General features: G+C 59.7%; 104 protein-coding genes and 1 pseudogene (1 of these 105 cut by a window edge). 65 read left to right on the forward strand and 40 right to left on the reverse strand.

The genetic code is table 11. From position 1 onward, the window contains the following. Positions 1-541: 541 nt before the first annotated feature. Positions 542-2,650: a phosphocholine-specific phospholipase C gene (locus ACSQ83_RS10715; RefSeq protein WP_436228118.1), complete on the reverse strand. Its 2,109-nt coding sequence runs from the start codon at positions 2,648-2,650 to the stop codon at positions 542-544. Positions 2,651-3,569: 919 nt separating this feature from the next. Between ACSQ83_RS10715 and ACSQ83_RS10720 the strand changes: the two genes are divergently transcribed. Together ACSQ83_RS10720 and ACSQ83_RS10725 are read left to right on the forward strand one after the other, a co-directional pair. Further along, positions 3,570-4,007 carry a hypothetical protein gene (locus tag ACSQ83_RS10720; RefSeq protein WP_414951208.1) on the forward strand — a complete coding sequence of 146 codons (438 nt, stop codon included), beginning with the start codon at positions 3,570-3,572 and terminating at the stop codon, positions 4,005-4,007. A 208-nt stretch (positions 4,008-4,215) separates the two neighbouring features. Next, positions 4,216-6,051 (forward strand): FUSC family protein, encoded by a 1,836-nt coding sequence (locus ACSQ83_RS10725; protein ID WP_436228119.1) that lies wholly within the window; start codon positions 4,216-4,218, stop codon positions 6,049-6,051. 1,064 nt (positions 6,052-7,115) lie between these two features. On the opposite strand, the gene ACSQ83_RS10730 is transcribed toward ACSQ83_RS10725, so the two are convergent. From ACSQ83_RS10730 to ACSQ83_RS10745, 4 genes and pseudogenes are all read right to left on the reverse strand, one after another. Next, positions 7,116-8,060 (reverse strand): aldo/keto reductase, encoded by a 945-nt coding sequence (locus ACSQ83_RS10730; protein ID WP_414951211.1) that lies wholly within the window; start codon positions 8,058-8,060, stop codon positions 7,116-7,118. A 102-nt stretch (positions 8,061-8,162) separates the two neighbouring features. Then, entirely contained in the window at positions 8,163-11,084 is a 2,922-nt protein-coding gene (locus tag ACSQ83_RS10735) for a sensor domain-containing phosphodiesterase (protein WP_436228120.1), read from the reverse strand. Positions 11,085-11,286: 202 nt separating this feature from the next. Next, complete coding sequence (locus ACSQ83_RS10740) at positions 11,287-12,525, reverse strand: MFS transporter (protein WP_436228121.1); 1,239 nt, start codon at positions 12,523-12,525, stop codon at positions 11,287-11,289. Positions 12,526-12,689: 164 nt separating this feature from the next. After that, positions 12,690-13,665: pseudogene (locus ACSQ83_RS10745) on the reverse strand (GlxA family transcriptional regulator). Positions 13,666-13,768: 103 nt separating this feature from the next. Here ACSQ83_RS10745 and ACSQ83_RS10750 point away from each other — a divergent pair. The 4 genes from ACSQ83_RS10750 to ACSQ83_RS10765 all read left to right on the forward strand — a co-directional run bounded on the left by ACSQ83_RS10750 (position 13,769) and on the right by ACSQ83_RS10765 (position 16,410). Then, complete coding sequence (locus ACSQ83_RS10750; RefSeq protein ID WP_436228122.1) at positions 13,769-14,452, forward strand: DJ-1/PfpI family protein; 684 nt, start codon at positions 13,769-13,771, stop codon at positions 14,450-14,452. Positions 14,453-14,519: 67 nt separating this feature from the next. Then, positions 14,520-14,816 carry a hypothetical protein gene (locus tag ACSQ83_RS10755; protein ID WP_414951216.1) on the forward strand — a complete coding sequence of 99 codons (297 nt, stop codon included), beginning with the start codon at positions 14,520-14,522 and terminating at the stop codon, positions 14,814-14,816. Positions 14,817-14,893: 77 nt separating this feature from the next. Further along, positions 14,894-15,199 carry a DUF4148 domain-containing protein gene (locus ACSQ83_RS10760; RefSeq protein WP_436228123.1) on the forward strand — a complete coding sequence of 102 codons (306 nt, stop codon included), beginning with the start codon at positions 14,894-14,896 and terminating at the stop codon, positions 15,197-15,199. Positions 15,200-15,342: 143 nt separating this feature from the next. Further along, positions 15,343-16,410 carry a hypothetical protein gene (locus ACSQ83_RS10765; RefSeq protein WP_414951218.1) on the forward strand — a complete coding sequence of 356 codons (1,068 nt, stop codon included), beginning with the start codon at positions 15,343-15,345 and terminating at the stop codon, positions 16,408-16,410. A 98-nt stretch (positions 16,411-16,508) separates the two neighbouring features. Here ACSQ83_RS10765 and ACSQ83_RS10770 read toward each other — a convergent pair whose 3' ends face one another. Then, entirely contained in the window at positions 16,509-18,371 is a 1,863-nt protein-coding gene (locus ACSQ83_RS10770) for a hypothetical protein (RefSeq protein ID WP_436228124.1), read from the reverse strand. Positions 18,372-20,022: 1,651 nt separating this feature from the next. Between ACSQ83_RS10770 and ACSQ83_RS10775 the strand changes: the two genes are divergently transcribed. The 16 genes from ACSQ83_RS10775 (at position 20,023) to ACSQ83_RS10850 (ending at position 39,827) form a co-directional block, all read left to right on the forward strand. After that, positions 20,023-20,736, forward strand: a complete 714-nt coding sequence (locus tag ACSQ83_RS10775) for an energy transducer TonB (RefSeq protein WP_414951221.1) — start codon at positions 20,023-20,025, stop codon at positions 20,734-20,736. Between the two features lie 77 nt (positions 20,737-20,813). After that, positions 20,814-21,719 (forward strand): MotA/TolQ/ExbB proton channel family protein, encoded by a 906-nt coding sequence (locus ACSQ83_RS10780; protein WP_414951222.1) that lies wholly within the window; start codon positions 20,814-20,816, stop codon positions 21,717-21,719. A gap of 12 nt (positions 21,720-21,731) precedes the next feature. Then, positions 21,732-22,154: an ExbD/TolR family protein gene (locus ACSQ83_RS10785; RefSeq protein WP_414951223.1), complete on the forward strand. Its 423-nt coding sequence runs from the start codon at positions 21,732-21,734 to the stop codon at positions 22,152-22,154. Positions 22,155-22,173: 19 nt separating this feature from the next. Next, positions 22,174-22,605 carry an ExbD/TolR family protein gene (locus ACSQ83_RS10790; RefSeq protein WP_299718451.1) on the forward strand — a complete coding sequence of 144 codons (432 nt, stop codon included), beginning with the start codon at positions 22,174-22,176 and terminating at the stop codon, positions 22,603-22,605. A 9-nt stretch (positions 22,606-22,614) separates the two neighbouring features. Then, positions 22,615-23,820, forward strand: a complete 1,206-nt coding sequence (locus ACSQ83_RS10795; protein WP_436228125.1) for a tetratricopeptide repeat protein — start codon at positions 22,615-22,617, stop codon at positions 23,818-23,820. Positions 23,821-24,068: 248 nt separating this feature from the next. Further along, entirely contained in the window at positions 24,069-24,644 is a 576-nt protein-coding gene (locus tag ACSQ83_RS10800; RefSeq protein ID WP_414951225.1) for a helix-turn-helix domain-containing protein, read from the forward strand. A 375-nt stretch (positions 24,645-25,019) separates the two neighbouring features. Beyond that, positions 25,020-27,764 carry a TonB-dependent receptor gene (locus tag ACSQ83_RS10805; RefSeq protein ID WP_414951226.1) on the forward strand — a complete coding sequence of 915 codons (2,745 nt, stop codon included), beginning with the start codon at positions 25,020-25,022 and terminating at the stop codon, positions 27,762-27,764. Between the two features lie 190 nt (positions 27,765-27,954). After that, entirely contained in the window at positions 27,955-29,595 is a 1,641-nt protein-coding gene (locus ACSQ83_RS10810) for a peptide ABC transporter substrate-binding protein (protein ID WP_436228126.1), read from the forward strand. A 95-nt stretch (positions 29,596-29,690) separates the two neighbouring features. Beyond that, on the forward strand, positions 29,691-31,529 hold the full coding sequence (locus tag ACSQ83_RS10815) for an extracellular solute-binding protein (RefSeq protein ID WP_436228127.1): 1,839 nt from the start codon (positions 29,691-29,693) through the stop codon (positions 31,527-31,529). 7 nt (positions 31,530-31,536) lie between these two features. Further along, entirely contained in the window at positions 31,537-32,586 is a 1,050-nt protein-coding gene (locus tag ACSQ83_RS10820; RefSeq protein WP_436228128.1) for a microcin C ABC transporter permease YejB, read from the forward strand. Next, a complete protein-coding gene (locus tag ACSQ83_RS10825; RefSeq protein WP_436228129.1) occupies positions 32,540-33,685 on the forward strand; it encodes an ABC transporter permease in 1,146 nt (381 codons plus the stop codon). Before ACSQ83_RS10820 ends, ACSQ83_RS10825 begins: the two co-directional genes overlap by 47 nt. After that, positions 33,682-35,295 carry an ABC transporter ATP-binding protein gene (locus ACSQ83_RS10830; protein WP_436228130.1) on the forward strand — a complete coding sequence of 538 codons (1,614 nt, stop codon included), beginning with the start codon at positions 33,682-33,684 and terminating at the stop codon, positions 35,293-35,295. Before ACSQ83_RS10825 ends, ACSQ83_RS10830 begins: the two co-directional genes overlap by 4 nt. A gap of 291 nt (positions 35,296-35,586) precedes the next feature. Next, positions 35,587-36,441, forward strand: a complete 855-nt coding sequence (locus tag ACSQ83_RS10835; RefSeq protein WP_436228131.1) for an oxidoreductase — start codon at positions 35,587-35,589, stop codon at positions 36,439-36,441. A 370-nt stretch (positions 36,442-36,811) separates the two neighbouring features. Continuing rightward, positions 36,812-37,777: a LysR family transcriptional regulator gene (locus ACSQ83_RS10840; protein ID WP_436228132.1), complete on the forward strand. Its 966-nt coding sequence runs from the start codon at positions 36,812-36,814 to the stop codon at positions 37,775-37,777. A gap of 61 nt (positions 37,778-37,838) precedes the next feature. Beyond that, entirely contained in the window at positions 37,839-38,633 is a 795-nt protein-coding gene (gene hutG, locus ACSQ83_RS10845) for an N-formylglutamate deformylase (protein WP_436228133.1), read from the forward strand. Between the two features lie 168 nt (positions 38,634-38,801). Next, a complete protein-coding gene (locus tag ACSQ83_RS10850) occupies positions 38,802-39,827 on the forward strand; it encodes an aldo/keto reductase (protein WP_436228134.1) in 1,026 nt (341 codons plus the stop codon). Positions 39,828-39,912: 85 nt separating this feature from the next. Here the strand turns inward: ACSQ83_RS10850 and ACSQ83_RS10855 are convergent, their stop codons facing one another. From ACSQ83_RS10855 to ACSQ83_RS10865, 3 genes are all read right to left on the reverse strand, one after another. Beyond that, on the reverse strand, positions 39,913-40,233 hold the full coding sequence (locus tag ACSQ83_RS10855; RefSeq protein ID WP_436228135.1) for a HigA family addiction module antitoxin: 321 nt from the start codon (positions 40,231-40,233) through the stop codon (positions 39,913-39,915). A gap of 8 nt (positions 40,234-40,241) precedes the next feature. Next, positions 40,242-40,520 carry a type II toxin-antitoxin system RelE/ParE family toxin gene (locus ACSQ83_RS10860; protein ID WP_414951238.1) on the reverse strand — a complete coding sequence of 93 codons (279 nt, stop codon included), beginning with the start codon at positions 40,518-40,520 and terminating at the stop codon, positions 40,242-40,244. 78 nt (positions 40,521-40,598) lie between these two features. Next, positions 40,599-41,186 carry a MarR family winged helix-turn-helix transcriptional regulator gene (locus ACSQ83_RS10865; RefSeq protein WP_436228136.1) on the reverse strand — a complete coding sequence of 196 codons (588 nt, stop codon included), beginning with the start codon at positions 41,184-41,186 and terminating at the stop codon, positions 40,599-40,601. On the opposite strand from ACSQ83_RS10865, the gene ACSQ83_RS10870 reads away from it, so the two are divergent. Both ACSQ83_RS10870 and ACSQ83_RS10875 read left to right on the forward strand, forming a co-directional pair. Then, positions 41,185-41,355: a hypothetical protein gene (locus tag ACSQ83_RS10870; protein ID WP_436228137.1), complete on the forward strand. Its 171-nt coding sequence runs from the start codon at positions 41,185-41,187 to the stop codon at positions 41,353-41,355. The genes ACSQ83_RS10865 and ACSQ83_RS10870 overlap by 2 nt on opposite strands. Before the next feature lie 114 nt (positions 41,356-41,469). Then, positions 41,470-43,299, forward strand: a complete 1,830-nt coding sequence (locus tag ACSQ83_RS10875; RefSeq protein WP_436228138.1) for a diguanylate cyclase — start codon at positions 41,470-41,472, stop codon at positions 43,297-43,299. On the opposite strand, the gene ACSQ83_RS10880 is transcribed toward ACSQ83_RS10875, so the two are convergent. Then, the gene (locus ACSQ83_RS10880) at positions 43,293-44,234 is read right to left on the reverse strand and encodes a LysR substrate-binding domain-containing protein (protein ID WP_436228139.1); all 942 of its coding nucleotides are present in this window, start codon (positions 44,232-44,234) and stop codon (positions 43,293-43,295) included. The two genes, ACSQ83_RS10875 and ACSQ83_RS10880, sit on opposite strands and share 7 nt — an antisense overlap. 185 nt (positions 44,235-44,419) lie before the next feature. Here ACSQ83_RS10880 and ACSQ83_RS10885 point away from each other — a divergent pair, with 185 nt between their 5' ends. Both ACSQ83_RS10885 and ACSQ83_RS10890 read left to right on the forward strand, forming a co-directional pair. Beyond that, entirely contained in the window at positions 44,420-45,142 is a 723-nt protein-coding gene (locus ACSQ83_RS10885; RefSeq protein WP_436228212.1) for a transporter substrate-binding domain-containing protein, read from the forward strand. Between the two features lie 20 nt (positions 45,143-45,162). After that, positions 45,163-46,284 carry a succinylglutamate desuccinylase/aspartoacylase family protein gene (locus ACSQ83_RS10890; RefSeq protein ID WP_414951243.1) on the forward strand — a complete coding sequence of 374 codons (1,122 nt, stop codon included), beginning with the start codon at positions 45,163-45,165 and terminating at the stop codon, positions 46,282-46,284. A gap of 6 nt (positions 46,285-46,290) precedes the next feature. Here ACSQ83_RS10890 and ACSQ83_RS10895 read toward each other — a convergent pair whose 3' ends face one another. Next, positions 46,291-47,712, reverse strand: a complete 1,422-nt coding sequence (locus ACSQ83_RS10895; protein WP_436228213.1) for an MFS transporter — start codon at positions 47,710-47,712, stop codon at positions 46,291-46,293. 315 nt (positions 47,713-48,027) lie between these two features. Here ACSQ83_RS10895 and ACSQ83_RS10900 point away from each other — a divergent pair, with 315 nt between their 5' ends. Both ACSQ83_RS10900 and ACSQ83_RS10905 read left to right on the forward strand, forming a co-directional pair. Further along, positions 48,028-48,279 (forward strand): DUF1488 domain-containing protein, encoded by a 252-nt coding sequence (locus ACSQ83_RS10900; protein ID WP_414951244.1) that lies wholly within the window; start codon positions 48,028-48,030, stop codon positions 48,277-48,279. Positions 48,280-48,372: 93 nt separating this feature from the next. Next, entirely contained in the window at positions 48,373-49,053 is a 681-nt protein-coding gene (locus tag ACSQ83_RS10905) for a Pr6Pr family membrane protein (protein WP_414951246.1), read from the forward strand. Between the two features lie 82 nt (positions 49,054-49,135). On the opposite strand, the gene ACSQ83_RS10910 is transcribed toward ACSQ83_RS10905, so the two are convergent. Beyond that, positions 49,136-49,525: a tautomerase family protein gene (locus ACSQ83_RS10910; protein ID WP_414951247.1), complete on the reverse strand. Its 390-nt coding sequence runs from the start codon at positions 49,523-49,525 to the stop codon at positions 49,136-49,138. Between the two features lie 143 nt (positions 49,526-49,668). Between ACSQ83_RS10910 and ACSQ83_RS10915 the strand changes: the two genes are divergently transcribed. Beyond that, on the forward strand, positions 49,669-50,583 hold the full coding sequence (locus ACSQ83_RS10915) for a LysR family transcriptional regulator (RefSeq protein ID WP_436228140.1): 915 nt from the start codon (positions 49,669-49,671) through the stop codon (positions 50,581-50,583). A gap of 87 nt (positions 50,584-50,670) precedes the next feature. Here the strand turns inward: ACSQ83_RS10915 and ACSQ83_RS10920 are convergent, their stop codons facing one another. The 4 genes from ACSQ83_RS10920 to kynU form a co-directional block, all read right to left on the reverse strand. Beyond that, positions 50,671-51,282, reverse strand: a complete 612-nt coding sequence (locus ACSQ83_RS10920; RefSeq protein ID WP_436228141.1) for a glutathione S-transferase family protein — start codon at positions 51,280-51,282, stop codon at positions 50,671-50,673. Positions 51,283-52,334: 1,052 nt separating this feature from the next. Continuing rightward, positions 52,335-53,171 (reverse strand): class I SAM-dependent methyltransferase, encoded by an 837-nt coding sequence (locus tag ACSQ83_RS10925; RefSeq protein WP_436228142.1) that lies wholly within the window; start codon positions 53,169-53,171, stop codon positions 52,335-52,337. 32 nt (positions 53,172-53,203) lie between these two features. Next, positions 53,204-54,112 carry a tryptophan 2,3-dioxygenase gene (gene kynA, locus ACSQ83_RS10930; protein WP_436228143.1) on the reverse strand — a complete coding sequence of 303 codons (909 nt, stop codon included), beginning with the start codon at positions 54,110-54,112 and terminating at the stop codon, positions 53,204-53,206. Between the two features lie 19 nt (positions 54,113-54,131). Next, complete coding sequence (kynU, locus tag ACSQ83_RS10935; protein WP_436228144.1) at positions 54,132-55,382, reverse strand: kynureninase; 1,251 nt, start codon at positions 55,380-55,382, stop codon at positions 54,132-54,134. A 334-nt stretch (positions 55,383-55,716) separates the two neighbouring features. On the opposite strand from kynU, the gene ACSQ83_RS10940 reads away from it, so the two are divergent. The 4 genes from ACSQ83_RS10940 (at position 55,717) to msrA (ending at position 59,880) form a co-directional block, all read left to right on the forward strand. After that, positions 55,717-56,958, forward strand: coding sequence for an ArgE/DapE family deacylase (locus ACSQ83_RS10940; RefSeq protein WP_436228145.1), 1,242 nt, complete (start codon positions 55,717-55,719; stop codon positions 56,956-56,958). Positions 56,959-57,197: 239 nt separating this feature from the next. Continuing rightward, the gene (locus ACSQ83_RS10945) at positions 57,198-57,395 is read left to right on the forward strand and encodes a DUF3311 domain-containing protein (protein WP_165104398.1); all 198 of its coding nucleotides are present in this window, start codon (positions 57,198-57,200) and stop codon (positions 57,393-57,395) included. Further along, positions 57,392-58,876, forward strand: coding sequence for a monocarboxylate uptake permease MctP (gene mctP, locus ACSQ83_RS10950; RefSeq protein ID WP_414951254.1), 1,485 nt, complete (start codon positions 57,392-57,394; stop codon positions 58,874-58,876). The genes ACSQ83_RS10945 and mctP overlap by 4 nt, the downstream gene beginning before the upstream one ends. A 263-nt stretch (positions 58,877-59,139) precedes the next feature. Further along, positions 59,140-59,880, forward strand: coding sequence for a peptide-methionine (S)-S-oxide reductase MsrA (msrA, locus tag ACSQ83_RS10955; RefSeq protein WP_414951255.1), 741 nt, complete (start codon positions 59,140-59,142; stop codon positions 59,878-59,880). Positions 59,881-59,927: 47 nt separating this feature from the next. Here the strand turns inward: msrA and ACSQ83_RS10960 are convergent, their stop codons facing one another. From ACSQ83_RS10960 to ACSQ83_RS10980, 5 genes are all read right to left on the reverse strand, one after another. Further along, positions 59,928-60,179 carry a hypothetical protein gene (locus ACSQ83_RS10960; RefSeq protein ID WP_436228146.1) on the reverse strand — a complete coding sequence of 84 codons (252 nt, stop codon included), beginning with the start codon at positions 60,177-60,179 and terminating at the stop codon, positions 59,928-59,930. A gap of 41 nt (positions 60,180-60,220) precedes the next feature. Continuing rightward, positions 60,221-60,493: a hypothetical protein gene (locus ACSQ83_RS10965; RefSeq protein WP_414951257.1), complete on the reverse strand. Its 273-nt coding sequence runs from the start codon at positions 60,491-60,493 to the stop codon at positions 60,221-60,223. Positions 60,494-60,616: 123 nt separating this feature from the next. Further along, positions 60,617-61,897 (reverse strand): c-type cytochrome, encoded by a 1,281-nt coding sequence (locus ACSQ83_RS10970; protein ID WP_436228147.1) that lies wholly within the window; start codon positions 61,895-61,897, stop codon positions 60,617-60,619. An 11-nt stretch (positions 61,898-61,908) separates the two neighbouring features. Continuing rightward, positions 61,909-64,143: a xanthine dehydrogenase family protein molybdopterin-binding subunit gene (locus tag ACSQ83_RS10975; protein ID WP_414951259.1), complete on the reverse strand. Its 2,235-nt coding sequence runs from the start codon at positions 64,141-64,143 to the stop codon at positions 61,909-61,911. A gap of 1 nt (position 64,144) precedes the next feature. Next, complete coding sequence (locus ACSQ83_RS10980; protein WP_414951260.1) at positions 64,145-64,600, reverse strand: (2Fe-2S)-binding protein; 456 nt, start codon at positions 64,598-64,600, stop codon at positions 64,145-64,147. 227 nt (positions 64,601-64,827) lie between these two features. Between ACSQ83_RS10980 and ACSQ83_RS10985 the strand changes: the two genes are divergently transcribed. The 3 genes from ACSQ83_RS10985 to ACSQ83_RS10995 all read left to right on the forward strand — a co-directional run bounded on the left by ACSQ83_RS10985 (position 64,828) and on the right by ACSQ83_RS10995 (position 67,336). Beyond that, positions 64,828-65,325: a DUF305 domain-containing protein gene (locus ACSQ83_RS10985; protein WP_436228148.1), complete on the forward strand. Its 498-nt coding sequence runs from the start codon at positions 64,828-64,830 to the stop codon at positions 65,323-65,325. Next, positions 65,322-66,803, forward strand: a complete 1,482-nt coding sequence (locus ACSQ83_RS10990) for a cytochrome D1 domain-containing protein (protein ID WP_436228149.1) — start codon at positions 65,322-65,324, stop codon at positions 66,801-66,803. The genes ACSQ83_RS10985 and ACSQ83_RS10990 overlap by 4 nt, the downstream gene beginning before the upstream one ends. 206 nt (positions 66,804-67,009) lie before the next feature. Next, positions 67,010-67,336 (forward strand): DUF4148 domain-containing protein, encoded by a 327-nt coding sequence (locus tag ACSQ83_RS10995; RefSeq protein ID WP_436228150.1) that lies wholly within the window; start codon positions 67,010-67,012, stop codon positions 67,334-67,336. A 78-nt stretch (positions 67,337-67,414) separates the two neighbouring features. Here ACSQ83_RS10995 and ACSQ83_RS11000 read toward each other — a convergent pair whose 3' ends face one another. Beyond that, positions 67,415-67,852: a carboxymuconolactone decarboxylase family protein gene (locus ACSQ83_RS11000; protein ID WP_414951265.1), complete on the reverse strand. Its 438-nt coding sequence runs from the start codon at positions 67,850-67,852 to the stop codon at positions 67,415-67,417. Between the two features lie 573 nt (positions 67,853-68,425). On the opposite strand from ACSQ83_RS11000, the gene ACSQ83_RS11005 reads away from it, so the two are divergent. The 6 genes from ACSQ83_RS11005 to ACSQ83_RS11030 are packed head-to-tail and all read left to right on the forward strand — an operon-like array spanning position 68,426 to position 73,443. Then, positions 68,426-69,040, forward strand: a complete 615-nt coding sequence (locus ACSQ83_RS11005) for a c-type cytochrome (protein ID WP_414951276.1) — start codon at positions 68,426-68,428, stop codon at positions 69,038-69,040. A 35-nt stretch (positions 69,041-69,075) separates the two neighbouring features. After that, complete coding sequence (locus ACSQ83_RS11010) at positions 69,076-70,290, forward strand: c-type cytochrome (RefSeq protein ID WP_436228214.1); 1,215 nt, start codon at positions 69,076-69,078, stop codon at positions 70,288-70,290. A 7-nt stretch (positions 70,291-70,297) separates the two neighbouring features. Then, on the forward strand, positions 70,298-70,456 hold the full coding sequence (locus ACSQ83_RS11015; RefSeq protein ID WP_414951266.1) for a hypothetical protein: 159 nt from the start codon (positions 70,298-70,300) through the stop codon (positions 70,454-70,456). Then, positions 70,453-71,022 (forward strand): cytochrome C oxidase subunit II, encoded by a 570-nt coding sequence (locus ACSQ83_RS11020; RefSeq protein WP_414951267.1) that lies wholly within the window; start codon positions 70,453-70,455, stop codon positions 71,020-71,022. Before ACSQ83_RS11015 ends, ACSQ83_RS11020 begins: the two co-directional genes overlap by 4 nt. After that, positions 71,012-72,640, forward strand: a complete 1,629-nt coding sequence (locus tag ACSQ83_RS11025; RefSeq protein ID WP_414951268.1) for a b(o/a)3-type cytochrome-c oxidase subunit 1 — start codon at positions 71,012-71,014, stop codon at positions 72,638-72,640. Before ACSQ83_RS11020 ends, ACSQ83_RS11025 begins: the two co-directional genes overlap by 11 nt. Then, positions 72,637-73,443, forward strand: a complete 807-nt coding sequence (locus ACSQ83_RS11030; protein WP_414951269.1) for a c-type cytochrome — start codon at positions 72,637-72,639, stop codon at positions 73,441-73,443. Before ACSQ83_RS11025 ends, ACSQ83_RS11030 begins: the two co-directional genes overlap by 4 nt. A gap of 956 nt (positions 73,444-74,399) precedes the next feature. Here the strand turns inward: ACSQ83_RS11030 and ACSQ83_RS11035 are convergent. Next, the gene (locus tag ACSQ83_RS11035; RefSeq protein WP_436228215.1) at positions 74,400-74,915 is read right to left on the reverse strand and encodes an aminotransferase class I/II-fold pyridoxal phosphate-dependent enzyme; all 516 of its coding nucleotides are present in this window, start codon (positions 74,913-74,915) and stop codon (positions 74,400-74,402) included. A 61-nt stretch (positions 74,916-74,976) separates the two neighbouring features. Between ACSQ83_RS11035 and ACSQ83_RS11040 the strand changes: the two genes are divergently transcribed. The 7 genes from ACSQ83_RS11040 (at position 74,977) to ACSQ83_RS11070 (ending at position 83,116) form a co-directional block, all read left to right on the forward strand. Then, complete coding sequence (locus ACSQ83_RS11040) at positions 74,977-75,414, forward strand: MarR family winged helix-turn-helix transcriptional regulator (RefSeq protein ID WP_414952759.1); 438 nt, start codon at positions 74,977-74,979, stop codon at positions 75,412-75,414. Between the two features lie 82 nt (positions 75,415-75,496). Then, positions 75,497-76,978 carry an efflux transporter outer membrane subunit gene (locus ACSQ83_RS11045; RefSeq protein ID WP_436228151.1) on the forward strand — a complete coding sequence of 494 codons (1,482 nt, stop codon included), beginning with the start codon at positions 75,497-75,499 and terminating at the stop codon, positions 76,976-76,978. Between the two features lie 35 nt (positions 76,979-77,013). Beyond that, positions 77,014-78,273 (forward strand): HlyD family secretion protein, encoded by a 1,260-nt coding sequence (locus ACSQ83_RS11050; RefSeq protein WP_436228152.1) that lies wholly within the window; start codon positions 77,014-77,016, stop codon positions 78,271-78,273. Between the two features lie 60 nt (positions 78,274-78,333). Then, positions 78,334-79,896 (forward strand): DHA2 family efflux MFS transporter permease subunit, encoded by a 1,563-nt coding sequence (locus ACSQ83_RS11055; RefSeq protein WP_436228153.1) that lies wholly within the window; start codon positions 78,334-78,336, stop codon positions 79,894-79,896. A gap of 220 nt (positions 79,897-80,116) precedes the next feature. Continuing rightward, positions 80,117-81,622 carry a xylulokinase gene (locus ACSQ83_RS11060; protein WP_436228154.1) on the forward strand — a complete coding sequence of 502 codons (1,506 nt, stop codon included), beginning with the start codon at positions 80,117-80,119 and terminating at the stop codon, positions 81,620-81,622. Further along, positions 81,619-82,287 carry an HAD family hydrolase gene (locus ACSQ83_RS11065; RefSeq protein ID WP_436228155.1) on the forward strand — a complete coding sequence of 223 codons (669 nt, stop codon included), beginning with the start codon at positions 81,619-81,621 and terminating at the stop codon, positions 82,285-82,287. The genes ACSQ83_RS11060 and ACSQ83_RS11065 overlap by 4 nt, the downstream gene beginning before the upstream one ends. 58 nt (positions 82,288-82,345) lie before the next feature. Further along, positions 82,346-83,116, forward strand: a complete 771-nt coding sequence (locus ACSQ83_RS11070) for an SDR family NAD(P)-dependent oxidoreductase (protein ID WP_436228156.1) — start codon at positions 82,346-82,348, stop codon at positions 83,114-83,116. A gap of 96 nt (positions 83,117-83,212) precedes the next feature. Here ACSQ83_RS11070 and ACSQ83_RS11075 read toward each other — a convergent pair whose 3' ends face one another. The 6 genes from ACSQ83_RS11075 to ACSQ83_RS11100 all read right to left on the reverse strand — a co-directional run bounded on the left by ACSQ83_RS11075 (position 83,213) and on the right by ACSQ83_RS11100 (position 90,905). Further along, complete coding sequence (locus ACSQ83_RS11075) at positions 83,213-84,409, reverse strand: porin (RefSeq protein WP_414952752.1); 1,197 nt, start codon at positions 84,407-84,409, stop codon at positions 83,213-83,215. Positions 84,410-84,895: 486 nt separating this feature from the next. Next, on the reverse strand, positions 84,896-85,753 hold the full coding sequence (locus tag ACSQ83_RS11080) for an SIS domain-containing protein (RefSeq protein WP_414952751.1): 858 nt from the start codon (positions 85,751-85,753) through the stop codon (positions 84,896-84,898). A 109-nt stretch (positions 85,754-85,862) separates the two neighbouring features. Next, a complete protein-coding gene (locus tag ACSQ83_RS11085; RefSeq protein ID WP_436228157.1) occupies positions 85,863-86,855 on the reverse strand; it encodes an ABC transporter permease in 993 nt (330 codons plus the stop codon). Positions 86,856-86,877: 22 nt separating this feature from the next. Then, a complete protein-coding gene (locus tag ACSQ83_RS11090) occupies positions 86,878-88,386 on the reverse strand; it encodes a sugar ABC transporter ATP-binding protein (RefSeq protein WP_414952749.1) in 1,509 nt (502 codons plus the stop codon). A gap of 65 nt (positions 88,387-88,451) precedes the next feature. Beyond that, entirely contained in the window at positions 88,452-89,429 is a 978-nt protein-coding gene (locus ACSQ83_RS11095) for a sugar ABC transporter substrate-binding protein (RefSeq protein ID WP_414952748.1), read from the reverse strand. A 54-nt stretch (positions 89,430-89,483) separates the two neighbouring features. Beyond that, entirely contained in the window at positions 89,484-90,905 is a 1,422-nt protein-coding gene (locus ACSQ83_RS11100) for an FAD-binding oxidoreductase (RefSeq protein ID WP_436228158.1), read from the reverse strand. 241 nt (positions 90,906-91,146) lie between these two features. On the opposite strand from ACSQ83_RS11100, the gene ACSQ83_RS11105 reads away from it, so the two are divergent. Genes ACSQ83_RS11105 through ACSQ83_RS11115 form a run of 3 tightly spaced genes read left to right on the forward strand, consistent with a single transcriptional unit; the run spans position 91,147 to position 93,606 of the window. Next, positions 91,147-91,854, forward strand: coding sequence for a glucose-6-phosphate isomerase (locus tag ACSQ83_RS11105; RefSeq protein WP_414952746.1), 708 nt, complete (start codon positions 91,147-91,149; stop codon positions 91,852-91,854). Then, positions 91,851-92,822, forward strand: coding sequence for a shikimate dehydrogenase family protein (locus tag ACSQ83_RS11110; protein WP_436228159.1), 972 nt, complete (start codon positions 91,851-91,853; stop codon positions 92,820-92,822). The genes ACSQ83_RS11105 and ACSQ83_RS11110 overlap by 4 nt, the downstream gene beginning before the upstream one ends. 10 nt (positions 92,823-92,832) lie before the next feature. Beyond that, a complete protein-coding gene (locus ACSQ83_RS11115) occupies positions 92,833-93,606 on the forward strand; it encodes an SDR family NAD(P)-dependent oxidoreductase (protein ID WP_414952744.1) in 774 nt (257 codons plus the stop codon). A gap of 117 nt (positions 93,607-93,723) precedes the next feature. On the opposite strand, the gene ACSQ83_RS11120 is transcribed toward ACSQ83_RS11115, so the two are convergent. Beyond that, a complete protein-coding gene (locus ACSQ83_RS11120; RefSeq protein ID WP_436228160.1) occupies positions 93,724-94,641 on the reverse strand; it encodes an inositol monophosphatase family protein in 918 nt (305 codons plus the stop codon). Positions 94,642-94,711: 70 nt separating this feature from the next. On the opposite strand from ACSQ83_RS11120, the gene ACSQ83_RS11125 reads away from it, so the two are divergent. From ACSQ83_RS11125 to ACSQ83_RS11180, 12 genes are all read left to right on the forward strand, one after another. Beyond that, complete coding sequence (locus ACSQ83_RS11125; RefSeq protein WP_436228161.1) at positions 94,712-95,251, forward strand: TetR/AcrR family transcriptional regulator; 540 nt, start codon at positions 94,712-94,714, stop codon at positions 95,249-95,251. A 299-nt stretch (positions 95,252-95,550) separates the two neighbouring features. Next, positions 95,551-96,594, forward strand: coding sequence for an LLM class flavin-dependent oxidoreductase (locus tag ACSQ83_RS11130; protein WP_414952741.1), 1,044 nt, complete (start codon positions 95,551-95,553; stop codon positions 96,592-96,594). A 15-nt stretch (positions 96,595-96,609) separates the two neighbouring features. Beyond that, positions 96,610-98,082 (forward strand): aldehyde dehydrogenase, encoded by a 1,473-nt coding sequence (locus ACSQ83_RS11135; RefSeq protein WP_436228162.1) that lies wholly within the window; start codon positions 96,610-96,612, stop codon positions 98,080-98,082. 22 nt (positions 98,083-98,104) lie between these two features. Further along, entirely contained in the window at positions 98,105-98,419 is a 315-nt protein-coding gene (locus tag ACSQ83_RS11140; protein WP_031361744.1) for an NIPSNAP family protein, read from the forward strand. A gap of 33 nt (positions 98,420-98,452) precedes the next feature. Continuing rightward, a complete protein-coding gene (locus ACSQ83_RS11145) occupies positions 98,453-99,490 on the forward strand; it encodes an ABC transporter substrate-binding protein (protein ID WP_414952739.1) in 1,038 nt (345 codons plus the stop codon). A 54-nt stretch (positions 99,491-99,544) separates the two neighbouring features. Continuing rightward, on the forward strand, positions 99,545-100,429 hold the full coding sequence (locus tag ACSQ83_RS11150; RefSeq protein WP_414952738.1) for an ABC transporter permease: 885 nt from the start codon (positions 99,545-99,547) through the stop codon (positions 100,427-100,429). Between the two features lies 1 nt (position 100,430). Beyond that, positions 100,431-101,228: an ABC transporter permease gene (locus ACSQ83_RS11155; RefSeq protein WP_436228163.1), complete on the forward strand. Its 798-nt coding sequence runs from the start codon at positions 100,431-100,433 to the stop codon at positions 101,226-101,228. Then, a complete protein-coding gene (locus tag ACSQ83_RS11160) occupies positions 101,225-102,307 on the forward strand; it encodes an ABC transporter ATP-binding protein (RefSeq protein WP_436228164.1) in 1,083 nt (360 codons plus the stop codon). The genes ACSQ83_RS11155 and ACSQ83_RS11160 overlap by 4 nt, the downstream gene beginning before the upstream one ends. Positions 102,308-102,415: 108 nt before the next feature. Further along, positions 102,416-103,102 carry a GntR family transcriptional regulator gene (locus ACSQ83_RS11165; protein ID WP_436228165.1) on the forward strand — a complete coding sequence of 229 codons (687 nt, stop codon included), beginning with the start codon at positions 102,416-102,418 and terminating at the stop codon, positions 103,100-103,102. A 206-nt stretch (positions 103,103-103,308) separates the two neighbouring features. After that, positions 103,309-103,896, forward strand: coding sequence for an amino acid synthesis family protein (locus ACSQ83_RS11170; RefSeq protein ID WP_436228166.1), 588 nt, complete (start codon positions 103,309-103,311; stop codon positions 103,894-103,896). Further along, on the forward strand, positions 103,886-104,713 hold the full coding sequence (locus ACSQ83_RS11175; protein ID WP_436228167.1) for an alpha/beta fold hydrolase: 828 nt from the start codon (positions 103,886-103,888) through the stop codon (positions 104,711-104,713). Before ACSQ83_RS11170 ends, ACSQ83_RS11175 begins: the two co-directional genes overlap by 11 nt. Before the next feature lie 36 nt (positions 104,714-104,749). Further along, complete coding sequence (locus tag ACSQ83_RS11180; RefSeq protein WP_414952732.1) at positions 104,750-105,670, forward strand: flavin reductase; 921 nt, start codon at positions 104,750-104,752, stop codon at positions 105,668-105,670. Between the two features lie 200 nt (positions 105,671-105,870). Here the strand turns inward: ACSQ83_RS11180 and ACSQ83_RS11185 are convergent, their stop codons facing one another. The 10 genes from ACSQ83_RS11185 to ACSQ83_RS11230 form a co-directional block, all read right to left on the reverse strand. Further along, positions 105,871-106,188, reverse strand: a complete 318-nt coding sequence (locus ACSQ83_RS11185; RefSeq protein WP_299706644.1) for an H-NS family nucleoid-associated regulatory protein — start codon at positions 106,186-106,188, stop codon at positions 105,871-105,873. Positions 106,189-106,593: 405 nt separating this feature from the next. Continuing rightward, positions 106,594-106,839: a hypothetical protein gene (locus tag ACSQ83_RS11190; RefSeq protein ID WP_031361754.1), complete on the reverse strand. Its 246-nt coding sequence runs from the start codon at positions 106,837-106,839 to the stop codon at positions 106,594-106,596. A 255-nt stretch (positions 106,840-107,094) separates the two neighbouring features. Further along, the gene (locus ACSQ83_RS11195; protein WP_436228216.1) at positions 107,095-108,084 is read right to left on the reverse strand and encodes an LLM class flavin-dependent oxidoreductase; all 990 of its coding nucleotides are present in this window, start codon (positions 108,082-108,084) and stop codon (positions 107,095-107,097) included. 243 nt (positions 108,085-108,327) lie between these two features. Continuing rightward, positions 108,328-109,140: a phosphate/phosphite/phosphonate ABC transporter substrate-binding protein gene (locus tag ACSQ83_RS11200; RefSeq protein ID WP_436228168.1), complete on the reverse strand. Its 813-nt coding sequence runs from the start codon at positions 109,138-109,140 to the stop codon at positions 108,328-108,330. A 55-nt stretch (positions 109,141-109,195) separates the two neighbouring features. Beyond that, positions 109,196-110,218: a fatty acid desaturase gene (locus ACSQ83_RS11205; RefSeq protein WP_436228169.1), complete on the reverse strand. Its 1,023-nt coding sequence runs from the start codon at positions 110,216-110,218 to the stop codon at positions 109,196-109,198. A 224-nt stretch (positions 110,219-110,442) separates the two neighbouring features. Beyond that, complete coding sequence (locus ACSQ83_RS11210) at positions 110,443-110,751, reverse strand: hypothetical protein (RefSeq protein ID WP_414952729.1); 309 nt, start codon at positions 110,749-110,751, stop codon at positions 110,443-110,445. A 395-nt stretch (positions 110,752-111,146) separates the two neighbouring features. Then, on the reverse strand, positions 111,147-111,425 hold the full coding sequence (locus ACSQ83_RS11215; RefSeq protein ID WP_436228217.1) for a hypothetical protein: 279 nt from the start codon (positions 111,423-111,425) through the stop codon (positions 111,147-111,149). 75 nt (positions 111,426-111,500) lie between these two features. Continuing rightward, entirely contained in the window at positions 111,501-111,836 is a 336-nt protein-coding gene (locus ACSQ83_RS11220; RefSeq protein ID WP_414952728.1) for a hypothetical protein, read from the reverse strand. Positions 111,837-111,994: 158 nt separating this feature from the next. Continuing rightward, on the reverse strand, positions 111,995-113,698 hold the full coding sequence (locus ACSQ83_RS11225; protein ID WP_436228170.1) for a peptidoglycan D,D-transpeptidase FtsI family protein: 1,704 nt from the start codon (positions 113,696-113,698) through the stop codon (positions 111,995-111,997). Positions 113,699-113,706: 8 nt separating this feature from the next. Beyond that, a complete protein-coding gene (locus tag ACSQ83_RS11230) occupies positions 113,707-114,585 on the reverse strand; it encodes an arylamine N-acetyltransferase family protein (protein WP_436228171.1) in 879 nt (292 codons plus the stop codon). A gap of 226 nt (positions 114,586-114,811) precedes the next feature. Here ACSQ83_RS11230 and zwf point away from each other — a divergent pair, with 226 nt between their 5' ends. After that, positions 114,812-115,086, forward strand: the start of a protein-coding gene (zwf, locus tag ACSQ83_RS11235; protein WP_436228172.1) for a glucose-6-phosphate dehydrogenase. Its footprint extends 1,282 nt past the window's final position; 275 of the gene's 1,557 nt are visible here — the first part of the coding sequence; it begins with the start codon at positions 114,812-114,814; its stop codon lies off the right edge, out of view.

Raw genomic sequence — 115,086 nt, forward strand, 5'->3', positions numbered from 1 at the left:
AAGGCAACGCGGATTTGCCCGGGCAGAAGTGGACGCCAGGGCTGGGCGGCCCGGCTTTCCATTGGCTCAGTCAACCGACAACCCCGCGGCGAAAGCGCGTTCCAGCTTGCCCTTTGTCATGCCGTTGCCTGAGCGATTGGGCGAATCCGCCACGCTTGGTTTGCAAACAAAGGCAACGCACGTTTCTCAGCCCCTCATGCCTTATCCACCCAGCGAGCGTGCCATCCGACGTCTGTTTGCAGGCCAGGCATATTGCGGGCTTGCGGATTTAAAGCAGATTTGTTAAAGCTTTTCGTACGAGTTTTATTACTTCATATGAACCAAGGTCGGTGATCGAAGCCGGCCCGATTACGCCCCAACCGGGCCGCTGAGCAACGGGGCATTCGTCTAATCACATCCTTAATACGTCTTTGCTTACATTAGCGCGACAGTTTAAAGAGCTTTTATCGTCGTTGATTGATTAGACGACAATCGGCTGCCCAATAAAAAAACGCCGCTGCGAGTCTGCTCGCAGCGGCGTTTTCGATGGACAGCTCACATTTCAGCTTCCGAGTGCCGGGTCGGACATGCTGCTCTTGCCGGTTTCCACGTGTCCCGCGAGACGCCGCACGAAGGTCGTGTCCGAGGCGGTGGTAATGCTCAGGTCGTACCAGCCATACGATCCGCGCAGGTCGAGATAGAGGCTTTCGGTGTCGCCGCCACGCACATGGCGCGTGATGACCGTGCCCGGCGTGTAGGCGTTCGCGATGCTGAAATTGCAGCTCGTCGTGCCCAGGTTCTTCAGGCGCAATTGCAGGTTGCCGTTGGCGACGTCGTAACCCTCGGCCACTTCCGGCAGCGCCTGCTTGTCATTCCACCAGTGCTGCTGGACCGCCGTGCCGGTAAAGCGGCGCAGGAAGCCGTTCGGACCGTACACGATGAAGTCGTACGTATTGATGGCAGTCAGCGGGAACTGGTCCTGCAGGCGTTTGCCGGCTTCGACGGTATAGCAGCTTGGCGCAGTCAGGCTGTTGGCCGTGTACACGAGGAAGGTCGCGCCGGCATTGCCTGTGTTAATGAAATCGAAGCTCACGCCCTTGCCTGTATTCGTATGGACGTGAACGAAGAATTCATAGGGCAACGCGCGGGCGCGGCGTACGCCGGGTTCCTGTTTCGGGATGGCCTGAACCGCGGGCGGCACCGGCACATAGTCAGGATGACGAATCTGTTGCGTAGGGGCGTAGCCGCTCGTGTCCGGCAACGTGGGAACGGAGGCGTTCGGGGTCTTGAAATTGAACGCGGACGTCAGGTCGCCGCAGATCGCCCGGCGCCATGGCGTGATGTTCGATTCGGTAACGTTTGCACGCGAACCAAAACGCGTTTCAATAAATTGAATCACCGAGGTATGGTCGAACAGTTCCGAGCACACGTAACCGCCTTTGGACCAGGGCGAGACCACCAGCATGGGCACTCGTGTTCCAAGACCGTAGGGGCCTGCCTGATAGCTGCTGCTGCCCGGGAAGATCTCGTTGACGGTGCTGACGGTGGATTTTCCGTTCGCGGCGGACGAGGGCGGGAACGGTGGCACGACGTGATCGAAGAAACCATCGTTTTCGTCGTAGTTGATTAGCAGTACCGTCTTGCTCCAAACCTCCGGATTCGACGTCAGGATTTGCAGCACCTGGTCGACGTACCACGCACCGTAATTGGCCGGCCAGTTCGGATGCTCGGAGAACGCTTCGGGCGCCACAATCCATGAGACCTGCGGCAGCGTGTTGTTTTGCACGTCGTGCTTGAGGATATCGAAATAGCCATCGCCGGCTGCCGCATTCGTACCGGTGCGCGCTTTGTCATACAGCGGGTTGCCAGGCTGCGCATTGCGATATTGATTCAGGTAAAGCAGCGCGTTGTCGCCATAGTTGCCAATGTACGCGTTGTCGCTGGTCCAGCCCCATGAGCCGTTTGCATCGAGTCCGGTGCCAATGTCCTGATAGATCTTCCACGAAATGCCTGCGTTCTGAAGCACTTCCGGATACGACGACCAGCTATACCCAAGTTCGGCATTGTCGATCACCGGGCCGCCGCCGTTGCCGTCGTTGCCCACCCAGCCGGTCCACATGTAATAGCGGTTCGGATCCGTCGATGAGTTGATCGAGCAGTGGTACGCGTCGCAAATGGTGAAGGCGTCGGCGAGCTGGTAGTGGAACGGAATGTCCTGGCGCGTGAGATACGCCATCGTGGTGGTGCCTTTGTACGGGACCCACTGATCGTAACGGCCCTGGTTGTAAGCACCTTTGCCCGTGGTCCAGTCGTGCGGCAGATCCTGGATGAACTGGAGGCCGAGATCGGGCGCGCTCGGACGGAACGGCAGCACTTCGCCGAGTCCCGCCGCGATCGGCTGGTTGAACACGGGCTGACCATTCGGCAGCTGCACGGCGCGCGTATCGCCAAAACCGCGTACGCCCTGGAGCGTGCCGAAGTAATGATCGAAGGAGCGATTTTCCTGCATCAGCACGACGATATGTTCGACGTCCTTGATGCTGCCGTGCTGGTTGTTAGCGGGAATGGCAAGTGCATTGCGGATGCCAAGCGGCACGATACCGAGTGCGGTGGCGGAACCGGCTGCCTGTGCGGCAGCCTTGAGAAAATCACGTCGGCTTTTTAAGTTCATGGGTCTCTGTCGGTCGTGGGGGGAAGGCTTGATCAGGCTCGCCCGCCGCTTCGTGTTGCGTCAATGTCACTCGGCTTCGTGAATGACCGGAGGCAACAAGGGATCGGAAGCGGCTGCGGGCGGGGGTGCTTGCGTCAGACTGGACGTCACTGTTGCTGGCCGGGTTTGCTGCAAAGCCCAGCTTTGTATGTCCGACGATCCCGGCGCAGCGGATGCATCGGTTTGCTGAATAGAAGAAGCGGATGAGGATGAAACTGAGGACTGATCCGGCGTTGGTGTGGACGCCGACGGCTGGTTGTGGTTCGCGCCGTGGTCCCCGCATGCGGCGAGCATCGTGCACACGAGCACGGCTCCGCACAGCCAGTCGACTCTAGATAATTTGCTAAGCACAAGCGTCCTCTGGACGGTTTGCATGACGCCGCCATGCGCATGCGGATGGCGGCGGGAAAGAGCAAGCCAGAGGATAGAAATTACACGTGTAGGAATTATTAAATAATCGAAATAAGATCCGTAACGCAGATATTTAGGCGTGTATAACGTAATTAAATCGTAATTAATATGTTTGATTAAAGAAGGGAATATCAACAGCAATGGAAGGGCAAATCGTTCTTTATCAAGGTCTGCTGACCGGATTTGCCGGGTCGTCGCGACAGCGCCCAGAGTTTGTCCAGGCCTACTCTGCGGAAAAGCACATGCTTATGAAAAATTCGTTAAAGCTTACGATTTACATGCCGTAAAGAGGGGAGCAGTGGCAGCTAATCGACTGTCGCTGGCTGTTCAACCGAAGCCCCGCAACGGCGACTCCTGTGTGCTCGACAAGGAACGCCGGCCGGACAAAACAACATTGTTGCGGTTCGGTCGCGTCAGATTCAGTTGATCCCAAACGCATCTGGCCGACCGGACGACACAGGAGAACACGATGTTCACCGATACGGCGCAGCGGGTCTTGCAACTTAGCGACTACGCGGTGCGCCTTGCCGCTGCACGTGACCAGAGCTACGCGCTTGCACGTGAGGTCGAGAAGTCGCAAGCCACGCTGAACGGAGTGGCCCAGGATCCCGCAAGCGACGCCGCACTTTGCCGCTACGCAACCGACGCCCTTGAATCCTTGTGCGAGAACCTGGTGCGCCTGTGCGCGCTGACCGACCAGGCATCGGCAAATGCTGAAGCGCTCGCAGCCCTGCCCCTGAAATTTTTTACCGATAACGACGGCGCCGCTGCCGACCTTGACGCTGCGGTCCTGTCGCTGGCCGAGGCAACGTCGACTGCGGAAGCCCAGCTTGCCGAACTGGCGCAAGTCGTGGAAGAGGCGTGCGGCGCGGTCAATGAAATGCGGCGGCCGGCACAAATCGGGTAAACCCGGTTACATGAATTTTGACACGATAATATGCGGGTATACGCGAGGCGGCACTACGCTTCGCGTGCGTCACATGCATTGCGCTGGTCCGGTGATCCCGGTCGAACGTTTTGCCTGACGCACCAAACAAGAGGGTCCGCTGCGAGGCGGACTTTTTATATCGGAACCGGCCACAAGCCGCTACCGACACTTGTCCCGGGTATTACACATGTCCATTGCAGCATTCCTACACTCGGTCGCGCGAGGTTTCCGCCGCGCACCAGATCACCGGCCCACGACTCGTGGCGCTGTCTTCTCTTCATCGCATCTGCTTGCCCGCCTGCTTGGCTCCGACCCTGGTCTACTGCGTTTTCACACCGCGCTTCGCAGCTCGATTGCTTGCGTGCTGACGGGTGTCATGACGATCGGCTGGATGGTCCACACACATCGGCCGCCGACCCTTGCCGCGTTCGCGTTGCTCTTCGCGATGATCGCGCCGCTATTTCTTCGCGATGCCACCGCGCGTGGCTGGTTCGGCTCACTAGCTGTTATCTATGGCGCGGGGGCCGCGAGCCTGATCGCGGCGAGCACGCTGGCAGCCTGGCCACTCGTGGCGGATGCCGTGTTCCTTGCCGTACTGTTCGCGGCGATGCTGGTGCAGGCATGCGGTCCGCGCGCGCTCGGCGCAGCGATGACGGCAGTTGTTTCGTTTTACTTAGGACTTTATCTTCACCCGGAATTCGCGCATGTGTTGATGATGCTGGGGCTGTCGATGATCGCGCTCGCTTGCGTGGCATTCACGGGTTGCGTGCTCGTGCCGACGCGGCCCGAGGCCACTTTGCGTCGTGCGCTGACTGCGGTGGCGCAGCGTGCGGAGACCGTGCTTGCCGACCGTCGCGCAGATGCGCCCGATGCCATGCGCCATTTGTCGCTTTTAAACGAAGCGGCGCTCGCTGTTGAAGAGCAGCTTGGGTTGCTCGATTTTCCGGGCGCGCAGCGGGTGCGGGCGCGCCTCATTGATGTCGAGGTTGCGGCGGCCCAGCATGCTGTGGATTCGAGCCGGCTTGATCGAAGCAATGTTCGTCTGCGGGTTGCGCTTCGGCGTTTATCGCGTGCGAGCGGCGACGCGGTGGCGTCGACCGCGCGCGCGGTGAAGGCGGGCGCGAAGCGGCCAGCCGGTGCTGCTTTCGTTTTGCGAGATGCGCTTTGCTGGATGCCCGCTTGCCGCGCGACGACCGCCGCGCTGATCGCGATGCTGATTGGCCATTCGGTGTCGCCGGAGCGATGGTTCTGGGCGGTCATTACGACCTTTGTGGTGTTCCTCGGCACACGGTCGCGCGGCGACACGATCCGCAAGACCGGCGAACGTGTGCTTGGCACGCTCGCGGGCGTGGCCGTTAGTGCTGCGCTTGTTGGCGCGTTTCATGGCATGCCGTGGCTGTTGGTTGCTGCGATGGCTGCGTGCGTGTTTGGATGGGCTTACTTCATCCTGACTTTGTATGGGCAGGGCGTGTTTTTCATTACCGTGTTGGTGGGGCTGGTCTATGGCGAGTTGGGTTTTGCTATTGGACCGCTGATCGAGATGCGTGTGGAGGAGGTGTTCGTTGGCTGTGTTGTGTCCATAGCGGTTGCGGTATTGATGATGCCGCTGCGGACGTCGCATCACGTCGATGTCAAGGTAAGCGGCGTGCTTGATGCGCTCGATGAGGTTTTGCGTGTTTGCGCTACGCGCGGTGATGGGCCAGGGCTTGGGATTGATCCACTCGTGGCGATGCGTGCGCTCGATCGGCGCTGGCACGAGTTGCGCATCGCACTGCGGCCGTTGCAAACGCAACGGGTGTTTGCTTGGAACACGCAGATGGAACTCGCTGTTGGGCCGTTGTTTGCCTGCGTGCAGGCGGCGCGGGAATTGGTCAGGGAGACAGCGCACAGCGCGGCGGTTGTTGCGGCTGATGATGCCCGTGCTCGTTTCGATGGAGCGATGGCGTTGTTTGTGGCGCGATCGGGGAGGGGGACGTCGGGCCCGGACGTGGCGGGTTTACGGGAGTTGGTCGTTTTGCGGTAGGGATGTTCAGGGGGATGGGGGCGGGGGTTGCTAGGTTCTGGCGTTAGCGGTCTGAGTCATTGCCGGGTTGCTGCTTTCCAGGTCTTTGCGCATTTAGTGTTAGTTGTTCTCTTTATCACTATTAGCCACTGTGCGTGGCGGCACGTCATTTCTTTGTCCAAAGCGACAAAGAAACGAAGCAAAGAAAACGCTTTCACCTCTCTAAAAATTAAGTGTCCACAGCGTGCAGTTTTGATTCATTGGTACCCGAAAAGCACGGTGCTCGCCAGAGCCACGGATGTGTGAAACCCTCCTTCTCGCGAATCCTGACAGTAAAACGCTTCGCCCCGTACGCTCTCGGGCGAGCACCAGTGCCCCACGAACCGGCACGGCGCCACGCATATTTGAGGTGCCGGTTCTTAGTAGCTTGGTTGAACAGTCTGCGCCGAAGGGGCCGCATGTCCCGCGTTGCGGATCACAGATTGAATCCGCGGTGGATTTATTGCTTCAATTTTTGGTGAGTTGGCTGGTGAATCGCATGGACGTTTTCGTGGGGTACGGCGTTACGTGTTTGGGTGGCCTTGTTTCCTAGTGCTTGGCGAAGTGGTTCGACATGCGTACAAATTCTGTCGAAGGTTTTCCGCGTATAGCGCGGGGTGCTCCTTGGGCAGGTTCCGTCAATGGTGCTTGCCCGAGAGCGTACGGGGCGAAGCGTGTTAATGTCAGGATTCGCGAGAAGGAGGGTTTCACACATCCGGTGCTCTGGCGAGCACCGTGCTTTTGGGGCACCCATGAATAGAAACTGCACGCTGTGGACACTTAGGGTAGTGCTGTTAAAAGCGTTTTCTTTGCTTCGTTTCTTTGTCGCTTTGGACAAAGAAATGACGCGCTGCCACGCGCAGTGGCTAATAGTGATAAAGAAATCAGCTAACCTAAGCAGACCACTAACCCCGAAAGCAGCAACCCGGCAATGAACCCGACCGCTAACGCAAGAACCTAGCACCCCGGCATTGACCCCGACCGCTAACGCAAGAACCTAGCAACCCGGCCCCCCGCCCAACCCCGTCCACCGGCGCGAGCACCCCTTATCCGACTGTTGCCGCAATCCGCTTCCTCATCGATTGATCCGGATAACTACCGAATCCAGCGCGCACATTGTCGCGCATATACTCAGGCCGCCCGGTACCGGGAATCACGCATGTCACCGCCGGATGTGCGAGCACGAACTTGAGCAACAGTTGCGCCCAGCTCGTGCATCCAATCGCCTTACCCCACTCCGGCACCGGCTGACCTTTAAGCTTACCCAGCAATCCGCCACCGCCGAACGGCTGATTCACGATCACACCAATCCCGCGTTCCCGCGCAAGCGGCAGCAAGCGTTCTTCAGCGGCACGGTCATCGGCGGCATAGTTGATCTGGACGAAGTCGAGTGTCTCGGAACGCATAACAGCTTCCACTTCGGCAAACGCGCCCGACGTGTAATGCGTGATGCCGATATAGCGAATCCGCCCCTGCGCCTTCCATTCACGCAGCGTGGCGAGCTGCGTGCGCCAATCGAGCAGATTGTGAACCTGCATCAAGTCGATGCGCGGTTGTTGAAGGCGCCGCATCGACTCCTCCATTTGCGCAATGCCCGCTTCGCGGCCTTCAGTCCATACCTTGGTCGCGATGAACGCGCGGCCGTGCCCGTCAATGCGCGTCAGCACCGCCCCGGCGACTGCTTCCGACGATCCATACATCGGCGATGAATCAATGACCGAACCGCCGTTGTCAAAGAGGATTCGCAGCACATCGGCGAGCGACGCCTGCGCCTGAAGATTGTCGCCGACATCGAAGGTGCGCCAAGTGCCGCAACCCACCACTGGCAATGCCTCACCCGTGGACGGAATAGGGCGCGTGTTCATGCGCGCCGACGGCATCGCCGAGGAGGATGTTTGCGCGTAGCCCGTGGGCAGGCTCAAGGGCAGCAGCGCGCTGCCGGCGGCAAGGAGGATGCGCCGACGGCGTGCGTCGGCGGAAGTGGAGCGCATGAGCAGGCTCGCCGTAACGGATCAGCTCACAGGATAGGCGAAGTCACAAAGCTTCGTCGCGAGCGCGGTATTCAGCGACCAGGCAACCGAACGATCAAACTCTCAAGGCTCTTGAGTCAGCACCTGCAAACGCGGCGCGAGCGTGGTCAGCAAAAGCTCTTCCAGTGGCATGGGCCGCGCGAAGTAATACCCCTGCGCCTGCGCCGCACCCATCTCGCGCAGCACCGCGAGCGTGGCTGCGTCTTCCACGCCTTCCGCCACGACCGTCAGGTCCAGCGACTCCGCCATCCGCACGATTGCCCGTACGATCGCTCGGCTGCGCGGACTCGTCGTCAGCTCGAAGATGAACGACTGGTCGATTTTCAGGCCGCTGAAACGGTATTGATGCACGTAACTCAGCGACGAAAATCCAGCGCCGAAGTCATCGAGTACAACCGACATGCCGTGATCGGCGAGACGCTGCATTGAACGCCTGGCCATCTCGGGCTCGGCAACCAGCGCGCCCTCAGTCAGTTCGAGACAGATCCGCGCCGGCGCAACGCCATGACGCGTGAGCAATGCGAGGACGTCGTCGGCGAACTCAGGGCGCGTCATGCTGTAGCTCGAACAGTTCACATGCACGGGCGGCCAGTCAGCATGCTGCGGCTGCGCGAGAATTACCGCAACGCGAGTGAGCATGTAGAGATCAAGCCGCCCGATCAAACGCAAACCCTCTACCGCCGGCAGGAATTCGCCCGGCGCAATGACGCGGCCGTCGGGCTGGCGCCATCGGATCAACGCTTCCAGCGCCACAAGCTGGCCACTGTTCACGCAGACAATAGGCTGAAAATACGGCACCAGTTCGTCGTCGCGCTTGAGCGCATTGCGCAATGCCCCTTCGCGTTCGACCTGGTCCGACACCTCGCGGCGCAGCGCATGGTTGAATACGACGAAACTGTCGCGGCCGCCGTTCTTCACGCGATACATCGCGGTATCGGCATCGCGCAGGAGATCGGCCGGCTCGCTGTGAAACTGGCTGTCGGGACTGACAATACCAATGCTGCACGACGAAAACACCACGTGATCGTCGATGTGAAACGGCAAGTCGAACGCCGCCAGGATCCGCTCGGCGATAGCCACGGCCGTATCGAGCGGCGCACCCGGCGACAGCACCGCGAACTCGTCGCCGCCGAGACGCGCGAGCAGATCGACATCGCGCAGGCAGCTACGCAGACGGGCCGCGGCCTGAATCAGCAGCAGGTCGCCGAAGTGATGCCCAAGACTGTCGTTCACCACCTTGAAGCGGTCGAGGTCGATAAACATCACGGCCAATTGCTCGCCTTCGCGATGATGATCGTGCCACGCCTCGCTCAGCCGCTGCAGCAAGTGGCTGCGGTTCGGCAGCCCGGTGAGCGCGTCGTGCGAGTTTTCGTGTTGCAGCCGGGCGTTGGCGAGATCGAGTTCGCGCGTGCGATTCTGCACGCGCTCCTCAAGCTCATGGTTGGCGGCATGCAGGGCTTCGGCGGCGCTGCGCCGCGAGAGGGCGGTATCGATATGGCGCGAGACGAACGTCAGCAATTCCTGGTCGCGTAGCGAGTAACGCACGCGCGTGGAATAGCTTTGAACAGCAAGCACGCCGCGTACGACGTCACCATCAAACAGCGGAATGCCCAGCCACGAGCGCAGCTTGATGCTCTCGCCTGAACGCTCTATCTCGCCGCTGTCAATCAGTCGCGTGGCTTCAGCGAGGTCGATCAGACAGGGACGGCGTTGTCCGATCACGTACTCGGTCAAGCCGCGCCGGTTACGCCGTGGCATGGGATGATCGTTCAGCAACTCGTCGACGTAATAAGGAAAGGACACGGTCTCCGTCGTGCTGTCGACCAGCGCGATGTAGAAGTTTTGCGCATACAGCAACTCGCCGACAATCCCGTGCAGGCTCTGGAAAAACTCCATCATGTCGCCATGCCGGCTCGACAATTCAGCAATCTGGAACAACGCACCTTGCAAGTGTTCGGCGCGTTTGCGCTCTGCAATTTCCTGCCTCAACGCGCGATTCAGTTCGGATAACTCAGCAGTGCGGCGCGATACCGTTTCTTCCAGATCGTCCCGATGAAGTATCCGGTCAAGCGCCATTGCCACATGCCGCGCAACGACCAGGAAAAGCGCGCGATCCTCCAGGCTGTAGATTCGCGAGACGTCGTACACCTGCATGGCGATCATGCCGAAGACTTCGTCGGAAGCGTTCTTGAGCGGTGCACCCATCCAAAATTCAGGGCAATCACCCACGCAAAAGAAGCGGTCTTCCTGCTCGGCGGCGTGGATCCCGGCGCTGTCGATGAGCATCGGCTGACCCGTCGTCAGCACCTGGCCCGTCAGCGACAAGCGTGATGGATCAAGGGTGTCGTACATCGCACATTCGAGCGCGCAGGTATCGATCACATCGACGTAATACGGGTACGTGATTCTGCCGCTCGGCGCGTCGTAAAGCGCGAGGTAAAAATTTTCCGCGTCGATCAGCGTGGCGAGTTGCCGGTGTACGCCGAGCAAAAACGCTGACCGTTCGCGCACGGAACTCGCAAGGTAGGCGATTTCGTAGAGTACCCGTTGGGTATTTTGTGCCCGCGTCAGCGCGTCGGTCTGCAGGGCTTCACCCAGGCTGCGGGCAAGGTTGGCAAGCGCGGGACTTCCCGCGTGGCTGGCAGGCGCGAGCAGCCAGCCGAGAATGCTTTCGCCGCTGCCCGTTGGCCAGAGACACAGGCGCTGCGCCGTGCAAAAGGGATGGAAGGTGTCGGCGGTGAGAAGGTTGGGCCACATTTGCGCTGCATCGCCCTGACCCGCCAGATGCATGTCCTCGCCGACCTGATACCACGCCCAGGCGGTGGTATCGACTTTCGACCCGGCACTGCGCAACAGCACATCGACCGAGCTTTCCGCGTGGGTCCACCGCGTCGGGTCAATGATCGTGCGGGCGACGTCTGCAGCGGAATTGTCGCTGCTGACGCCGGCCATCGGCGTGCTGGGGTTAGCGGAAAGGACGTTCATCGGCGCTCCGAGCCGAAGGCTGCCCCGGCTCCTGATTCAATCTCGTTCGATGTCGATATGTCTATTTTTCATTCGGACACTGGAGGCGTCAAAAATACCCGCTCCTACGTTTGTACGCGCATGCACGCACCTGATCACTATAACGGCAGCACAGCTTACGGCTTGAGCGTTTTCAAAAAAGGGCTTTGATAAAGGGCTTTTATCACGCGCCCGACGAACTGCATGCCGTCGCGGGGCCGGACATCAGTGAGCGTCGCTCGACCGCCACGGAAACACCCAGCAGCACAATTCCGCCACACGCGAGCAGGGCACCGGTCCAGCCCGTCGCCTCGAGTCCGAAACCCATCGCGACCACTACGCCGCCAGCCCACGCGCCCAACGCATTCGCAATGTTGAAGGCCGAATGATTGAGCGCGGCGGCAACGGTCTGCGCGTCGCCGGCCACGTCCATCAGGCGCGTCTGCACGGCGGGGACCACGGCGATGCCGAGTCCCATCGCGAACAAGTTGAGCGTGGCAGTCCATTCGTTGGCCGAAGAATAGGCGAAAGCGGCCAGCGCAGCGGCGTTCCAGATCAGCATGCCGAAGATGGTCCACAGCCGCGACTTGTCGGCCAGCACGCCGCCAATCAGGCTGCCCGCCGTCATGCCGACACCCAGCGCGCCGAGCAGCAGCGGCACGCGCCAGGGAGCCACGTGGGTCACGTTCAGCAGCGTCGGCGTAATGTAGGTGTACACGGCAAATAGTCCGCCGAATCCGACCGCGATCACCGACAGTGTCAGCCAGACCTGCAGGCGCCTGAACACGCCAAGCTCGCGGCGCGGCGTGGCGCCACCCGCATGAATGGGCGGGAGAAAGATGCGCACGCCAATCATCGTAAGAATACCGAGCGCGCCCACCAGCAGGAAATCCGCGCGCCAGCCGAGCCACTGACCGAGCCAGGTCGCGAGCGGCACGCCGAAGATATTGGCGATCGTCAGTCCCAGCATCACGCGTCCCACCGCCCGCGCGCGCCGGTCTGGCGGCACGAGCGACGCGGCGGTCAACGCCGCTACACCGAAATACGCGCCATGCGGCACGCCGGAAATAAAGCGCGCGATCAGCAGCAGCGTGTAATTTGGCGCGAGCGCACTGAGCAGGTTGCCGAATGCGAACATCAGCATCAAGCCGATCAACGTCGCGCGGCGCGGGATCTTGGCGAAGAAAATGGTGATGAGCGGCGCGCCGATCACTACGCCCAACGCATAAGCGCTGATGATGTGGCCGGTCACGGGCAGCGAAGTGCCGAGGCCGTTCGCGATGACCGGCAAGATGGTCATGGACGCGAACTCGCCGGTGCCGATAGCCAGCCCGCCGATAGCGAGGGCGAGTTCGGCGGGCCCCGCACCATGAGGCGCGATCACGCGCGTGAGCGGGTCGTTAGGGACATCGATAATGGACATTGACGGGAAATTGTGGATTGTGAGCAAGGCGCAATGCAGCATTATCGCGAAAGAATAAATGTTTCGCATGCGCCAAGGCTCGAACGGCCGTGCTAAATAACGTTGCTGCGCTGCCGTAGCATTAGTCCTGTGTGACTGTGGCGCGGCCTGACGCGTTTGTGTCGTCAGTGTCCTCCTGCCGAGAAACGCTCACGGTAAGCCTGCGGTGTGACACCTATAGAACGCAGGAAGCTGCGCCGCATGGTTTCCTCCGATCCAAATCCGCACCGCGCGGCCACCCGCTTGACCGGAAACGACGTATCGCCAAGCAGTCGGCGCGCAGCTTCCAGGCGCAGTTGATCGATGGCGCGAGCAGGCGTGATCCCCGTTTGCGCCCGATAGTGGCGCACGAAACTGCGCTCGCTCATGCCCGTGCGTTCGGCCAGCATCGCGATCGACAAATCGGCGGACATGTTCTCGGCGATCCAAGCGTGCAACTCGCCGAAGCGATCGCCGGTTTTTTGCCAACGTTGTGCTGAACTGCGCCTGACCGCCCGGCCGCTTGAGGAACACCACGAGTTCGCGTGCTACATCGAGCGCAAGCGCGCTGCCGAGATCGTCCTCGATCAATGCCAGCGCGAGATCGATGCCGGCTGTCACGCCCGCCGACGTCCACAGCGCGCCGTCACGGATAAAAATGGGCGCGGGGTCGACGCGCACGGCCGGATAACGCGCTTCAAGATGCTCGCAATGCGCCCAGTGCGTAACCGCACGGCGCTTGTCGAGCAAGCCCGCGGCCGCCAGCAAAAATGCCCCCGTGCATACCGATGCAACCCGCCGGCACTGTGCCGCGCGCTCCCTGACCCAGGCCACCTGCGCCGGATCTTTCGATGCCGCATGCACACCGCGTCCGCCCGCGACGATCAGCGTGTCGGTCGTTTGCTGAGCGGCCGGCAAGGGCTGGGCGAACAGGCCGAGGCCCGCGGTGCTCTGGATCTCCCCTGCAGTTGCAGCGACAACACGCGCTATATACGGTGCGTCGGCTCCGCGCGCCAGCGAGAGTTCATTGGCGGAGGCGAACGCCTGGAGCGGTCCGGCGACGTCGAGCAACTGGACGTCTGCAAACGCAAGGATGTCGACACGGCGCGGAGCATTGTTCATGGTTTGAAACCGGGTTGGCGTGAAACGAGGGTTGATTGACAATTTCGCCAAATCGTAGCGAGGTATTGTAGGTGCGTCTACTTCCATTTGAAGGTTCATCGCCATGACATTGCATATCGGTTTCCTCGTCTTCCCACGCGTTCAGCAACTCGACCTGACCGGGCCGCACGACGTGTTTGCGTCTGTGCCGGAAGCGACCGTCCACCTGATTGGAAAAACGCTCGATCCGATCCAGGCGACCAGCGGTCTGGTGCTGACGCCCACCATCACCTACGCCGATTGCCCCGCACTCGATGTCGTGTGCGTGCCGGGCGGATTGGGTGTCGGCGAATTGATGGAGGATGACATCGCGCTCGATTTCATCCGGCGGCAGGCGGCGCAGGCCCGCTTCGTCACATCGGTGTGTACGGGTGCGCTGGTGTTGGGAGCGGCTGGTTTGCTGCGCGGACGGCGCGCGACCACGCACTGGGCGGCCCATCATTTCCTGGAAAGCTTCGGCGCGATTCCTGTCAAGGAGCGCGTTGTTCAGGACGGCAACCTGATGACCGGCGGCGGCGTGACGGCGGGCATCGATTTTGCGCTGACGCTGCTTACCGGCTTGATCGGCGAAACGGAAGCGCAGGCAATTCAGCTTCAGCTGGAATATGCGCCCGCGCCGCCCTTCAATTCAGGTACGCCCGACACGGCGCCGAAGGCGGTGGTGGATCTGCTGTGGAGTCGCGGTGAAGCAGGGCGTGCTCAGCGCGCTGCCATCGTCGAGCGCGCAGCGGCGCGACTGAATTTATAGCTTGAATATGCGGCAGGCCCGGCGCAATGCCGATGCGCCCGGGTGCTTTTAACAGAAGGCGGATGCCATGCCACGCGCACGGATTGCTTCAATCACGGTTCTCGCCTCGCTCGGCATCGTGCTGGGCGGCGCGCCTGATGCATTTGCCCAGAGTACCGATGCAACGCCGGCCACGCCGGCGCCGGCACCCCTAACGCCTAAGCAGGCGCAGAAAGCGCAACGCAAAGCCGATAGAAAAGCGGCCCGGGCAAAGAACTCGGCGGAACTAAGCAAGCTGGAGAAGAACGGCTATAACCCCGCGGGGGATCGCAACGATTACCCGAATGATTTGCGCAAGGCCGAGGACAAGGCGAACGGGCAGTGACTTCGCGTATGTAGGTCCATGCCGGTATCCCGGGAATGCCCAATGCTGTGCAAGTAACGACAACCCGGGAGACGACCATGTCGAATTTTCATTTTTCGCGAGTGTTCCTTGCATCCACGCTTACATGCGCGGCACTTTCTTTAGCTTTCACTAACCCGGTTTATGCGCAGTCCGCAGCGACGGGCGCCACGGCGCAACCGGGTAATGGACCGACCACTCGCGCATCGGAAAAGGCCGATCTGAAAAATCTGGAGAACCATGGGTATAGGCCGACGGCAAGCGAGTCGAACTATCCGAACGACATTCAGAAGGCCGAGAAAGCCACTTACGGATCAGGTGCAACGGGCGCGACCGGCGCACCGGCGACCACGAATGCTAACTGACGGATTGCTGACGGAAAAGGTATCAACCGAGCCCATCGACATTTGCACGGTCTGCTAACGCATTGGCGGGGAACGAAAGTTGCGACGGCGGCCGTTGGCTGGGCGGCAGCCTGCTGCCCGCACTAACGATGGTCGACTCGTGAATGAGAAGAAAAGCCCTGATGTCCGCTGTATTGTGTGTTTGCGTCGCCGCCAGCGGTTGCACCACGCTTGGTGCAAACCGTCTCAAGGCCGATCAGGTCGATTATGCAAGAGCACTCGGTGAAGCCAAGAAGCGAGAAATACTCGCGGCTATTGTCGGCATCCGGTTTGCGGATTCGCCCGCCTTCTTGAGCGTCAGCCAGATCATTGCCGCCTATACCTTCGATGCCACCGCCGGTTCCACGCTCAGCGCAGGCGACACGACGCAGAATTTCGCTGCGGCCAACGGCAGTGTTTCGTACTCCAATCATCCAACGTTCACATTCACGCCAACGACAGGGCAGGCGTTCGCGACGGCCTATATTCGCCCGCTTGCGCCGACGCTCGTCCTGCCGCTGGCAGAGAGCGCGATTCCAATCGACTTGTTGTTGCGCATTACCGCGCAGTCGATTGGCGGCCTGCAGAACGCGAACGCGATGGGCGGCCCGAACGCGAACGGCAGCGTTGGCTTCTTCGAGTTGATCCAGGCATTGCGACGGCTTCAACTAGCTGGCCAGCTCAACGTCGAGTCGCGGGATGAAGATAAAGGCGGCCGTGTTTATTTCACGCTCGGCGCGACCACGAGCGGCGAAAGCGGAGATACGTCGGCGGATCTCGCGCTGGTGCGCAGGCTGCTGAAGCTCTCGCCGAAAACCAAGACCTACGAGGTGGTGTATGGGCAATCGGCTCAGCGTGGCGAACGGATTCCAATGGTCACGCGTTCCGTGCTCGGGATTCTGACGGACCTTGGCGCGCAGGTCCGGGTTCCGGATGAGCTGGTGACGCACGGGTCGACCAAGCCGACGATTGGATTGATCGGCGTGGAGACGCGGCCGACGATTGTTGTCAACGTGGGTAAGAAGGCGCCGGAAGATGCGTATATCGACATTCAGTACGGGCCATCGCAATACTGGATCGACCGGCGCGACTTTGATTCAAAGTACGCGTTCACGATCGTGCAGATGTTAATGGCGCTAGCCGAAACCAATCAGGACGCGAAGACGCCGATCGTGACGATTCCTGCGGGGTAGGCGCGCGTAATTAGCGGCGAAGCTTGACCCACCTGTATTGCGCAATACGGCATCCGCAATACAGGTGGGTGCAAGCCTCGATGCAGCTTCGCTGCGTTTCAATGCGCTTCGCCACGGCCCGCCGGGCGAATAGGCGTGTTGTCTTCCAGCGCTTTGGATTCGGACGCCTCCGTGCTCGCGTTGCGTACGGGGCTGAAAGTCCACACCATAGGTTCACGCGTGTCCGGCTCGGCGCGGGTCTCGTGAGCCTCGTGCGTTACGTGGGTCTCGCGTGGCGCGCGCGCGACCGGGTTGGCGAACAAGTGCGGCGGCGTACTGGCCGGCGTGCTCGGAGCGCTGGGCGTGCTCGGAGTGCTATCCGCGCTCGCAACTGGCGCCTTGCGCGGGATTGCCGGAATTACCACGGCCTCGCGGATGGGCGCCGGATGCAACGGACCGCGTTGCGCGATGGCCGCATTCTGGATCTGCGCGTTTTCGGCTGCCTTCTTCGCTTCAGCAATCTTGAAAGCCACATGCTTCAGGAATACGCGCGAGTCCGTATAGCTCGAGTCGATGGCAAGCGCGTCTTTTGCATAACGCCGTGCGCATCGCCATGAAGCCGAACGGTCGCATGTGCGGGCGTGTTGCATGGCGGTATCGCGCGCGGCTTCGCGTTGGGCGAGATCGTCGCGTATCTGCTGGACCTCAGGGCTGTTGACCTGATCCGCGGGCACGTTGGCCAGGTTCTTTCGTGCTGCGCTCAGGTCGTTGGTGCCCAGCGCGAGGCGCGCGAAATAGAGGTTTTCGCCCGGGCTGCCCACCGGCGGACGCTCGATGGCGATAACCGGCATGACTGGCGGCAACGACAGCTTCGGCAGTTCCTTTTCCACCAGCGCGGGCGGCTGCGGTGCATGGCTGGCGATGGGGACATCGGCGGTGGCGGTAGGGCTGGGCGCCGGTGGTAAAACCGCGAGCGACGGAGTACTGACGGTTGGAGCGATCGTGGACGGTGGCGCAGCAGGTGTGTCCTGTGCCAACGCGACAGGTGCCGAAGGCGTCGTATTTTTCGATGCGGGAGTGACAGCCGGCGGGTTCGTCGGACTCCTTGATATCGGTCCAGCGACCACGGTCGGCGTGTTCGTTACTTTCGCCGCTGTGGTTGGCGCAGTTGCGATTGTTGGGGGTGTAGCGGTCGTTTCGGCAATAGGCGCAGATGCGTTCGATGTTGCCGGCGTAGCCGGATCTGACGAAAAACTCATCGCGAGCGTGGAAATCTCGGTGCGCAGGACTCCAGCGGCGACCGTCAGCTTGTTCATGATCGACGCGATTATTTCGGTTGCCGGATTTGTTGCTGTGTTCGTTGCTGGATTCGTTGCCACTATGGGCGTTGGCGCGGGAGCCGGTATAGGCACCGGCAACTGCGTCACTGGCCGGGCTGCCGCGTAGGTCGCTGCGGGGGGCGTCGGACGGCTTACCGGCGGGGCCTTGGCCGCGCTCACCGGGATAGGGGGCGCTGGCTTCGCGGCCGCAACAACCTTCGCCGCGCTGGCCGGTGCAACGGCCTTCGGTGTGCTGTTGGTCATGACCGGAACGAACGCAGGTGTCCTCGCGGGCTCCGGCAGTGCTGCAAGCCGTTGCACCACGGGCGATCTCAGGCCGGGGGCGTAATTCAGCGCCAGCGCGATGGCGAGCAGTCCGCCGCCCGCCACGCCGAACGTTACGCGACGGACAACGCGAGCACGTTCCCGCGCGATATTCATTGCCGCGTCGACTTCCTCGGGCACGCTCGGATACGGCACGTGCATGCGGCCCGGCATCATCATCACGTTGCTGCTATTGAAGTCGACGGAGTTCGGTGCGCGCAATGCCCGGGACTGATCCGCGCCGCAATGCGGGCATTCTTCTTCGCCTTGCGTCAACGTGTTTCCACAGCGATGACAAGCCGCGTAGAGGACAGGCGTGCGAAAAGCTAACAGGTTCATGATGAACCCCTCGAGGCAGGTGTCGATGCCGGCTCGTGATGCCGTCGGATCGTTCGTATAGGAATAGTGCGATTAATCCAGAAGTTGGCAGCGCGGTATGTTTTGTAGACCGCATTGACGCGCATCGGCAACGTTTCTCCGCAACTGCATTGTGTGGGGCTTCGCTCGTCGCGTTTGTCCGAATTTGACTTGGATGTGGCGGATAAGGGCGGTAAGGCAAGCTTGCGGTCGCAACTCGCACTGGACGTCAGAGTGGGTAGAACCCGCTATACGATGTCGACCAGATTGAAGTGCCGCTTGTAGGCAACTGCTTAGTTCGATCAAGTGGACCGGACGCAGACTCGACAGATGAAGTCGTCGACGGCGAGCGAATTTTTGAGCAACGCCAACGCTAGGATGGAACGGCGACACGATCTGCACATCGCCCGCGGGGAGATCAGTGGGTAACGAAGTGTGAGGCGGGCCAAGAAACACATCGTCGAAATTGCTTAGTTATCTTGATGAATCGACTGACTAAGCATCATCCGGCGGATGACAGGTATGTCGACCTATGCTTCTGTACATGTGAACTTGCAGATTGGCCAGCGAACGAACATCAGCCTTCGACGCTTTCTTTCAACTAATAATTTTTATTCATCCGGCTTAATCTCCAATAATCTGCTAAATGCGAATTCATTATGGTTTATAACAGGATGTTATGTGGTCGAGAAACATAAACCCCAGAGAATGCGAATATATTATGGGTTATAACTAGATGTTATGAGTCAGTGGGAATAAGCTCAGCGAGAACTAATTACCGACAATGCCACAGCTATTATCGATGCCGTTAGTTATATGTAATAAATCAGAATAATTTCTGTAATTTAATAATGACGTATTGAGAATGTCTGTTTGAAGTGTCGTAAATACCGCTAAAAATACTTTCGCACGCCGCTTTCGAGATTTTAATTTTGTAGCCCTTGACGCCAGGTGCGCGTGAGTGCTCGATCGTCGCGTCCGACGTGCCTTCAGCGCTCAGTTCCCAGCGTGCGAAATCATCGCCAAGGTCCACCCAGTAAGCGTTCTATCAGTGTCGTGTCGTCTATGGGTCAGCGGCCCGCGACGGATATCAGAACGCTGCAATAAGCGACCCGGTCCCAATTGCCGGGCTTTCAAAGGCGGCTCCATATCCGCTTGAGATAAGGTTATTGTTTTGCGACAACGCAAAAGCGGCACTAGTTAGAGCGTTCTCTCTAATTTGAGTATGCTGACATCAAAAAAAGTTTGACCATGCATTTTTTGTCCTGCTATCGTCGCATCCCATGAAACGCCGGTGACAATCACGCTGGAAAGTTCAGCAGCAGAAGCGCTTCGTTAAAATGCCCCCGGGTGTTAAAGAAAGATCGGAATGCGTGAGGGGCGTAAGTGATTGCGCGGGACAGAATTAACTGAATGTGGTCATTAAGTGATCGCTCGGTGAGCAGGAAAACTTGCTGAGGCGCCTCGTAGCCGTACCTCCGTCATCGCATCCGATTTGCGCGCTGCAGCATAAATTTTGGAGTGCAAATCAAGCGGTTAGGCGGTGCAAGCGCTGGCCCGAAGTGAGCGTTGGTTGCCGTACGCAAGTGCATTGCAGTGACAGAAATAGACGGTTCACGCCGGAGGAGTAAAGGTGGGTACGAAAGTCGAAGGGCAATTTCCGGCAGCAACGGCCAATTTGGGAAGGCCAGGGCGTCCGCGTGAGTTTGGGCGCAAGCAGCAAAACCCGGTGCGCCGCTTCGGCGGTATCGCTGTTGTTCTGCTCCTGCACATCGTGCTGATCTATGCGCTCATCAATGGCTTGGCCACCAAGGTCGTTCAGGTCATCCAGCATCCTATTGAAACGAAAATCATCGAGCCGGTGAAGCCGCCTCCGCCGCCGCCGTTGCCCACCGTGCAGTTGCCGCCGCCGAAGTTTGCGCCGCCGCCCCCGCCGTTCGTGCCGCCGCCGGAAGTGCAGGTGCAAACGCCGCCGCAGCAGCCCACCATCACGCACCAGGCCGCGCCTGTCGTGTCTGCACCCGCTGTCGCGCCGCCCGCTCCGCCAGCGCCGCCCGCCCCGACCAAGCCGGTAAGCACCGAGGTTGGCGTCGTGTGTCCGAACTCGGACCAGATCCGGTCCTCGATCCGCTACCCGAAAGAAGCGCAGGAAAACAATGTGACGGGCGATGTGCTCATTGAATTCGTAGTCGACCCGCAGGGCCACATCACGAATGAACGCGTTGCCAAGTCGGCAGACGATTCCTCACTCGATCGCGCAGCGTTCAACGCGGTCAAGCAGTTCACGTGCGTTTCCCAAGGCCAACCCGTCCGTGTGCAAGTTCCGTTCTCGTTTAACCTGAACTGATCCCCACTGGCTGTTCGGTACCGGTAGCGATTTATCAGTCTTGGTTTAGAAGTTGTACTAATGAACTTGGAGCAGGCATGAAAAAGCGTACTCTCGCCGCATTGGCGGCAACCCTGTTGTTCGCCGTAACCACGGTGGATACCTTTGTGGCACCGCATATGGCCCACGCGCAAGCTAGCGATGCTACCGCGTCGGCTACGGCACCCGCCACCGCAGCACCGCAAACGGCCGGCTCGGCCACGGACGAAGCCGTGCCGCCGCCCCAGCCGGCTACGTCGGAAACCGTCAACAACCCGTACGGGCTCGGCGCGCTCTGGAAGAACGGTGACTTCGTTGCACGCTTCGTGCTGATCTTGCTGGTGCTCATGTCGATGGGCAGCTGGTACATCATGATCACCAAGTTCTTCGAGCAATTCCGCGCGAATCGCCGTGCAAAGAGTGCCGACGAGCAGCTGTGGAGCGCGCCGTCGCTCGTTGAAGGCGCGAAGATGCTCGATGAAGCCTCGCCGTTCCGCTTCATCGCCGAGACCGCTATTGAAGCGGGCGAACATCACAACGAAGCGCTGCTCGAAGCCGTCGACCGCAACACGTGGATCGACACTTCGGTCGAGCGTGCGATCACTAACGTATCGAATCGTCTGCAAGACGGCCTGGCGTTTCTCGGCACAGTCGGTTCGACAGCGCCGTTCGTCGGCCTGTTCGGTACGGTGTGGGGCATTTATCACGCGCTGACGGCAATTGGTATTGCCGGTCAGGCTTCGATCGACAAGGTTGCAGGTCCGGTGGGTGAAGCGCTGATCATGACCGCAATCGGTCTCGCGGTGGCCGTGCCGGCGGTGCTGGGCTACAACTTCCTGGTTCGCCGCAACAAGTCGGTGATGGAGCGTGTTCGTGCGTTCGGCGCGCAACTGCACACTGTCTTGCTCGCCGGCAGCCGGCGCTCGGCGCGCGCTACGGCTCGCGAAACAGCGCTTGCCCAATAAGCGGAGTTCGTCATGGCTATGAGCGTTGGGCAAGATGATGACGACGAGGTCATCTCCAGTATCAACACCACGCCGCTCGTCGATGTGATGCTGGTCCTGCTGATCATCTTTCTGATCACGATTCCGGTGGTGACCCATACGATTCCGGTGCAACTGCCGAAAGAGACGATCCAGCCGCTGCAGACCACACCGAAAAGTATTGTCATTGCGGTCAACCGCGACGGCGATTTCTTCTGGAACGAGAAGCAGGTGGATGCGCCGACGCTGCTGGCACGCCTGAAGACCGTGTCGGTCCAGACGCCGCAACCGGAAGTGCACGTTCGGGGCGACCAGAACACGCGTTACGAATTCATCGGCCGGGTCATTACCGAGTGCGAGCGCGCCGGTATCGCCAAGGTTTCGTTTATTACTGAGCCGCCTCCGCGGGGAGGCTAGCTTTGCAGGGGAACGCACAATGGGAATGAACGTATCGTCGGGCGGTGGCAGCGCTGAGCCGGACGTGATGGTCGATATCAACACCACGCCGCTGATCGACGTGATGCTGGTGTTGCTGATCATGCTGATCATCACGATTCCGATCCAGACGCACGCCATCAAGATGAACATGCCGATCGGCAATCCGCCGCCGCCGATCACGCAGCCTGAAGTGGTGCAGATCGATATCGACTTCGACGGCACCACGACCTGGAACGGTCAAGCGGTGCCGGACCGTGCGGCGCTCGAATCCAGGCTCGCACAGGTGGCGGCTGAACCGGTGCAGGCAGAAATTCATCTGCGGCCCAACAAGCTGGTGCCGTACAAAGATGTCGCGGCGGTGATGGCGTCCGCTCAGCGATTGGGCGCGACGAAAATCGGCCTGATCGGCAATGAGCAGTACATGCAATAGGGAAGTGCAATGCTAACGATCCATCAACGATTCAAACGCGCCGTGATGGCGACGGCCATTGGGGGACTGTCCGCGCTCGCCGTGCTGCCGGTCACGGCGCATGCCGCGGACACGTTGCGCCCGGATGTGGCGAAGCCGCTGAACGCCGCGCAGGATCTGTATCGCGCGCACAAGTACAACGATGCGTTGACGAAGATCGATCAGGCCGCAGCGGTTCCCGGCAAGACGCCGTATGAAAGCACCATGGTCGAAGAAATGCGCGGCGCTGCTGCGGCGGCGGCGGGCAACAACGCCGTGGCTGCGCAAGCCTACGAAACGTTGCTGAGTTCGGGACGCCTGAGCGGCGCCGATGAACAACGCACGACCGCGGCGCTTGCGGGCATCTACTTCCAGGAAAAGAACTACCCGCAGGCTATCAAGGTCGCGCAGCGTTACCTGAAGTCAGGCGGCGGCGATCCCGATATGCGCACGTTGCTCGTGCAGTCTTACTACCTGTCGAACGATTGCGCCAATGTGGTGAGTTTGCTCAAGCCCGCGGTGGACGCGCAAGTGCATGCCGGTCATGCGCCCGATGAGTCGCAACTGCAGTTGCTCGGCACGTGCGCGCAGCGCGTGAAGGATGACACGACGTACCGCGGTGCACTCGAAAAGCTGGTGGCGTATCACCCGAAGCAATCCTACTGGGATGACCTGTTTCAATCGATTCGCACGAAGCCGGGCTATTCGTCTGTGCTCGATATCGACACCTATCGGCTGCGTCGCGCAACCGGGTCGCTCACAACCGTCGATGACTACATGGAGATGACTCAGCTCGCTATCGTCGCGGGCACCACGGCCGAGGGCAAGCAGGTGATCGACCAGGGATTCACATCAGGCGTTCTGGGTCACGATGCACAGACGGATCGCGAAAAGCGGTTGCAGGCGCTGGCTGTGAAGCGGGCACAAGCGCCGGCTGATTCGTCGAACCCTGTGGCGCCTGTTGATATCGGCTTCAACGAGGTCTTCGCCGGTCAAACCAAGCCAGGACTTGCGGCCATGGAGGCGGCGATCGCGAAGGGTGGACTGGATCATCCTGATCAGGCGCAACTGCATCTCGGCGTGGCCTACTTCGTGGCAGGCGACAAAACCCGTGCGGTGCAAACGTTCCGTGCGGTGAAAGGCTCCGACGGTTCAGCCGACCTCGCCCGATTGTGGGTGCTGGTGGCGTCGAAGTAACGAGTAACAAGTAACGGTATCCCGGTTGAACATGTCCCATCCTGCGAAGGGCGATGATCGCGTGTGCAATTGCCGTGCGCATCGCCCCGCTTTAGGCAAGTGCGAAAGTATCCCGACGATCGCATTGATTGAACCATCCATCGCGGCAACTAACCGGGCATATGGCGCGTGTCTTAGGGAGGATGCTGCATTCAGTAAAACATAGTTTGGTATACAAACTAATTTTGACCACGGGATTCTGTCTTGCTATGGTTTTGCCACTCGATAACAAGGCACAGGTCGCAGTTTCCATAGGAAGTAAAATTCGCGCGCTTCGCCAACGGCTCAAGCGCACGCTGGATGAAGTGGCAACGATTGCAGGGATTTCAAAGCCCTTTTTATCGCAGGTGGAACGAGGTCATGCAACGCCTTCCATTACCTCTCTGGTTGGCATTGCGCGGGCTCTCGGCGTGACGGTGCAGTACTTCGTCGACACGCCTACCGAAGACAGGTCAGTGCGCAGAGGGAGCGAGCTGAGCTACTTTGGGTTTGACGGAACCGCGAACCGTTTTGGAAGGCTGACGAACTTGTCCGTCGGCGGCCAGCTGGAGGCGATTCTGGTCAGGATGCCGGTGGGACAGAATCCATCGGAAGTCACGACACATGCAGGAGAAGAATTCCTGTATGTGATGAGCGGCCAGATATCGCTCACGTTGGAAGGTACAACGTTCGTGTTGCAGGCAGGTGACACCGCGCATTACGAGTCCACCGTGCCCCACGCCTGGTGCAACACCGCTCGTGAAGAAGCGGTAATTGTTTGGGTGGGCACACCAAGATTGTTCTAAGCCCCTTTGCTTCGTACTTTCTTTAGAAGCAGTCGCTTCGTATTTGTAAGCATTACTGATGGATAGATGTAAGGTGGAATGGATGGGAAGACATTTCCCGGCCCATCACACAAAGTAGTTGAAGTTAAAAAAACTAAGCAGCGCTGCGCATTTCGTTTGCAACAAATAAGTAGTCCGATATTGAAGTATTTGAAGTGTCCCGTCTTTTTGTCTGCATGTGCAATCTGGTGCGTGATTGACCAGTTTGCGGGTCAGTTCAAGCGCGGGTCAGCTTTAACGGAGCGCGGCGCTAGAACGCCGTATATCGAGTGGCGAGGTTCACAAGACCTCGCCTCACACACAGCTGTGCCTTACTTACGAGCGAGAAGGGGAAAAATGAAACAACGGGCATTGGCGCTGGCCATCAAACGAATAGTCTGGGCTGAGTTAGCATTGTCAGCCGCATTCGCCGTACCGGCGTTTGCGCAAAGCCAGCCGGCCACCACAGGAACTGCTGCAGGCGCAACCACGACGGAAAGCGCGCCGGCAGCGGCAGTGGCGACGCCAGCATCTGGCACCGCTGCAACACCGTCCGCAGACAACAATACCGCGACACCGACTGCTGAAAAGGGCGTCCAGCAAATCAAGAAATTTGAAGTGACCGGGTCGCTGATTCGCAGCGCCGACAAGGTTGGCTTCAATGCGGTGCAGACGGTTACGCAGAAAGACATTCAGAACAGCGGCGCCACGACGGTCGCGGATTATCTGCGCACGACCTCGGCCAACTCGGCGAACAGCTGGGGCGAAGGCCAGTCCGGCAACTTCGCGGCAGGCGCGGCAGGCATCGCTCTGCGCGGCCTTAGCGAAAAATACACGCTCGTGTTGGTGGATGGACAGCGCGTTGCTCCGTTCGCGTTCTTCTCGAACAGCGTCGACTCCTTCTTCGACTTGAATACGCTGCCGTTGAACTCCATTGACCGCATCGAAATCGTGAAGACCGGCGCCGTGTCGCAATACGGTTCGGACGCCATCGCAGGCGTCGTCAACATCATCACGAAGCATGACTTCCAGGGCTTGCAACTCGACGGCAGCTACGGCAGCGCCATCAGCCAGGGCGGCGGCGCGGGCACGACCAAGTTCGGCGTGCTCGCCGGCTTTGGCGACCTCAACGCCGACCGCTTCAACGTGACGGCTGCAGCGAGCTACTACAAGTCGAACGGCTTCACGCTTGCCGACCGCGACGCGACGAGCGCCCAGGATTTCACCAATCAGCCGGGCGGCCATTCGTTGCTCGCGCCGTCGTACTGGAACCTGCCCGACGGCAGCGTGCAGGCGTTGAGCGGCTGTGCGAACGGCGGTGCTGTGCATCCCGCAGGCACCAACTCGCTGACATCGGGATTGCCGGGCACGATTTGCGGCTACAACACAGCAGAAAGCACGTCGATCGCGCCGATGACCGAGCGTCTGAACGCGAAGCTTCACGCTGATTTCAAGATCAACGACGAGACGACAGCGTTTGGTGACTTCCTGATCAGCAGCAACAAGACCACGACGAATGACGGTCTGTGGGGCAACGTAGTCGGGAATCCGCAGGTTCCCGCACTCGTGTGGAATCCGAACACCAAGCTGCTTTCGCCGTTCAACTTCACGGTGCCGGCGGGCAATCCGTACAACCCGTACGGGGTAGCCACGCCGCTCACGTATGCGTTCCCGGGCGCGGTAGCGGAAGACACGTATGCCACCTACTGGCGCGCGTCAACGGGCATCAAGGGTTCGTTCAACCTGCCGAACGGCGAGTGGGATTGGGCAACGTCAGTCAGTCACTCGCAGAGCACGGTTTCGAACACTTATACGAACCAGCTCAACACCGCGGCACTGACCAATATTTACCAGAACGGGACGTTCGATTTCTCGAATCCTGCGGCAACGCCGAACGGCCTCAACGGGCTGTATCAGGATGCGAACAACCTCGCGATCTCGAAGCTCGATACCGTTGACGCAACGCTGTCCACGCCACACCTCTTCAGTCTGCCGGCGGGTGATGTAGGTCTCGGCTTCGGTGCACAGTTCACTCACCAGAGTGAAGTGATGAACCCGGGTGCGGCATTCGAAACGGGCCAGGTCATCAACCCGAATCTGCAGACGGTGAATGGCCAGCGCAACGTGGCTGCCGTGTACTACCAGGTGGACATTCCTATCGTCCGCGCGTTGACGTTCAGCCAGTCGGGCCGTTACGACCACTACAGCGATGTGGGTGGTGCGTTCTCGCCGCGTTTCGCGTTGCGTTATCAGCCGGTTCAGGCGTTGACGATGTACACCTCGTACAACCGTGGCTTCCGCGCACCGACGTTCGTTGAGAACAGCAACTCGCAAACGCTGGGTATTCAGGTCGACCAGGCCACTGGCCAGAACTACACGTCGATCACGGAAGGGAATCCGGACCTGAAAGCCGAACGCACGAAGAACCTGAGCATCGGCTTCCAGCTGTCGCCCACCCGTACGACGGATGTGGGCCTGGACTGGTACAAGATTCGTGTCGACAACGTGATTGGTCAAGGCTCGCCTTCCCAGACCGTAACCGACGCAGATGGGAATCTGCTGTACAAGGTCATCCCGTACATGAACCTGGGTTACCTGGATACGAACGGCTTTGAAGGCACGTTCCGCCAGACGCTGTCGACGAAGACCGGGACGTTCACGTTGTCCGCTGACTGGGCTTACATCAACAGCTTCAAGCTCGGCTCGCCGGGCCAGTCGCCGGTGAATGGTGCGGGTAATGACTACACCCTCACGCAGCCGTTCGGCGGCAGCTTCCCGCGCTGGAAAGGCAACACCACCCTGGACTGGGCGTACAACAAGTTTGACGCAGCGCTGACGTGGCAGTTCACGGGTCCGTACGCGCAAAACCTGGTTGCTGCCGGTCCGTCCCACGCGGGATCGTACAGCCAGTTCAACCTGATGATGACGTACACGGGCTTCAAGCACTGGACGATCTTCGGCGGCATCGACAACATCTTCAATCGTGCGCCGCCGTACGATGCAGTCTTTGCAAATGGCACGCTGGATCAGAATGGCTACGACCAGTCGATCTACACGAACATCGGCCGTTTCGCGCAAGTTGGCGCAACGTACAAGTTCTGAAATCGCTGTAGTCTGTTTGCCTGATGGAGCGGTCGCTTCGGCGCGCGTGATACGGCGCCGGAGCGGCCTTGTTTTTGGAATTCCGGACCTTTCGTTTTTACGTATTGATCTTTCGATGCCTCATCGCATGACGTGCTCCAGGCTGCAGTCAAAGCCGAGCGCGGAAGTCACGAATACCAGGAGTTTCCAGATGTTTCTCGCACTTCGTCCTCATTCTTCCATCCGTCTTCGCCGTGCATCTGCGGCACTGGTTCTGAGCGGCTTCACGCTCGCCGGCGCTTCGCAGGCGGCAATTGTTCCTCCCGGCGTGCAGCTCGCCGCGAAGCAAGAGTTGGTGCGAAACATTGGCACTGAAGTCGAGACGCTGGATCCAAACGTAGCGGAGTCCGTGCCGGCTAATACCGTCGCGCGGGACCTGTTCGAGGGGCTGACCGCCACGCGTACCGACGGCGAAACGGTGCCCGGCGTCGCGGAAAAGTGGGAGATGAAAGATCCCACTACATGGATCTTTCATCTGCGAAAAAATGCGAAATGGTCCAACGGCGAACCGGTTGTCGCCGCTGACTTTGTTTACGGATGCCAGCGTCTCGTCGACCCTAAAACGGCTTCGCCGTATGCAACCACGTATGGCATGTTCCTGCTGAACGGGGCAGACATCGTGGCAGGCAAGAAGCCAGTGGCGTCGCTTGGCGTGATCGCACTCGACCCGTACACGCTCGAAATCAAGACGCCGAATCCGGTGCCGTTCTTGCCCGACCTGATGTCGAATACGAACCTGGGTCCGGTGAACAAGGCGGCCGTCGAAAAGTACGGGAAGGACTGGACCAAACCGGGCAAGCTGGTCAGCAACGGCGCCTTTATGCTGAAGGACTGGCAAGTGAACAACCGCCTCGTGGTGGCGAAAAACCCGCTGTATTGGGATGCTGCCAACGTGCAGCTGACCCAGGTCACATACCTTCCGGTAGAGGACGAGAACACTGACGTGAAGCTGTACGAATCCGGCGGTAACGACTGGGTGAACCAGCTTCCGTCCGGCACCTATGCCCGCTACAAGCAGGAGTATCCGAACGAGATGCGCGCGGCGCCCATGCTCGGCTTGCGTTACTACTCCTTCAATAACAAGGACCCGCTGCTGAAGGATGTGCGTGTGCGCAAGGCGCTGTCCATGGTCATCGACCGGGACATCCTGGCGCAGCGCGTGACAGCCGACGGGCAGATTCCGGCGTATGGCGTGATCGTGAAGGGCGTGAAGGGCGCCGATGTCAGCGCATACGACTGGGCGTCATGGCCGATGGCAAAACGCGTGGATGAAGCAAAAAAGCTGCTGGCCGAGGCGGGTGTGAAGCCGGGCACCAAGTTGCAGTTCGCCATGAACACGAGCGAGTATCACAAGAAGATGGCCATCTTCGCGGCCTCCGAATGGAAGACAAAACTGGGCCTGGATACCGAGATTCAGGCAATGGAATTCAAGGTGCTGCTCAAGAAGCGGCACGATGGCGACTACCAGATCGCACGCAACGGCTGGGTGGCTGATTACAACGACGCCAGCACCTTCCTCACGCTGGTTCAATGCGGTTCCGAGCAGAACGACAACCAGGCGTGCAACCCCAAAGCCGATGCGCTGATGCACCAGGCGTCCGACTCCACGGACCCGGCTACGCGCCAGAGATTGCAGACCGAAGCGGGCAAGGTGGCCATGGACGACTATCCGATGCTGCCGCTGCTGCAATACACGCTGGTGCGCCTGGTCAAGAGTTACGTGGGCGGCTATTCCACAAAAAACCCGATGGACCATTACCGCAGCGCAGACATGTACATCATCAAGCATTGAGCGCAGCGCCGTGTTTTTCTATGACCGAACGGGATCATCCCGTGAGAGTACTGGTAACGTGCAAATCTGGTTCACGACGATGGCGGCAAGCGACAATGCATAGGGTTCTTTTCACGCTGAGCGTTGCAGCACTGCTCGTTACCTCCCAAGCATTCGCGCGGCCGTCGATCGCACAATACGACGAGCCGAAATACCCGGCGGATTTCACGCATTTCGATTATGCGGACCCGGACGCGCCGGCCAACGGCGACATGAATTTCCAGAATTACGACGAACTGCAAAGCTACGATTCGATGAATCCGTTCCTGGTCCGCGGCGCGCCGGCGCCCGACCTGAAGAACCTGATGTTCGACACGCTGATGCAGCGAAGCTGGGACGAACTGGCGTCGGAGTATCCATTGATTGCGGACGACGTAGCGGTGGCTCCGGACGGCAAGTCGGCCACGTTCCATATCAATCCCCACGCGCGTTTTTCCAATGGCGACCCGATCACCGCCGCCGACGTAAAGTATTCATACGACATGTTGTCGAGCCACGAGGCGGCGCCCATCTACAACTCGCAGTTCGCCAACATCAGCCGCGCGACCGTTGTGGACCGCCTGACGGTGCGCTTTGACTTCAAGGAAGCACGCCGCGACGCACCACTGATCGCGGGGGACCTGCCGGTTTTCTCGCCGAAGTGGGGCATGAAAGCGGATGGCACGCGGCCGCCGTTCGACCAGATATCCGATGTCCCGCCAGTGGCAAGCGGTCCTTACCTGATCGAGCAACGCAAGAACGACAAGCAGATCACGTACCGGCGCAACCCGGATTATTGGGGCGCCGACCTGCCGTCGCGACGCGGCATGTATCGCTTCCAGCGGGTCACATTTCGGCTCTTCACGGATCACTACACCTCGCTGGAAGATTTCAAGGCGGGTCACACGGACCTGCGCGTGGAGTATTCATCATCGACGTGGGCGCGGAAATACATCGGCAAGAACTTCAGCAACGGCTCGCTCAGGAAAGTCGAGATACCCGATGGCCCGGCACAAATGCAGGGCATGTTCTTCAATACCCGCAAGCCAGTGTTCGCGGACGCCCGCGTGCGTCGGGCGTTGACGCTGGCTTTCGACTATGATTGGTTGAACCGGCTGGCTTTCTACAATCAATATCGCCGCACGGGAAGTTACTTTCAGGACTCCCCGTTTGGCGCGCAGGGCTGGCCGGATGCGAAAGAGCTGAAACTGCTCGAGCCGTATCGATCAATGCTCCCCGCCGCCGTGTTCGGCCCGATGGTGAAGCAGCCCGACACGGTTCCACCCCATTCGTTGCGCGCTAATCTACGGGAAGCGCAGGCGCTCCTGAACGATGCGGGCTGGCAGTACCGTGACGGCGCGTTGCGCAACGCAGGCGGCACTCCGATGACCGTCGAGATCATGGACGACCAGCCCGGCATGGACGAGGTCATCCTGCCGTACATTCAGCAGTTGCAGACGCTCGGCATACAGGCGCACTTGCGAGAACTCGACAGCGCGTTGTACGAGAAGCGCATGGACGCATTCGACTTCGACATGACCACGTTTATCTATGCGCCTGTCACCATTCCGGGTGGCGAACTGACGCGGCGTTTTGGCAGCGCAGCGGCCTCGCAGCCGGGCTCGGAGAATTACCCGGGTGTGCGGTCGAAAGCTGCGGACGCGATGGTCGACGCTGCGTTGAAAGCGCAAACACTGAGCGATCTGGAGACGGCGACGCGTGCGCTTGATCGCATCCTGATCAACGGCTATTACATTGTGCCGGAGTACTACGCACCGAATACGCGCGTGGGATATCGGTCACGCATGGGTTTCCCAAAAGTCTCGCCGACTTCTTACTACGCCGAGGACTGGCTGATCGACTACTGGTTCGTGAAGGCGCCGTCCGGTGCCGCTACGGCTGCTTCAACACATTGAGATTGCCATGGCCGCTTATATCCTCAGACGCCTGTTGCTGATGATCCCCACGCTGATAGGCGTGGTCACGCTGACGTTCTTCGTCACGCAGTTCGTGCCGGGTGGCCCGGTCGAGCAGATCCTGACCCAGATGCGCCACGGTGGAAATCACGGTGGCGAAGCGGGCGGGGCTGGCGGATATCACGGCAGCCAGGGGGTTGACCCGCAACAGGTGGAGCAGCTCAAGAAGCAATTCGGTTTCGACAAACCGCCGATCGTGCGCTACTTCAGCATGCTCAAGAACTATGCAAGTTTCAATCTCGGCCAGTCGTATTACCAGCATCAAAGTGTCTGGGCGGTGATCCGGTCGAAGCTGCCGGTGTCCATCACGCTGGGGCTCTGGACCGTGTTGCTGACCTACCTTATTGCAGTGCCGCTCGGGATATCGAAGGCCGTGCGCAACGGCTCCCGCTTCGATACCGCCACGAGCGTGCTCGTCCTGACCGGCTACGCCATCCCGGGTTTTGTACTGGGCGTACTGCTGCTGATGCTGTTTGGCGGCGGCACGTTGTGGCAAGTATTTCCCATGCGCGGCCTCACCTCCGACGACTTCGATCAGCTTAGTGTCGTGGGAAAGGTACTGGATTACCTGTGGCACATCGCGTTGCCGGTGACCGCAGCGGTGGTCGGCAACTTTGCGATTATCACCATCCTCACGAAGAATACCTTCCTCGAAGAGATCAGCCGGCAATACGTTCTGACCGCGCGCGCAAAAGGTGCGCCGCAACGCGATGTGCTCTGGAAGCACGTCTTGCGCAACGCAATGATCCCGCTGCTGACCGGATTGCCCGCGGCATTCGTGGGGGCGTTCCTGAATGGCAACTTGCTGATCGAGACATTGTTTTCACTCGATGGCATGGGCCAGCTTTCCTACGACTCGGTGATCCGGCGCGACTATCCCGTCGTGCTCGGTTCACTTTACTTGTTCACCCTGATTGGTCTTGTGACCAAGCTTATTGCGGACGTGTGTTATGTCCTCGTCGACCCCCGTATCCAGTTCGACCGGCTCGACCGGTGAACGCATGAACGTCTCCGCGAACCCGGTCATGACGGCCACGATCAAACCGCCGCCGTCGGAGTCACCCGGCCGGCGCGTATGGCTGCGTTTCAAGGCGCAGCGGCTGGGTTACTGGAGCACGATTGTGTTCGTCGGCTTGTTTGTGATCAGCCTGCTTGGCGAGGTGCTCGCAAACGACAAGCCGTTGTTGGTCCGGTACGAGGGCACCTATTATTTTCCGATTCTGAAGGACTATTCGGAGAAGGTATTCGGCGGCGATTTCCCGGCGCGCACGAACTATCTCGATCCATATATTCGCGACCGGCTGGAATCGAAGGGCAACTTCGCGATCTATCCGCCGAATCATTTTCACTATGACACCGTCGACTATTTCGCGACCACGCCCAATCCTGCGCCGCCCTCTGCCGCGAACTGGATCGGCACGGACCAGTTCGGGCGCGACGTCCTTTCGCGCCTGCTGTACGGTTTCCGGCTCTCGGTGCTCATGGCGCTTGCATTGACGGTCTCGGGCGTCTTGCTGGGCGTCCTGACGGGCGCCGTGCAGGGGTTTTACGGCGGGCGCACCGACTTGATCGGCCAGCGCCTGATCGAGATCTGGAGTTCGATGCCCGACCTGTACTTGCTGATCATCTTCGCGTCGATCTTCGAGCCAACCTTATGGCTGCTGTTCATCCTGCTCTCGGCGTTCGGATGGCTCACGCTGTCCGACTACGTGCGTGCCGAATTCCTGCGCAACCGTTCGCTTGACTACGTTCGCGCTGCTCGTACGATGGGTTTGTCGAACTGGCAGATCATGTGGCGCCATGTATTGCCCAACAGCCTGACCCCCGTGATCACCTTCTTGCCATTTCGCATGAGCGCCGCGATTCTCGCGCTGACCAGCCTCGACTTCCTCGGGCTCGGCGTACCCGCGCCAGCACCAAGCCTGGGCGAACTGCTTGCCGAAGGTAAAAACAATCTCGATGCATGGTGGATCTCCGGCGCGGCGTTCGGCGGCCTTGTCGCCACCTTGCTGCTGCTGACCTTCATGGGCGACGCATTGCGCAACGCGCTCGATACCCGCACACGCGGTTCCGCATTTGGAGGCGCACAGAAGTGACAGTCCCTCTGTTGCAACTCGACGGGTTATCGATTGGTTTCGGCGACAAGACCGTCGTACGCGACCTGGCTCTTTCTATCGGACGTGGCGAACGCGTGGCGCTGGTCGGCGAATCGGGCTCGGGCAAGAGCGTCACGGCGCTATCAATTCTCGGTCTTGCGGACAATGCTCGCCAGACAGGACGCATTCTGCTGGATGGCGAGGATCTCCTGCAAAAGACCGAGCAGCAGATGCGCGGCATTCGCGGCCGCGACATCGCCATGGTCTTCCAGGAGCCGATGACCGCGCTCAACCCGTTGTTCACCATCGGTAAGCAGATTGCGGAAAGCCTGCGTCTGCACGAAGGGCTGCGGCCGAACGCGGCACGCCAGCGCGGCATCGAATTGTTGCGGCGTACCGGTATTCCAGAACCGGAACGGCGCATTGACAGCTTCCCGCATCAGCTCTCCGGCGGTCAGCGCCAACGCGCGATGATCGCGATGGCGCTCGCTTGCCGCCCGCGCCTTCTGCTCGCCGATGAACCGACCACGGCCCTCGATGTGACGGTGCGCCAGCAGATCGTGGAGTTGTTGATCGGCTTGCAGGAGCAGGAGGCGGCCGAGCGCGGCATGGCAGTGCTGTTGATCACGCACGACCTGAACCTGGTCAAGCGCTTCGCGCAGCGCGTGGCGGTGATGGAGAAGGGCGTGCTGGTCGAAACCAATTCGACCGCGGAGCTGTTCGCTAATCCGCAGCATCCCTACACACGCCGTCTGCTCAACAGCGAACCCGAACGCGCGATCGATCCCGTTGCGTCGAACGCGCGCCAGGTGCTCGAAGTGCAGGGATTATCGGTGGACTACCGGACGTCGGTGAAAGGCTGGCGGTCCGTATTTTCGAAGTCTTCGTTCCGCGCGTTGCAGGATGTCGGCATTACGCTCAGACGCGGCGAAACGCTTGGCATCGTGGGCGAATCCGGGTCGGGAAAATCTACGCTCGCAGCCGCCATCCTGGGCTTGCAACGGCCGGCGGAAGGACTGATTCATATCGACGGGCAATCCTTGTCTTCGCTCAAAAGCGCGAACTCGCGGCGCAGCGTGTCGTCGCGGTTACAAGTCGTCTTTCAGGATCCCTACGGATCGTTATCGCCACGGATGACGATCGAACAGATCGTGGGCGAAGGGATAGCATTGCATCAGCCGGAGGTAACGGCAGCGGCACGTCGTCAGCGTGTAGTGGCGCTGCTCGAAGAAGTGGGCATGCCGGCCGATGTCCTGCCGCGGTATCCGCACGAATTCTCGGGTGGGCAGCGGCAGCGCATTGCGATTGCCCGCGCGCTTGCGGTCGAGCCGGAACTGCTTGTACTCGATGAACCCACGAGTGCGCTCGATGTATCGATACAGCAGCAGGTGCTAAACCTCCTCACACGGCTGCAGAAAAAATACACGCTGACCTATCTGTTCATCACGCATGACCTGGCCGTCATGCGCGCGATGGCGCATCGGGTGGCCGTCATGAAGGCGGGGCGGATAGTCGAGATGGGCGACACAATGGACGTATTGCAAGCGCCCGCGCATCCCTATACACAGGCGCTGCTCGCGGCATCGATCGTGGCGAGCGCGGCGGCCTGAACTTGTAGGGCAGGCGCGAGCGCTTGGTCTGCTTCAGCTGGGCTTGACATTCCGCCTTAACGGACTAAAGCCGCACGCCGCCAAGAGAATCAGGCAATCGAGAGCAATTTACTGCAGCACGCAGCCCTGAGCGGCCCGTGCTGCGTTCGCGTTTGGCGAGTAAGCTTTATCGGGGATTTACGCGCGGGAACGATTCGGGCTACGCATTCTCCAGGCTTCGGCCCGACATCACCTTCCTCATTCAGTCGCACCAATACAACCCACTTTCAGATTGATATACAGGAGCTTTCCATGATGAATCGAGACAACCCCGTGTGGCTCATCACCGGCTGCTCGACCGGCTTCGGCCGTGAGCTGGCCAAACTTGTGCTCGAGCGCGGATGGCGCGCCGTGGTGACGGCACGGGATCCGTCCAAGCTCAACGACCTGGCCGAAGGCCACGGCGACCGGGCGCTCGTGCTGCAACTCGACGTGACCGACCGCAAGCAGATCGCCGATGTCGTTGCGCAATCGCAGAAGCATTTCGGCCGTATCGATGCACTCGTGAACAACGCGGGTTACGGTTATCTGGCGGCGATCGAAGAGGGCGAAGACGACGCCGTACGCGCGATGTTCGAGACGAATGTGTTTGGTCTGGTCGACATGACGAAGGCCGTATTGCCCATCATGCGTGCGCAAAAAAGCGGCCTCATTGTCAACATTTCGTCGATAGGCGGGATCACGAGTTTCGCAGCCACCGGGTATTACCACGGCACGAAATACGCAGTGGAAGGGATCTCGGAATCGCTGGCGCTCGAGGTGAAACCGCTCGGCATTGACGTGCTCGTGGTTGAGCCCGGACCGTTCCGCACCAACTGGGCGGGGCCGTCAATCAAGCAGTCGGCTACGCGCATTGATGACTATGCGAGTACCGCAGGCGAGCGTCGCAAGCAGACCGAAGCGCGCAGCGGCAATCAGGCGGGCGATCCGGTGCGCGCGGCGCAGGCCATCATTGACGCGGCACTCTCCGATACCCCGCCATTGCGCCTGTTGCTTGGTAAAGCCGCGCTTGAACTCGCGCGCAAGAAGGTCAGTTCGCTGACTCAGGACTTCGACGCGTGGGAAAAGACGACGATTGGCGCTGACTTTCCTGAAGGATCCAGGTAAGCCGTCACATCGCGCAAGAGTCGTTCTCTTTGTGGTTCCTCGCCACGAGCCGTAACGGGGCGCACGCTTCTCATTTTTCGCTGACAGAGAGGTGTGCGCCCTTGACCGTTGGACATCTCCTATCGATAAAGCCCGCCTGCGTCTCACACGTATGCGGCTTGGCTTTCATCACACGATAAGCACGCCTGTTCTCGAACTGCTTATGCCTTGTGCTTCATCCCGATTGCAGGAAACCCCCGCTTCCGCGAACATTTTGCATAAGGCAAACTTATGGACATCGACGGAAAATGCTGCAGCTTCGCACGGTTCTTGCCAGCACAGGCATCCTTTAGTCCCTGCTAAACCCGCGCCGCGCCAAACCGGAGCGCCCATGAGACGACCGCATCATCCTATCGACCTGCGCGCGTTGCAGGCGTTCGTTGCCGTCTGCGATACAGGCTCGATGACCGCCGCAGCAAAGCAGCTCGGCGTGAGCCAGAGCGCGATCAGCCAGGCGGTGTCCGGGCTCGAACGCGAGCAGGGCATAAGCCTGTTTGACCGGGACAGCCGCCCGCCGCGTGCCAATAGCGCAGGGCGAGCGTTGCTTGAACTTGCCACGCCCTTGCTCGATCACGCGCAACGCGTGAGTGCCCGCATAGACGAGGTATCCGATGCAGGCAATGCGTCGGTCCGCCTCGGATGCGTGGACTCGTTCGCCGCCACTGTGGGGCCTGAACTGATTCGTGCACTCTCGGGTTCGTCCCGGCAGATTGCGTTATGGTCGGGCTTGACGCCGGGGCTGACCAAGCAGTTGCATGATCGCGAGATCGATCTGGCTGTATGCACCCAGACTGTCATTTCGGACCCGCGTATTGTGGAGATTCCGTTGTTCTCCGAGGCGTTCGTAGCGGTTGCGTCGCGGCGGTTCCTCGCGTCACGTCCCGCGGCGGACTGGCGTATGCTCGCTGGCAATCTTCCTTTGATCCGTTATACGGGGCGCTCGGTGATCGGTCAGCAGGTCGAGCGTTTTGCGCGGCACCTGGGTATCGACAGTCCGCGTCGTTATGAATTCGATGCCACCGATCCGCTGCTCAGTCTCGTCGCCGCGGGTCTTGGTTTCGCCATTTCCACGCCGCTCTGCTTGTGGCAGGCGCGTCATTATCTGGAGGAAATCGATGTGTTGCCGCTGCCGCCAGGCGGCCTTGCACGCCGCGATTTTTTCCTGCTGCATCGTGAGAGCGAATGGGATGGTTTCGCGGCCGAACTGATCAGTTTGACGTGCGGTGTGCTTGATCAGCGCATTCGCCCGGCGCTGCAGCAGGCGCTTCCCAACCTGCCCGACGACGCGCTCCAGTAACGCTTGTCAACCCGCCCTGTTTTAAACCTCTTTCTTACGCTTATCCCGCCCGGAATCCATCATGACCGATCTCTGCACCTTGCATCGTGGCGACGCGCCGCTGCTTATTTCGATCCCGCATTTGGGCACTGAAATTCCCGAGAGCTTGCGGCCGTTGTACACGGACATTGCGCTGACCGTTGCGGACACCGACTGGCATCTCGACCGCCTCTATGACTTTGCCCGCGAGATGGGCGCGACAATTCTTGGGGCGCGCGTTTCGCGTTACGTGATCGACCTGAACCGTCCATCAAACGATGAAAGCCTCTATCCGGGCCAGACGACGACGGGCCTGTGCCCGGGCGAAACCTTCCGTGGCATGCCGCTGTATCGCGATGGCACTGAGCCCGATGCGGCCGAGAAAGCGCGGCGAGTAGTCACTTACTGGCAGCCATATCACGACGTGCTTGAGGCAGAACTCGCGCGGTTGCGGGCGGTGCATCCAAACGTGCTGCTGTGGGAAGCGCATTCCATTGCAAGCGTGTTGCCGCGTCTGTTCGAGGGCAAGCTGCCTGATCTGAACATCGGTACGCAGGATGGGCGCACGGCAGCGCCAGCGGCCTTGCAAGCGGTCACCGATGCCGCTGCGCGGAACTCGTATACGTGGATCGCCAACGGCCGTTTCAAGGGCGGTTACAACACGCGTCACTATGGTGCGCCCGAGACCGGCGTTCACGCGATACAACTGGAGATGTGCCAGTCGACTTACATGGATGAGACGGAGCCGTTCGACTACGCGCCCCAAGCGGCGAGTCAGGTGCAGGTGGTGGTGAAGGACATGGTGGGCGCGGCGCTGGATGTCATCCAACGGCTGTAATCCAAAGACCGTGATCGCGCTCGCGTGAGCGCGGGACCGTCTGCCGCCGCCGTGCATCCAAGCGCGATTTTCACCGATCTCTTAACATGGCCGATGCATCAACGAAGCTGCCTGCCCGCGTCGCCGGCGCAGCAGCGGCTCATTGGCTTTCAATGGAAAGGAGTGGACATGGAATATCGCTTACTGGGCGAAACGGGCTTCAAGGTGCCCGTGCTGAGCCTGGGCACCGCCACGTTCGGCGGCAGCAATGATTTCTTCAAGGCATGGGGCAGCACTGACGCTGACGGCGCGCGTAGCCTGGTCGATATTGCGCTGGAGGCGGGCGTCTCCATGTTTGACAGTGCCGACGTTTATTCCGACGGCATGGCGGAGGAGAACCTCGGGAAGGCCATTGCCGGACGTCGCTCGAAGGTGATTGTATCGACGAAAGGAACGTTTCAGTTCGGCTCGGACGTGAACAGCGTTGGCTCGACCCGGCATCACTTGACCGAAGCCGTCAATGGCAGCCTGAAGCGTTTGAATACCGACTACATCGACATCTATCAACTGCATGGTTTCGATGCATTGACACGCGTGGAAGAAACGTTGCGCACGCTCGATGACTTCGTGCGCGCTGGCAAGATTCGCGTGATCGGCTGCTCGAATTTTTCCGGCTGGCACTTGATGAAATCGCTGGCGGTGTCAGACCGTGAAGGCCTCGCGCGGCATTCGGTGCATCAGGCGTATTACTCGCTGACCGGCCGCGATTTCGAGCATGAACTCATGCCGCTGGGATTGGATCAGAAGGTCTCGACCATTGTGTGGAGTCCGTTGGGGTGGGGCCGCCTGACAGGCAAGATTCGGCGCGGCAGCCCGTGGCCGGAGAATAGCCGTTTGCACAAGACGGCAGACATGGGACCGCCGGTTGCCGATGATTATGTCTACGGCATCGTGGATGCGCTGGATGCCGTGGCCAAGGAAACAGGCAAGAGCGTGCCGCAGATTGCGTTGAACTGGTTGTTGCAGCGGCCGACAGTTGCGAACGTGATTGTGGGCGCCCGCGACGAGAAGCAATTCCGCGAAAACCTGGGCAGCGTTGGGTGGTCGTTGAGTGCTGAGCAGATTGCGGCCCTGGATAAAGCGAGCACGTTGCCGTTGCCGTATCCGTACTGGCATCAACGCGGTTTCGCCGATCGCAATCCGTCGCCGGTTTAGAGCGGGAGGATGGCGGGAAAACGCGGTGCTTTCATGTGCGGGTGGCCAGGGCCGCGCCACTCGCCGTCACTCTGCCGATCAAGGGTTAACGCAGCGACGCGATCGCTCCGTTTGCCGCACCGTTACGCATGATTTGCGTGAGTCGATCGCCGAGTTTTTCCCGCGCCTGTTCGGTATCGTAATGCGTTTGGAGGTTCATCCAGCTTTGCGGATCGACGCCAAAAAAAGCACCCAGACGAACGGCTGTATCGGCCGTGATGGCGCGTTTTCCTTGCACGATTTCATTGATACGACGTGCCGGTACTTCTATGGCTTTCGCGAGCGCGTACTGAGTAATGCCCATTGGGGCGAGCCATTCCTCCGCGAGGATCTCGCCGGGTGTGTCCAGTGGAATGTCTCGAGTCATAAGTAATCCTAGTGGTAGTCGCAGATTTCAACTTGCGTGGCGCTGCCCGATTCGAAGCAGAAGCAAAGACGCCATTGATCATTGATGCGTGCGCTATATTGTCCTTTCCGATTACCCTCCAGTGCTTCGAGAAAGTTGCCGGGCGGAAGGCGCAAAAAGTTGAGATCGGCCGCTGCATGAAGTTGTTGCAACTTGCGAATCGCGACCCGTTCGAAATTGACAGATCGTGCGACCCGCTTTCCTTCAAACAATGAGCGTGTGTCTTGGCAGCAGAAGGAAGTGATCATAAATCAAATAATAACGCACAGCGTTATTAACGCTGTGGTGCTCGCAAGATCCTTTTTAACGCAGCATGGCCGTCATCCTCACCGGTCCTCTACCGTATCCCCACGCTTTGCAATGATCCGTCCCAACTCCCGCGTTGAAGGTACGCGGCGCATTGGATTCGTGGACCCCAGTTCATCGTCGGCCAGGTTTTCGATCAGCGCCAGCAACACCTTCCGCGCGGTCTTGATGTCATGCTCGCTCAAACCCACCACGCTGACCTCATTGACTTCCTCGGCGAGCGGAACGAGCTTCTCTTTCAGCGCACGACCCTCGGCGGTAAGGAACACGTGCACGTTTTTCTTGTTGTCCGGCATCTGCTGACGCTCGACATAACCCAGCGCCTCCATCGCCTTGACGGCTGCAAAGGTCGTTGGCTCCATCACCCCCGCCTGCGTGCTTAGCTCGCGCTGTGTCAAGCCGTCCGTCTCCCACAAGATCCGCAGAAATGTCCAGTGCCCGTACGACACGGTGTGCTCGGCAAGGCGCATTTGCAGCGCGCGCACCAGCGAACGCGCGGCGTCCTTGACGAGGTGGGCCAGTCGGTCGTTGGGTACGGCGTCATGCCAGTGGCGCAGGATTGCAGCGGTTTCGCGAGGCGCGTTGTCTGCGGATTTCTTTCTTGTCATGACCGTGTTTCCCGAAGCTCGAAGCGTTACCCAGGCCAACATGATAGCCGGTCGAGACGAACCTGAAGAACGGCGCCAGGTTGTCGCCGGCGTGAAGGAAAACCCTGCCGATCGCGGCATCCGCATGTCGGCTATGCACGAGAATGCACGCGCAAAACCGATCCGCTAATTGAGTTAGCTTCCATTAACGGCACCCCGCGAGGGATTGCAGGATTAAACTCCGTCTGGAAATTGTCGTTATAGACTGTATGCGCTGCTCCCAGTCACGCCTAAAGAACTGGATATGCTGGCCCCCATTAAATTCGACGACGCAAGCAACCCGGCTCATGCCCTGCCTCCGCCCGACGGGGACACGCGCCCGGATGAACGGTTCGACGAGCTGACTCGTCTTGCCAGACGCCATTTCAGCGTGACCCTTGCACTCGTCATGCGGGTCGACGGAGAACGGCAGGAGCTCAGCTCATGCGATGGTCTTGCTGCTGATCGTGTCTTCGTACATACCCCTCGCGGGCTTTCATTTTGCCGGCAGGCAGTACCTGGCGATGAATCCCATGCTGACGATCTTCTCGTCATACCGGACACCCTTGCCGATAACCGCGTTCATGATCATCCGCTTGTCGTGGACAATCCCTGCATTCGTTCTTATGCCGGATGTCCGTTGCGGAATGAGAACGGGGAAACGCTTGGCGTCTTTTGTCTGCTTGATACTTCGCCTCGCGAACTCGACGATGCCGAGCGCGAATGCTTGCGGGATTTTGCCCGCCTCGCTGAGGCAATCCTCGCGCGCGATCAGTCGGCCGCTCAATTAAAAGAAGACCAGGACGCGCTGAGCAAGCGCGAGAAACGCATGGCGCTTGCCATTGCCGGCAGCGGCACAGGCATCTGGGATCGCAATATAGTTACCAACGAGATCCACTATTCGGCGGGATGGAAAGCCATCCTGGGTTATGCGGATTGGGAGCTGACCAACCAACTCAACGACAGTTACCAACGCGTTCATCCGGACGATCTCGCTTACGTTCAAGCGGCCATTCAGGCACATTTCGATCGGAAGACGCCAAGCTATGACGTAGAACATCGCATCCAGTGCAAGGACGGCAGCTACAAGTGGATCTCCAGCCGCGGCAAGGTCGTCAGCCGTGACGGCACGGGTCAGCCGTTGCGCATGATTGGCACCACTACCGATATCACGGCCATGCGCGCGATGTCAGAGCGGCTGCAGGAGAATGTCGACCTGATCACCAGCCTGACCAACGAAGTGCCGGGACTTGTCTTTCAATATCAATTGCTGCCGGACGGCGAATCATTTTTTTCGTATGCAAGCGCGGGCATTGAAGAGATCTACGAGCTCACGCCGCAGCAGGTGGCCGCGAACGCGGCGGTCATCAACACAATCGTGCATCCGGATGATCTCGCGGCTTACCGCGCTTCGCTTGAAATATCCGCGGCGAACCTCACGCCGTGGCACCTTGAATACCGTGTCGAATTGCCACGACAGGGTCTGCGCTGGCGCCAGGGCGACGCGCAACCCCGGCGTCTGGAAGACGGTGGCACGCTGTGGCATGGCTTCATTACCGACGTGACCGAACGCAAGCGCATAGAGTCTGAACTCAAGGAGTTCGCGACCATCGACTCCTTGACGCAGTTGCCCAATCGCCGCCATTTCATGGTTCAGATCGAGGCGGAACTGGCGCGCATCCGGCACGCGAAAGAGGGTTATGCGGCCATCCTCATGTGCGATCTCGACCACTTCAAATTGATCAACGACACATGGGGACACGCGGTCGGCGACCGGACGCTCAGGCATTTCGCGTCCATCCTTCAGGCTGAGCTGGGCGCGCAGGGCATCGCGGGCCGTGTGGGCGGTGAAGAGTTTGCGGTGATGTTGCCGAATGCCGATCTTATCGATGCAAGGGCTTTCGCGGAACGCATGCAACGACGCATGGTGGAAGCGCCGCTGGCGGAATGCGACTGGCGAATCGCGCTGACGGTCAGCATTGGTATTGCCGTGATGAACGCGGCCGATGCGACCGCCGACGCACCGCTTTCCCGCAGCGACGCGGCTCTATATCGCGCGAAGGAGCGTGGGCGCAATCGTATCGAGTGTCATTGACCAGGCGCCTCGCCTGTCACCGTGGTCCCGGGCAGCATTCTCGAAAACGACACCGCCATGGACGCCAGCTCCTGCGCGACCGGCGTCAACGGCACGCCTGCGCGTCGCAGCAGGCACACGCGCGTACTCAATGCCTGCTCTTTAATCGGGACGACCGCCACGTGGTCCCTGAAGAACGGATGTGCCGCGAGGCGCACGGGTTCGAGCGACAGATAATCGCTGTTCGCCACGCAATGCAGCGTATCGAATACCGCCTCGGTCGTGGCCGCAATACGCGGCGGTTCGAGCTCCGCGTCCTCAAACAAAGTGGACAAGCGATTCGCGACATCGCCTGCATGGCGTGGCCGGGTGCTGACCCACTCGCAATCCTGCAGCGCCTTCAGCGAACGCGCGCGACCTAGCGGATGACCACGCCGCGCGATGACGGTGACAGGCGATTCAAACAGCGTGGTTGCTTCGAGATCGTGAATATCCGCTTCGTTCGATGCCAGCGCCAAAGCAAAGTCCAGGCTGCCGTCGCGCACCCACGCCGTCAGGACCCGCGACGTGGCGCTGGTCAGGTGAACATCGATACGCGGGCAGCGCTCGCGAAAGCTCGCCAGCAGCGCGGGAAATAATCGCATCATGGCTTCCGCAGCAGCGCCGAGTGAGACCTGACCCGTCAACTCGCCGCGCAACTGGCGCATTTCGTTTTCGGTTCGAACGCATTCGCCCAGGATCACGTCGGCGCGAATCCGCAAGCGCTCCCCCACCGAGGTCAGGCGCGCGCCGCGATGCCCGCGTTCGAACAACGGTCCACCCGCGTTCGTCTCGAGTTTCCTCAACTGCTGCGTCACGCCGCTTTGCGCAATGCCGAGGCTGCGCGCCGCCGCCCTGAGACTGCCGGCTTCAGCCACAGCCACGAATACGCGAAGTTGCGTCAAGGTCAGGTCCACGATTTCCGCCCGGGGTGACAGGTAAAAGTGATCATGATAAGTAAATCGGGCCTGTTTGGTGGCATTTTGCGCTCGTACCATGAAGGCGTGTTATCCCCATCACCGTCCTGACCACTGAGCAAGCGCCGATGAAAACCCTCTCTTCATTGCTGGCCACCGTCGTGATCGCGGCCTTGGCCGTCTCCATGCCGGCCTATGCGAAAGACGCGAACGTATTGCGCCTCGGCATTGATCCGACGTATCCGCCGATGGACGTCAAGATGCCCGACGGCACCGTGACCGGTTTCGATGTCGACCTTGCCAACGAAATCTGCCGCCGCATCGCGATGCATTGCCAATGGGTCGAGATGGAGTTCTCCGGCATGATCCCGGCGCTTCAGGCACGCAAGATCGACGCAATCATTTCGTCGATGGCCATCACCGAAAAGCGCATGCAGCAGATCGCGTTTTCGACCAAGCTGTTCCAGTTCAAGTCACGGTTGATCGCCAAAACCGGTGCACCCGTGACGGTCAGCGCGGAAGGTCTGCGCGGCAAGCGCATTGGGGTGCAGAGCGGCACGCAGTTCGAGACATATGCGCAGAAGAACTGGCAGTCGGGTGGCGTGGAAGTGGTCGCGTATCAAAGTCAGGAGGGCGTCTTTCAAGACCTGGAGGCTGGCCGGCTGGACGCGGCGTTGCTTGGATCGGTGGAAGCGGATAACGGCTTCCTGAAGACACCGAGAGGCAAGGGTTTCGGTTTTGTCGGCGGACCGCTTGAGATGGGTGACCACGGCACGGGCATCGGCCTGCGCAAGGACGATGTTGCGCTCAAGGCAAGCATCGACAGCGCGATCGCCGGCATGCGTGCCGACGGCACTTACCAAAAGATCGCCCGCAAGTACTTCGACTTCGACGTCTACGGCAACTAACAAGATTCCAGGAGTATTCGATGCAGATCAAAACCACGCCGCTGGTTTCCACGTCCATTGGCACGCGTCGCGAGTTCGTCAGCTTTCACTTCGGTACGCCGGGCAAGGGCGAGAAGATCTATATCCAGGCGTCGCTGCACGCGGACGAAATCCCCGCCATGCTGACCGCGTGGCGCCTGAAGCAACGGCTGATCGAACTTGAAAAGGCGGGACGTATTCTGGGTGAGGTGATCCTCGTGCCGGTGGCGAACCCGATCGGACTCTCGCAGCATGTGCTTGGACAGTTCCTTGGACGCTTCGAGTTGAATAGCGGCCACAACTTCAATCGCAGCTTTCCGCTGCCTGCTGCCTCGGCTTTGGTCGAGCGCATTGGCAGCAAGTGGACGCAGGACGCCGACGCCAATACGCGTTTATTGCGGCGTGCAGTATGCGACATGCTCGCCGACGTCAAACCGAAGAACGAGTTCGAGTCCTTGCGTCGCGAGATGCTGATCATGGCTGCCGATGCCGACGTCATCCTCGACCTGCATTGTTCGCTCGAGGCGACCATGCACTTGTACACGAGCCCTGCGAGCTGGCCGGCGGTTGAACCGCTCGCGCGGTATCTGGGTGCAAGCGGCGTATTGCTCTGTGCGGACTCGGGCGGCCAGTCATTCGACGAGGTTCATACGCAACTCTGGAACGACGTTCGCGCGCTTGTGGGCGAGGGCACGCCGATCGCCGCGCCTAATGTTGCGCTGACGGTCGAGCATCGCGGCCAGCGCGACGTGTCCTATGAATTCGCCGAGCAGGATGCGGACGGGATTGTCGATTACCTGAAGTATCGCGGCGTGATTGAAGGCCAGGCACGCGAGCTGCCGCCGCTCAATCATCCGGCAACGCCGCTGGCCGGCAGCGAGCAGTTCATTGCGCCCGCAAGCGGCGTGGTGGTGTATCGCGCGCAGGTCGGGGCACATTTGAAAGCGGGTGATCCGGTCTTCGACATCATCGATCCGATCACGGACGAGGTGACTACACTCACGACGAAAAACGATGGTGTCTTTTATATGCGCCGGGCGATCCGCTTTGTCATCGCCGGCGCACCGATGGGCCGTGTAACGGGCGCAGTCCCGTTCAGGACCGGGGTGTTGATTGGTGCTTAGTTAGCGTCACTTGACCTCGCCCGCGCGCCCGCGTGCGGATCCTCGCTTGGCAGAAATTCCCTCACCTGCTTCAGCGGGCATCCGCATGAACATCGGATAAGAACTGATTACAACGAGCGCGGTAACGATAAAAGCCGAGGCCAGCTGCCACCGTTCAGCATGCGTGCCAGGGGCCAGGATCATGGTGACTTGGATTGTCCCCGCCGCGACTGTCACGCCGACCGCCTTCATCAATTGCTGAGCAGTCCCCTGGAATGAAGTAGCGGCGGCAAGCCTGGCCTTGGGAACATCGGCGAAAGCGAGGGCGCCCATGGTGGCGAAGCTCAGCGAGCGCGACAATCCGCCCACAAGCAGCAACAAGAAGATGCCGCTAGCCGGCCAGTTCTGCGACATGAACGAGCACACCAGGAGCACGGCCGCAAATGAAACGCTGCCCGCGCACAAGACGGTGCGGACAGAAAAGCGCCTTAGCGCAAGCGATGTCATCGGGCGCATGCAAAACGATCCTAGCGCGCTGGCGAATGTGACGAGACCGCTAGCGGAAGCGCTATAGCCGAACCCGGCTTGCAACGTCAGCGGCACAAGAAACGGCAGCGCGCCGGCACCGGCGCGAAACAAGCTTCCCGCAATTGTCGCTGCATGAAAAGTGGGTATAGAGAGCAGGGAAAAATCGACGGCCGGATCGTCCACGCGACGGCAGTGCCTGACGGCCATCCAGAACATCACCACGCCCGTGGCCACGCACGCAGGCGACGCAAACGGCGGCAAGACGCTACGTCCCGCGCATTCAATGCCGGTCATGAACAGCGTCAGCGACCCGCCGATCAACATCATGCCGCGAATGTCGGGTGGCGCGTGATGTTCGGGGGGCGCGGCCGGCAGCAAGCGCCAAGTCAGCAACAGACCGACTATACCCACCGGCACGTTGACCCAGAAGATGCTGCGCCACGAGAGGGTATCGGTGAGAAAGCCGCCGAGTGGCGGACCCATCAACGGGCCGATAAGAGCCGGCATGGTGAGCCATGTGGTGGCCTGCAACAGCTCCTCGCGTTTCACTCCACGGAACAAAATCAAACGTCCGACCGGCACCATCATGGCGCCGCCGATTCCCTGCACGATGCGTGCAGCAATCAACTGCGGGAGGTTCGCGGCCGCGGCGCAGGCGAGCGACGCCAGCGTGAACGTTGCGATCGCCCACATGAAGACGCGCTTCGCCCCGAAGCGATCGGCAACCCATCCGCTAGCGGGAATGAACACCGTCAGCGCCACTAGATAAGCCGTAATGGCACTGCTCAGATGCACCGGGTCGACACCAAGATCACGCGCCATGGCAGGCAAGGCCGTCGCGACGATCGTGCCGTCCATGTTTTGCATAAAAAGGGCGCTGGCTACAACGGCGGCGGTGATGCGGAAGTTGGCAGGTTTCACAAGGCGAGGGTATTTCAGGTAGAGCCAGCGACGCAGTTGCAAGCAAGGCGCCGAGGATTCAATCGATAGCGTGGCACCAGAGTCTACTTGAACCGCGGGATGCGATGCGAGAGCATGGACGCGCCAAACGCATTACAAAAACCGTACAGCGAGAGGACGGGCTTAAGGCTTAAGTACTTGCTAGCCGCTTGTGGTAATTGCTTCCCGATTTCCCTGCAGTCGGAACATTGCGTTGGTTGCGGGAATGGTCGGGGCAGGGTAATTACCAGGAATAACACCGTCGCGCGCGTCACGGTAATAGGACTAGGATGGCGTATGAAACTCAATTTCCCGAACCCAAGCCGTTCCTACGACAACTCCCGGCACTGCGTGTGCTTCTGGGGGTATGACGGTTCGCGCGAGATCTCGTTCCAGATAGACGATGCCGCTCTATCGAGTTTCAATCCGCAAATGGGGTCGGGCGAATCCGCCGTGCTCGCCGCCTTCGATACGTACCGCGAACGTATTCTCCTGAAAGCCGAGGGACTGTACGTACGCGGCGCGCAAAATATCTTCAAGATCTCCTGAGCTTGCTGCTCTGCAGCGCTAACTGTCCGCGTATAAAATCGCGGCATGCCCAAGCCTATTTCCTCGCCACCTGAACGCCAGTCCCTTAGCCCCATGCAAAGTCCGCAAGAGGCGTCGGCAGAGCCCGCGTTGCCCTTGCATACGCCCACAACGGCGTCGTTATTGCTGGCTGCGTGCATCGCGACAATAGCGTGGCTCGCGCTCGCCGCGCAAACCGATATCACGGTGCACCGGATGCTGAACAGGGGCTTAAGCGTGTTCGATGGAATTGAGCGCCTTGGCAGCTATCTGACGAACCTGACCATATTCGCTGTTGCACTTTGTTTTTCGTGTGTCGCCGTGCTTGGCCGCTCGCCGTTCGGACGATTTTTCCGCAAGCCGCCAGTGGTGACGGCGGTCGTGGTGTACATCGTGTTTGTCGGACTGGCTTATAACCTGTTGCTGCGTCACCTGTGGACGCCTTCAGGATATCGGGCGATGCTCAACGAATGCCTGCACACCGTTATTCCTTTGTTGTCGGCAATCTACTGGGTGCTGTTCGTGCCGCGCTTTCATCTGAGTTTGCGGCAATGCCTGCTGTGGCTGATCTATCCGCTCGCTTATCTTTGCATCACGCTTTGGCGCGGCAGTACGTCGGATTTCTATCCTTATCCATTTATTGATGTCGGCGAACTTGGCTATCCGCACGTGCTGCTCAACGCAAGCTTGCTTGTGCTGGCCTTTGTCACGCTGATGGGTGTGTTCATCGCTTTGAATCACAGGCGTCCGCATTAGCACAGGATCGAATGGCCGCTGGCCGCGTACTTGCATGGACGTGCGCGACCGGCGGCGTTTCATTGCTGCACGGACGTGGCGGCTACTTCGGCGCGTAGTGCATATCGCCATTGCCGAACGACCAGTCCTCGCGATTTACCTCGACCAGGTTGATCCAGACATCCTCCTTTCGAACGCCCGTCCTGGCATGTATGCCATCCGCCACCGCGCGATAAAACGCTTTCTTCATCTCAGTGGTGCGGCCGATGTTCCATGTCACCTGGATAAATACGATGCCCGGCGTGTAATTCACGCCCAGGTAACCTTCCGCCGGGTAGATCAATTCGTCAGGCGCATGGCGCGTGATGATCTGAAACTTGTCGTGCTCGGGCACTTTGACGACATTGATCATTGCGTCGTACACGACGTCACTGATTGCCTGAACGACTTCCGGTGACGCAGTCTGAGCGAGATTGATTCGAACGAGTGGCATGGTCTTGACCTCAGGCTTAAGTAGGGAATAAGGACGCGTTGCTGCGTAAAAAATATCGCTTCTCACGATTCGCCATTGAAGATTAGACTAGGCTTGCGATTGCATCAAGCGCATAGTTTTCATACGAACCATGAGAATCGAGCATGTTATTCGAAGACCTTAAAACCCTGGTTGCGGTCATTGACCATAATTCGCTGACTCGGGCGGCAGATGTACTGTCGCTGACGCAATCGGCTATATCGCGGCGGATTCAGCATCTCGAATCCGTCCTTGGCCTGGAACTCCTGGACCGGAACAGCAAGCCGCCTCAAGCGACCGCGCTTGCGCGCCGGATCTACGAACACGCTGTTCCGCTCATGCGCAGCGTGAATCAACTGCTTGATATCTCCCGGGAAGACGCTGTGCCGAGCGGGGTATTTCGCTTGGGCCTTTCGCAAGTGATCGCGGAGATCGTTTTGTTCGACGCGGTGATGCGTTTGAAAGCGGCGTTTCCTGCGCTTGAGGTTCAGTCGCATACCGAGTGGAGCACGGGTTTGTTGCAGCAGGTCAGTCTTGGGAAACTCGACGCGGCCACGTTGCTGCTGCCCTCTCCAAGCACGTTGCCAGCCAACATGGCAGGACGGCTTATCACAACGCTCGAAGTGCTGGTGGTCCAGAGCAAGAGAAGGCCCGTGGTCGAACGTCGCTCCACCATCAAGGCGCTTGCGGAGCAGGAATGGATTCTGAACCCGTTGGGTTGCGGCTACCGTGCTGCGCTGAACCGGGCGATGCAAGGTGCGGGGCGCGAACTCAGGTTAAGCGTGGATACGCACGGCACGGAGATGCAACTGAAGCTGATTGCAGCGGGGCTCGGTTTGGGGCTTGTGCCGAAGACGGTGCTTCGTCGGAGTGATTCGTATGCCGAACTATCTGTTGTTGACGTGAAAGACTTTTCCCTTAGTCTGGATATCTGGCTAATTCACCCTGTTCAGTTGGGCAATTTGAAGGGTGCAGCCACTGTTTTTGGCGATGCCGTGGCGGAGAGTTTTGCGAGCGTTGCAGCCGGCCGTGGCCGTTGAGAAACCGTTAATAGCCGCCGTGGATCAGAGTGAGCGTCGTTGGCTAAGCAAGCGTTCCTTGCCTCTGCCAACGATGCTCAGAACTTTTTACTCTCCCGACTTCTCGATAGCCCTTTTATACGCCTCACGGGCTTCAATACGCCGGACAAACGCGGTGAGGTTGGGGTACGCCTCTTCGCCGCAAAACTTCACGGCCATCTGGACCGCGAACGACAGTTGAACATCGGCGCCCGTCAATTCATTGCCAATGAAATAGTCCTGTGCTGCGAGTTCGCTGTTCAGAAAGCCGAGGTGCCTTTGCATTTCACTTTCGATGCGCGGCTGCAACGGCGCTGCGCCATCGCCAAGCCGGCTTGTGTAGAGCTTTAGCATGAGCGGCAACATGGCGGAGCCTTCTGCATAGTGTAGAAACTGTAAATAACGGTTGTAGTCACGCGAGTCTGCTGCGGGCGCGAGCCGGCCGTTGCCATACTTGCGAACCAGATATTCGATGATCGCGCCGGACTCGAAGATGACTTCATCGCCATCGCGGATCACGGGCGCTTTGCCCAGTGGATGGATCTTTTCGAGTTCGGGCGGCGCAAGGCGGGTTTTTGGATTGCGCTTGTAGGCATGGACGGTGTAGTCGAGTTCGAGTTCCTCGAGTAGCCACGTAATTCGGCGCGACCGAGATTCGTTTAGATGATGGACTTCAATCATTAATGGCCTTGTGAGTTAGATTTCTGGGGGAGCGGTCGGGGTCAATGCCGGAGTGCTAGGTTCTGGCGTCAGCGGTCTGGTTCAATGCCGGGTTGCTGCTTTTCAGGTCTTCGCGCGTTTTATGTTAGCTGATTTCTTTATCACTGTTAGCCACTGCGCGTGGCGGCGCGTCATTTCTTGGTCCTTAGCGACAAAGAAACGAAGCAAAGAAAGCGCTTTTAACAGCTCTACCCTAAGTGTCCACAGCGTGCAGTTTTGATTCATGGGTGCCCCAAAAGCACGGTGCTCGCAAGAGCCACGGATGTTTGAACCCCTCCTTCTCGCGAATCCTGACAGTAAAACGCTTCGCCCCGTACGCTCTCGGGCTAGCACCCGTGTTCCAAGAACCGGCACGGCCTCACGCGCTTTTGGAGCGCTCCGCCTTTTTTGATCGCTTGGTCGAGTTGACTGCGCAGCAGAGACGCGTGACCAGCTTCGCGGATCACAACCCGATGTGTATTTATTGCTCTATCTTTAGTAAGTCGGTTCGCCGGTTGCACGGAATTCTTTGGGTACGGCCTCACGCATTTCGGTAGCCATGTTTCTTCGCGGGTTGCCAATATGGTTCGGCATGCGTACAAATTTGGCGGGTGGTTCTAGGCGGATAGCGCGGGGTGTCCCTTGGGCAGGTTCAAACACTGGTGGCGAAGCGTGGGGTATCCGTGTTCGGAGAAAGAGGGGTTCACACATCGGTGGCTCTTGCGAGCACCGTGCTTTTCGGGTACCAATGAAATAAAACTGCACGCTGTGGACACTTAATTTTTAGAGAGGTGAAAGCGTTTTCTTTGCTTCGTTTCTTTGTCGCTTTGGACAAAGAAATGACGCGCCGCCACGCGCAGTGGCTAATAGTGATAAAGAAGACATCCAACACTGAACGCGCGAAGACCTGGAAAGCAGCAACCCGGCAATGACTCAGACCGCTAACGTCAGAACCTAGCAACCCAACCCCCGCCCCCCACTGCCAACCTCAAAACCACCCCCGTCCAACCCCGAGTGCGAACGAAAATCCCTCCTTATGGCTTAACGAACCGCAACGTCATGCGATCCGATTCTCCAATGGCTGCGAAGCGCGCGCGGTCGGTATCGCCGCCGCGATAGGTCGGTGGCAGCGACCACACGCCGTTCGGATAGTTCTTCGTATCGCGGGGATTGCTGTTGATCTCACTGCGCGCGACGAGCTTGAAACCCACCGCCTGTGCATGCTCGATCACATAGGCTTCTGTCATATAGCCGGTATCGATCATTTGCTGAACCGATGTACCTGGTATTGCGCGATGCTCTTCCACTCCAAGCACGCCGCCGGGTTTCAAGACCGAATAGAACGCACGCAGGTTGGCATCGACCTGACCGTCTTCTATCCAGTTATGAATATTACGGAACGTCAGCACGCGATCCACTTGCAGCCCGGCGGGAAAGCCGCTGAACTGCCCTGATTGCAACGAGCCGACCACGACCGTTCCAAAGACGTCCGGCGCGGCAGCGAGCCTGCGCTCGAACAAGGCGTTGCTCTTTGCCTCGCCGGCAGGAAGCGCCCCTTGCGGCGGCAGATATTGCGCTTCGTAAAGCGTGCCGCGCGCCCGCAGATAAGGCCCGAGGATGTCCGTGTACCAGCCGCCGCCCGGCGCAATCTCCAGCACGCTCTGGTCAGGCGCGAGGCCGAAGAACTCGAGTGTCTCTTTCGGATGTCTATAAACATCGCGCGCCTGCGCTTTTTCTCCACGATACGGCGCCGCAATGGCGGTATCGAGTGATATCGGCGCGGTAGGTGTTGCGCACGACGCTAGCAGCATGGCTGCGGGCAACGCCAGAAAAGCACGGCGCATGAGGCTGGGGGCAGGGAGCATTTTCATGCGAGACATTATCGGACAAAGCGGACCGCTTGTCAGAGCAACGTCCGGACGTGCCATAACTCAGGAAACAGCACGACATCGAGCATCTTCCGCAAATAGAGCGCACCACTGGTTCCGCCCGTGCCTTGCTTGAAGCCAATGATCCGCTCAACCGTGGTGACGTGGCGAAAGCGCCATTGCCGGAACGAGTCTTCAAGATCAACGAGTTCTTCCGCCATCTCATAGAGCTCCCAATGTTGCGTCGGCTCACGATAAACCGTGAGCCACGCGGCTTCCACGCTGGCGTCGTGCGTGGTCGGCTGAGTCCAGTCGCGCTCAAGCCTCTCCGGTGCAATCGGAAAACCACGGCGCGCAAGCAGGCGGATGACTTCATCGTAGAACGAAGGGCCGTCAAGCGTCGCCTTGACCTCGGCAAGCACGTTCGGACGATGCATATAAGGCTTGAGCATCTGCTCGTTCTTATTGCCAAGCAGGAATTCGATCTGCCGGTACTGATGCGACTGGAATCCGGACGATGCCCCCAGATAAGGCCGCATTGCCGTGTATTCAGAGGGCGTCATGGTGGCGAGAACACTCCACGCCTGCACCAGTTGATCAAGTATGCGCGAGACACGCGCCAGCATCTTGAACGCAGGCGGGAGGTCATCGCGACGCACGGCGGCAAGCGCCGCATGCAGCTCATACAGCGCGAGCTTCATCCATAACTCGCTCGTCTGATGCTGCACGATGAACAGCATTTCGTTGTGATCCGGCGAGAGCGGGTGCTGCGCTGAAAGGAGCGTGTCAAGCGAGAGATAGTCGCCATAGCTCATCGAATTGGAGAAGTCGAGCTGTGCGTCATGCCAGCCTTCGGGCTTCTGCGCAGCGTCGTCCGCGGCTCCCGTGGCTCCATACCCCATGGGACAGCCGCCGGTGCCTTCGCTTTCTTGTGATTGTGCCATCGCGCGTTCTCCGCTGGGGTCAGGTAACCGCGCCACGTTCGGCGAACTCGGGTGCACGCCATGCTTCAGTCGCAAGCACGTCGCGCAAGGTTTCAACCGCGTCCCATACATCCACATAACGCGAATAAAGCGGCGTGAAGCCGAAGCGCAAAATGCGCGGCTCGCGGTAATCGCCAATCACGTTGCGCGCGATCAGCGCCTGCATGACCTCATACCCATGCGGATGTTCAAAGCTCGCCTGCGAACCGCGTTCGGCATGTGCCCGCGGTGTCACGAGCTGCAACGGAAATTCGCTGCAACGCGTCTCGACCAGTTCAATGAACAGGTCGCTCAGCGCCAGCGATTTCCGGCGCAACGCGGCCATGTCGGTCTGCGCGAATACGTCAAGCCCGCATTCGATCATCGACATCGAGACAATAGGTTGCGTGCCGCACAAGAACCGTCCGACACCGTCATCGGGCCTATATTCAGGGCTCATTTCAAACGGCTTTTTATGGCCCCACCAGCCGGACAGCGGTTGCGAGAAAGCATTCTGCAGCCGCTTCGGCACCCAGATGAATGCAGGCGAACCCGGCCCGCCGTTCAAATATTTGTAGGTGCAGCCGACGGCGTAATCCGCACCGGCGGCGTTGAGATCGACTGGCACCGCACCTGCCGAATGCGCCAGGTCCCACACCGCGAGCGCACCCGCTTCATGAATCACGCGGGTCAACGCGGTCATGTCGTGCATGGCGCCCGTGCGATAGTTCACGTGCGTAATCATGGCAACGGCCGTGTTCTCGTCGATAGCACTTGCGAGTTCGGATGCGTGATCCACGAGACGCAGTTCATATCCGCGATCCAGTTGTTCGATCAGGCCTTGAGCAATGTAGAGGTCGGTAGGGAAATTCGAGCGTTCGGAGACGATGACACGACGCTTGGGATCGCGTTCATTGGCTAACCGCAACGCCGCCGACAGGATCTTGAAGAGGTTGATGGAAATGGTGTCGGTGACCACCACTTCGTCCTCGGCTGCGCCAATCAACGGAGCGAGCTTATTGCCAAGCCGCTTGGGCAACGCGAACCATCCCGCCGTATTCCACGACCGGATCAAACCGTCACCCCATTCGCCGGTTATGACGGCCGCCGCGCGTGCGGCTGAGGCCTTGGGCGGCACACCAAGCGAGTTACCGTCCAGATAGATGGTGTCGTGACCGAGCGAAAACTTGTCACGCAAAGCGGCCAGGGGATCATCGCGGTCGAGCGCCGCGGCATTGTCTCTGTGGTTCATTGAAGCGTATTCCGGTGAATTGTTGTGTCCGTGCCTGACGGAAATCCGCGTCTCTCCGCCGCCTGGCGGAGCGCGTCCTCATGCCTGAAAGCTTAGCTGAGAATGGCGGTTAATTGATTGCGAAACAAACGCGGCGCTTGCGCCGCAATGCAATATTCTTCGATGAAAACCGCGCTTAAGCGCAATAAATTGATTGCGATCTGTTATGGGCGGCATTCGGGTAGGCTCACCCATTCGTGTGGCCGGTCCGCTAAGCTGGCGCTGCTCGCCGACAGCAGCGTTACTCGTTACCATGCAGTCAACCCCAGCCAATTACTTCGATAGACCGCCGCTCATGACCTCATCCGTTCTCGTTTCGACCCTCACCGACTGCGTCGATCATCACTTTGACCAGGAGGTCCAGTTCCTCGCCGCGCTTGTGCAAAAACCTTCGGACAATCCGCCCGGCGATTGCGCGGATCACGCTGAGATGGCGGCGCAGTGGCTTGAACGGATCGGCTTCACGGTCGAACGCCACGCAGTGCCGGCCGACGATGTCACGCGCGCCGGCATGATCAGCGCGACGAACCTGGTGGTGCGCCATCGCTTCGGCGCGGGGCCGGTGATCGCACTGAATGCACACGGCGACGTGGTGCCCCCCGGCGATGGCTGGACCGCCGACCCCTATGGTGCCGAGATTCGCGACGGTTTCATGATCGGGCGCGGGGCGGCGGTATCGAAGTCTGACTTCGCCACTTATGCGTTCGCGTTGAAGGCGTTGATCGAAAGTGGTGCGCCGCTCGGCGGCACGGTAGAGCTGCACCTGACCTACGACGAAGAAACCGGCGGCCTGATCGGCCCGGGCTGGTTGCTGAAGCAGGGCATCGTTAAGCCCGATTACGCCATCTGTGCAGGCTTTTCCTATTCAATCACGACCGCGCACAATGGCGCGATCCATCTGGAAGTCACGGTCCGGGGCAAGTCGGCGCACGCGGCGCGGCCCGATACCGGGCATGACGCGCTGGAGGCCGCTACGGCGGTGCTGAATGCGCTGTACGCACATCGGGCGGCGTTGCGCGAGATCCATTCGAAGACGCCGGGCATCGATCATCCTACGTTGGTGGTGGGTCTGATCAAAGGTGGCATCAACACGAACGTGGTCCCTGACAAAGTAAGTTTGCGCCTCGACCGTCGCGTGGTGCCGGAAGAGAATCCGCAAGACGTGCTTAGGGAATTGAAGGTGCTGATCACGGCGTCGGTGGCAGGGTTGCCGGGAACTGGGGTGGAGATAGAAGAGGTGTTGGTGACGTCGCCGTTGCGCTCGCTTGACGGCGCAGAGCGCTTGTCACAAGCGTTGCAGCGCGCAGCCGTGGTTACGTTGCAGCGCGACATTCCTACCGAGGGCGTGCCTCTTTATACCGATGCCCGCTTATATTGCGAAGCGGGCGTACCGACCGTCATTTATGGCGCCGGTCCACGGATGCTGCTTGAGGCTAATGGACATCGGGCCGATGAGCGGGTCGCGCTGGAAGACTTGAAGGTCGCGACAAAAATCATTGCGATCGCGCTTGCGGATTTGCTTGGGCAACAGCCCTAAGCGGTTCCACGCTTAGTTCCTTTACGGTCTTGCAAAGGAACTAAGCTAAATCACCCTCCGTTCCGCAGGCCGCCTTAATCTGCTTAGCCGGCTAACATCCCAAGCCCCTCCTGCTAGGGGCATTCAGCACGTCTTCGAAATCTCGAACATAATTCCGGGTGCCGTTATTCCGGGCTTCGCCGCAGCGCCCGGCTGCCGCGAAGCGCGACAGGTCGAACCTCCATCACGAATCAATTACTATGAAAACATCAGAAGAGACAAAGCATTCCTGGCTTTGGCTGGTCTTGCTCATTCCGTATGTCGCCTTGCTCTGGCTGCCTTTTTATAACGATACCCGTCCGTCTTTCGCCGGTTTCCCCTTCTTCTACTGGTACCAGTTCCTATGGGTGCCGCTGACCTCGCTCATCATTTACATCGTATATAGAGGTGTCAAATGAGCGATATCGTTCCGGTCAATCCGGTTGCCATGACCGTCTTCATCGCTTTCTTCCTGCTGGTGACGGTAGTGGGATTCTTCGCGGCGCGCTGGAAACGCGGCGACCTGACGCAACTGCATGAATGGGGTTTGGGCGGCCGCCAGTTCGGCACGGTGATTTCATGGTTCCTGGTCGGAGGCGATTTCTATACCGCCTATACCGTCATTGCCGTACCCGCCCTGGTGTATTCCGTTGGCGCTTATGGTTTCTTCGCGCTGCCTTACACCATCATTGTTTATCCGTTTGTGTTTGCCGTCATGCCGAAGTTATGGAAGGTCGCGCACGCGAAGAACCATATTACGGCAGCCGATTACGTGCATGGCGAATACGGCGGCAAGTGGTTCCCGGCAGCCGTGGCGGTCACGGGAATTGTCGCGACCATGCCGTACATTGCCTTGCAGCTGGTGGGCATGCAGGTGGTGATCAAGGGGCTAGGCGTGAGCGGCGAGTTGCCGCTGATCGTCGCGTTCGTGATCCTCGCGCTCTACACCTACACCAGCGGTTTGCGTGCGCCGGCCATGATCGCCTTCGTGAAGGACATCATGATTTATATCGTGGTGATCGCGGCGGTCTGGCTGATTCCATCGAAACTTGGCGGCTATGCGCACGTGTTCGATGCCGCCGATCAGTTCTTCAAAGCCAAGGGCGGTCCGACGGGCATTATCCTCAAGCCGACGCAATTCACCGCGTACGCATCGCTTGCTCTAGGCTCGGCGCTCGCGGCCTTCATGTATCCGCATACCATGACCGCGGTGTTGTCGTCGTCATCGGCTGCCACTGTTCGCAAGAACGCCATCTTCCTGCCGGCTTATACGTTGCTGCTCGGGTTGATCGCGTTGCTCGGCTACATGGCAATTGCTGCGGGCATCAAGGTGCACTCCGCGTCCGACGTCGTGCCCGCGTTGTTCGGCCAGTTGTTCCCGTCGTGGTTCGTTGGCTTCGCGGCCGCGGCCATTGCAATCAGCGCGCTCGTGCCGGCGGCGATCATGTCGATTGGCGCAGCGAACCTGTTCACGCGTAATTTGTGGCCGCTGATGGCGCGTGACATCACGCCCGAGAAGGAAGCGAAGACAGCGAAGCTGGTCTCGCTCGTGGTGAAATTCGGCGCGCTGCTGTTCATCGTGTTCCTGCCGACGCAATATGCAATCGATCTGCAATTGCTCGGTGGCGTCTGGATCCTGCAGATATTCCCGGCCATTGTGTTTTCGCTTTATACACGGCGCCTGAACACGCCGGGGCTGTTCCTCGGCTGGCTGGCCGGAATCGTGCTCGGAACCGGCATGGCGATCGCGCAGGGTTTGAAGCCGGTGTTCGCGCTGCATCTGGGCGGGGCGACGTATCCGCTGTATATCGGCTTGATTGCGCTGGCGCTGAATATTGTGGTCTCGTTTGTTGTATCGATGGTCACGCCGCGCCGCGCACCGGTTCCGCAGGCGACGTAAAGAACGGGTGCAGGCTCCGGTCGATGCGCAAGATTTCCTGTGTATCGACCTGGCAATTTTTACTGTGCCGGCGCGTGTGATTCGTTCTTTCCGCACCTCGTGCTGACCTTTCCCTGACCTTTCGATGACATCTTTGTCATCAAGCTTCCACACGTCTCCGGGCGCGCTAACATGGCGCAAAAGGACCACGCTCAGGCGCGCGTCGGGCATCTAGCCGCCGGCCACTCGCCAAAGCGCGTTGTCCTCAAACCCGGAGGTTCTCCATGATTTCCACGAAGCAAAATCCCGCCACGTTTCTGCGTTCGCGCGGCGCGGCGCTATTGACGGCTATCGGCCTGGGCGTCGGTATCCTGTTCGCATCGATGCATCCAGCCCATTCATCCGAAGCCGCGGTCGTTATTGCCCCGCCCGCGCTGGATGAACCCGTGAACGGAGCGCACCAGGAAACCGCAGTGCTCGCAGGCGGGTGTTTTTGGGGCGTTCAAGGCGTTTTTCAGCACGTCAACGGCGTGACGAAAGTGGTGTCGGGCTACTCGGGTGGGCAGCCTCAGACCGCGCAATACGAGACCGTCAGCGGAGGCGATACGGGTCATGCCGAGTCGGTGCAGATCACTTATGACCCGACGAAAATTACCTACGGCAAGTTGCTGCAGATCTATTTTTCGGTCGCTCACGATCCGACGGAATTGAACCGGCAGGGCCCGGACAGCGGCACGCAATATCGTTCGGCAATCTTCCCGGCAAACGACATGCAAAAACGCATCGCGCAAAGTTATATTGCGCAACTCGACAAGGCGCATGTATTTTCCTCGCCGATCGTGACGAAGACAGATGCGCTCAAGGGCTTTTATCCCGCTGAGTCTTATCACCAGAATTATTTGACGCTGCATCCGGATGCACCGTATATCGCGATCAACGACATGCCGAAGGTCGAGAACCTGAAGCGGCTTTACCCGGCGATGTATCGCGACAAACCGGTGCTGCTGAGCGTGGCATCGCAGTAGTGGAAGAGCAGCGGCGGCCTTAAAATCCGCCGCTTTTCAGCCGCTATTTAGCGGTTCTCGCTCATCTTGTCGACGATGTCGCGGCCCGCATGATAGGCCGCGTCCAGTGCCTTGGCCTCCGTCTCAAACACGTTGCCGAGTTCATAAAACTGCGTGCGTTGCCCGGCATGATGAACGTCGGCCCCGGGTCGGCACACGTACCCGTTGTAGTGGTAGGGGGTGTCTGGCGTGGGCGGTCCGTATGCAAGAATCGGCAGCACCCAGATCTCAAAGCCTTCGTAGTCAATTCTTTCCCACATGGAAACCTCCAGCTTCAGGGAACGGCGTTAAACAGCAGGAGCTACACTGCTCCGTCCAATACGCGAGCGACGAAGTGTCTGCCCCACGCTTCGCCGTGAGCAACCGCTTCCGCGACCGTGGCGTAGGGCCCGTGATTGCCGGTCAGATCGCCGGAATCTTCCGCGTGCGTCGAACCTCGAACCGGCGTTCCATCATGCCGGGTCACCATCACGCGAGCGCTATAACCCATGATCTCTTCTACGTCGGGCGGCTCGTATTGTGGCTCGACGTTTATGGTCAGAAGATAGTCGCCAACTTCAACGTCCTGATGCATGGCCGTCTCCCGGTTCATCGAGGAATCTTATTATGAACGCGAACGCCTGGCTGACAATGTGTTTACGCAAAACGGCGGTGGACTTGAAAATCCACCGCCGCTTTAGACAATACCTTTAACAACTTACTGCGATGCCTGCGTGCTCTTGCGCAGCTTAGCCACATCAGTTGCCCCGACCGCCGGCGCACCATTGTTCCAGCCGGCGCGAATGAACGTGAGCACATCGGCGATCTGCTGATCGTTGAGCACCGGCGCGTATTTAGGCATTGGATACGCGGCGGGGATGCCTTGTATCACGAGGTCCTGCGTGCCGTTCAGCGTGACGTTGATCAGCGACGACGCATCCTTCTCCATCACGTTCGGATTGCCCGCCAAGGGCGCGAGCAGCGGTGCGAACGCGTGGCCATCCACGCCGTGGCAATGCATGCAGTACGCGGTATAAACCCTCGCGCCTGCATCGTTGGCAGGATGCTGCAGCAGCGCCGTCGTGGCCTTCGGGTCGTACGCATAGGCCGGCGCGTTCGTACCGCCCGCGGCCGGCAACGACTTCAAATACGCCGACATGGCAGCCAGGTCCTGATCGCTCATACCCTGCGTGCTGTGATTGATCACATCCGTCATGGACCCGAACGCCGACGCATGCGCGTTCGCTCCCGTCTTCAGGAACGTGGTCAATTCAGCATCCGACCAGCGTCCCAGTCCAACGTTCTGCTCGCCCGTCAGGTTGGACGCAAACCAGCCGTCGAGCACACCACCCGTGAGCCACGCGCTGCCGCTTTCATCGAGCGCCTTTTCCTGGAACGCAATGCCGCGAGGCGTATGGCACGCGCTGCAATGGCCCAGACCTTGAATCAGGTAAGCGCCGCGATTCCACCCGACATCCTTGCCGTCCTTGTCGCGATAAACACCTTTATCGAGGAACACCATATTCCAGAACTTGAGCGGCCAGCGCATGTTCAGCGGGAACGGAATATCCGATGGACGGTTCGCCTGGCTCACGGGCGCAACGCCCTTCATGAAGTACGCATAGAGCGCCTTCACGTCGTCGTCGCGGACCTTTGCATAGGACGTGTAGGGCATGGCCGGATAAAGGTTGTGACCGTCCTTGGCCACGCCCTGACGCAGCGCCTTTTCAAAGTCCTCCTCGCTCCATTTGCCAATACCCGTACCGGGGTCCGGCGTGATGTTGGTCGTATAGATTTTTCCCATGGGCGTGGACATCGGCAGGCCGCCGGCAAATGGCTTGCCCTTGGGCGCGGAATGACAGGCGACGCAATCGCCCACCTTCGCGAGATAGGCGCCGCGGGCAACCAGCGGATCGTCGTTCGCAGCGGCATGAGCCAGCAAGGGCAGGCTGAACGTGATTAAGCTAAGCCCGAGAGAGGCAACAAGATGTTTGATCATTGTGTGTGCCCTCATGCGCTTTGCAGTTGACGGCCGACGGGCAACTGCCGCAAGCGCTTGCCGGTAGCGGCAAAAATCGCGTTGGTCAACGCGGGCGCGAGTGCTGCCGTACCCGGTTCGCCAATGCCTCCGGGCGCCTCGCTGCTCTTGACGATATGCACCTCGATAGGCGGCGTCTGATCAATCCGCAGCATCCGGTAATCGGTGAAGTTGGATTGCTCGACGCGACCGTCCTTGATCGTGATCTCGCTATACAGCGCTGCAGTGATGCCGAAGATAATGCCGCCCTGGATCTGCGCCTCGATGGTGTTTGGATTGACCACCATGCCGCAATCCACCGCGCAGACCACGCGGTTCACGGCTACTTCGCCGTCGCCGTTCACGGTGACGTCCACCACCATGCCGAAGAAACTGCCGAACGCGTGCATGACCGATACCCCGCGTCCCTGGCCCTTAGGTAGCGTGTTGCCCCAGCCGGCTTCGCGGGCGGCGACATCGAGCACGTTCTGCGCGCGCGGGGTCTTGCCCAGCAGGTCGTGGCGATACTTCACCGGATCGACTTTCGCTTGTGCAGCCAGCTCGTCCATGAAACTTTCGACTACGAAGGTTCCGCGAGTCGGACCGACGCCGCGCCAGAACGCGGTGGGCACGTCCATGGGTTCTTGCCGCACATAGTCGATGAATTGATTCGGCAGGTCATAGGGGAGATCGGAAGCGACTTCCACCGCATCTGGATCGAGGCCGTTCTTGAACGCAGGCGGGGCGAACCGCGCCATGATGGACGACCCCACTATGCGATGTTGCCACGCGACCGGCTTGCCATTCGCATCGAGACCGGCGGAGATGACGTCGTAGTAATACGGGCGATACATATCGTGCTGGACGTCTTCCTCGCGCGTATAGGTGACTTTCACGGGCGTGCCGACTTGCTTGCCGACCTTCAGCGCCTGGGCAATGAAATCGGTTTCCAGCCGGCGCCCGAAGCCGCCGCCGAGCAAGTGGTTGTGCACCGTGATCTTGTCGGCGGTGAGGCCGGTGATCTTCACGGCGGTATCCACCGCGCGCGTGGGCACTTGCGTGCCGACCCAGATATCGCAGCCATCGCTGCGCACGGACACCGTGCAGTTCACCGGCTCCATGGTGGCGTGCGCGAGGAAGGGTTGCTGGTACACGGCGTCAACGCGTGTCTTGGCGTCGTTAAAGCCCTTCTTGACGTCGCCGTCCTTGCGCGCCACGGCGCCATCACGCTTCGATGCATCGGCGAGTTGCTGCACTACCTTGGCCGTGGAAAAGTCTGCACCACGGCCTTCGTTCCACTTGATGTCGAGCGCTGCCGCGCCGCGCTTGGCAGCCCACGTATGGTCGCCGATCACAGCCACGCCGTTGTCGATGCGGATCACCTGGCGAACGCCGGGGATCTTCTTCGCGTTGGTGTCGTCGACGGAAACAAGCGTGCCGCCGAACACGGGGCTATTCACGAGGGCGGCGTAGACCATGCCCGGCACCCGGACATCGAGCCCAAACATGGCGGTGCCGTCCACTTTTTCCGGCGAGTCGAGACGCTTGGCAGCCGTGCCGATCAGCTTGAAATCCTTCGGGTCTTTGAGCGCCACGTTCTGAGGGGCAGGCAGTTTCGCGGCGGCATCGACGAGTTGTCCGTAACCGATGCGACGATTGCTTGCGGCATGCACCACTTCGCCTTTCTCTGCGTGGCACGACGCCGGGTCGACCTGCCATTGCTGCGCCGCCGCAGAAATAAGCATCACGCGAGCGGTGGCGCCGGCCTTTCGCATGGGCTCCCATGCATAGCGAATCGATGTCGATCCGCCCGTCAACTGGCCGCCGAGCAACGGATCCATGAAGAGCTTTTCATTGGGCGGCGCGTGATCGATCACCACGCTGTCCAGCGGCACTTCCAGTTCTTCCGCGATCAGCATGGGGATGGACGTATAGATTCCCTGGCCCATCTCGACCTTGGGAATCACGAGCGTCACCTTGCCCGTTGCGTCGATCTGCACAAAGGCGTTGGGCTCGAATACCCCGCTTTGCGGCGCTTCGTTGGCGTCGCCGCCGATCACTGACTTGGCGTTGGGTGCTTCGCCCTGGCTCGCCGCGGGTACGCTGAAACCCAGCATGAGGCCGCCGCCAACTGCCGCGCCTACCGATATTCCCAGCTTTAGAAACGTGCGCCGATTGACGCCGTCGGGTGCACGGCGGTTCTGTGCATCGAGTAATCCTCGCGACATGTCACGCCCCCTTGGCGGCGTGCTTGACCGCGGCACGAATACGGTTGTACGTACCGCAGCGGCAGATGTTGCCTGCCATTGCAGCGTCGATATCGGCATCCGAGGGGTTCGGGTTCGAGGCGATCAGCGAAGCCGCCGACATCACCTGACCCGACTGACAGTACCCGCACTGCACGACATCGAGCGCGACCCATGCGTCCTGTACTTTCTTGCCCGCGGGCGTGGTGCTGACAGCCTCGATGGTCGTCACCTTGCGTGTTCCCACCGCTGCAATCGGCAGCACGCAGGAACGCACGGCCTGGCCGTCAAGATGGACCGTGCACGCGCCGCATTGTGCGATACCGCAGCCGAATTTGGTGCCCGTGAGACCGACCAGATCGCGCAGTACCCAGAGAAGCGGCATGTCGGGAGGGGCGTCGACCGTGTGAGATTCGCCATTGATGGTAAGCGTCGTCATCTGCAACTCCAGTTGTCGTGGGGGATTTTTATAGTCGCCCTTAAGCGGAAACCTTATACAAGATTACGACGATTCGTGCTGAATCGTGCTGAATTGTCGACAGGCCTTGGCCGCGCCTGATTGATGCTTTTTTTTTATTGGCTGAAAAAAATGTGGAATAAAAGGGCGTGGAAAGGGTTAGCGCAGGCATTGATGTCCTTCACGCCCATTCTTCGAGGTGAGTTTCCGTGCCTTCCAATTTCATTACGGTCCTGCGTGCGCGATGCATCGCTGCCGCCGGGATCTCGGTTGCCGCTATCGCGCTGGGTTCAATCGGTTCCGTGGCCCATGCCGCCGACGCGGCGAGCGGAGCGCCGGAAAAGCCGTTCCTTGCTGAAAACGATCAGGCGATGACACGCATGATGGACGGTATGTCGATCAAGCCGAGCGGCGACGTCGATCGCGATTTCACCGCGATGATGATTCCGCATCATCAAGGCGCGATCGATATGGCGCAAGCCGAACTGCGCTATGGACACAACGAGCAATTGCGTCGCATCGCTCAGGAAATCATCGTTGAACAGCAGCAGGAAATCACCGCCATGCGCCTCGCGCTCGGGCTGCCGTTGCCGCCTTCGGCCCCAGCCCCGGATCAAGGTCAGGTACCGGGACACACCACCGCTTCTCAACCCGCGTCCAGCAAAAACATGTCCATGCCGATGCGCATGGACCAGGAGATGAAATGAAACGATCCACGCTGTTTTCCGCCGCGCTAACTGTGTTCGCGGCCACCGCGTTCGGGGCCATTCCGCAGCTTGCATGCGCAGGCCAAGCGCCCGATCTCGCGTCATCACCTGACATCGCGATTAGCCACCACGACCGCGTCTACGCGGCTGAACAGTTCTCGAATACGGTCTCCGTCACAGACCCCGTCGACAATAAACTGGTGGGCGTGATCCGTCTTGGCGATCCGTCGCCGGGCAATTTCAGCCCCTTGTACAAGGGACAAGTTCTCGTACATGGCATGGGTTTTTCGCCGGACCATCGAACGATCGCGGTGGTTTCCATCGGCTCGAATTCGGTCTCGTTCATTGACACGCAGACCAACGCCGTCAAGCATGTGACCTACGTTGGGCGGGCGCCTCATGAAGCATTCTTTACGCCGGACGGCAACGAGGTCTGGGTCACCGTGCGGGGAGAAAACTATGTGTCGGTGCTGGATGGCCACACGTTTAAAGAGAAGACCCGCATTACCACGCCGGCGGGTCCGGGCATGCAGATTTTCTCGCCCGACGGCAAGTATGGGTACGTGTGTTCATCGTTTAATCCTGAAGTGGATGTGATCTCCGTAGCCGATCACAAGCTGGTCGGCAAGGTCGCGCAGGTCAGCCCTTTCTGCCCGAACATTGCGGCTACACCCGACGGCAAGCAGGTCTGGTTCACGCTGAAAGATACAGGCAAGACGCAGGTGTTCGACGCTCGTCCTCCGTTCGCCACGCTTAAGGTCATCGATACAGGTCCGATTACGAACCACGTGAATATCGTGCATAACGCGAACGGTACGTTCGCTTATGTAACGGTCGGTGGGCTGAATCAGGTAAAGGTATTTCGCACAGACGACTTCACGCAGGTCGCCACCATTCCGGTTGGCAAGCTGCCACATGGAATCTGGCCGTCAGGCGATGGCAGCCGCGTGTATGTCGGCCTGGAAAATGCCGACGGAATGATCGCTATCGATACCTTGACGAATAAGGTCATCGCAACCATTCCGATTGGGCAAGCGCCGCAAGCGGTCGTCTACGTGCCGAACGCGGTGCCTGAAGGCGATGGGTCGCAGAACACGCAACCGCTTGGACTGGCAGGCGAGAGCGCTCATCTAAGCATGGTGCCGGTCGGCGCGAGCCAGACGGATAGGGCGCCGACCAGCGTCGCATTGTTTGACCAAGGCTTGCTGCAGGTATTGCAGGCATCGGCGACCGGCTTGCAGCCTAAATCGCCCTACGTGCTAGGTCTTTCCGATAATGCCGATGGCAGCGGCAACGTGGAATCGCTTGCGCTGTTCATGACGAACCCGGCGGGATCGGCGATCGTCAATGCGATTGGGCAGATCCGTCAGGTAGTCGTGCCGGGTACGAGTACTGCCGCCGACAAGCGGCGCTATCTGGTGATTGCGCCCCAAGTCTCTGGCAAGCCGGGTGCACCTGTGCAGGTGCAAGCGCTCTAACCGGTTTCGTTTTTCTCGAAGCGAATATATAAGGCCGCCGGAGCGAATGCTCCGGCGGCTTTTTCTTGGGCGAAGCCACGTTTGTTTGAAGTGCTGATGACGTGGTTTCAGCCTGCATCTATTTATTTTCGACAACTCAGGAATAAATCCGGTGGGAAATGGGTTTGCCCTTGTACCAACCCGTTAAACATATATTGGAGTCGAAAATGAAGACACTGTCCTGGCTTACCCTGTCCGCCGCCGTCCTGGTTTCCTCAAGCGCTTTCGCGCAAGGACTGACCCGCTCAGAAGTCCAGCAGCAACTGGTTCAAGCGCAGCAAAATGGTTCGGAGTACGTGTCGAACTCATCGTACCCGGATGTTCCCCCTGTGTTTCAGAACCAGGCTGAGAGTCAACGCAAGAACGCAAGCGCGTATGGCGGTGTTGCTGCCGGCGCGAACACCAGCGCACCGCGTGCGAGGATGAACGGTTCGCAAGGTCCTGAAACGTGTGTTGGTCCTGTGAGCTTCTGCAATATCTATGCGGGGTCGTGAGCGGCGCGGGCATATCCTGTAACCTGGCGCAGTGACCAAGGGGCAGACCGATTCATCGTCTGCCCGGTGTTCGTTTGATCAGACCGGCATCTTGCGGAATGCGATCGCAAAGCGGTTCCAACTGTTGATCGATGTCACCAGCAACGTCAGGTCGACGATCTCTTCTTCGGTGAAATGCGGTTGCACGGCTTCCCACACGGCATCGGGTACATGGTCGTGCGAGACCAGTGTGAGCGCTTCGGTCCATTCCAGTGCCGCGCGTTCGCGGTCCGTGAAGAACGGCGTCTCGCGCCATACCACGACGGCGGCCAGCCGGCGATCCGTCTCGCCGCCCTTGCGCGCGTCGGTCGTATGCATGTCGACACAAAACGCGCAGCCATTGATCTGCGATGCACGCAGGCGCACCAGTTCCGCCAGCGATTTTTCCAGCGACGACTTACCGATGTACTCTTCAACCGAAACCAGGGCCTTGATGGCGGACGGCTTGGCTTTATAGAAATCCAGACGAGTTTGCATGACAGCTCCTTCGGTTTAGATGGGTGCGCAATGTGTCGCGACATGAATAAGGTTAGGCGTTTCACTGGACCTTATAAATAGCCGATTTTGTCTGATTCCAGGTAACCAGTGGAGAAGCTCTCCAGACTTGGTGGCGCCTGGGTTGTCCCAAGCGTGACAGCCTGGCGAACAGCGGCGGGCTTATCCGTCAACGAGCCGTTCAAGCCCTAGCGAAACGCTTAAAGAAAAAAGCCTAAGCCCGGGAAATAGTGCGCGTTTATTGACTTGGATCATTGAATGATCAAGCTCAGTATTTCGACAAGTTGAATCAATTCAATATTGGTCAATAATGCATAAAATCGTGTGAATCTTAGTACTCGGCAAATTAGCTTAAGTGCTTTAAGCTCACTCTCCAGAGCAGTCGCGTTGGTTATAAAAAATTAGCTGTAGCGAAATACTGCAGACACAAAAAACCGATCGAGGGATACAACGGTGGGCATACGCAGCGTCCTCATAACACTAGTGCTGCTCGCAAGCTCTAGCCTGCATGCATTCGCCGCTGGCGAGGCGCCGGCCGAAAAAGCGCCTGACACCATGCAGGCGCGCGTGCTTGGGTGCGCGGCCTGTCACGGCGCGCAGGGTGAAGGCACGAGCAACGACTATTACCCTCGGCTCTCAGGCAAGCCCGCAGGTTATCTCTACAACCAATTGCTCGCCTTTAGAGACGGTCGTCGCAAGTACCCGCCAATGAACTATTTATTGGCGTATTTGCCTGACCCGTATCTTATGAAAATTGCGGAATACTTTGCCGCCGAGCATCCGCCCTTTCCGGCGCCCGCGCCCGTGACTGCAGATACGGCAACGCTCGCGCTAGGCAAGACCCTGGTCAATACCGGTGCCGCGTCGCGCAAGATTCCCGCCTGCGTGGCGTGCCACGGCGCGACGCTGACCGGCATGGAGCCGGCCATTCCCGGCTTGCTGGGTCTGCACTCCGACTACATCAGCGCGCAGCTGGGCGCATGGCGTTACGGCACGCGCACCACGCTCGCGCCGGACTGCATGCATGGCATTGCTATTAAACTCGCTGATCGTGACATCACGGCTATCGCGGCGTACCTGGCTTCGCTGCCGGCGCCGGAGAATCCAGCACCCGCTGCGGCTGGGTCGCTCAAGATGCCGCTCGCGTGCGGCACTGTTCCTAATCAATAGGCGAGGAAATAGACGTGCTCAGTTTCCGTGCCCTTATGCTTTTTTGCGCCTGCGTTGTGACCTTGAATGCGCGAGCCGCCGATCCGGGAGTGATTGCCCGCGGCGAATATCTTGCTCGCGCCGGTGATTGCATCGCGTGCCATACCGTGCCCGCCGGCAAACTATTTGGTGGTGGCCGCGGGATGGAAACGCCGTTCGGCACGCTCTATACGCCGAACATTTCATCGGACAAGGCAACCGGTATCGGCAAGTGGACCTCGGATGAGTTCTACACCATGATGCATACCGGCAAGTCGCGCGACGGCGAGCTGCTGTATCCGGCCATGCCGTTCGCCTCCTATACCAAGGTCACGCGCGCCGATTCCGACGCAATCTACGCCTACCTGTTGTCCACGCCGCCCATTCATCAGCCTAATCGTGCGCATGAATTGCGGTTTCCGTTCAACCAGCGCTCGTTGCTGTACGGCTGGCGCTTGCTGTACATGAAGCCTGGTGAATACCAGCCTGACACCACGCAATCGGTGGAATGGAATCGCGGCGCTTATCTGGTCGAAGGGCTCGGCCATTGCACGATGTGCCATACCGCGATCAATGCGCTAGGCGGTAATTCACCGTCCAAGCGCTTCGAAGGCGGCTTGATCCCGGTGCAGAACTGGTATGCGCCTTCGCTTACGTCGAATAAAGAAGCAGGGCTGGGCGACTGGAGCATCGAGGACATATCGGACCTGCTGCAGTCGGGCGTATCGAACCGAGGGGCAGTGTACGGGCCCATGGCCGAGGTCGTGTACGACAGCTTCCAGTATTTGACGGACGAAGACATTCGCGCCGTGGCGGTCTACCTGAAGACGCTGCCTGCGCGTGCCGGCGACAAGCCTGCGCCCGTCACCGCCGCTGTTGCAGAACAGCAGACCAGCCTTTCGCCGCTGGGCAAGAAGATCTACGACGCCCAATGTGCGTTGTGCCACGCGTCGCAAGGGCAGGGCAAGCCGCCGCATTTCCCGCCGTTGGCAAACAACCAGTCGATCCAGATGACCTCGGCGGTGAACCCGATTCGCATGGTGCTGAATGGCGGATATGCGCCCGGCACGAAGAAGAATCCGATGCCCTACGGCATGCCGCCGTTCGCTCAGTCGCTCTCCGATGTCGAGGTCGCGGCGGTAGTCACGTATATCCGCACGGCCTGGGGAAATCACGGCACGCCGGTTGGTGAGAAGGAAGTCAACACGTTGCGCTCAGCCCCACTTTATTGAGGACGTCATGACTGATTCCGAGAAAGAAGATGCCGCCGTCGATGAGATCGTGCGTGACGGCCCGCACGGCGCCATTGCGTTGGCGAGCGCGGCAACAGCCGTTGTGATCGGCTTGTGGTTTGTGTTTTATTTCTTCGTCTTCTTACCCCGCGGCGTTATCCAATGAGCACTGAACACCCGTCGCATGCGTCTGCCGATATAGCCGCGCGCATCGAGCGCAAGTGGGCGCTTCTGGTCGTCATCATTCTCAGCGTGCTGGTCGCCATGACGATCTTCACCGGACTGCATTGGGCCATGATGCCGCCGTCCCGAGTGGAGACCGTGCGGCCTGAAACGCTCAACGTAAGCGGTGAATTCATCGAGAGCAACCTGGGCAGCGCAGTTGAAGCAGATGGTTCGGTAACCGTACGAATTGTCGCTCAGCAGTACTCGTTTACACCGCAATGCCTGCTCATTCCTACCGATACACCCATCACTTTTCGCGCCACCAGCGCGGATGTCGTGCATGGCTTCCTGATCACGAACACGAATATCAATTCGATGATCGAGCCAGGTTATATCTCCACCTTCAAGAGCACCTTCACGCAGCCCGGCGAGCACCTGATGCCATGCCATGAGTTTTGCGGCACGGGACATCAGGGCATGTGGGCGCACGTCAAGGTGATCGATAAAACGGCTTTCCTCAAGATGGCAAACGCTAACGGTTCGCGGAGACTCAGCTGTGTTAAATAGCAAGCGACTCGTTCTCGCGCATTTCTGGCTTGGTTTCGTCAGCTTCGGCGGCGCATTGCTGCTCGGCGCGTGGCAGATGTGGGTGCGCAGCCCGCTACATCCGTGGCTGAAGAATCCGGAGCTCTACTATCGTTCGGTCACGGCGCATGGCTCGGCCATGGCCTATGTATTTCCCACGCTGATCGCAATGGGCTTCGGTTACGCGGTCACCGAACTGGCGCTAAAGAAACCGCTGGTCGGTGCGCGTTGGGCATGGGCCGGTTTCATTCTCGTGGCCGTGGGTACGGTGACCGCAATGGTGCCCGTCGCGATGGGCCTGGCCTCGGTCCTCTACACCTTCTATCCGCCGATGATCGGCAACGCGTTCTATTACATCGGCATTGTGCTGGTGGTGGTCGGATCGTGGATCTGGGTCGCGCTGATGTCGATCAATCTTGCCGTATGGAAGCGCGAGCATAAGGGGGTGCCGGTGCCTCTGGCGATGTTCGCGACCTTGGCCGGCGCCTATTTATGGGGCTGGACAGCGGTCGGTGCGGCCATTGAGATCCTGTTCCAGATCCTGCCTGTCGCGCTTGGCTTCAAGACGACGATCGATGCCGGCCTTGCCCGCGTGTTCTTTTCGTGGTCGCTTCACGCGATTGTCTACTTCTGGCTGATGCCGGCTTATATAGCGTATTACACAATCTTGCCGCGAGCGATTGGCGGCCGCCTGTACAGCGATTCGATGGCGCGTATCTCGTTCATCCTGTTCCTGGTCGTGTCGATGCCGATCGGCATCCACCATCTGTTCGCGGATCCGCAGGTCGGTTCAGGTTTCAAGTTCATGCATTCGGTGTTCACTGCACTGGTCGCAGTGCCGACCTTGCTGACGGTGTTCACCATCTGCGCGTCGGTTGAGATCGCGGCGCGTTTGCGTGGCGGGCGGGGCAGCTTCGGGTGGATCAAGGCGTTGCCCTGGGAAAATCCGCTGATGCTTGCGCTGGCGTTTTCGTTCGTCATGCTTGGCTTTGGCGGGGCGGGCGGTATCATCAATATGAGCTACCAGCTTGACTCGACCATTCACAACACGCAGTGGATCACCGGTCACTTCCATCTGATCTTCGGCGGCGCGATTGTCATCATGTATTTCGCGATTGCTTATGACCTCTGGCCGCATCTCACTGGCCGCGCGATGACGCACTTGAAGCTGATGCGACGGCAGTTGTGGCTGTGGTTCATTGGCATGATCGTGCTGACGTTCCCGTGGCATTTTGCCGGCATTCTCGGCATGCCACGACGCATGGCCTTCTTCGATTACACCAATCCGGAGATCGCCGAGCAGGCTTTGTCGGTGATCGTCTCGACTATTGGCGGCGTGATTTTGGTGATCTCGGCAGTGCTGTTTTTCATCGTGCTGATTCGCAACCATCGTGGACCGCGGAGTGTGATTGCAGAGTACAAGTTCAGCACGGCGGTGCATGAATCGAAGACTATTCCGGTTGCGTTGAACAGCTTTGGCCTGTGGCTTGCGCTGATGATCGGCTTGACGCTCTTCAACTATGGTTATCCGGTTGCTTCGCTGTTGTTCCGCTCCGATACATCCGTCCCCGCAATTCAGATTGGAGGGCCGCAGCGATGAGCGAAGAACGCTTGTTCTCGTTACGCAACCGGTGGTTCACCGTCACGGTTGGCGGCATGCTTGGCATGGTTGTGTTTTCGGTGGCTGTGGGTTTCATATGGCTGCCTTCGGCGCAGAGCGATCAGCCCTTCCAGGGCGTGTGGAATGCGATCTGCAGTGCGGCGGGCGTACCGCAGCAATGGTTGCGGATTTCATCGGCCACGCCGGTGCCGCTGGTGCAGACCAGTGCGGTCGCCATGACGCCGCAATTGCTGCCAGCGTCCAGCAGCACGTCGATTGGCCGGGGCGCGACCTTGTCGATGCGTTGCACGATGTGTCATGGTGTGCGGGGCATGAGCGACGCCAACTCGCCGAATCTCGCGGGTCAGTATGCTTCCGTGATCTACAAGCAGTTGCTCGATTTTCAGTCTGGGGCGCGGCGTAATGCGGTGATGTCGCCTATGGTCTCGAATCTGAGCGATCAGGATATGCGTGATCTTTCTGCTTACTATGCGTATTTGCCGAGGCCCGTTGCGTTGCGTTCCGATTCGGCGCCGAATGTGCCTGTGCCGGATATAGTGTCGGGTGGGGCGCCGATGCGGAATATTGCTTCTTGTGCGTCATGTCACGGCGGTATCGATCACAAGGTGGGGAGTCCGTGGCTCGAGGGAATGCCTGCTGCGTATACCCGGGCGCAATTGCAGGCTTTCGCGAACGACGCACGTCATAACGATATCAACGAGCAGATGCGGAATATTGCGCGGAATATGACGCCCGCGGAAATTGATGCGGCTGCTGCTTATTATGCCGGTGCGCAGCCATGAGGGGTTTGCTCGCGCCGGTGGACGGGGTTTGGAGGTGGGTGGCAGGTTTTGGGCTGGCGGTCGTGGGGTCAATGCGGGGTTGCTGATTTCTAGGGCTTTGCGCGTTTAGTGTTAGATGTTTTCTTTATCACTATTAGCCACTGCGCGTGGCGGCGCGTCATTTCTTTGTCCAAAGCGACAAAGAAACGAAGCAAAGAAAACGCTTTCACCTCTCTAAAAATTAAGTGTCCACAGCGTGCAGTTTATTTCATTGGTACCCCAAAAGCACGGTGCTCGCCAGAGCCACGGATGTGTGAAACCCTCCTTCTCGCGAATCCTGACAGTAAAACGCTTCGCCCCGTACGCTCTCGGGCAAGCACCAGTGCCCCACAAACCCGCACGGCCTCACGCGCTTTTATGGGTGCGGTTCTTCGCGGGTTAGCTCGTCGGTTCGCGCTGTTATTTCGGGTGTAAGGCCTTACACGTTCTGCAGCACCGTTTTTCGACGGGTTTTCAAATGGTTCGGCATGCATACAAATTTGGAGGTTGGTTTTCCGCGGATAGCGCGGGGCGCTCCTTGGGCGGGTTCAGTCGTTAGTGCTTGCCCGAGAGCGTACGGGGCGAAGCGTTTTACTGTCAGGATTCGCGAGAAGGAGGGGTTCAAACATCCTAAGCTCTGGCGAGCACCGTGCTTTTGGGGCACCTATGAAATGGAACTGCACGCTGTGGACACTTAGGGTAGAGCGGTGAAAGCGTTTTCTTTGCTTCGTTTCTTTGTCGCTAAGGACCAAGAAATGACGTGCCGCCACGCACAGTGGCTAATAGTGATAAAGAAAACATCCAACACTAAACTCGCGAAGACCTGGAAAGCAGCAACCGGCATTGAACCAGAACCGCTAACGCGGAACCCGTGCAACCCGGCATCGACTCCGACCGCTAACCCCAGAACCTGGCAACTGGCACTAACCCTGACCAACTCACGTCATCCTCAACAATCGCATCCTTATCTTCTTCATAGCGACCCCGATCTCATCCACCCCGATCCCGCCATACCCGAAAATCAACCCTTCGTGCGTTGGCCGATTCATATAGAACCCAGAGATCCCATACAACCCAATAGACGGATCAAGCACACCACCGGTCAGATGCTTTTCCTTCAACGCCCCCTTCAACCTAGCAGTCATATGAATTCCCGCTGCGGGAATCCGGGGCTCGAACCATTCAGCAAGTTCGTTCTGCAGCGACGAAACAAGCATCCTCCGACGATCCTCGTAGTGTTGGTGCATACGTCGCAAATGCTTGGCAAAATCGCCATCCAGCATGAACTTGGCTAGCGCCGCCTGCGTCATCGAGCAGCTATGCCAGTCACTAATCTGCTTGGCTTTCTGTATGGCTTCATGCAACGACGCCGGCGGCGCCACATAACCCACCCGCAACTCGGGAAAGATCGTTTTCGAAAATGTGCCGACATAAGCGCCGCCACCCGCCTCGATAAATCTATCTTGACAGTATCTGACATGTCAAATAATATACGGTTCATCAACGGAGACAGCGATGAACCATTACAGCAAGCAAAATTTTCGGCTGACTGAAAGTATCGGTTTCTTGATCGCCAAGGCGCGCAACATCATGACGGTCGAGATGGATGCAGTCCTGAAGCACCTGGATATCTCCAGCCAGCAGATGGGTATCCTGATGTCGCTCAAAACCGGTTCGGCTGCAACGCCATTCGAGTTGTCGAAGGCGCTGGGAATTGATACCGGGCTGATGACGCGCATGTTGGACAAGCTGGAAACGAAAGACCTGTTGAAACGCTCGCGCAGCCTTGAAGATCGCCGGGTGGTAAACCTGGCGCTGACGAAAAAGGGCGAGGCTGTGGCGGGCCAAATTCCGAGCGTCGCACCGGATGTGCTTAACGCGCACCTGAAGAATTTCAGCAAGACCGAGTTCGAAGAACTGAACCGCCTGCTTCGTAAATTTATCGATGAGTAGGTTAGCTGATTAAAATAAGCTGAACAAACGAGTCGCGAATAAACCGGCCGTTTTTTTGTCCAATTATCTGACAGGTCAGAAAATGCAATCACAATCAAATCAGAAGTTGATCGGTTCGCGCGTGTTGAGGGCGAGCGTATCGGTGATGCTTGCCGCGGTGCTGTCGGCGTGCGCGAACTACGCGGGCATTCACAGCGACCAGCAGATGTCCCAGCCTCAATCGTACGAGACGACACAAAGCATCCCGTCAGAGAGCGGTCATTGGCCGGCAGCGGGTTGGGCCGATCAATTCGGTGACGCCCAGTTGAAAGGGTTGATTGCCGAAGCATTGAAGAACAGTCCGTCCCTCGATCAGGCGCGTGCCCGGGTTGCGTCGGCCAATGCCTATAGTGAAACGGCGAGGGCCGATACCATGCCGAAAGTAGGCGCGGACTATTCGATGACCCGCCAGCAATATTCGGCCACCGCGCTCGTGCCGCCGCCTTACGCGGGTTCGTGGCAAACCGAAAACAAGCTGCTGGCGTCGGCTTCGTATGACCTCGATCTGTGGGGCAAGAACCGGGAAGCGTTGAAGGCGGCGGTGTCGCAAACGCAGGCAAGCGCAGCGGATGCAGAGGTCGTGAAGCTGACGCTGACTGCGTCAATTGCCCGCGCTTATAACCAGCTTGCACGGCTTTACGATCAGCGCGATATCGCCGTCAAGGAAGTTGCACAACGCGATCAGATCGAACGCATTGCGGCGGGCCGGATTGCGACCGGACTGGACACCGAAGTGGAGCGCAAGACGGCGCAGGCAAACGTCGCGACCAGTCACGCATCCCTGACTGCGCTCGACGGCCAGATTCTCACGACGCGCTATCAGATCGCCGCGTTGCTGGGCGCTGGACCGGATCGCGGCTTGACGATCCAACGCCCGGCGCTTGGCGTAGGAGATCAGGTGCTGCTCCCCGACAACTTGCCCGCCGATCTCGTCAGCCGTCGTCCGGACCTGGTGGCCGCGCGCTGGCGTGTGGACGCCCTCACACATGATGTGAAGGAAGCGAAGGCTGAGTTCTATCCGGACATTAACCTGGGTGCATCGCTTGGCCTGGACGCATTCGGCTTTGGCCGCTTGCTGACAGCCGCGAGCCGGACCGCAACGGCAGGTCCGGCGATCCACCTGCCCATCTTCGATGCCGGCGCATTGCGCGCCCAACTCAAAGGCCGTTACGCCGATTTCGATTACGCGGTAGCGGCTTATAACCAGACGCTCGTCAGCGCGCTGAGCGACGTCGCGACGCAACTCGCGCAGATCCGCTCGACGGATGCGCAACTCGTCGATGCAGAAACCGCGCAGGACGCCGCGCATCGTGCCGATGAACTCGCGATCGTCCAGTACAAGGGCGGCCTCACGAATCAACTGACCGTGCTCAACGCTGACATGAACGCGTTGTCGGCGGACCAGGCTGTCGTCGATCTGAAGATGAACCGTCGTGACCAGCAGATCGCGCTCGCCGCAGCACTCGGCGGCGGCTACACCGACACCAGCGCCTCATCGTCATCACAAACTGTTGCCGCGCGCTGAGCCGGCATTCAACGGACCCATCAGGAGAAATTGCAATGAGCGACACCATCCAGTCCGACCGCGTGGCGGCGGATTCAAACAAAATGGTCAAGGGCCCCGTGCCGCAAGAGGCCGCACCGCGTACGAAACGCAAGCTGCTGCTTTCCCTGCTCGGTGCAGCAATCGTCATCTCGGCCGCTGCCTACGGCGCGTATTACTACACCGATGCGCGCTTCTACCAGTCAACCGATGACGCCTACGTCAGCGGCAATCTCGTACAACTCACACCGCAAGTCAGTGGCACGGTTGTCGCGGTGAACGCGGACGATACGCAGATCGTCAAGGTCGGCGACCCGGTCGTGACGCTGGACTCGGCCGATGCAAAAGTCGCGCTCGGCAATGCGGAAGCCACGCTCGGGCAGACCGTGCGGCAAGTGAGCAGCCTCTACGTGAACAACGACTTTTATGCGGCGAGCATCGCTCAACGCGAGTCGGATCTCGCCCGCGCCAACTCGGATCTGCAACGTCGTCAGGCGGTGGAGAACACCGGGGCGGTGTCCGCCGAAGACGTGTCGCATGCGCGCGATGCCGTCAAAAGCGCGCAAGCCTCGCTCGATGCCATCCGCCAGCAAGCCGAAGCGAACCACGTCCTCACCGACCGCACTTCCATTGAACAACACCCGAACGTGCAGGCTGCTGCAAGCAAGCTTCGGGATGCTTACTTAAGCTATGCCCGTAATACCTTGCCCGCGCCGGTGACGGGTTATGTCGCGCGCCGGTCGGTGCAGGTCGGGCAGCGTGTTGCGCCCGGTACGCCTCTAATGGCGATCGTGCCGCTCGACGGCGTCTGGGTCGACGCCAACTTCAAGGAAGGGCAACTGCGGCACATGCGCATCGGTCAGCCGGTGACGTTGACGGCCGATGTCTATGATTCGAGCGTCAAGTATCACGGCCGCGTGGTGGGTTTTTCCGCTGGCACGGGCAGCGCGTTTGCCGTGCTGCCCGCACAGAATGCAACGGGCAACTGGATCAAGGTCGTGCAACGCTTGCCGGCGCGCATCCAGCTTGACCCGCGTGAGCTTGAACAGCATCCGCTGCGCATCGGCTTGTCGATGGACGTCGAAGTCGAGACACGCGACGAATCCGGTACGCAACTGGCCGCTGCCACCAACACGTCTTACCGGACCGATGTGTTCGAGCAATACGGCGAGCAGGCCAACGCGGAGATCGCCAAGGTGATCGCCGACAACATGCCGATAGCCCCTCCCAAGACTGTGGCGAAGCGCGATCAAGCCCAATTCCATCGCGCTGGCTAAACAGCATTTTTTTAACCGGATATCTGACAAGTCAGATTAAATGTGTCATTGGGAGAAAACATGAATACGTCGTCTCAATCCGGCCCGCCCGCGCCGCTCACTGGCGGGAAACTGGCGCTTGCCACGCTTGCTGTCGCACTTGCCACGTTCATGAACGTGCTGGATTCGTCGATTGCGAATGTGGCTATTCCGACCATCTCGGGCAACCTGGGTGTCTCCGTCGATGAAGGCACGTGGGTCATTACCCTGTTCGCCGCAGCCAACGCCATTTCGATCCCGCTGACCGGTTGGCTCACGCAACGGGTTGGGCAGGTGAAGCTGTTCGTCTGGGCGATCCTGTTGTTCGTGATGTGTTCATGGTTGTGCGGTCTGGCGCCCAACCTTCCCGTGCTGCTTGGCGCGCGGATCCTGCAAGGAGCGGTCGCCGGTCCGCTGATCCCGCTTTCGCAAGCCATCCTGCTCGGTTCATACCCGAAGGAAAAGAGCTCGCACGCGCTGGCGTTGTGGGCCATGACCGCGACGGTAGGCCCGATCGTTGGACCGGCGCTTGGTGGCTGGATCACCGATAGCTACTCGTGGTCCTGGATCTTTTACATCAACATTCCAGTGGGCCTGTTTGCAGCCGGCGTGACGTGGGCGATCTACCGGACGCGCGAAACGCCGGTGAAGCGGATTCCCATCGACAAAGTGGGCCTGATCTCGCTGGTCGCGTGGGTCGGTTCGTTGCAGATCATGCTCGATAAAGGCAAGGACCTCGACTGGTTCACCTCGCCGGTGATTGTCGCGTTGGGGCTATTTGCGTTGATCAGCTTCGTGTTCTTCATGATCTGGGAGTTGACGGAAAAAAATCCGATCATCAATCTGCGGCTCTTCAAGGGACGTAATTTCCTGGGTGGAACCGTCGCGATTTCAGTCGCCTATGCGCTCTTCTTTTCGAACCTCGTGATCTTGCCGACGTGGATGCAGCAGTACCTTAACTATCGTTCAGTCGATGCCGGTCTCGCTACCGCACCGCTGGGTATCTTCGCCGTGCTGCTTACGCCGGTGATGGCCAAGATCATGCCGAAGAGTGATGCGCGGGTGCTCGCCACCTTGGCGTTCGTTGGTTTTGCCGGCGTGTTTTTCATGCGTTCGTTCTACACGACGGGCGTCGATACCTGGACCCTGGTCGCTCCTACCTTGTTGCAAGGCATTCCCACCGCGCTGTTTTTCGTGCCGCTGACGGCGATCATTTTGTCGGGCTTGCCGGCTGACAAAATACCCGCCGCTGCAGGGCTGTCAAACTTCACACGGGTCTTTGCGGGTGCGGTTGGAACGTCCCTCGTGAGCACAGGCTGGAACGACCGGACGATCCTGCATCACGCTCAACTGGCTGAACAAACGAGCGTCAACAATCCGAACTTCGGTGCGAGTATCAATGCGTTGCAGAGCACGCTGGGAGGAAGCGTGTCGCAAGCAATGGCGTTCTTCGAATCGTCGCTCAACGCGCAGGCCGCCATGCTTGGACTCAACGATATCTTCTGGCTTTCGGCAGTCATTTTTATCGCGATCATCCCGCTTATCTGGATCACCAAGCCGAGCAAGGACGGCGCCGCAGCGGCTGCGGGAGCGGGCGGTCACTAGGTTTCAGGTTGCTTAAATAAAGTTAGCAAAAACAACGATAATGATAAAGAGCGTGGAGGCGGCGCGAGAGGTTAGTCCCTTTATAAATGGGATATGCGTCAATTGACACGATCAAAAAACGTAGTCAAAATAACGTTAATAAAATATAGACGCAATCGCTCGCACCTCAAACCTGCGAGCGATTGCCTGCTCGTTCAGGCAGTACCTGAGGATTCGAGTAATGGAGACGTATTACCTTGCCATCGACGTTGGCACGGGTAGCGCCCGCGCTGCCCTGGTCAATACGCATGGCGTCATTGTGAGCATGGCGGCGCGCGAACACGAGCAGATCGTGCCGCGCTACGGCTGGTCCGAACAGCGTCCGGCCGACTGGTGGCTGGGCGTTGCTGCTGCCATTAAAGAGGTCCTTGGCGGCACCCCCCATGCCGCTGAAAACATCGCGGCTATCTGCGCATGTGGCCAGATGCACGGCACGGTTCTCATCGGGCCGGATGGTCAGCTCACCCGCGAAACCGCACCGCTGTGGAATGACAAACGCACGCTTGCTCAAGTGGCTGCCTTTCGCGCGAGTCAACCGGCTGCATCGTATCTGCCGTTGACGGCCAACCCGGCAACACCCGCATGGCCGGGCTTCAAATTGCAATGGCTCAAGCAGAACGAGCCCGACGCATACGCGCGTGCCGCAACGGTGTTCATGCCGAAGGACTACATCAATTTCCGGCTGACAGGCGAGCGCGCCTGGGACTGGAGCGACGCATCCACCAGCTTCCTGATGGACCCTGAAATGCGGTCATGGTCCCAGCCCATGCTCGATCAGCTGGGTCTCGACGGCAGCAAGCTTCCACCTATCCGCTCGCCGCAAGAGATCCTGGGAACGATCACCTCCGAAGCGTCGCACGCAACCGGCTTGCGCGAAGGAACACCCGTGCTGGTCGGCGGGGCCGACTATCCGCTTTCGATGCTCGGCTCAGGCGTATATGGACCCGGTCTCGGCTCGGATATTACCGGCACATCGTCGATCATCACGGTGATCGCAGACACCCCCATGCTGCACCCGGAAGTCTCGAACATGATCTCGGCGGAAGGGCTCTGGGGAAGGTTCATGCTGCTCGATTCTGGCGGCGATGCAGTGCGCTGGGCGCGCCGCGCATTTCACGAAAACACCTTGAGCTACGAGGCCGTTGCACAAAAAGCGGCTGATGCACCCGTCGGTTCCGAAGGGCTTTTCTTCTTGCCTTACCTGACCGGCGAACGGCTTGGCGAGCATTCGAATTCGCGCGCCCAGTTCTTCGGTATCGGGGCGAAGCATGGGACGGCGCATCTGCATCGCGCGGTGTTGGAAGGGGTTGCTTTCGGCGTGCGGCGGCACATTGGCGTGATTGAATCGGCGGGCGTGCGCATGGAGCGCTTGGTCGCGGCTAGCGGGGGCGCCAAGGCTTCTCTCTGGCTGGAGATCAAGGCAAGCATGTATCGCACGCCTATCCTCGTGCCTGCGCAGCTCGAATGCGGCGTGATCGGCTGTGCGATTCTTGCCGCGACGGCGCACGGCCAGTTCGCGCGTCTGGGCGATGCAGTCGCGGCCTTCGTTCAGTTCGAACGCGAGGTCCTGCCAGATCCGCGGGCCAGTGATACCTACGATCGGATGATGCCGATCTTCGAGCGGCTCTACACGAGTTCGCAACAGTTCTACGACGACCTGGATCGTCTTGCCGAGGCTCATGCATGAAGGAAGCAATCAAAGCTGTCTTGTGGGACATGGACGGCACGCTCGCCGACAGCGAAGCACTGCATTTGAGCACACTGGTGACGGTGTTGGCACAGCATGGAATAACAGCAGGCGATGAATTACATGCGTCGATATTCGGCAAGACCGGCCGCGAAGTGCACGCGTTCTGCTGCGAGCGTTTTGGTATCGATTTCGACTACGAACCATGGACGATGGCAAGGGCGCGGCACTACGTGTCCGAAGCCCCGAAGATGCAGCCACGACCCGGCGCGCTGAGTGTTTATCACGCAGTGCGTGCAGCGGGAATACGCCAAGCCATTGTGTCGAATTCACCGCGCATGTTGCTTGAAGCGGGGCTTCTCGCGCTCGACTTGCAGGACCCGCAACTGATCTCCATCAGCATTAACGACGTGCGTGCCGGCAAGCCCGATCCCGAGCCCTATCAGCGCGCTGCATGGCTGCTACGCGTGCATCCCGGGGAAGCGATGGTGGTGGAAGACAGTCCGACCGGCGCCCGCGCGGCTATCGCAGCGGGCATGCGGGTACTGGCGTGGCCCGAGCATGAAAGTGCTGCGAGTACCTTTCCCGAAGGCGCGAAAATCGTGCACTCCGAATACGAACTCGCCGATGCATTGGGCGTTCAACTTGCGGTACATGCGCGTTGAAGACCCCGGCCAGTACGCAGCGCGATCCGATCAACACCTTCAATAGCGAGGCAACATCATGACAGGCGAACTCAAAGGCGCGGAAATAACTGCTTTCCGTCCCGGTCTCTTCGACGGCAAGACGGTCCTCGTATCGGGCGCAACCAGCGGCATCGGCCTCGCCATCGCGAAAGGTTTCGCAGCGTTAGGCGCGCAGGTGATCGCAACCGGCAGCTCGGCCAGCAAGCTCGAAGGATTGCGCGCGGACGCCGAACTCGAAAACATCCGCTTCGAGCAACTGGATGTCCGCGATAACGACGCCATCAAAAGTTTCGTCGCTACCCTGAGCGTGCTCGACGTGCTGGTGAATGCCGCCGGCGTGGCGCGTCCCGTCGATGAATACAGTGACGATGTCTTTCGCGAGGTGATCGATGTCAACCTCACGGCAGCCATGCGCCTCGCCATGGCCGCCCGTAGCAAGCTCGAGCACGCCCGTGGAGCGATCGTCAACGTGGCGTCGATGCTGAGCTATATCGCCGACGTGGATGTGCCGGCTTATTGCGCCAGCAAGACTGGCATTCTTGGTTTGACGCGTTCATTGGCTCATTCGTTTGGCCCGGCAGGGGTGCGGGTGAATGCGATTGCGCCAGGCTACCATCGCACCGACATGACACGCGCGCTTTGGGAAGTACCGGCTAGCGCGGAGAAGATAGCAGCGCGCAGCGCGCTCAAGCGTTGGGGCGAAGTGGACGACCTGGTAGGCGCCACGGTGTTCCTGGCATCGCCGGCGTCGGCGTTCATCACGGGCGTCACGTTGCCCGTGGATGGCGGCTACGCTTCAGGCGTGTAAAACGGAAAAAGCCTTCTCTCTCGCGGAAACCGAAAAGAGAAGGCCACATGCTGCTAAAAAAGCTTAGGAGTACCGTCCTAAGCGTTGCACGACTTTTTAGAACTTGTGCGTGATGCCGACAATCGCTGCCAACTGGTGATTGTTGGACGAGAAGGACGATCCGCTGAAGTCTGCTACAGCCTGCTTGCCCGTCGAATCCACGCCCGATGCGGTTTCGAAGAAGCCGATCGCGTAGAGCGACGTACGCTTGGACAACGAGTAGATGGTGCCCAGGTTGAACTGGTTGTACTTCGCGCTGCCCACGCCATCGGCGCCGCTGTTATGCGTGTAGATGTAGGCGCCGGCCAGCGTAAGGGCCGGGGTCAGCGCGTACTTTACGTTCAGTTCGCCTGAATTGAACGTAGCAGTGCCGCCGTTGTACTTGGTGCCGAAGCTGCCCACTGCATTGACCTGACCGAGGTTCTGGAACTGCGTGTTCGAGTACAGCAAGGCGATCGTTGCCGATCCCAGCACGTACGAACCGCCGGCCGTGATGATCTGCTGCGAACCTGCTGAAGCGTAGCCGCCGTAAATCCGGCTAGGCATGTTGTTGTTCCCACCCGCAGCCGAAGTCGGCGTCGACGAGTTGCCCTGGTTGCCGAACGTGGCGTAATACGGGTCCTTGGTGAAGTTGTAGCTGGCACCCAGCTTGAGCGGGCCATTGACGTACGACACAGCTGCGTCGGTCACTTCGTTGCGCGAGAACTGGCCGGCTTGGCCGCCCAGGCTGTACAGGAGGCCGACCGTCAAGCCGCGGTAATTCGGGCTCGTGTACTTGAGGGCGTTCTGGATACGGTTCGACGTATCGACGTTATCGACGTCGCCTGCGCGCGTGCCGTAGCCGAGGCCGGATGCAGCCCAGTCAGCGCCCGACGCGAACGAAGCAGTAGCGTCGTTACTGGCCGAGTACTGGCGGCCCAGCGTCACCGTACCGTAGGTATCGCTCTTCAGGCCGACGAAGGCCTTGCGGCCGAACTCCAGGCCGCCTTGGCTCAATGCGCCCGTGCCGAGGGTATAACCGTTTTCAATGGTGAAGATTGCCTTGAGGCCGCCGCCCAGGTCTTCAGCGCCCTGCAAACCCCAACGTGACGAGTTGGCGCTGGACAACGCATATTGCTTCGCACCCTTGACGTTGTTGTTAAAGAGAATACCGCCGTCGGCAATGCCGTACAGCGTTACGCTGCTTTGTGCGTGTACGGTGCCGGACAATGCTCCGATAGCAAGGATGGCAGCCGTGGTCTTTTGGATTTTCATTTTGTTGTGCTTCAGTTGGGAAAAGAGGAGACATCCTATTTGATAGGGTCGTAAAGTCCCACCGATGTTTGATTGTTTGGTTATTCCGTTGCTTTCTAAAGCAACATGCTAAAAATTCATATAGCCGAAATAATTAGCATTCCAAACCGTGCAGCATGGGAGCGACCCGATCACGAGCAGGCGGTTCGACCTTTATCCATCGAGGTGTAAGGTTTTCGAAGGGTAATGAACGTTCGGCTCGACGAACCTTAATGTGGCCCGATTTCAATTGTGTGAAATCATATTTACGTTCGGGCTTACACGGAACATTCAATTCGCATGCGTGTTATTTGAACAACAACTTATTGAAAGACTCGCAATTTCGGTGAGATTCAGGCTTATGTGTCCGCGCAGGCCCTTATCCAGAGCCGTCAGGCGCGGCAAGCGCCTGATGCAAAGACCGGAGAGGCCTTTATCATTTGATGCAAGCAACGAAAGCTGCCGCTATTAAATAACGCCGGTCGAGCGCATGTCGGCCAAGCGCTTTTTCATGTCCAGCACGGCGAGCGTATGAGCGTCGCCTTTGCGCAGAGCGACGCTTGTTGAAAGGATATCGATAATGACGAGCGCGGCAAGCCGGGACGTGGTCGGCGTATAGACATCTGTATTTTCCAGCGTCTCCGCAATGACCGCGACGTCAGAGAAGCTCACTAGCGGGCTATTAGATCCGGTAATCACAATGACGCTTGCGCCGCGTTCACGGGCGGTCCGCGCGACCTCGATCAGCGAGCGGGTAGAGCCCGTGTTCGAGATGGCCACGACCGCATCGCCGGGCTTGAGCATGGACGCGGCAATGAACTGCTGATGCGAATCCTGATGCGCGACGCATGGCACGCCGAAGAGGGGAAACTTCTGCTGCGCGTCCAGCGCGACAATGCCCGATGCACCGAACCCGAAGAACTCGATACGCTGCGCTTTTGCCAGCAAATCCACTGCGCGCCCAATAGCCGCAAAATCCAGCTTCTTGCGCGCCCAGTCGAGGCTCGTGATGGTGTAGTCGAAGATCTTGGTAGCGATGGTTTCAGGGTCGTCGCCCTTGGCGAGTACCGAGTGCGTGGCAGGGGCGCCGAGCGCGAGGCTCTGCACCATGCGGATCTTGAAGTCCTTGAACCCGCTGCATCCGAGCGTCGAACAAAAACGCAGCACGGTTGGCTCGCTGACCTGCGCGTTGCGCGCAAGCTCAGCCAGGTTGATGTCGGAGATCGAAGCCAGGTTTGCAAGGATGTAGTCGGCCACTTGCCGGCTGCCGCGGCGAAGGCCGGGGCGCGCGCGGTCGATCAGTTCGAGGATGTTGTAATCGGGCACTCGATGTTCCTTCGTTCATTGTGCACGGGGCGCCGCAAGCGGCGCCCCGTGCTGGCGTAAGGCCAGGCTGCCAAGTGTATCGGACGAATTGGACGAATGGGATAAGCCGCTAGCGGCGCCAGAAACGGGCGCCGCGCTGGGACAGGACAGCCGCGACAATGATCACGCCCATCACCACTTGCTGATGGTAACCCGGCACGCTGGCGAGGTTCATGATGTTGCCGATCACACCGAGGATCAGCACGCCCATCAGCGTATTCACGGCGCCGCCTTTACCGCCTGCCAGACTCGCACCGCCGATCACGACCGCTGCAATCACAGTCAGTTCGTCGCCCACGCCGACGGTCGGCGCACCCACTCCGGCACGCGACGTCGAAATGATGCCGGCAAGCGCCGCGAGCAACCCTGAGCTGACATAGGTGCCGAGCACATGCCGCGCAACAGGTACGCCCGAAAGCCGCACAGCTTCTTCGTTCGATCCGATCGCGCGGACTACGCGGCCGGCACGCAGCCGGTTCAGCGCAATGCCGCCCATCACGAATACGATCAGCATGACGAGCGTGGGTCCCGGAACCCCAAAATACGAGTGACGGCCGAAGTCGAGCAACGCCTGGCCGGGATCATCGACGAGGATTGGCGAGCCGTTGGAGACGATCATTGCCACGCCTCGCGCAACGGTCATCATGGCCAGCGTGACAACAAACGGTGTCAGACGGAACCACGCGATCAACGCGCCCGATACAAAGCCGCAAACACCGCCGACCAGGAGCGTGACGAGCAGGGCGACGCTCAGGCCGTACTGAGGAATAAGCATGGCCGACACCACACTGCCCAGCGCCGCAATGGAGCCGACCGACAAGTCGATACCACCGGTCAGCACGACCAGCAGCATGCCGACCGACATGATGCCGACGCCCGCGACCTGACGCGAGATGTTAGACAGATTCGCCACCGAGAAGAAATCGCTCGATACGAACGACGCGGCAATCACGAGCACGATCAGGATCGCAACCGTGTTGAAGCGGCGCGCAACCGACCACCAATGTCTCGCCTGGCCGGACTGGGCCTGATGAGATTTATGACTGACAGCGCTGGAATTCATGATGCGAGTCTCCGTGACTGGTTTATTGAGCAAGCGCTGCCGGCGCTTCGTCCGGCGTACGACGCAAGGAAAGCGAGAGGATCTGCTCTTCGCTGAAATCGGCGGGCTTGAGTTCACCGCGAATCTCGCCTTCGCCCATCACGAGAATGCGGTCGCACAGACCCATCAACTCCTGGTGCTCCGACGAGATCACGAGTACCGCCTTGCCCCGTTCCGCGAGCTGGTTGATCAGCGTATAGATTTCCACCTTGGCGCCCACGTCGACACCGCGTGTGGGTTCGTCGAGGATGATCAGGTCGCCGTCCGCATGAAACCATTTGGCGAGCACGACTTTTTGCTGGTTGCCGCCTGATAACGTGGAGACATCGGCGTCCATCGAACGGGCCTTGATGCGCAGTTGTTCCATCAACTTCTGAACGAACGCGCGCTCGCGGCCGAAGGCCAGAAAGCCACCCGGGCGGCTGACGGATTTAAGCGCTGCGAGCGTGGCGTTGACGCGGATTGGCATCGATAAAACCGCGCCCTGGCCTTTACGATCTTCAGGGACGAAGCCGATGCCGGCCCTGACCGCCGCCATTGGCGAGCGAATCGCCAGCAGCTTTTGTTTCAGTTCGATGGTGCCGGAGTCGCGGGTGTCCGCACCAAAGATCAGCCGGGCAACTTCCGTGCGCCCCGAGCCGATCAGTCCACCCAGCCCAACGACTTCACCCGCGCGCAGCGTGAACGACACGTTGCGCACCGCATGACCGCGTACGAGGCCGGTGACCTTCAGCACTTCGGCGCCGAGCGTTGCGTGACGCTGCGGAAACAGCACTGAAAGCGGGCGGCCGACCATCTTGCGAATGAGTTCATCCATGTTGAGATCGGCAGGCTTGACGGTGTCCACGCGCTTGCCGTCCTTGAGCACGGTGATGCGGTCGGCAATCGCAAACACCTCTTCCAGCCGATGCGATATATACACGATGCCCACGCCGCGCGAACGCAGGTCGCGCACGATCTCAAGGAGCTTGTTGGCGTCCGACGGCGCGAGCGCGGCAGTGGGTTCGTCCAGCACCAGCAGCTTGACCTGGCGGCTCAGCGCCTTGGCAATTTCAATCACCTGGCATTGCGCGGTGGACAGGCTGCCGACCAGCGCTGAAGGGTCGATGTCAAAGCCAAGGCTCGCGATCAATTCATGCGCGCGCTTGCGCAACGAACGCCACTCGATCACGGCTGGCAACGCGCCAAGAAACACGTTTTCAGCGACCGACAAGTCCGGCGCCAACGCGGTTTCCTGATGAATCACCGCAATGCCTTCTTCCATGGCCGCATGCGGATTTCGCAAGGACATCTCGCGCCCTTCGACCTGGATCGTTCCGGCATCGGGTTGATGGCCGCCGCCGATAATTCGCATCAGCGTCGACTTGCCCGCGCCGTTCTCGCCGACAAGCGCATGGACTTCGCCGCTAAGGACATCGAAGTCGACGTCTTCAATGGCGTGAATGCCGCCGAAGCGCTTGTCAACGCCGGTCAGGGCGATAAACGGAATCATGAAGGTGTCTCCAGAATGCACGCGCACCGGCGAAGCCGGCGCGCGTTGCATGAACCCGCGAGTCTTTAGAAGATCGCTTTCGGGTTGTAGAACTTGTCGACGTTGCTCTGGTTGATCACGGCGGAAGGCGTGTATGAGATCTTCGGCACGTTCGTCGATTCACCCTTGGCCGCCTTCATGCCGATGTCCACCGCCGTGCGTGCGACGAGTGCCGGATCGTTCAACGCGGTCGCGCCGTACTTGCCTTGTTTGATCAGGCTGAGCGCTTCCTTCTGGCCGTCGGCGGCTGCAACCAGCGTGATGCCCTGACGGTTCGCGCTTTCGATTGCACGGCGTGCGCCCAGGACCATGCTGTCGTTTTCGCCCAGCACCATGTTGATGTCCTTGTTGGCCACCAGCAAATCTTCCATCGCCTTCAGGCCGCCTTCGTCCGACCAGTTGCCCCAGCCCTGACCGACGATCTGCATGTTGACCTTGCCGGTCTTGGCGAGCTGCGCTTCGACAATCCCTTCGATCACGCCGTCACGCCGTTCCTTGCCGACCGGATTGCCTTTCTCGCCGGAGATCAGCGCGATCTTCAGCGGCTTGTCGCCCATGGTGTCGACGACCCACGAGCCAACCAGCGCACCGTTTTCGCGATTCGACGATTGCACGAGCGTCAGGTAGTTAGCTTTGGGATCGAGCGTACTGTCGATCACGACCACTTTCACGCCGGCAGCCGTTGCAGTGTTGACTGCATTAACGAGGCCTTTGGGATCGGCCGGGTCGATGATCAGTACCTTGATGCCGCGCGTCAACATGTCTTCCACGTCCGAGATCTGCTTGCCCATCTTGCCCTGGGCATCGGCTGTGATGACCTCGGCGCCGTTCTCCGTAGCCCGCGCCTTGGCCGACTCCATTGCAGCCGAGAAATAAGGCGCATTGAGCACCTTCATGGAAATGCCCACTTTCATCTTGTCGGCAGCAAACGCCGGGGCCGTTGCGATTGCGCTGGCCACTGCCAGCGCTACACCACACATCACCTGCTTCACGAACCGCGTCATGTCTCCTCCTGTTGTTAGGGTTTGGCGGTTTTAAAAAACATCAAAACTGTTGAATCAGTGCGGCAACAACTTTCCCGGATTGAGAATATTCAGTGGATCGAGCGCGGCCTTGATTGCACGCATGGCGGCGAGTTCAGCAGGCGTGCGCGACAATGCCAGCACCTTCAGTTTCTTTGTGCCAATGCCGTGTTCCGCCGATACCGAGCCGCCCATTTCACCGGTTACCGCGTACACCACGGCTTGGACCTTTGGCGCGATATCGGCCGGCCAGTCGGGTTCCTGGACGACGATATGCAGGTTGCCATCGCCGAGATGTCCGTAGATCAGGATGGTCGCGCCCGGCCAATGTTCGCGAAGCTGCTGTTCGCATCGGCGGGCCGCTTCGCCCACGTCGGCGATCGAGAAGCTGACGTCGAAAGAAACGCGGCCGGGAATCAGCCGTTGATATTCACCGGGCGCATCGCGAATGGCCCAGAACGCGGCGGCATCGGATTCCGACGAAGCGAGCGCGGCATCGCTAAGTAGTCCTTCTTCGAGCATGCCCGAGAGAAAGTCCTCGAACGCGTCGGCCTGACGTTCGGGATCGGCGCCGCTGCTTTCCAGCAACACGTAGAACGCATGTTTTCCTTCAAGCGGTGCGCGCAATTCGGGCAAGCGCGACAGCACGAAATCGTAATAACCCGGCCACATGACTTCGAATGCGGACACGCCGGCGGGCAAGCTTTCCTGCGCGCGGCGCAGTAACGTGGTCACGGCGTCGTAGTCCGGCAAGCCGCACCATGCGGTCGATACGGCGCGTGGTTTCGGCCGCAAGCGCAGCACGGCGCGCGTGATGACGGCCAGCGTTCCTTCGCTGCCGATCAAGAGGTTGCGCAAGTCGTACCCGGTATTGTTCTTGATCATCTTGCGCAAGCCGCCAACGATGCTGCCATCCGCCAGCACGGCCTCTATATCGAGCACCTGGTCGCGCATCATCCCGTACTTGATCACGCGGTTGCCGCCCGCGTTGGTCGCGAGATTGCCGCCGATCGTGCAGCTTCCACGCGCGCCGAGATCAAGCGGAAACATGAAGCCCGCGGCGTCCGCGGCTTCCTGGACTATCTGCAGCGGCGTGCCGGATAGCACCGTCATCGACGCGCTGATTGCGTCGATACTTTCAATCCCGTTCATCAATTCCAGGCTCAACGCCACTTCCCCGCCGAGGAAAGTGGCGCCGCCGGCGAGTCCCGTCAAACCGCCTTGCGTGACAACCGCTTGCCCGTGCTCATGGCAGATCCGCAGCGCAGTGGCGACGTGTTCCGTATTGCGCGGCCGGATCAGCGCAAGCGGCTCCGCACTTGGCATGCGGCTCGAGTCCGAATTCTTCCTCCCGGCGAACTCGTGCGGCAGGCTGACCACCTCTGCTCCAAGCGCCTCGCGCAGCGCAATCACAGCGCGCTGGGACCCGTTGAGCGCGGGGGACGATTGTTCGTGCATCGAATCACTCCGGCGGGTTGACGGGCGGCGCTCTTGATGCGCCGTCACGCCTTGCAATCGAATTTGCGCAGGACACAAGGTTAGCGAACGTTAGTGCGAGTAACGTTGTGTCTGCACATCATGAACGATAGTATAGCTATCATTAAGCGAAAAAGCAGTGATGGCGTTTCGGGGAAAACCCCAATTTTTTGGGTTTTAGTTAAAGTTATCATTATTAAAACTAACGTTTAGCCTTCTGTGAATGTCATTCGATTTCATCAAGGGCGAAGCGACTCGCAAATTCAAGGAGATGGACCCGATGCAATGGCCTGAACCGCGTTCCTTCGATGTCGACTTGGAGACCGGCTTGATGACCGGCACCGATTCGCGTTATCAGAAATTCCTGCGCGACCTGGGCGGCCTGTACGCCGATTCCGCCGCGTTCGACGTGCTCGCAGCCGCTCGCGGCGATGAGGTCGTGTATGAGGTCACCGATCACCGGCCCAACAGCAACCCGGGCGACTTGATTACCGGCGTGACGCGCATGAGTCCGGGTAAAGTGGGCGATGAATTCTTCATGACGCGGGGGCACATACACGCGGCTATCGACCGGCCTGAGTTGTACTTCGGGCTCAAGGGCTTCGGCGTGATGGTGATGGAGTCGCCGAGCGGTGATACGCGTGTGGTCGAGATCAAGGCGAACACGGCTTGTTATGTGCCGCCGCGATGGATTCACCGGTCGGTCAATCTTGGGCAGGAGGACTTCGTGATGCTGTTCTGTTATCCGGCGGATTCGGGTCAGGACTACGCGATCATCGAGCAGTCGAACGGCATGAAACTGCGGATTGTCGATGACGGTGCGGGTTCATGGCGCAGCGTACCTAATCCGCAGTACAAGCCGCGCACGCAGCAGGAAGTCGAAGCCTTGCTGGCGCGTGGTGTTGCGGCCGCGGAAGGGGTGCCGCGATGAGCACTTATGAACCCGCCAAGCGGCCCACGTTCTATTTCATAGGCGTGACCACTGCGCAAAGTTCGATCATGCGTGTGTTCCCGGAATGGGCCAGGCATCTTGGACTTGGCGATGTGGAAATGAAGGGCATTGATTTCCAGCCGCATGCGTCACCTGAAGCCTACCGGGAAGCTGTCGAATTCCTCGAGCATGATCCGCTGTCGCTCGGCGCTTTGGTGACTACGCACAAGATCGATTTGTACGCGGCGTGCAAGGATCTCTTCGATGTCATCGATCCAACCGCGCAGATCATGGGTGAAACGAGTTGCCTCTCGAAGCAGGGCGGAAAATTAATCTGTCATGCCAAGGATTCGATCACGTCGGGTTTCGCGCTCGACGGCTTCCTCCCCAGGGATCATTTCGCCATCACTGGGGCAGAAGTTTTTTCGATCGGTGCGGGCGGGTCGACCATCGCGCTGACCTGGCATCTGATGCAGAAGGAGCGTGGCGCAAACCGACCTTCCAGGGTCCTTGTGTCGGATCGATCGGCTGGCAGGCTGGAAGAAATCGAACGTATCCATCGTGAGCTGAAATTCGATGTTCCGTGCGAATATATCGTTGCGTCGAGGACGGAAGACAACGACGCCGTCCTGCAGCGTTTGTCGCCGGGTGCGCTGGTGATCAACGCCACCGGACTGGGCAAGGACGCCCCGGGGTCACCGTTGAGCGACGCAGCCGTGTTCCCCGAGCGCGCGGTCGTGTGGGAGTTGAATTATCGTGGCAACCTGGTTTTTCTCGATCAGGCGCGGACTCAACAAACCGCACGCTCACTTCAGATAGAGGACGGCTGGACCTACTTTATCTATGGCTGGACGCGCGTGATCGCGGAAGTCTTTCACGTTGAGATCCCGGTGCGCGGACCCGGGTTCGACGAGATCAGCCGGATCGCGGCGCAAGCCGGCAAGCCGGCGCCCGCCAAATCCATTTAAGGAACATTGCATGTATCTCGACAAGTTCAAGCTGACCGGCAAGATTGCTGTTGTCACCGGCGCGGCACGCGGCATCGGTCTCGCCACTGCCGAGGCGCTGGCTGAAGCCGGCGCGCTGGTTGTGCTCACGGACATGAATGCTGACTTGCTTGCCAAGGCCGCCGAAACGCTTGCGTCGAAGGGCTATCGTGTGGAGACCGAATTATTCGATGTCACCGACCCCGGCGCTGCTCAGCGAGTCAACGACGCGGTTGTCGCGCGCCACGGCCGCGTGGATGTGCTGGTCAATAACGCGGGCATCGCGATCTCGAATCATCCGGCTGAGACCATGACCGACGAGATCTGGAGCAAGGTCATCGACGTCAATCTCAATGGCGTGTTCTGGGCTTGCCGCGCGTTTGGCAAAGGCATGCTTGAGCGCGGCGCGGGCAGTATTGTGAACGTGGGTTCCATGTCGGGGTTTATCGTCAACCGGCCACAGGAGCAAGCGAACTACAACGCGTCGAAGGCGGCGGTGCATCATCTGACGAAGTCGCTGGCAGCGGAGTGGGGCGCACGCGGCGTGCGGGTGAATGCGGTTGCGCCGACGTATATCGATACCGAGATGAATACCTATGTCTATCAGGACAAGGAAAAATTGCAGCACTGGGTTGGCGGGACGCCGATGAACCGGATGGGACGCGTCGATGAAGTGGCAGCGGTCATTTTATTTCTCGCCAGCGACGCGGCCAGCCTGATGACCGGATCGATCGTGCTGGCCGACGGCGGTTATGTCTGCTGGTGATCCCACGGTTCTTCTTTTGAACAGAGCCGCTGCGACCGGCCGAATCTTTGCGCCGATTCGGCCGTAACCTCAGGGCCTATATAAGCGACAAGGTCAACGCTGGGGGCCCGACAATCCCTAGCCCACAAGCCCCTCAAGCAACGCAACCTTAAGCCCGGCTGGCGCGGCTGCAATGCCATTCGCATTAGAGCCTAACGGCGCACCGGCAAGATCAGTTACCTCACCTCCGGCTTCCCTGACCAGCAGCGCGCCCGCCATCCAGTCGTATAAGTCATTACCCGTCTCCCAATACGCATCGAGCCGTCCCGCAGCCACATAAGCCAGCTGCAGCGACGCGGACGCCATCTGCCGCACGACAAATACACGCCTGGACATTGCGCCGAGTAACGCAACCGATCGATGATGCTCATCCTCGTCGCCGTATCCAAAAGGCGGTAACGCGGTGGCCACCACCGCACTGCGCAAATCCGACTTTCCCGATACCCGCAAGGGCCCGCCATTAAGCGTGGCACCGCCGGATTCCGGTGCCACGAACAACTCACGCTGCGACGGATCGTAGACGATTGAAAAGACCGGACGCCCTTCGCTAATCAACGCCAGCGAACTCGACCATAACGGCAGTCCCTGAACATAGTGATACGCGCCGTCAATCGGGTCGTAGATCCAATACGGAGCTGCCGAAGTTTCATCGGGGTTATCCGGCTGCGCTTCCGAACTGGACCACCCAATGTCCGGATAATACTGGCGGAGCGCCGTTCGCATCACCGTGCTTGCCCACGTGCTTGCCTGGGTGACACGATGTATGAGCTGGTTGACCGTCTCGTCCGGTCTGGGTGGCGTAGCCGATGCGGCTAACTGATCCGTAACGCCACGGATCAATGCGGAACAAATATAAGGATCACTAATTATCATGAAATGAAGTCGAAAGGCAAAGGAGGTCTCAGAGGACCAAAAGGGATCGAACAAAACATTCGTCGAAACGTTTGATAGATAATACGAGCACAAGCTCACATCAGCTACTCGCATTCCGGACATGACACCACCGCGCTCCGCCACTCGTCTCAACCCCAGGAAACAACCGGCTCAGCCGCGTTCAAGCCGAACTGTGAGCATCATTCTTGAAGCGGCGGCTCACATTCTTGAGCAGCACGGCTTCGAGGGTTACACGACCAATTCAATTGCCGAACGCGCGGGCGTGAGCATCGGCTCGCTGTATCAGTACTTCCCCGGCAAGGACGCGATCACCATCGCGTTGATCGAGCAGGAATCGGCGCTCTTGCTGGACGCCGTGGTGAAGGCGGCCCGCATGGAAGACTGGGCAGACGCGCTCAGGTCGATGATCCGTGCGGCGACGGAGCATCAACTCACACGTCCGAAACTCGCACGGCTGCTCGATTTCGAGGAGGCCCGGCTGCCGTTCCCGGCCCATGCCGTGCGTGTCGCCAGCACCATTCATGCAGCCATTGTCGAGGTGCTGAAGAAGCGGCCGGAGCGTTCGTCTGAGGACATCGCCGTCCTGGCCTCAGACATCCTCGCGATCACCCGCGCGCTGACCGATTCCGCAGGAGAGCGCGGTGAAACGGACATTGGCGAACTCGAACGCCGGGTGATCCGCGCGGTCTTCGGCTACTTGGAACGATCGTAAAACCTGCGGCGCGCTATCCCTCAGCTTATTTCTCCCGCGCACACTGCGCCAGCCCACATGGCCCCCGCGTCCTTTAAAGACCGGCTTTCCTGTTCACTCCACGTCTCTAAACCCATCCCTGCGCGCATCTAATATTATGGAATACCATAATATTGAAACACTTGATTTGCGACATTCGATGGAATACCGTAATACCAGCCGCAACGTTCAAGCGGTCGACGCGAAGCGGGTCGCTCGAGTTCCTCGCACCCGCAGCAAGACGAACTGTTTCCTGCATGTTTCCTGCACATAGGTCGATCATGAAATTCTCGCTGTTTCTCCACATGGAGCGGTACGACGCGCACACACCGCATCGGCAACTCTTCGACGAACTCACCGAACTCGTCCAGATCGCGGAAAAGGGCGGCTTCGAAACCGCGTGGGTCGGCGAGCACCACGCGATGGAATTCACGATCGCGCCTAACCCCTTCATCAACCTTTCGTACCTTGCCGCGCGCACCGAACGCATTCGTCTCGGCACCGGCACGGTGATCGCACCGTTCTGGCATCCGATCCGCCTCGCGGGCGAAGCCGGCATGGTCGATGTCGCAAGCAACGGGCGTCTCGACCTCGGCATTGCGCGCGGTGCGTACTCCTTCGAATATGAACGCTTGCTGCCGGGCCTCGATGCATTCGGCGCCGGCGCCCGGATGCGCGAGCTCGTGCCAGCGCTGCAGAAGCTGTTCAAGGGCGACTATGCGCATCAGGGCGAGTTCTGGTCGTGGCCTTCGACCACGCCGGTGCCGCGCCCGGTCCAGCAACCCAATCCGCCGATGTGGCTCGCAGCGCGCGATCCGAATTCGCATGAATTCGCGGTGAGGAATGGCTGCCATGTGCAGGTCACGTCGCTGGCGGCGGGTGATGGCGAAGTGGTGAACCTGATGGATCGATTCAACGCAGCATGCAGGGCGAACCCCGACGTGCCGCGTCCGCAGATCATGATGCTGATGCACACCTTCGTGGGTGCGGACGCCGCGGAAGTCGATGCCGCCGTGGCGGACCTGAGCCGCTTCTATTGTTATTTCAGCAAGTGGTTCAAGAATGAGCGGCCGGTGAAGCAGGGGTTCATTGAACCGCTGACGGAAGTGGACATCGCTTCGTTCCCGCAATACACGCCGGAGCAGATTCGCAAGAACCTGGTGATCGGCCAGCCCGCCGATGTCATCGCCCGGTTGAAACAGTATGAAGAACTCGGCTTCGATCAATACAGCTTCTGGCTCGACAGCAACATGAGTTTCGAGCGCAAGCGCCGTTCGCTGGAACTGTTTATTGCCGACGTGATGCCCGCGTTCGACGCCCGCTAAACCGGAGCAGATGACATGGTGCAGACGTTCCAGCATTACATCGATGGCAAATTCAGCGACGCGTCGCAGACCTTCGACAGCATTAATCCGGCGACGGGCGAGGTTTGGGCGAGCATGCCCGCGGCCAGCGCGGAGGATGTCGACCGGGCGGTCAGAGCAGCCGATCGCGCGCTGTTCTCGCCCGAGTGGGCCAACCTGAATGCAAGCCAGCGCGGCAAGCTGCTGTATCGGCTGGCGGATCTGGTCGCGGCCAACGCGCAAGAACTCGCTGAACTCGAGACGGCCGACACCGGCAAGATCATTCGCGAGACACGCAGCCAGATTGGTTATGTCGCCGAGTACTACCGCTATTACGCGGGCGTCGCGGACAAGATCCAGGGGGCCTATCTTCCCGTCGACAAGCCTGACATGGAAGTGTTTCTTCGACGCGAGCCGGTGGGTGTCGTCGCTGGAATCGTGCCCTGGAACTCGCAACTGTTTTTATCGGCGGTGAAGATTGGACCTGCATTGGCTGCGGGTTGCACGATCGTTATCAAGGCATCCGAAGAAGGTCCTGCGCCTTTGCTCGCGTTTGCGCGTCTTGTGCATGAGGTGGGCTTTCCGGCGGGCGTGGTGAACATCCTGACGGGTTTCGGCGCCGACTGCGGACACGCGCTCACTACGCATCCGCTGGTCGCGAAGATCGCGTTTACGGGCGGCCCTGAAACGGCACGCCATATCGTGCGGAACTCGGCCGAGAACCTCGCGGCGACGTCGCTGGAACTGGGCGGCAAATCGCCGGTATTGGTCTTCGATGACGCCGACGTCGAGAGCGTCAGCAACGCGGTCATCGCAGGGATTTTCGCGGCGACAGGCCAGAGTTGCGTGGCGGGTTCGCGGCTCCTTGTGCAGCGTGGGATTCGCGACCGGCTGCTGGCGAAACTGGTCGAGAAAGCGCGGGCAATCAAGCTAGGCGATCCGCAGAACGTGGACACTGAAATGGGTCCGCTGGCCACGGCAAAACAACGTGACCACATCGAATCGGTGCTGGCCGCGAGCCTCGCCGCGGGCGCAAAACTGCTGACCGGCGGGCATCGTCCCGAAGGCATGGACAAAGGGTTTTTCTTCGAACCGACCATTGTCGAATGCGCCACGTCGGATGTACCGAGCGTCGCGCAGGAGTTGTTCGGCCCCGTGCTCAGCGTGATGAGGTTCGATAACGAAGAGCAAGCCATTGCACTTGCGAACGACACACGATACGGACTCGCCTCAGGCGTGTTCACGCGCGACCTGACACGCGCGCACCGGCTCACGCGCAAGCTTCGCGCCGGCATCGTCTGGGTGAATACGTATCGCGCGGTCTCGCCGATCGTCCCGTTCGGCGGTTACCAGTTGAGCGGTCTCGGACGCGAAGGCGGACTCGACGCCGTGCTCGATTACACCCGCACCAAATCCGTGTGGATCCGGACATCGGACGAGCCGATTGCCGATCCCTTCGTCATGCGTTGAAGACAAATACGAACGAGCCGCCATGTACTACGAAATCCGCACTTACAAGATCCGCACGGGCGCAGTCCCGGCTTATCTCAAACTTGTTGAGGAAGAGGGCATTGCTTTGCAGAAGGAGCATCTGGGAGAACTCGTCGGCTACTTCTTCTCCGAGATCGGCCCGCTCAACCAGATCGTCCACATGTGGGCCTATACCAGTCTCGATGACCGCGAAGCACGCCGTCAGCGCCTCGCGGAAGACCCCGCGTGGCAGGCCTTTGCACCGAAGATTCAGGCGCTGCTGGAAACGATGGAAAGCAAGATCATGAAGCCCGCTGCATTTTCCCCGCTCAAGTAAAAACCAGCCGTTTCCTCTCAAGGAGCAGTCGTCATGCAGCAACCTTTAAATTTGCACGCCCTCGCGCGCGCATTGATCGTTACCGCTGTTGTTTCTGTTAGCGCGCCCGTGTTCGCGGCTGCCGCGCCGATTGTCTTCGCCAGTTGGGGCGGCACGACGCAATCAGCTCAACAGAAAGACTGGGCGACGCCCTTCACCCAGGCATCGGGAGTCCAGGTGCTGATGGACGGTCCGACCGACTATGGCAAGCTCAAGGCCATGGTCGACAGCGGCAACGTGCAGTGGGATGTGGTCGACGTGGAAGGCGACTTCGCCTATGCCGCGTTGCGCGACGGGCTGGTCGAACCGATCGATTATTCGGTGGTGAACAAGAGCCAGCTCGATCCGCGTTTCATGTCGCCGGGTGCGGTCGGCAGTTTCTATTATTCGTTCGTGCTCGGATACAACAAGGCTTCGTTCAAGAACGGCAGTCCTGCTAACTATGCCGATCTCTTCGATACCAAGCGCTTCCCCGGCAAACGGACGTTCTACAAATGGTCCGCGCCAGGCGTGCTGGAAGTCGCGTTGCTCGCCGATGGCGTGGCACCTGACAAGCTATATCCGCTCGACCTCGACCGCGCATTCAAGAAACTCGACACCATCAAGAGCCAGATTGTCTGGTGGAGCGGCGGCGCGCAGTCGCAGCAGTTGATGGCATCGGGCGAGGCGCCGCTCGGCGTATTCTGGAACGGCCGCCTGCATGCGTTGCAGCAGACCGGCGTGGATGTGGGGGTGTCGTGGAACCAGAACCTGACCGCTGCCGACATGCTCGTGGTCCCGAAGGGCGCGAAGCACAAGGCCGACGCAATGAAGTTCCTCGCGACTGCAACCAGCGCTCAGGCGCAGGCGAATTTCGCGGCTGAGACGGGCTACGCGCCGGTCAACCTGAAGTCCGCCGCGCTGTTGCCGGCCGATGTCGCGAAAACCCAGCCGGACCAGTACAAGGCGACGCAGATCAACCTCGACATGAAGTACTGGGCCGATCATCGTGACGAAATTGCCAAGCGCTGGTACGCGTGGCAATCGAAATAACGCCGGGTTGAAGTGGAATAAGCAATGGCTGCCGACCATCTTGAAGGAGTTGTCATGTCGAACGCAGTAAGCACGGTAGCGGAGCCTGCGGTGTCTCTACCCAAGGTGAGCGCCGGTTTCAGGAGGGCACGGCTGGTGCTGCCGGCCCTGCTGTTGCTGATCGTGTTCTTTCTGCTGCCGGTGCTTTCTCTGTTGCTGAGAAGCGTGCTGGACCCGTCGCCGGGCTTGCAAAACTATGCACAGCTATTTGGCTCGACAACTTACTTGCGGGTCTTCGGCAACACGTTTTTCGTGGCCTCGGTGGTGACGGCTGTCACGCTTGTTATCGGCTTTCCGACTGCGTGGCTGCTCGCCATTGCACCGCGCTGGGTCAGCAAGCTGGTGTTCGCCATCCTGCTGCTCTCGATGTGGACCAACCTGCTCGCACGCACCTTCGCGTGGATGGTCCTGCTGCAGCAGACGGGTCCGATCAACCGCTTGCTGATGTGGCTCGGCGTGATTCATGAGCCGCTGACGCTCGTCAACAACTTGACCGGCGTCACGATCGGCATGACCTACATCATGTTGCCGTTCCTCGTGATGCCGCTGCACGCGACCCTGCGTGCCATCGACCCCACTACGCTGCGTGCGGCCGCTATCTGCGGTGCGAGCCGCTGGCAGGCATTCTGGCGTGTGCTGGTGCCGCTCGCCATGCCGGGAATCGCTAGCGGTGCATTGATGGTGTTCGTGATGGCGCTAGGGTATTTCGTGACGCCTGCTCTGCTTGGTGGACCTGAATACATGATGCTCGCCGAACTGATCGCGCAACTCGTGCAGCAATTGCTGAACTGGGGGCTCGCGGGTGCCGCCGCCTTCGTGCTGCTGCTCGTGACGCTGTCGCTTTACGCGGTGCAATTGCGCTTTTCCGGTCGTGCACCGGACGCTTCAGGAGTTCACTGACATGCTGCTCGATTTCGATCGTCTCGGACCGTTGCGCTGGGCGTTGTTGGGCGTCGGCGCAGTCGTGTCGCTGTTCCTGCTGCTGCCGGTGCTGTTCATCGTCGCGTTGTCGTTCGGCGATTCGCAGTGGCTGATGTTTCCGCCGCCGGGCTGGACCTTGCGCTGGTACAGCATGCTGTTTACCGATCCGGGCTGGCTCGACTCGCTGATGACCAGCGTCGAACTGGGCGTGGTGGTGATGGTGTTGTCGGTCGTGCTGGGACTGTTTGCCTCGCTTGCTTTGACGCGTGGCAATTTCCGCGGCCGCGCGTTGCTGAAAGCGTTTTTCCTCACACCGATGGTACTGCCCGTCGTCGTTCTGGCCGTCGCGTTGTATGGTTTTTTCTTGCGCATCGGGCTCACGGGAACGCTGGTCGGATTCGTGATCGGGCACCTGATCATTGCGTTGCCGTTTTCGATCATCGCCATCAGCAATTCGCTTGAGAGTTTCGATACCGCGCTCGAAGATGCCGCGCTGATCTGCGGCGCGAGCCCGTTCGAAGTGAAGTGGCGCGTCACGCTGCCTGCCATTCGTCTCGGCCTGTTCGCCGCCGCGATCTTCTCGTTCCTTGCGTCGTGGGACGAAGTGGTGGTGTCGATCTTCATGGCAAGTCCGACGTTGCAGACCCTGCCCGTGCGCATCTGGAGCACATTGCGGCAGGACCTGACGCCGGTGATTGCCGCAGCGTCGTCGCTGCTGGTCGGCTTGACTGTCATCCTGATGTTGCTGGGGCTTGTCCTTAAGAGAGGTAAATCGTGAGCGCACCGTTTTTGCAGATCCAACGGCTTCGTAAAACCTACGACCAGGTCGTCGCTATCGACCATGTTTCGCTCGATATCAAGAAGGGCGAGTTCATGACTTTCCTCGGGCCGTCGGGCTCGGGCAAGAGCACGACGTTATACATTGTCGCGGGCTTTCAGTCGCCCACCGAAGGGCGCGTGCTGCTCGATGGCAAGTCGCTGCTGTCGGTCGCACCGAACAAGCGCAACATCGGCATGGTGTTTCAGCGCTATACGCTGTTCCCGCATCTCACGGTCGGCGAGAACGTCGCGTTTCCGCTGCGCGTGCGGCGTTTGCCCGACGCGCAGGTGAAGTCGAAGGTCGAGCAGATGCTCAAGCTCGTGCACCTCGGCGATTGCCGCGACCGCATGCCGGACCAGTTGTCGGGCGGGATGCAGCAGCGCGTGGCGATTGCCCGCGCGCTCGCCTACGATCCGCCCGTTCTCCTGATGGACGAACCGCTTTCAGCACTCGATAAAAAACTTCGCGAGGAACTGCAGACCGAACTCCGGCGCATTCATCAGCAGACCGGCGTGACGATCTTGTATGTGACCCACGACCAGGAAGAGGCGCTGCGTTTGTCTGACCGGATCGCGGTGTTCAACAAAGGGCGCATCGAGCAGGTGGGCAGCGGCGAGGAGCTCTATGCGAAGCCGGCATCGCGCTTTGTCGCAAGTTTCATCGGCAATTCGAATTTCCTGCCGGTTACGCTGGCGGGCAGCAATGGCTCGTCACGCGCGGTGTTTCCGAACGGCAAGCCAGTTTCTGTCGGTGGATTCGATCACGCGTTGAACGATGGCGACAATGGCGCGCTGATGCTTCGGCCGGAACAGATCCGCATTCGCGCGCAACCGTCGGAGATGGCGGACGGCGGCTTGCCGGTAATTGTCCGCGACGTCACTTATCTCGGCGACACCATGCACTATGCAGTCGCCACGCCTTGGGAACAGGAGATCGCGGTGCGGACATCCATCAGTTCGCGCGCGCCGAGCCTGGCGGTCGGTGCGCGGGCCTGGCTCGAATGGGAGAACGAGAGCGCGCGGGTGTTCGCCGCCTGAAAATGCGAGCTCGACAAGGCCCGCAGAAAGGAATGCCGTACGGGTGTGCAATACTTTGGGATTCCAAAAACCAGGGATTCCGGATATCAGACCGGAGACAAGAAAACCATGACCGATCAAATGCGTGTCGACCGAAGCGCGCCGACGTTGCGTGAGCTGACGCTGGAAAAATTGCGCGATGCTATTTCGCAGGGCATCTATCATCCCGGCGACCGTTTGATCGAGCGCACGCTATGCGACCAGCTGGGTGTCAGCCGGACCGTGGTGCGTGAAGTTCTGCGGCACCTCGAAACTGAAGGCCTGGTCGAGACGGTGGCGCATTCCGGTCCGATCGTCGCGCGGCTCGACCCTGAGCAGGTTCAGGAAATCTACGAAATCCGCGCGTTGCTCGAGTCCGAAGCGGCGCGCGCGTGTGCCGAGCATGCAACCCCGGCGCTGGTGAAACAGCTACGCGAAATCCGCAAGGAGATCGAAGACGCGTTCGACGAGTCGGACTTCAAACGCGTGCTGACCTACACGGAGCGGTTCTACGAAGCCATGTTCACCGGCGGCCACAAGCTGATGATGCATCAGGTGGTCAAGTCGCTGAACGCACGGATCAACCAGTTGCGCGCCGTGACGATTGCGTCGCCGGGACGGGGCGCGGACTCCAATCGGGAAATGAACAAGTTGCTGTCCGCTATCGCCAAGAAAGACGGCGACGCTGCCGCTGCGGCATCGCTTGAACATGTGCGCCGCACGGCAGGCATCGTGATGGCCACGCTCGCCGAGAGGGCTGCCGAAGCCAGCGTCTGATTGCAGCATAACGAGCGTTTGCAGTGACCGAAGCCGTCGATATCGACGGCTTTTTTTCGCCCTCAGGTTATCCAGACTACTCGGCGTGCTCTCGTAAACCCCTCAATCGTCGAAAAATTCTTGCATCCAGTAATATGGAATACCATAATATTAAGACGACGCCGTCGCATGAAGCCGCGGCGTTTTTGCCACCGGAGAAACCCCCCATGAAACTCGAGATTCGCAAGCTGGTTACCTATGTGGAAGACACTTTCATTGAAGGCGGTAAGGCGGCCGAGCGGCCGTTGAAGCTGTTTGCCGCGGCAGCCGTGCTGCGCAATCCGTGGGTGGGACGTGGTTTCGTCGAAGACCTGCGTCCGGAGATTCACGGACTCGCGCCGCAACTGGGCGAGATCCTGACGGCCGAAATCCTGCGGATCGCCGGATCGGGAGAGGCGGTGGAGGGGTATGGAAAAGCCGCGATTGTCGGGACGTCGGGCGAAGTCGAACATGCGTCGGCATTGATCCACACGCTGCGCTTTGGTAACAAGTTCCGCGAAGCGGTGGGTGCGAAGAGCTATTTAAGCTTCACGAATTTGCGTGGCGGTCCTAACTGTCCGGTGACCATTCCACTCATGCACAAGGGCGATGAAGGCATGCGCTCGCATTACCTCACCATCCAGTTCTCGATCATCGATGCCCCCGGCCCCGATGAACTCGTGATTGCGCTGGGTGCATCGATTGGCGGGCGGCCGCATCATCGGATTGGCGACCGCTATCAGGATCTGAAGGAGCTTGGGTCCAATGAAGCATGAAACAGTGACTGGCCGTGCGTCGATCAGCGGCGTGTTTAACGGCACCGCCTACAGCGTGGCGGGCGATGGGCCGGCGCTCGTCTTGATCCACGGCGTGGGGATGAATCGCAGCGTGTGGGCGCCGCAGGTTGACGCGCTGCATTTGTGTTTTCGGGTCGTGTCATACGACATGCTGGGCCACGGCGCGAGCCGCCTGCCGGCGGTCTCACCCGCACTCGATGAATACGCTGCACAGCTCGCCGCGCTGCTGGACCATTTGAAAATCGATACAGCGCATGTTGTGGGTCACTCGATGGGCTCCTTGATCGCGCTTGAGTTTGCGCTGCAGTATCCGCAGCGAGTGGCGAGCGTGGTTGCGCTGAACGCGGTGTACGACCGCACGCCGACGCAGCGCGCCGCGGTGATGGAGCGCGCGGCATCGCTGGAAGGCGGAGGTCTTGAGCAACCGAGCATCGACGCCACGGTGGCACGCTGGTTCGACGATCCCGTGCCGGGTCATCTCGCGCAGGTGGCAGAACTTGTGCGTTCGTTACTGGAGACCGTGAACCCTGAGGGCTATGCGCGAACGTACCGGTTGTTTGCGAGTTCGGACCAGGCGCATGTCGGCCGCTTGCCGAAACTCGCCATGCCCGCGTTGTTCATGACCGGCGAGTGCGATCCGAATTCGAGTCCCGCAATGTCGCATTCGATGGCGGCCGCTGCGCCGCGCGGACGCGCCGAAATCATTGCGAATGAACGGCACATGATGAACGTCACCGCGCCGGCGATCGTGAACCAGCGGCTGGTGCAGTTCATTCGTGAAGCGAGTCGCGCCTGAGTGCCTGAGCAGCACCGATACTTCAAGGAGTAAAGCATGAATGAGTCTTCCTTCGATACAAGCGAATTCCGCCGTGCATTGGGCGCATTCGTGACGGGTGTGACTGTGGTGACGACTGTTCAACCCGATGGATCACCGCGTGGTTTTACGGCCAACTCGTTCACGTCCGTGTCGCTTGATCCGGCCTTGATCCTGGTGTGCATCGCGAAGACGGCCTCAAGCCATCCGGTGTTTTCGGTGACCCAGCGGTTTGCGGTCAGCGTACTCGCTGAAGATCAGCGGCCGGTATCGGGCGTGTTTGCATCGAAGAGTGCGGACAAGTTTGCACAGGTCGGCTGGCATGCGCGACGTACCGGCAGCCCGGTCATGGACGGCGCGGCCGCGAGTTTCGACTGCGAGACGCATCAGGTGGTGGAGGCGGGGGATCACATCATCCTGATCGGGCGCGTGGTGGATTTCACGCACACGAGCGCGACGCCGCTAGGCTATTGCCGCGGTGCGTACGTGGATTTCAGTTTGTCGCAGGAGGCGTTGGCCGCGACCGGTCAGCGAGCGCAGGTTGGGGCGATCCTTGAGCATCCCGCGGGTCTGGTGTTGATCGAGACTGCGTCGGGGGCGTTGCACTTACCCATTGGAACGCGGCTGGAACCGCTTGCGGACCCGGGTAGCTTGCGCGGCGTGCTGGAGCGGTATCGGCTGAACGCGAACCTGGATTTCCTGTTCGCCGTGTTTGAGGAGAAGGGCATCACCCACATTTACTATCGGGGCCGCATTGTCGACGATGCACCTGCGGCCGCCGATGTACGGCACGTGCCGCTCGGCGCAATCCCCTGGGACCGAATCCGCGATCCGGCTGTCGAGTCCATGTTGCGGCGTTACGTGAAGGAGAGAACGGAAGATGCGTTCGGGATTTATGTGGGCGATGTGGAGAAAGGGATGGTGCAAGCGTTAGGCTGAGGTGTTCCCGCTCGCCCGGATGCCTGGAACAATCAGGCACAGCGTCCGTTTCCGACAATGACCGGGCGAACGGTTTTTAAATCCCTGTATTCAGATAGCGCCGCGCAATGGCCGCGCAGGCGCACATCGCCCGATGCCGCAAGGCATGCGGGGCGTTCCTGTTTGCATCAGTGGTTTCCACCGGGCTCTGGCGAGCCGCTTTAAACCCGGTAAAACTCGATATCCTGCCCGGCATGCTGAGCGCGTTTCAACCACTCTGGCATGTCACCCGTCCCGTCCCACGTGTCGCCGTTTGCGCTTCTGAATACCGGCGTGGTGCCGTTAGCGTTCTCGGGCAACGAGGGCATTGACGGCAACGCGCGCTTGGAAGCCGCGCTGGAACCGTTGGTCATTGGAGGAGGGGTAACGGAAACCTGCACGTCGGCCAATGCTTCGGCCAGCGCTGTTTCTGTAATGCCAAACTCAGCCATTCGGCTGCGCAAATAGGCAATGATGCTGTCTCGCTTTCTTTCGTCCACGGCTGTCCTGATTCAGCTTTTACTTTCTTGAAGGCGAGCCATCTGCCCGCGCGGACCGGGGCGGCTCGAGGAATGTGTGGGTTGACTAAAATCGTGGCGCGCCGAGTGACGCGCGTCAATTAGTGTAATACCGCAAATTGCCGCTTTAACCCGCAGCGCCCGATAATCGGACTTCTGCGAGCAAGCAGCTCGACAAACTGGTTACTGTGTTTGAGATCGGTGCGAGATGCGTAAGCCGCCGGATCAGCGGCTGTAGCTCACGACCAGATCGGTGCACGGCTGGCGGCTGCGCATGTTTCAAATGCACCATGCATGCAGCCGCTAATTCAACAATTCGTCCAGACAACCGCGGGCGCCACAAGGAAATGATAGCGCCGAATGCCGCTATTGTATGCCTAAATCATTTTAACGATTATGTTGCTCGCCCGGTAATTCCGCGCCGTGTGCACGAATTGCCGCAATCAGTTCAGCCGGCGTGATTTCATAACGCACTTCACGATGGATACCGGCCTTCCTTTCATCGACCTCTATCAGGAGGACAGCCTTGCCGTCGGGCGCAGGTTCGAGGCGCAACGTCCGCACTTCCTGACCGGTGGCTTCATCGCGCTCCGTCAGCAAGGTCATGGATCCTGTGGCGGGACTTCTGGTCATTCATTTTCTCCCTTCCGATATCCAACATCTTATCTGTTGAAACCCTTCGAACGGCTTACCCGCTGCTGCCGGTCGCAGGAAGGCACTAAAATCGGGCACAGGCCGGCGGATCTCAAACCTGCCGTCCTCATTATTGCTTGTCAAAACGATACCCGTCCAGCATCCGAATGCGTGTTCGCCGCGCCACTTTCGGTTGCTATCGGCTTGACATCCGGTTGATGTCCGTTTGATGTCCGGGATGCGGTGGACCGGGCGCTACGCCGCTATCGCCGTGCGGGCCTGAGCCGTGATCTCGAACGAACGCAGGCGGGCCGCGTGATCGAAGATTTGGGCGGTCACGATCAACTCGTCAGGCTGGGTTTGTTCGATCAGCGACGCCAGTCCGGCCTCCACCTGGCGCTGGTCGCCGATCACGGAGCAGGCGAGCGAGTGGTCGACGCCGGCGCGTTCACCCTCGTTCCACGGAATCTGCTTGACGGGCGGCGGCAACTGACCTGGCGTACCGCGTCGCAAGTTGATGAATTGCTGTTGCAACGATGTGAACAGAAACTCCGCTTCTTCCGTGGTGTCAGCGGCAAAAACATTCACGCCGACCATCGCATAAGGGCGGTCAAGTTGTTTCGACGGACGGAATTGCGTCCGGTAAACCTGCAGCGCGGTCAGCAAGTAGTCAGGCGCGAAATGCGAAGCGAAGGCGAACGGCAGGCCGAGCGCGGCGGCGAGCTGGGCACTGAACGTGGACGAGCCGAGCAGCCAGATCGGCACGTTCAGCCCGGCGCCCGGAACCGCGCGCACGCGCTGGCCTTCGACCGGGTCGGCGAAATAGCGCTGCAATTCCACGACGTCATCGGGGAAATTATCCGCGCTGCCCTGCAGATCGCGGCGCAGCGCGCGGGCCGTCGTCTGGTCGGTGCCGGGCGCGCGGCCGAGGCCCAGATCGATACGCCCGGGAAACAGCGACGCCAGCGTGCCGAACTGCTCGGCGATTACAAGCGGCGCGTGGTTCGGCAGCATGACGCCACCCGAGCCGACGCGGATCGTGCACGTACCTGCGGCAACGTGTCCGATCACCACGGACGTCGCGGCGCTGGCGATCCCGGTCATGTTGTGATGTTCGGCCAGCCAGAATCGCAGGTAACCGAGTTTTTCGGCATGCTGGGCCAGCTCGCGCGAGTGTCGGAAGGCGTCGGCGGCGGTGGATCCGGCGGGAATAGGGGATAAATCGAGAACTGAAAACGGGATCATTGCGGCTTCCATGGCTTCGTGTAGGGGCAGCGCGGGGACCGGAGATCCAATTCCCGTCAAGCGCCGATCCCGAACGAAAAATCCGGGATGCACCTTGCACGCGGGTAAAAGCCGATTGTGGCGGAAGTCGGGAAAGTCTGCCGTGACCACGCTCAACGCGCCCAGCGCGCCCAGCGCGCCCAACGCGCCCAGCGCGCCCAACGCGCCCAACGCGCCCAACGCGCCCAACGCGCCCGACGCTTCTCAGGCGAGGCGGGGGTAGCCGAGTTCGACGGCGTTCAGTTCGATTTCCAGAATGCTGGCGTAATCTTCGAGCGGACGCCTCGCAAAACCATCGAGCTTGAGCCGTTTCGCCAACGGGCGATCGTGCGCGACGGCGTCGGCGAGTGCGCTCACCAGCGTCTCGATACCCGCCGCCGGCACCCGTTTCGATGCAATCAGCGGCAAGCCCGGCGCACTTCGTGTCGTGCCGATTTCGACCAGGCCATGGGCAAGTTCCGGACGGTGATCGAGGACGAACGCAAAAGTCACGCAGTCGATGGCGGCAACATCGGCCCGGTCGTCCTGCAGGGCCTGCAGCGACGCGAGGTGCCCACCCGTTTCGACCACCGATGCGAACAATGGCTGGCGGTCGGCAAGCGGCGCGACCGCGCTGCGCAGCAAATTCATGCCGCTATTCGAATCGGGGGTGTTGAACGCCGCGCGCAGACCGCGGCATTGCGCGAGCGACGTGATTTTGGCCGCAGCCCGGGTGACCAGGACGCTGTGATAATTGCCGTCCTCGCAACCGTCGACGCTGAAAACGGGCGTGGTGACCAACTGCACGCGTCCGTCGAGCGCCTGGACCAGCGGATATCCGCATGTCTGCGACAGCAGCAGGTCGTCGCGCAGCCAGAATTCCTGCAGGGACGTTTCGGGATCGACCAGGGTGAGCGTGTCACCGCGAGCGTCGAGCCATGGCCGCAGATGCTGGTGGACGTGGTCGAGCAAAACGCGCCAGACGCGGCCAAGCGCCGGCGTGACGTTGTACATCGGTAAAGCAGCCACCCAGTTCATGCAAATTCTTTCCCGTTACGTCGGCTCGCATCGAACACGCGGCTGGCGAGACACATCAGACAGGCTGCGCGGCATCGCCAAGTGGTGCTGAGCCGGCAGATCCGGCCTGAACCTGAGCCATGTGATCGGCGGCGCGGGCATGAAGCGGATGCAACGCAGGCGCAACCGGCTGGAGGCCGTGCCGCACAAGCCATTCCTGATAACCGCGCACGATAAAACCGCCATTGCGCACCCGATACGCATCACGATGCTCATGATAAACGCTTGCCAGCGCGTACCACGGCACGCTCGGGAGATCGTGATGTACCGCGTGGAAATTGTTGTTGAGGAACAGAAAACGCCAGGCCCACGATGCTTCATTGATGACCGTGCGTTCCGCGACGTGATCGGCGGCGCGATGTTCCTGGAACGATCGAATCGCACTCAACGCGAGCGCCGGATACCCAACGCCAAAGATGAACAGCGCGGGACTGATGCCGCAGCGGCGCTGAAGCCATGTCGCGAGCAGCCCGAGCAGCACGAGATGCAAGGCCCACGCGCCTGCAATACGGCCATTGCCCCGTGCGATCTGGGCGAACGCCGAGACGATCGCTTTCACGATCGAAAACCAGGGACCGAGCACCATGCGCCCGAAGAACGTGTTGCGGCAAACCAGCAGGAATCGTACGACCGCACCGGCGCCGCGCCAGTGTTCGGCGGAGACGAAATAGCTTTCCGGGTCCAGATCGGGGTCGGTGAGACGCGTGTCGTTGTGGTGGCGCAGATGTGACTCGCGATACACCGCGTAAGGGAACCAGACCGCGAGCGGGGCGACGCCAAGCAGCGCGTTGCACAAGGGGAAGCGGGTCGGATGGCCGTGCAGGAGTTCATGCTGCAATGACAGATACAGGCACGACAGCACGGCGAGAATGCTTATCGCCAGCGGCAGGCCCATTGAGCGCGCGTTAAGCGCCGTTGCGAACCAGCCGCCATACACGGCGACGATCAGAAGCCAGGTGGGCCATTCGCTGCGCCAGCGCCAGGACGCGCGCTGTTGCTGTATTTGATGGCGTTGAGCATCGTCGATATAAAGGCTCATGGCAATTCAGTGACGGAACGAGCCCCGATCTTATCGACGCATCGCCGCCAGCCAAACCAAGCATTCCCGCTAAGCTTGTTCCGGTGTGAAGAATCAGGAAATCAGGAATTGCCGATGTCGCCCCGTGACTGTTCGAACAACGGGCACGCCCGAAACACGACATCTGGCGGCCTGAAGGCCGCCGTCGATTACGCGCACGATGCGCGATGGCGAAAGCGCCGTAATTACGCCGCTTTCGCCCAAAGCCTGTTGGTTGTTCTTTTGCGCCCGGAAGTGGGGTCGCCCTTTGGTTGCGAGAATGACTCCAGCACCTTGCGCAACGCATCGACGCGACGCTGTTGCGCCGGCACCAGCACGTAGCCGGTACAGACCGCGGTCAAGCGTTCGTGCCAATACTCGACATTGAGCGTGCCGGCCGGCTTCTGACTCATCGCCCGCAACTGGCCGATGGCCCGTTCAATGTGCTGAAGCTCCGCATCGGCCTGTGTCGACGTTCGTGGGCCTTCTGACGTCGGCGTTCTTTTGGCTTTCATCCTGCGCCCCCATTTTTGCCGGCCAGCTTCTGAGCGCGTTGTCGATTCTATCGATGACTAACGCGTTCATTGCTGCGTCCAGCTATACCCCGTCGCCTGCGCGTTTTTTCGTTGCGCTAAGCGGTCTTCGGTTTGTTTCGACCGTGATACATATTCGCCCAGGGCGGGACGCACGCACCGTCTGAAATCGCACATTGGAGGCACCGGGAGTCCGGTAAACCGGGCGATGCAAACGTTTTCCGTGTGCTGGGGCACGAAGCGAGTGCGCCGAACGACGCTAATTCCCGGCGGAACAATGCTTGAGACTGGCAGGAGATATTGGGGAGACGGGAGAGCGATCGTTCGATGTCATTCCGCAGCGGCTTCAAACATCGGACGACGCGCGCAATTGCGCGTCACTCGCCGTCTGTCGCCCGAGGTTTGCCGCTGCGTTTGATCTGTTCGTCCATGGCGAGATCGAGCTTACTGACGCGTCGTGGCTTCTCCGGCTTGAGCGCGTTCACAAAGGCCACGAAATCATCCATGGTCTGCGGCGCGGAGAGCTTTTGCTCACCGCTTGCCGCGCGGTCCACGAGATAGAACAGACCGCCGCTCAAGCTAACGGCCGCGTAGTGCTGATTGCCGGAGCGTGTCTTGAGGCGCTCGACGGCATTGATGGCTTTAGTCGAGCGCACGATCAGCCTGATCAAAGCAACATGTGATGAACCCGGCGTCATGAAGGACTCCACCGGGCTGCGTCAAACGCAACATCAAGGTGCGCATTTCTTGCTCGCACCTTCGAGCCACAAGTTCGATACATGCCGCTCACCCGGATAAAACCGGTACGACGTTTCGCCGTTGTCGAAGCGCACCTTGATCACGTTGGAATCGCCGAATTCGAGCATCGTGCCTTGGGGAATCGGTGTTTGCTTGAAGGTGGCGTCGTGTTTCTTCGCTTCGTCGGTCAGGCACTGGACGATGCTTGCCACCGATGCGTTTGGCGCCGTTTCTACTTCCGGCTGACCGGCATCCGCGTTATGGAACCGGGTGGTACAGGCTTGCATCAACAACAGAGGAAGCGCGAGAGCGCAGACAATCTTTTTCATGGTGTCCTTAAAGGGTTTGCGGCCGCCTTTCCGACGCAGCATTCAATTACAGCAATCCGACATTACAGCATAGCGGCCTTACGTTTTCCGTCGTTTCCGGCCTCGCAGATCCTATCCGGCGGGAACAAAACCGCGCCCAAGCGAACCTCTACAGACGTTCAGGCATCGGGCGGCACGCCCAGAAGCTGCATGGTGCCGCCGACCACGCCTGAAAACACCGGACCCGCCACCGTCCCGCCGTAATAGGCGCCGGCTGACGGCTCATCGATCATGACAGCCACAATCACTTGCGGGTCACTCATCGGTGCCATCCCGACGAACGACGCGCGATACTTGTTCGCCACATACGTACGCCCGATCTGTTTGCGCGCCGTGCCGGTTTTTCCACCCACGCGATACCCATCCACCGCTGCCGCACGTCCCGTGCCACGGGGTCCCATCGCGAGTTCGAGCATGTCGCGCACAGCCGCTGCCGTCGCGGGTTTCGTGACTTGCACGGGATCTCGCACGGCCTGACCGCGAATCAAGGTGGACTCCCGGAATTCGCCATTGCCCGCGTAAGCCGTATAAACCTGTGCAATCTGCAGTAACGACAACGACAGGCCGTAACCATAGGCCATGGTCGCCTGCTCGATCGGGCGCCAGCGCTCGTAAGCCCGCAGGCGTCCGGTGGCTGCGCCCGGGAAAGTCAGGTCCGGCGCCTGGCCAATACCGTATTCGCGATACTTGTCCCACACCGTTTGCGGCCGAAGCTTCAGCGAGAGTTTCGTCAACGCAATGTTGCTCGACATCTGCACGGCTTCGGAGACCGTGATGACGCCATGGTTCGACGTATCGTGGATCACGTTGGGCCCGAGTTTGAACGTCCCCGGCGATGTATCGATACGCGTATCCGGCCGCACGTAACCCAGGTCGATAGCCAGCGCCGCCACCAGCGGCTTGATCGTCGAACCCGGCTCGAACGTATCGGTCAGCGCGCGGTTGCGCAACTGCTCGCCCGTCAGATGCGCGCGGTCGTTGGGGTCGAAGGTCGGATAGTTCGCGAGCGCGAGGATCTCGCCGTTCTTGGCGTCCAGCACGACCACGCTGCCCGCCCGCGCGCGATGCTTCGTGATAGCGGCGGCTAGCTGCGTGTGAGCAAGTTGCTGGATACGGCGATCGATAGTCAGATGAATGGTCTCGCCATTCTCCGGCAACTCCACTTCGCCGATCTCGGATACGACGCGCCCAAGCCGGTCACGGATCACTTCGCGTTGACCGTGCTCGCCGGTCAGCCTCTCGTTGGCCGCGAGTTCGATGCCTTCCTGACCTTTGTCTTCGTTATCGGTGAAGCCGACGATATGAGCCGCCGATTCTCCTTCGGGATAGAAGCGCTTGGTGTCGGCGACTAGCGTTATGCCGGCGAGGCCAGTCTCCGCAATACGCGTGGCTGTGTCGGCATTGACTTGCCGCTTCAGCAAGACGAACGAGCGCGCACCGTCAAGCCGTCGCGCCAGCTCCGTCTCGGGCATATCGATCAACCTGGCGACTGCTGGCACGGTATCGCGATCAAAGCGCGAGGGCGTGGCCCAGATCGCATAGGTCGCAAGACTCACGGCCAGCATCGCGCCATTCCGGTCGACAATTCGTCCACGCGTAGCGCTGAGCTCGAGCGTCCGTTGATAACGCTTTTGCCCCTCGCCGATATAAAAATCCTGGTTCACGACCTGCACCCACAGCGCGCGGGTTGCGAGAGCGGCAAACGCGGCGAACATCAGCATGACGATCAGCGTGGAGCGCCATCGTGGCAGCCGGCTTTCGAGCACTGCGTTTTTCACGGGCGTCCGATAAGATTCATGGGCTCGCTTGGCGGTTTTACGCATCGTGACGATCAGGACGTGGTGGATGCGATGGACGTGGAAGAGCGGACAATGCGCTCGAGCACGGCATCAAGTCCACCGGCCGACGTTTCCCGGTGAGTGCCGGAATCCTGGCCGGGCAGCGTCAGCCCGAACGTGTCGTGCAGCGCGGCGCGCAACTCTTCCGCGCTTGCGAGGTCGCGTTTGGATTCCGTCGCACCACGCTGGCTCAGGGTTGAGTCGAACAAGGTCTGCCGCTGTCCGGGCAACACCCGCGCCACGATCAGGTGATTCAGGAAGATCGACTCGGGATACGTGGACACATAGTGGTTCGCCATGGCGTAGTCGGCGGGAAGTTGCGGTTCGAGGTCGAAACGATAGACAGGTTTCCAGGTATCGCCGAGCTTCACTTGCAGGAGGAAATCACCGCGCTCGATCAGGTCGAGGCGGAACGGCTCGTGCGGGGTCGCCTGTTCGCGGCCTGCGTCGAAGAGCAGCGGAGCGCTGAGCGTCATGCTGCCAAAGCCGACATCCGCGAGCCAGGTTTCGTCGGGTGTTTCGACCAGCAAGGTCATGTGGGTACGCGGCGGCATGGCAGCCGCTTCGTTCCACATGACGCGCGCGGCGAGGCCTGTCGTATTGAAGCCGAGCGTGTCGAGCACGGCGCGAAACAGCAGGTTGTGTTCGTAACAATAACCACCGCGCCGCGCGTTCACGAGCTTCGCGAACACGGACGCGAGGTCGAGGCGCGGCGTGCGCCCGAGCAGCGAGTCGAGATTTTCGAACGGGATGACTTGCGGATGCAGCCTGTGCAGCGCGTGCAGCGTCTCTGATGTAGCCTGCTGAGGCCCGGTATAGCCAATGCGGTCGAAATACGCGGCGAGTTGCGCCGGGGAGAGTGTCTGATTCATTTGGAACTCTTGCACGGGTGATGGAAACGAGGCCGGGCGAGCCGCCGCGAGGTGCCGACATTCTACGGCACAGCCCACGCGCCGATTACATATTGCATACGACTTGCATCACTCGAAAACGCAGTAGTAGGCCAGAAGCAGACCGTTTGGGCAGGATTTTGAACTGTGTTGTGCCCAACATGGTCTTTAATAGGCAGTGCGTTCAACTCTTCTTTTAAAGAACCCTATGTCGACCTCACTTGCTACAGCAACTTCCTCCCCGCAACCTCCCGGCAAGCATCCCGCCCCGCCGTGTACGCTCGTCATCTTCGGCGCGGCCGGTGACCTGACCAAACGGCTGCTGATGCCGGCGCTGTACAACCTGTCGTCCGATGGCCTGCTTGACGACAAGATGAAGATCATTGGCGTAAACCACGGCGAGCTCGAGACGAGCGCCTGGCGCGACCAGCTGACCGAATCGCTGAAAAGTTTTGCCGCCGACAAAGCGGGTGCTTTCCATAC

It is taken from the genome of Caballeronia sp. LjRoot29 (genome assembly GCF_964252755.1).
In the GTDB taxonomy this organism is placed as follows: domain Bacteria; phylum Pseudomonadota; class Gammaproteobacteria; order Burkholderiales; family Burkholderiaceae; genus Caballeronia.

What these genes read in the sequence shown, in the direction of transcription:
- ACSQ83_RS10715 (WP_436228118.1), bottom strand. Translation starts at nt 2,650, where the DNA reads ATGAACTTAAAAAGCCGACGTGATTTTCTCAAGGCTGCCGCACAGGCA.
- ACSQ83_RS10720 (WP_414951208.1), top strand. Translation starts at nt 3,570, where the DNA reads ATGTTCACCGATACGGCGCAGCGGGTCTTGCAACTTAGCGACTACGCG.
- ACSQ83_RS10725 (WP_436228119.1), top strand. Translation starts at nt 4,216, where the DNA reads ATGTCCATTGCAGCATTCCTACACTCGGTCGCGCGAGGTTTCCGCCGC.
- ACSQ83_RS10730 (WP_414951211.1), bottom strand. Translation starts at nt 8,060, where the DNA reads ATGCGCTCCACTTCCGCCGACGCACGCCGTCGGCGCATCCTCCTTGCC.
- ACSQ83_RS10735 (WP_436228120.1), bottom strand. Translation starts at nt 11,084, where the DNA reads ATGAACGTCCTTTCCGCTAACCCCAGCACGCCGATGGCCGGCGTCAGC.
- ACSQ83_RS10740 (WP_436228121.1), bottom strand. Translation starts at nt 12,525, where the DNA reads ATGTCCATTATCGATGTCCCTAACGACCCGCTCACGCGCGTGATCGCG.
- ACSQ83_RS10750 (WP_436228122.1), top strand. Translation starts at nt 13,769, where the DNA reads ATGACATTGCATATCGGTTTCCTCGTCTTCCCACGCGTTCAGCAACTC.
- ACSQ83_RS10755 (WP_414951216.1), top strand. Translation starts at nt 14,520, where the DNA reads ATGCCACGCGCACGGATTGCTTCAATCACGGTTCTCGCCTCGCTCGGC.
- ACSQ83_RS10760 (WP_436228123.1), top strand. Translation starts at nt 14,894, where the DNA reads ATGTCGAATTTTCATTTTTCGCGAGTGTTCCTTGCATCCACGCTTACA.
- ACSQ83_RS10765 (WP_414951218.1), top strand. Translation starts at nt 15,343, where the DNA reads ATGAGAAGAAAAGCCCTGATGTCCGCTGTATTGTGTGTTTGCGTCGCC.
- ACSQ83_RS10770 (WP_436228124.1), bottom strand. Translation starts at nt 18,371, where the DNA reads ATGAACCTGTTAGCTTTTCGCACGCCTGTCCTCTACGCGGCTTGTCAT.
- ACSQ83_RS10780 (WP_414951222.1), top strand. Translation starts at nt 20,814, where the DNA reads ATGAAAAAGCGTACTCTCGCCGCATTGGCGGCAACCCTGTTGTTCGCC.
- ACSQ83_RS10785 (WP_414951223.1), top strand. Translation starts at nt 21,732, where the DNA reads ATGGCTATGAGCGTTGGGCAAGATGATGACGACGAGGTCATCTCCAGT.
- ACSQ83_RS10790 (WP_299718451.1), top strand. Translation starts at nt 22,174, where the DNA reads ATGGGAATGAACGTATCGTCGGGCGGTGGCAGCGCTGAGCCGGACGTG.
- ACSQ83_RS10795 (WP_436228125.1), top strand. Translation starts at nt 22,615, where the DNA reads ATGCTAACGATCCATCAACGATTCAAACGCGCCGTGATGGCGACGGCC.
- ACSQ83_RS10800 (WP_414951225.1), top strand. Translation starts at nt 24,069, where the DNA reads ATGGTTTTGCCACTCGATAACAAGGCACAGGTCGCAGTTTCCATAGGA.
- ACSQ83_RS10805 (WP_414951226.1), top strand. Translation starts at nt 25,020, where the DNA reads ATGAAACAACGGGCATTGGCGCTGGCCATCAAACGAATAGTCTGGGCT.
- ACSQ83_RS10810 (WP_436228126.1), top strand. Translation starts at nt 27,955, where the DNA reads ATGTTTCTCGCACTTCGTCCTCATTCTTCCATCCGTCTTCGCCGTGCA.
- ACSQ83_RS10815 (WP_436228127.1), top strand. Translation starts at nt 29,691, where the DNA reads ATGCATAGGGTTCTTTTCACGCTGAGCGTTGCAGCACTGCTCGTTACC.
- ACSQ83_RS10820 (WP_436228128.1), top strand. Translation starts at nt 31,537, where the DNA reads ATGGCCGCTTATATCCTCAGACGCCTGTTGCTGATGATCCCCACGCTG.
- ACSQ83_RS10825 (WP_436228129.1), top strand. Translation starts at nt 32,540, where the DNA reads ATGTCCTCGTCGACCCCCGTATCCAGTTCGACCGGCTCGACCGGTGAA.
- ACSQ83_RS10835 (WP_436228131.1), top strand. Translation starts at nt 35,587, where the DNA reads ATGATGAATCGAGACAACCCCGTGTGGCTCATCACCGGCTGCTCGACC.
- ACSQ83_RS10840 (WP_436228132.1), top strand. Translation starts at nt 36,812, where the DNA reads ATGAGACGACCGCATCATCCTATCGACCTGCGCGCGTTGCAGGCGTTC.
- hutG (WP_436228133.1), top strand. Translation starts at nt 37,839, where the DNA reads ATGACCGATCTCTGCACCTTGCATCGTGGCGACGCGCCGCTGCTTATT.
- ACSQ83_RS10850 (WP_436228134.1), top strand. Translation starts at nt 38,802, where the DNA reads ATGGAATATCGCTTACTGGGCGAAACGGGCTTCAAGGTGCCCGTGCTG.
- ACSQ83_RS10855 (WP_436228135.1), bottom strand. Translation starts at nt 40,233, where the DNA reads ATGACTCGAGACATTCCACTGGACACACCCGGCGAGATCCTCGCGGAG.
- ACSQ83_RS10860 (WP_414951238.1), bottom strand. Translation starts at nt 40,520, where the DNA reads ATGATCACTTCCTTCTGCTGCCAAGACACACGCTCATTGTTTGAAGGA.
- ACSQ83_RS10870 (WP_436228137.1), top strand. Translation starts at nt 41,185, where the DNA reads ATGACCGTGTTTCCCGAAGCTCGAAGCGTTACCCAGGCCAACATGATA.
- ACSQ83_RS10865 (WP_436228136.1), bottom strand. Translation starts at nt 41,186, where the DNA reads ATGACAAGAAAGAAATCCGCAGACAACGCGCCTCGCGAAACCGCTGCA.
- ACSQ83_RS10875 (WP_436228138.1), top strand. Translation starts at nt 41,470, where the DNA reads ATGCTGGCCCCCATTAAATTCGACGACGCAAGCAACCCGGCTCATGCC.
- ACSQ83_RS10885 (WP_436228212.1), top strand. Translation starts at nt 44,420, where the DNA reads ATGCCGGCCTATGCGAAAGACGCGAACGTATTGCGCCTCGGCATTGAT.
- ACSQ83_RS10890 (WP_414951243.1), top strand. Translation starts at nt 45,163, where the DNA reads ATGCAGATCAAAACCACGCCGCTGGTTTCCACGTCCATTGGCACGCGT.
- ACSQ83_RS10900 (WP_414951244.1), top strand. Translation starts at nt 48,028, where the DNA reads ATGAAACTCAATTTCCCGAACCCAAGCCGTTCCTACGACAACTCCCGG.
- ACSQ83_RS10905 (WP_414951246.1), top strand. Translation starts at nt 48,373, where the DNA reads ATGCAAAGTCCGCAAGAGGCGTCGGCAGAGCCCGCGTTGCCCTTGCAT.
- ACSQ83_RS10910 (WP_414951247.1), bottom strand. Translation starts at nt 49,525, where the DNA reads ATGCCACTCGTTCGAATCAATCTCGCTCAGACTGCGTCACCGGAAGTC.
- ACSQ83_RS10915 (WP_436228140.1), top strand. Translation starts at nt 49,669, where the DNA reads ATGTTATTCGAAGACCTTAAAACCCTGGTTGCGGTCATTGACCATAAT.
- ACSQ83_RS10920 (WP_436228141.1), bottom strand. Translation starts at nt 51,282, where the DNA reads ATGATTGAAGTCCATCATCTAAACGAATCTCGGTCGCGCCGAATTACG.
- ACSQ83_RS10925 (WP_436228142.1), bottom strand. Translation starts at nt 53,171, where the DNA reads ATGAAAATGCTCCCTGCCCCCAGCCTCATGCGCCGTGCTTTTCTGGCG.
- kynA (WP_436228143.1), bottom strand. Translation starts at nt 54,112, where the DNA reads ATGGCACAATCACAAGAAAGCGAAGGCACCGGCGGCTGTCCCATGGGG.
- kynU (WP_436228144.1), bottom strand. Translation starts at nt 55,382, where the DNA reads ATGAACCACAGAGACAATGCCGCGGCGCTCGACCGCGATGATCCCCTG.
- ACSQ83_RS10940 (WP_436228145.1), top strand. Translation starts at nt 55,717, where the DNA reads ATGACCTCATCCGTTCTCGTTTCGACCCTCACCGACTGCGTCGATCAT.
- ACSQ83_RS10945 (WP_165104398.1), top strand. Translation starts at nt 57,198, where the DNA reads ATGAAAACATCAGAAGAGACAAAGCATTCCTGGCTTTGGCTGGTCTTG.
- mctP (WP_414951254.1), top strand. Translation starts at nt 57,392, where the DNA reads ATGAGCGATATCGTTCCGGTCAATCCGGTTGCCATGACCGTCTTCATC.
- msrA (WP_414951255.1), top strand. Translation starts at nt 59,140, where the DNA reads ATGATTTCCACGAAGCAAAATCCCGCCACGTTTCTGCGTTCGCGCGGC.
- ACSQ83_RS10960 (WP_436228146.1), bottom strand. Translation starts at nt 60,179, where the DNA reads ATGTGGGAAAGAATTGACTACGAAGGCTTTGAGATCTGGGTGCTGCCG.
- ACSQ83_RS10965 (WP_414951257.1), bottom strand. Translation starts at nt 60,493, where the DNA reads ATGCATCAGGACGTTGAAGTTGGCGACTATCTTCTGACCATAAACGTC.
- ACSQ83_RS10970 (WP_436228147.1), bottom strand. Translation starts at nt 61,897, where the DNA reads ATGATCAAACATCTTGTTGCCTCTCTCGGGCTTAGCTTAATCACGTTC.
- ACSQ83_RS10975 (WP_414951259.1), bottom strand. Translation starts at nt 64,143, where the DNA reads ATGTCGCGAGGATTACTCGATGCACAGAACCGCCGTGCACCCGACGGC.
- ACSQ83_RS10980 (WP_414951260.1), bottom strand. Translation starts at nt 64,600, where the DNA reads ATGACGACGCTTACCATCAATGGCGAATCTCACACGGTCGACGCCCCT.
- ACSQ83_RS10990 (WP_436228149.1), top strand. Translation starts at nt 65,322, where the DNA reads ATGAAACGATCCACGCTGTTTTCCGCCGCGCTAACTGTGTTCGCGGCC.
- ACSQ83_RS10995 (WP_436228150.1), top strand. Translation starts at nt 67,010, where the DNA reads ATGAAGACACTGTCCTGGCTTACCCTGTCCGCCGCCGTCCTGGTTTCC.
- ACSQ83_RS11000 (WP_414951265.1), bottom strand. Translation starts at nt 67,852, where the DNA reads ATGCAAACTCGTCTGGATTTCTATAAAGCCAAGCCGTCCGCCATCAAG.
- ACSQ83_RS11005 (WP_414951276.1), top strand. Translation starts at nt 68,426, where the DNA reads ATGCAGGCGCGCGTGCTTGGGTGCGCGGCCTGTCACGGCGCGCAGGGT.
- ACSQ83_RS11010 (WP_436228214.1), top strand. Translation starts at nt 69,076, where the DNA reads ATGCTTTTTTGCGCCTGCGTTGTGACCTTGAATGCGCGAGCCGCCGAT.
- ACSQ83_RS11015 (WP_414951266.1), top strand. Translation starts at nt 70,298, where the DNA reads ATGACTGATTCCGAGAAAGAAGATGCCGCCGTCGATGAGATCGTGCGT.
- ACSQ83_RS11020 (WP_414951267.1), top strand. Translation starts at nt 70,453, where the DNA reads ATGAGCACTGAACACCCGTCGCATGCGTCTGCCGATATAGCCGCGCGC.
- ACSQ83_RS11030 (WP_414951269.1), top strand. Translation starts at nt 72,637, where the DNA reads ATGAGCGAAGAACGCTTGTTCTCGTTACGCAACCGGTGGTTCACCGTC.
- ACSQ83_RS11040 (WP_414952759.1), top strand. Translation starts at nt 74,977, where the DNA reads ATGAACCATTACAGCAAGCAAAATTTTCGGCTGACTGAAAGTATCGGT.
- ACSQ83_RS11045 (WP_436228151.1), top strand. Translation starts at nt 75,497, where the DNA reads ATGCAATCACAATCAAATCAGAAGTTGATCGGTTCGCGCGTGTTGAGG.
- ACSQ83_RS11050 (WP_436228152.1), top strand. Translation starts at nt 77,014, where the DNA reads ATGAGCGACACCATCCAGTCCGACCGCGTGGCGGCGGATTCAAACAAA.
- ACSQ83_RS11055 (WP_436228153.1), top strand. Translation starts at nt 78,334, where the DNA reads ATGAATACGTCGTCTCAATCCGGCCCGCCCGCGCCGCTCACTGGCGGG.
- ACSQ83_RS11060 (WP_436228154.1), top strand. Translation starts at nt 80,117, where the DNA reads ATGGAGACGTATTACCTTGCCATCGACGTTGGCACGGGTAGCGCCCGC.
- ACSQ83_RS11065 (WP_436228155.1), top strand. Translation starts at nt 81,619, where the DNA reads ATGAAGGAAGCAATCAAAGCTGTCTTGTGGGACATGGACGGCACGCTC.
- ACSQ83_RS11070 (WP_436228156.1), top strand. Translation starts at nt 82,346, where the DNA reads ATGACAGGCGAACTCAAAGGCGCGGAAATAACTGCTTTCCGTCCCGGT.
- ACSQ83_RS11075 (WP_414952752.1), bottom strand. Translation starts at nt 84,409, where the DNA reads ATGAAAATCCAAAAGACCACGGCTGCCATCCTTGCTATCGGAGCATTG.
- ACSQ83_RS11085 (WP_436228157.1), bottom strand. Translation starts at nt 86,855, where the DNA reads ATGAATTCCAGCGCTGTCAGTCATAAATCTCATCAGGCCCAGTCCGGC.
- ACSQ83_RS11090 (WP_414952749.1), bottom strand. Translation starts at nt 88,386, where the DNA reads ATGATTCCGTTTATCGCCCTGACCGGCGTTGACAAGCGCTTCGGCGGC.
- ACSQ83_RS11095 (WP_414952748.1), bottom strand. Translation starts at nt 89,429, where the DNA reads ATGACGCGGTTCGTGAAGCAGGTGATGTGTGGTGTAGCGCTGGCAGTG.
- ACSQ83_RS11100 (WP_436228158.1), bottom strand. Translation starts at nt 90,905, where the DNA reads ATGCACGAACAATCGTCCCCCGCGCTCAACGGGTCCCAGCGCGCTGTG.
- ACSQ83_RS11105 (WP_414952746.1), top strand. Translation starts at nt 91,147, where the DNA reads ATGTCATTCGATTTCATCAAGGGCGAAGCGACTCGCAAATTCAAGGAG.
- ACSQ83_RS11110 (WP_436228159.1), top strand. Translation starts at nt 91,851, where the DNA reads ATGAGCACTTATGAACCCGCCAAGCGGCCCACGTTCTATTTCATAGGC.
- ACSQ83_RS11115 (WP_414952744.1), top strand. Translation starts at nt 92,833, where the DNA reads ATGTATCTCGACAAGTTCAAGCTGACCGGCAAGATTGCTGTTGTCACC.
- ACSQ83_RS11120 (WP_436228160.1), bottom strand. Translation starts at nt 94,641, where the DNA reads ATGTCCGGAATGCGAGTAGCTGATGTGAGCTTGTGCTCGTATTATCTA.
- ACSQ83_RS11130 (WP_414952741.1), top strand. Translation starts at nt 95,551, where the DNA reads ATGAAATTCTCGCTGTTTCTCCACATGGAGCGGTACGACGCGCACACA.
- ACSQ83_RS11135 (WP_436228162.1), top strand. Translation starts at nt 96,610, where the DNA reads ATGGTGCAGACGTTCCAGCATTACATCGATGGCAAATTCAGCGACGCG.
- ACSQ83_RS11140 (WP_031361744.1), top strand. Translation starts at nt 98,105, where the DNA reads ATGTACTACGAAATCCGCACTTACAAGATCCGCACGGGCGCAGTCCCG.
- ACSQ83_RS11145 (WP_414952739.1), top strand. Translation starts at nt 98,453, where the DNA reads ATGCAGCAACCTTTAAATTTGCACGCCCTCGCGCGCGCATTGATCGTT.
- ACSQ83_RS11150 (WP_414952738.1), top strand. Translation starts at nt 99,545, where the DNA reads ATGTCGAACGCAGTAAGCACGGTAGCGGAGCCTGCGGTGTCTCTACCC.
- ACSQ83_RS11155 (WP_436228163.1), top strand. Translation starts at nt 100,431, where the DNA reads ATGCTGCTCGATTTCGATCGTCTCGGACCGTTGCGCTGGGCGTTGTTG.
- ACSQ83_RS11165 (WP_436228165.1), top strand. Translation starts at nt 102,416, where the DNA reads ATGACCGATCAAATGCGTGTCGACCGAAGCGCGCCGACGTTGCGTGAG.
- ACSQ83_RS11170 (WP_436228166.1), top strand. Translation starts at nt 103,309, where the DNA reads ATGAAACTCGAGATTCGCAAGCTGGTTACCTATGTGGAAGACACTTTC.
- ACSQ83_RS11175 (WP_436228167.1), top strand. Translation starts at nt 103,886, where the DNA reads ATGAAGCATGAAACAGTGACTGGCCGTGCGTCGATCAGCGGCGTGTTT.
- ACSQ83_RS11180 (WP_414952732.1), top strand. Translation starts at nt 104,750, where the DNA reads ATGAATGAGTCTTCCTTCGATACAAGCGAATTCCGCCGTGCATTGGGC.
- ACSQ83_RS11190 (WP_031361754.1), bottom strand. Translation starts at nt 106,839, where the DNA reads ATGACCAGAAGTCCCGCCACAGGATCCATGACCTTGCTGACGGAGCGC.
- ACSQ83_RS11195 (WP_436228216.1), bottom strand. Translation starts at nt 108,084, where the DNA reads ATGATCCCGTTTTCAGTTCTCGATTTATCCCCTATTCCCGCCGGATCC.
- ACSQ83_RS11200 (WP_436228168.1), bottom strand. Translation starts at nt 109,140, where the DNA reads ATGAACTGGGTGGCTGCTTTACCGATGTACAACGTCACGCCGGCGCTT.
- ACSQ83_RS11205 (WP_436228169.1), bottom strand. Translation starts at nt 110,218, where the DNA reads ATGAGCCTTTATATCGACGATGCTCAACGCCATCAAATACAGCAACAG.
- ACSQ83_RS11210 (WP_414952729.1), bottom strand. Translation starts at nt 110,751, where the DNA reads ATGAAAGCCAAAAGAACGCCGACGTCAGAAGGCCCACGAACGTCGACA.
- ACSQ83_RS11220 (WP_414952728.1), bottom strand. Translation starts at nt 111,836, where the DNA reads ATGAAAAAGATTGTCTGCGCTCTCGCGCTTCCTCTGTTGTTGATGCAA.
- ACSQ83_RS11225 (WP_436228170.1), bottom strand. Translation starts at nt 113,698, where the DNA reads ATGCGTAAAACCGCCAAGCGAGCCCATGAATCTTATCGGACGCCCGTG.
- ACSQ83_RS11230 (WP_436228171.1), bottom strand. Translation starts at nt 114,585, where the DNA reads ATGAATCAGACACTCTCCCCGGCGCAACTCGCCGCGTATTTCGACCGC.